Below are 115,343 nucleotides of genomic sequence, written 5' to 3'. Positions count from 1 at the left end.
CAGGATCAGCAGGATCGCCGGGAAGGTGAACACGAAGTACACCAGTTCCGGCACGGTCATGATCAGGTGCGCCAGGGACGCGGCGAACAGTGTGCCAATGGCCACTTTCATCGCATGGCCGCCGCCACGTTCTTCCCAGGTGATCGACAGGCGTTCGATGGTCATGGTCAGGATCACCATCGGGAACAGCGCCACCGACAAGCCGCGCTCCAGGCCGAGTTTGTGGCTGAACAGGCTGATGGCTGCGATCAACACCACCACAAAGGTCAGCACCACCGACAGCCTCGGCAGCATTTGCAGCTTCAGGTGTTCGAGGTAGGACCGTAGCGAGAGCCCCAGCGCCGTGATGATGGTAAACAGCATGATGCCGAAGCCGAGCTGGGTTTCGCGGAAGGCCAGGGCGATCAGCACCGGGGTGAATGTCCCCAGGGTCTGGATGCCGATCAGGTTACGCAGGATCAGGATCACCAGCACACCGATCGGGATCATCACCATGATCATGAAGGTCTGCTGGGTTTGCAGCGGCAGGCCGTACAGCGAGTATTCGAGGAAGTTGGCGTCGGTGTTTTCGTCGGTCAGCTTGGCCAGGCGAATGGCGTTCATTTCGCTGTTGTTCAGGCTGAAGGTCACGTTGGCTTTCTTGCCGCCGTCGACGGTGATCAGGTTTTCGTCGCCGGTCCACCACAGCAGGCGGTCGGTCGGCAGGCCCTGTTCACCGGTTTCCGGGTTGAAGTACAGCCAGTCGGTGCCATTGAAACTGCGCAGCCACAGTTCCGGTATTTGCGGCTGGTCGGCCACCAGACGGATGGTGTGGACCTTCTCGATCGGCACGTGGGCGATGGACAGCAGCAACTCGACGATTTTTGCCTTGTGTGCGGTGGACGGATCACCGGCCAGCAACAGCTTCACGTTGTCGTCGTTGAGGTTGTTGACCCGCTTGATGGATTCGCCGACGAAGGTTTCGACGTCGGCCGAGTGCTGGCGAATCGGCGCGAGCAGGGCTTCGGCGGCGATTTTTTCCGGACCTTCGATGGTCATGCTGTCGCGAAAGGTCGGGCCTTTGATCTTGGCTTTCTCACCGGAGTAACGCTTGGTCAGCACCAGGCGGTAATACAGCGTCTGATTGCCTTTGGCCCGGCGCGCCGACCAGGTGACCTTGCGGTTGCCATCGACCCGGTTCACGGCCACGCCGTAGTTATTGGAGATGAAGCTCTCGTTGAGGCTGACGAAGTCGCGGCTCAGCGGTGGCACGAACATCTGGATCTTGACCGGGTCCTTGGCACTGGCGACGAACTCGACCTTGGCGTCGATGTTCCACAGGTCGTCGGTTGCGTCTTCGGTCACCGGGATGCCCAGCACGAAGATCTGATAGGCCGTAACTGAAATGCCCAGCACCACCAGGATGGCGATCAGCAGTTTCAGATGAAGGGTAAGAGAGCGCATTTGAATTACTCGGCGGTATAAGCGTCGGTGGTGCAGGCGGGTTTGCCGGCAGCATATTTAAGGCTGGGGTCGACCAGTGCATCGAAGCGCTTGAGGGCTTCGGAGCCAATCAGTAGCGGGTATTGGAAAGCGCTGCGGTCGGTCAGGTTCACTTCGATGCTGCGCAGGGCCGAGCCCATGCAGATATCCAGTTCGATCACCGGACGGGCGGTGTACTTTTTGCCTTCTTCGGGAGCGTAGTCGCCGGCCCGGCGCTTGATCTTGCTGACACGGGCCAGCGGGCGTTCGATCGGGTGCGAATGGGCGGTGTCGATGGCCAGATAAAAACGTACCCACGACTCGCCGTTGCGTTTGAAACGTTTGATATCCCGCGCACTCAGGGACGCGGTTTTCGCCCCGGTGTCGAGTTTGGCCGCCACTTCCAGGTCAATGCCATTGAGCGACGCATACTCATTGAGGCCATACAGGGTCTTTTCCCCGGCCATTGTAAAACCGGGCAGGCAAAGGAAATAAAGGAAGGCAGGGAAGGGCTTGAGTCTCATAAATCCTGGTGCGCAGCGGTCCGACTTGATTCAAGGCCCTGGCATCGCTGCGCAAGCTCCCTCGTATGCCTGTCAGGTTTTCATGACAGGCAGTGCAGATGTGACAAACAAATGCGGGCGGCATTCTAGCACGGTAGTTTGATGGCGCCAGCGCTGGCCGGTGGCTATAAACAGAGGGGTTGCTTCGTTATGGTGCAGCCGGTTATCAGAAGATTGTCGACAATATCGATTTAACCTTTGACTGTGTCGCCTGTATTCGTTAGTTTTTGCGGCATTGGCTCACAAGGTGTCGACAATATGCTGGATCAACTCGATCCCCCCGTTTCAACGCAAGACGATACGGAGACCCTGTCCGAGAACGTCTTCCGTCGCATCCAGGCGGCTATCGTCAAAGGCGAGATTGCGCCGGGCAGCAAAATCTCCGAACCGGAGCTGGCGCGCACCTACGGCATCAGCCGGGGCCCGTTGCGCGAGGCCATCCACCGTCTGGAAGGTCAGCGCCTGTTGGTTCGTGTGCCGCATGTCGGCGCTCGGGTGGTGTCGCTCAATCACGCCGAACTGATTGAACTCTACGAAATCCGCGAATCCCTGGAAGGCATGGCTTGTCGCCTGGCCGCCGAGCGCATGAGCCTCGAAGAAATCGACGAGCTGCGTCGGGTCCTGGAAACCCACGAGCGCGATGAGGCGTTTCAGGCCGGGAGAGGCTACTACCAGCAGGAAGGCGATTTCGACTTCCATTACCGAATCATCCAGGGCAGCGGCAACCGCACGCTGACCCAAATGCTCTGCGGCGAGCTCTATCAACTGGTGCGCATGTACCGCATCCAGTTTTCCACCACGCCCAATCGCCCGCACCAGGCATTTGCCGAGCACCACCGCATTCTCGATGCCATCGCCGACCGTGACGGTGAACTGGCCGAGTTGTTGATGCGCCGTCACATCGGCGCCTCCAAACGCAATATCGCCCGTCATTATCAGGACGGCGCTAACCCGACAGCCAAACGAGGTGAGTCATGAGTTTGAACAAGAGCACACCAGGCCAGCGTTTCCGCGATGCGGTCGCCAGCGAACACCCACTGCAAGTGGTCGGTGCGATCAACGCCAACCACGCGCTGCTGGCCAAGCGCGCCGGTTTCAAGGCGATCTACCTGTCGGGTGGCGGGGTGGCTGCCGGCTCCCTCGGCGTGCCTGACCTGGGCATCACCGGCCTGGATGACGTGCTGACCGACGTGCGCCGTATCACCGATGTTTGCGACCTGCCATTGCTGGTGGACGTGGATACCGGTTTCGGTTCCTCGGCGTTCAACGTCGCTCGCACCGTCAAGTCGATGATCAAGTTCGGCGCCGCGGCGATTCACATCGAAGACCAGGTTGGCGCCAAGCGCTGTGGGCACCGTCCTAATAAAGAGATTGTGACCCAACAGGAAATGGTCGACCGCATCAAGGCCGCCGTCGATGCGCGTACCGATGACAGCTTCGTGATCATGGCCCGTACCGACGCCCTGGCGGTGGAAGGCCTGGAGTCTGCCCTGGATCGCGCTGCTGCGTGCATCGAAGCCGGCGCCGACATGGTGTTCCCGGAAGCCATCACCGAGCTGGACATGTACAAGCTGTTCGCCAACCGCGTGAAAGCGCCGATCCTGGCCAACATCACCGAATTCGGCGCGACGCCGCTGTACACCACCGAGCAACTGGCCGCTGCCGACGTATCGCTGGTGCTGTACCCGCTGTCGGCGTTCCGTGCCATGAACAAGGCCGCAGAAAACGTCTACACCGCGATCCGTCGCGACGGCACTCAACAAAACGTCATCGACACCATGCAGACCCGCATGGAGCTTTACGATCGCATCGACTATCACACCTTCGAGCAGAAGCTCGATGCGTTGTTCGCCGCGAAGAAGTAATCGAACCTTTTATATGTAGGAGCGAGCCTGCTCGCGATGGACGTCAACGATTACGTGGTGTCCCTGATGCACCGAGGTGTTACATCCACCTTCGCGAGCAGGCTCGCTCCTACAGGTTTCTCTGACAAAAAGAATATTGGAGACAAAAAATGGCCGAAGCAAAAGTACTCAGTGGCGCCGGGCTCCGTGGCCAGGTAGCCGGGCAAACCGCACTGTCCACCGTGGGCCAGTCGGGTGCCGGTCTGACTTATCGTGGTTATGACGTTCGTGAACTGGCGGCTGACGCACAGTTCGAAGAAGTCGCCTACCTGCTGCTGTATGGCGAGCTGCCGAGCAAAGCACAACTGAACGCCTACATCGACAAGCTGAGCAAGCTGCGTGACCTGCCGCAAGCCTTGAAGGAAGTGCTGGAACGCATCCCCGCCGACGCCCACCCGATGGACGTTATGCGCAGCGGTTGCTCGTTCCTCGGCAACCTGGAACCGGAGAACGACTTCTCTGAGCAGCACGACAAGACCGACCGCCTGCTGGCCGCGTTCCCGGCGATCATGACTTACTGGTATCACTTCAGCCACGAAGGCAAGCGCATCGATTGCGTGAGCGACGAGCAGTCCATCGGCGGCCACTTCCTGCACCTGCTGCACGGCAAGAAGCCGAGCGAACTGCACGTCAAGGTGATGAACGTTTCGCTGATTCTCTACGCGGAGCACGAGTTCAACGCCTCGACCTTCACCGCACGTGTTTGCGCGTCGACCCTGTCCGACCTGTATTCGTGCATCACCGCGGCCATCGGCTCGCTGCGCGGCCCGCTGCACGGTGGCGCCAACGAAGCGGCGATGGAAATGATCGAGCGTTTCTCGTCGCCGGAAGACGCGATCAAAGGCACCCTCGGCATGCTCGAGCGCAAGGACAAGATCATGGGCTTCGGCCACGCGATCTATAAGGACAACGATCCGCGTAACGAGGTAATCAAGGGCTGGTCGAAAAAGCTCGCTGACGAAGTGGGTGACAAGGTGTTGTTCCCGGTGTCCGAAGCCATCGACAAGACCATGTGGGAGCAGAAGAAACTGTTCCCGAACGCCGATTTCTACCATGCCTCGGCGTACCACTTCATGGGCATTCCGACCAAATTGTTCACGCCGATTTTCGTCTGCTCGCGCCTGACCGGCTGGGCCGCCCACGTGTACGAACAGCGTGCCAACAACCGCATCATCCGTCCAAGCGCCGAGTACGTAGGCGTTGAACAGCGCAAGTTCGTACCCATCGAACAACGCTGAATGGTGGAGGTCGGCACCGGGATCTGAGTTCAAAGCAGATCCCTGTAGGAGCGAGCCTGCTCGCGATGACGGACTGACATTCAACATCAATGTCACCAGTTACATCGCTATCGCGAGCAGGCTCGCTCCTACAGTGGATTGCATTGGCTTCGAAGCCGGTGCCAGGCCCCACCTTTTGAAACTACCGTGACCGAGTCCTGACGATGAACACACAATTCCGTAAACCGCTGCCTGGCAGCCACCTGGATTACTTCGATGTCCGCGCAGCGGTCGAGGCGATCCAGCCTGGCGCCTACGACACCCTGCCGTACACCTCCCGCGTGCTGGCGGAAAACCTTGTGCGTCGCTGCGACCCGGCCACGCTCACCGAATCCCTGAAGCAATTCATCGAACGCAGGCGCGACCTCGACTTCCCGTGGTTCCCGGCCCGCGTGGTGTGCCACGACATTCTCGGGCAGACCGCGCTGGTCGACCTCGCCGGCCTGCGTGACGCCATTGCACTGCAGGGCGGTGACCCGGCACAAGTCAACCCGGTGGTGCCGACGCAACTGATCGTCGACCACTCCCTGGCCGTCGAGCGCGGCGGTTTCGATCCAGAGGCGTTCGAGAAGAACCGCGCCATCGAAGACCGTCGCAACGAAGACCGTTTCCACTTCATCAACTGGACCAAGAAGGCGTTCAAGAACGTCGACGTGATCCCGCCGGGCAACGGCATCATGCACCAGATCAACCTGGAGAAAATGTCTCCGGTGATCCAGGTGCGAGACGGCGTGGCCTTCCCTGATACCTGCGTCGGCACCGACAGCCACACCCCGCACGTCGATGCGTTGGGCGTGATCGCCATCGGTGTTGGTGGTCTCGAAGCCGAAAGCGTGATGCTCGGCCGCGCATCGTGGATGCGTCTGCCGGAAAGCGTTGGCGTCGAATTGACTGGCAAGTTGCAACCGGGCATCACCGCCACCGACATGGTGCTGGCGCTGACCGAGTTCCTGCGCAAGCAAAAAGTGGTCGGTGCATGGCTGGAGTTCTTCGGTGAGGGCGCATCAAAGCTGACCCTCGGCGACCGCGCGACCATCTCCAACATGGCCCCGGAATACGGCGCCACCGCGGCGATGTTCTACATCGACCAACAGACCATCGACTACCTCAAACTCACCGGCCGTGAAGACGAGCAGGTGCAGTTGGTCGAGAACTACGCCAGGCAGACCGGCCTGTGGGCTGACAGCCTCAAAGGTGCGCAATACGAGCGCGGCCTGACCTTCGACCTGTCTTCGGTGGTGCGCAACATGGCTGGCCCGAGCAACCCGCACGCTCGTGTCGCGGTTTCGGATCTGGCAGCCAAAGGCATCTCCGGCAAATGGGACGATGTGCCGGGTCAAATGCCGGATGGCGCGGTGATCATCGCCGCCATCACCAGCTGCACCAACACCAGCAACCCGCGCAACGTGATTGCCGCCGGCCTGCTGGCGCGCAACGCCAACAAGCTCGGCCTGACTCGCAAGCCGTGGGTCAAGTCGTCCCTGGCACCGGGTTCGAAAACCGTCGCGCTGTACCTCGACGAAGCCGGCCTGACCGATGAGCTGGACAAACTCGGCTTCGGCGTCGTGGCTTTCGCCTGCACCACCTGCAACGGCATGTCCGGCGCACTGGACCCGGTGATCCAGCAAGAGATCATCGACCGCGACCTGTACGCCACGGCCGTGTTGTCCGGTAACCGCAACTTCGACGGGCGGATCCACCCGTACGCCAAGCAGGCGTTCCTCGCGTCGCCGCCATTGGTGGTTGCTTACGCCATCGCTGGCACCATCCGTTTCGACATCGAAAAAGATGTTCTGGGCGTGGTGGATGGCAAGGAAATCCGCCTGAAAGACATCTGGCCGAGCGACGAAGAAATCGACTCGGTGGTGAAAGCCTCGGTGAAACCTGAGCAGTTCCGCCAGGTGTACATCCCGATGTTCGCCATCCACGAAGACACGGGCCCGAAAGTCGCGCCGCTGTACGACTGGCGCGAAATGAGCACCTACATCCGCCGTCCGCCGTACTGGGAAGGCGCGCTGGCCGGCGCTCGTCCGCTCAAGGGCATGCGCCCTCTGGCGGTACTGCCGGACAACATCACCACCGATCACCTGTCGCCATCCAACGCCATCATGCTCGACAGCGCCGCCGGCGAATACCTGGCGAAAATGGGCCTGCCGGAAGAGGACTTCAACTCTTACGCGACTCACCGTGGTGACCACCTGACCGCGCAACGCGCCACCTTCGCCAACCCGAAACTGTTCAACGAAATGGTTCAGGAAAACGGCAAGGTCAAGCAGGGTTCGCTGGCCCGTGTCGAGCCGGAAGGCAAAGTGATGCGCATGTGGGAAGCCATCGAGACCTACATGGATCGCAAGCAGCCGCTGATCATCATCGCCGGCGCCGACTACGGCCAGGGTTCGTCCCGCGACTGGGCGGCCAAGGGCGTGCGCCTGGCGGGTGTGGAAGCGATTGCCGCCGAAGGTTTCGAGCGCATTCACCGCACCAACCTGGTGGGCATGGGCGTGTTGCCGCTGGAGTTCAAACCGGGCACCAACCGTCACAGCCTGGCCATCGACGGCAGTGAAACCTACGACGTGATTGGCGACCGCACTCCGCGTGCAGACCTGACGCTGGTGATCCATCGCAAGAACGGCGAACGCGTCGATGTGCCGGTGACCTGCCGCCTCGACACCGCCGAAGAAGTGTCGATCTACGAAGCCGGTGGCGTGTTGCAACGCTTTGCCCAGGACTTCCTCGAAGAGTCGGCGGTCGCCGTTTAATACAGGCTGTACGGACACGGGACCTTGGGTCCCGTGTCTCATCTCAAGGAGTAACGAGCACCATGGCTCACGCAGCTCAAATCAAGATACCCGCGACATACATGCGCGGCGGCACCAGCAAAGGCGTGTTTTTCAGCCTCAAGGATTTGCCTGAAGCGGCACAGGTCCCAGGCCCGGCCCGCGACGCTTTGCTGCTGCGCGTAATCGGCAGCCCCGACCCGTACGACAAACAAATCGACGGCATGGGCGGCGCGACCTCCAGCACCAGCAAAACCGTGATTCTGTCGAAAAGCATCAAGGCCGATCACGACGTCGATTACCTGTTCGGACAGGTGTCGATCGACAAGCCGTTCGTCGACTGGAGCGGCAACTGCGGCAACCTGTCGGCGGCAGTCGGTTCGTTCGCCGTCAGCAACGGTCTGGTGGACGCCAGCCGCATCCCGCACAACGGCGTGGCAGTGGTTCGCGTGTGGCAGGCCAACATCGGCAAGACCATCATCGCCCACGTGCCGATCACCAACGGAGAAGTGCAGGAAACCGGCGATTTCGAACTCGACGGCGTGACCTTCCCTGCGGCCGAAGTGCAGATCGAGTTCCTCGACCCAGCGGCGGATGAAGAGGGCGGCGGCGGTTCGATGTTCCCTACCGGCAACCTCGTGGATGACCTGGAAGTACCCGGCGTCGGTACCTTCAAGGCGACCATGATCAACGCCGGCATCCCGACGATTTTCGTCAATGCCGAAGACATCGGCTACAAGGGCACCGAGTTGCAGGGCGCGATCAATGGCGACCCGAAAGCCTTGCTGATGTTCGAAACCATCCGTGCCTACGGCGCGCTGCGCATGGGGCTGATTTCGAACATCGACGAAGCGGCCAAGCGGCAGCACACGCCGAAGGTGGCCTTCGTGGCCAAGCCTGCGGATTACGTGGCCTCAAGCGGCAAGGCGATTGCGGCAGGCGATGTCGATCTGCTGGTGCGTGCACTGTCCATGGGTAAATTGCACCACGCGATGATGGGCACGGCGGCGGTGGCGATCGGCACGGCGGCAGCGATTTCCGGCACTTTGGTCAACCTCGCGGCGGGCGGTATCGAACGCAATGCGGTGCGCTTCGGCCACCCGTCCGGCACCCTGCGTGTCGGCGCCGAGGCCAGTCAGGTCAATGGCGAATGGACCGTGAACAAGGCGATCATGAGCCGCAGTGCGCGAGTGTTGATGGAAGGTTATGTTCGTGTGCCGGGTGACTCGTTCTAATACGGCACCGAACCATGTAGGAGCTGCCCTGAACCGAGGTCTCATCAACGACCCATTTCACAGAGTGAATCGAACATGAGTGCCAACGTCGACCTGAACAACCGCCCCGACTACGACAAGGTCCTGCAGGACATTGCCGATTACGTTCTCAACTTCAAGATCGAGTCCGAAGAGGCGCTGGATACCGCGCGCAACTGTCTGATCGATACCTTGGGTTGTGGCTTGCTGGCCCTGCGTTTTCCGGAGTGCACCAAGCATCTGGGGCCTGCGGTCGAAGGCACCGTCGTACCGTTTGGCGCCCGTGTGCCGGGCACCAGTTACCGGCTCGATCCGGTGAAGGCAGCGTGGGACATCGGCTGCATCGTGCGCTGGCTCGACTACAACGACACCTGGCTTGCGGCCGAGTGGGGGCATCCGTCGGATAACCTCGGCGGCATTCTCGCGGTGTCCGACCACCTGTCGCAAAAGCGCCTGGCCAATGGCGAGGCGCCGCTGACCGTTCGCACGGTGCTTGAATCGATGATCATGGCCCACGAGATTCAAGGCGTGATCGCCCTTGAGAATTCGTTCAACCGCGTCGGCCTCGATCACGTGATTCTGGTGAAAGTCGCCTCGACTGCGGTTACGGCCAAGCTGATGGGCGCCAATCGCGAGCAGTTGTTGTCGGCGTTGTCCCACGCCTTTGCCGACGGTCAGGCCTTGCGCACGTACCGGCATGCGCCGAATGCCGGCTCGCGCAAGTCCTGGGCGGCGGGCGATGCGTCCAGTCGTGGCGTGCGCCTGGCGGACATCGCGATGCGTGGCGAGATGGGCATCCCCGGCATATTGAGTGCCAAACAGTGGGGTTTTTACGACGTACTGTTCAGCCACACCAATAGCGATCTGGCACTCAAGCCTGAAGACAAGCGCGGGTTCAGTTTCTCGCGGCCGTACGGCAGTTATGTGATGGAAAACGTGCTGTTCAAGATCAGTTTTCCGGCCGAGTTCCATGCGCAAACGGCCTGCGAAGCGGCGGTGACCTTGCATCCGCAAGTGCGTAATCGCCTGCACGAAATCGCCAGGATCGTCATCACCACCCATGAATCGGCGATTCGCATCATTTCCAAAGTCGGTCCATTGGCAAATGCCGCCGACCGCGATCACTGCATCCAGTACATGACCGCTGTGCCGCTGGCCTTCGGCAATCTGGTGGCGGAGCACTACGAGGACGATTTCCACAAGGCGCATCCGATCATCGATGTGCTGCGCGACAAGATGGTGATCGTCGAGGAACCACGTTACACCCGTGAATATCTGGAGGCCGACAAGCGCTCCATTGCCAATGCGGTGCAGGTGTTTTTCAAGGATGGCTCCAGTACGGATAACGTCGTGGTGGAGTACCCGATCGGGCATCGTCGACGCCGGGTTGAAGGTATCCCGTTGCTGGAGGAGAAATTCAGGGCGAACTTGCTGACACGATTCACCGGTCAGCGCAGCGAAGAGATTTTTGCGCTGTGCAAGGATCGGGCGCGGCTAGAGGCTACGCCGGTGAACCGGTTTGTGGATCTATTCGTGATTTAGAGAGAGCCCTGTAGGAGCTGCCGCAGGTTGCGATCTTTTGACTTTGAATTCAAAAAACAAGATTAAAAGATCGCAGCCTGCGGCAGCTCCTACAGGGGGGGGGCGAGAGTTACTTGAACCGCCGCTCCACACCTTTCTCCACAAGGATTTTCGCGGAGATTTCTTCCACGGAAAAATGCGTGGAGTTGATGTGTGGGATGTTTGCGCGGCGGAACAGGTTCTCGACCTCGCGCACTTCGAACTCGCACTGGGCGTAGCTCGAATAGCGGCTGTTGGGTTTGCGCTCGTTGCGGATCGCGGTGAGGCGGTCCGGGTCGATGGTCAGGCCGAACAGCTTGTGCTGGTGGGCGCGCAGGGCGTTTGGCAGTTGCAGGCGTTCCATGTCGTCTTCGGTCAGCGGGTAGTTGGCTGCGCGGATACCGAATTGCATCGCCATGTACAGACACGTCGGCGTCTTACCACATCGCGACACGCCCACTAGTATCAGATCGGCCTTGTCGTAATAGTGCGTGCGGGCGCCATCGTCGTTGTCGAGGGCGAAGTTCACCGCTTCGATACGCTCCATGTAATTGGTGTTGGAGCCGATGGAGTGGGATTTGCCCACGGTGTAGGAAGAATGCTCGGTCAGTTCCTGTTCAAGTGGTGCCAGGAACGTCGAGAATATGTCGATCATGAAACCATTCGAGGTTGCGAGAATCTCACGAATGTCCTGATTGACGATGGTGTCGAAGATAATCGGACGGAAGCCGTCTGTTTCGGCGGCTTTGTTGATTTGTTGTACCATGGCCCGCGCTTTGTCCACGTTGTCGATATACGGCCGCGTGACTTTGCTGAAGGCAATGTTTTCGAACTGCGCCAGAAGGCTTTGACCCAGGGTTTCGGCGGTAATGCCGGTACCATCGGAGATAAAGAAAGCAGATCGTTTCATTTGCACCTTGGGCCTTAAGCTAGTGACGAATCTTGGATATGATAGGCGCGATTTGCCGGCCGCCATTGGCCCGCATTCTCACTTATTTTCCAGGTCCAGGCCATATGGCCGGCAAACGCTCCCCCGAGCAGCCGGTTTTGAGCTTTTCCAACACAGTTAGTGGAGAGATCACCTTGGTAGAGTACGTAGTTTCCCTCGATAAGCTCGGCGTCCATGATGTAGAGCATGTGGGGGGCAAGAACGCATCCCTCGGCGAGATGATCAGCAATCTGGCAGGCGCTGGTGTATCGGTGCCCGGTGGCTTCGCCACGACCGCTCAGGCTTATCGTGATTTCCTGGAGTTGAGCGGCCTGAACCAGCAGATTCATGACGCCCTCGATGCCCTGGACGTCGATGACGTGAATGCCCTGGCCAAGACCGGTGCCCAGATCCGCCAGTGGATCATGGAAGCCGAGTTTCCTGAAAAGCTGAATGCCGAAATCCGCACTGCGTTCGCCACGCTGTCCGCCGGCAACCCTGACATGGCCGTGGCCGTGCGTTCTTCCGCCACCGCCGAAGACCTGCCGGACGCTTCCTTCGCCGGCCAGCAGGAAACCTTCCTGAACATCCGTGGTGTCGAAAACGTCATTCGCGCCGCCAAAGAGGTGTTCGCCTCGCTGTTCAACGACCGCGCCATTTCCTATCGCGTGCACCAGGGCTTCGACCACAAGCTGGTTGCCCTGTCCGCTGGCGTGCAGCGCATGGTCCGTTCCGAAACCGGCACCGCCGGCGTGATGTTCACCCTCGATACCGAATCGGGCTTCCGTGACGTGGTATTCATCACCGGCGCCTACGGCCTGGGTGAAACCGTCGTACAGGGCGCGGTGAACCCGGATGAGTTCTACGTCCACAAGGGTACGCTGGCTGCCGGTCGTCCGGCCATCCTGCGCCGCAACCTGGGCAGCAAGGCCATCAAGATGATCTACGGCGACGAAGCCAAGGCCGGTCGTTCGGTCAAGACCGTCGACGTGGACAAGGCCGATCGCGCACGTTTCTGCCTGACCGACGCCGAAGTCAGCGAGCTGGCCAAGCAGGCGATGATCATCGAGAAGCACTACAAGTGCCCGATGGACATCGAGTGGGCCAAGGACGGTGACGACGGCAAGCTGTACATCGTGCAGGCCCGTCCGGAGACCGTGAAGAGCCGCACCCAGGCCAACGTCATGGAACGTTACCTGTTGAAAGAAACCGGCACTGTGCTGGTGGAAGGCCGCGCCATCGGCCAGCGCATCGGCGCCGGCAAGGTCCGCATCATCAAGGACGTGTCCGAGATGGACAAGGTCCAGCCAGGCGATGTACTGGTTTCCGACATGACCGACCCGGACTGGGAACCGGTCATGAAGCGCGCCAGCGCGATCGTCACCAACCGTGGTGGCCGTACTTGCCACGCGGCGATCATTGCCCGTGAGCTGGGTATCCCGGCAGTAGTAGGTTGCGGCAACGCCACCCAGCTGTTGAAAGACGGCCAGGGCGTGACCGTTTCCTGTGCTGAAGGCGACACCGGTTTCATCTTCGAAGGCGAACTGGGCTTCGACATCAAGAAGAACTCCGTGGACGCCATGCCTGAGCTGCCGTTCAAGATCATGATGAACGTCGGCAACCCGGACCGCGCCTTCGACTTCGCGCAACTGCCGAACGCCGGTGTGGGCCTGGCCCGTCTGGAGTTCATCATCAACCGCATGATCGGCGTGCACCCCAAGGCACTGCTGAACTACGACGGCCTGCCGCAGGACATCAAGGAAAGCGTCGACAAGCGCATCGCCGGTTACGACGATCCGGTCGGCTTCTACGTCGAGAAGCTGGTTGAAGGCATCAGCACCCTGGCCGCTGCGTTCTGGCCGAAAAAGGTCATCGTGCGCCTGTCGGACTTCAAGTCCAACGAATACGCCAACCTGATCGGCGGCAAGCTGTACGAGCCGGAAGAAGAGAACCCGATGCTGGGCTTCCGCGGTGCGTCGCGCTACATCAGCGAATCGTTCCGTGACTGCTTCGAACTCGAGTGCCGCGCTCTGAAGCGTGTGCGCAACGAGATGGGCCTGACCAACGTCGAAATCATGGTGCCGTTCGTCCGTACCCTGGGCGAAGCGAGCCAGGTGGTCGATCTGCTGGCAGAAAACGGTCTGGCTCGTGGCCAGAACGGCCTGCGCGTGATCATGATGTGCGAACTGCCGTCCAACGCGATCCTGGCGGAAGAATTCCTCGAGTTCTTCGACGGTTTCTCCATCGGCTCCAACGACCTGACCCAGCTGACCCTGGGCCTGGACCGTGACTCCGGCATCATCGCCCACCTGTTCGACGAGCGTAATCCGGCAGTCAAGAAGCTGTTGGCCAATGCCATTGCCGCGTGCAACAAGGCCGGCAAATACATCGGCATCTGCGGTCAGGGCCCTTCGGACCACCCGGACCTGGCCAAGTGGCTGATGGAGCAGGGCATTGAAAGTGTTTCGTTGAACCCGGACTCCGTACTGGAAACCTGGTTCTTCCTGGCGGAAGGTCAAGCTTCGGCTTGATCCGCTCTCTGTGGGAGCGAGCCTGCTCGCGATGGTCGTAAACGATAACGCGTGTTTTCTGGATAAACGCGTTGTTCTGGAGTCCATCGCGAGCAGGCTCGCTCCCACACGGGGCGGTGCCTTTAAGATTCAAGCAGGGCGGGCTCCATCTGGATGCCGCCCTTTTTTGTGCAAGAGATTATGCAAAGCAGCAGCAACCTATTTCCTGTCGCTCTGATCAGCGCCGAACGGCGCGGTGATCTGAGCGAAGATGTCTATCGTTTGAAACCCGGTAACAGCCCCGACTTCACCGTCGAACTGGCTGTGACGCGTCTTGGCATGGCCGATGAGTCGTCCTCCCGTGGCGTGCCGGTAATCCTGCTGCACGGCAGCTTTTCCAATCGCCGGTTCTGGTTTTCCCCCAAAGGCATCGGGCTTGGCGCTTACCTGGCTCGCCTGGGGTTCGACGTCTGGATTCCGGAAATGCGCGGTCACGGCTTGTCCCAGCGTAACCACGATTACCGCAAGAATCGTGTTGCCGACTACGCACGCTATGACCTGCCGGCCATCGGTGCATTTGTCCGTGAACAGAGCGGGCAGGTGCCGCACTGGATCGGTCACTCACTGGGCGGTACTACACTGGCCGCAGCGCTGGGCGGCGAGTACATCGGTGAGCCGGTGGTGGCTTCCGCGGCGTTTTTCGGCACCCAGGTGAGTCGCACTTACTGGCCATTGAAGATTCCACCGGTGGAGTGGAGCGGTCGCTTCATTCTCAAGCGTTTTGCTCAATTGTCCGGTTCACGCCTCAAGCGCGGCCCGGAGGACGAGCCCATCGGCCTGGCCCTGGAAAGCATGCGCTGGTTTGGCTTGTTCGGGCGCTTCGGCGATGCCGACAAGGACTGGTGGGCAGGCCTGGCCGAGGTCAAGTTGCCCGTACTGGCGGTCAGTGCCGCGGGTGATCATCAGGACCCGGCCTGGGCGTGTCGCAAGTTGTTCGATCAGGTCGGTTCGCAGCACAAGCAATTCATCAATCTGGGGCGTGAGCAGGGCTTCGGCGACAATTTCGGTCACGTGGAAATGCTCGTCAGCAAGGCAGCCCAGGCTGAAGTCTGGCCATTGGTGACTCGTTGGCTGGCTGATCAGCAGACACCTTTGCCGGGAGCACAACAGGATTTGGCCGCGGCAATCTGAGCCTGACGCTCTAACAAGGGCATTTCGCTCTGATCGGCTTGCGGCTAAGATATGACGCATTGAGCTGTTCCGGTCACTTTGCGTGACTGAGTCATCACCGATGTTCGTGCTGTCTTCCTCTTTTCAGGAGTTTCTCGATGATCCATTACCTCACGCCTGACCTGTGCGACGCCTATCCGGAACTGGTGCAGGTGCTGGAACCGATGTTCAGCAATTTCGGCGGACGTGATTCGTTCGGCGGCGAAATCGTGACCATCAAGTGCTTCGAAGACAACTCGCGGGTCAAGGAGCAAGTCGAGCTCAAGGGGGATGGCAAAGTGCTGGTGGTAGACGGTGGCGGTTCCCTGCGTCATGCGTTGCTGGGTGACATGCTGGCCGAGAAAGCCGCGAAAAACGGTTGGGAAGGGCTGGTGATCTACGGTTGCATCCGTGACGTCGATATCATCGCACAGACCGATCTGGGCGTTCAGGCCCTCGCCAGCCACCCGAGGAAATCCGACAGGCGCGGGCTCGGCGATCTCAACGTTGCCGTGACCTTCGCCGGCGTGACCTTCCACCCGGGTCATTACATCTATGCGGACAACAACGGTGTGATCATCTCGCCAAGCCCGCTGAAAATGCCTGAATAAAGCGCTGGTCGACCAAAGGAGTGCGGATGTTCGAGGAAGAAAACGCGCAATGGGGGCTGGTGCATGCCCTGGTGCTGGACGGTAGAGGCGGCGCGCGTTCGATTGCCCGGACTGAACTCGATGACTTGCAGCTGCAGGCCCATGAAAGCCTGTGGCTGCACTGGGATCGCAGTCATCCGCAAACCCGGACCTGGTTGCGCAAATCCAGCGGTCTGAGCGAATTCAGCTGTGACCTGTTGCTCGAAGAAAACACTCGTCCGCGACTTGTACAGCTTTCAGACAGCGAACTGCTGCTATTTTTGCGCGGGGTCAATCTGAACCCCGGTGCCGAGCCCGAAGACATGGTGTCGGTACGGATCTTCGGCTCTGCCCAGCGTGTCATTTCCCTGCGTTTGCGTCCGTTGCGTGCCACTGACGAGTTGCTGGTGCAACTGTCCGAAGGCAAGGGGCCGAAAACTGCCTCCGAACTCATCCTTTGCATGGCGCAGTACCTCACCAACAAGGTGCAGGATCTGGTCAGCTGTCTCTCGGAAGTGGTCGATGAGGAAGAAGAAAAACTGGATGCCGACGAACGGTATACTCCTGAGCACGGATCGGTTTTGCAGATTCGTCGAAGGGCGGCTGCGTTGAAGCGCTTTCTTGCTCCGCAGCGGGATATTTTCGGGCAGTTGACGCGGATCAAATTGCCCTGGTTCGTCGAGGACGATGGTGATTACTGGAACGAATTGAACAATAGCCTGACCCGCTACCTCGAAGAGCTGGAATTGACCCGGGAGCGGGTGGGGCTGGTCCTGGAAGCGGAAGATCGCCGGTTGAGCGTGCGCATGAACCGCACGATGTATCGCTTTGGCATCATCACCGGGATCTTTTTGCCCATGAGTTTTCTGACCGGGCTTTTGGGGATCAACGTCGGTGGAATCCCGTTCTCCGCCAGCCCTTATGGCTTTCTGATCGCCTGCCTGATGATGGTCTCGGTGGCGCTGGGGCAGTGGTGGTTATTCCGACGTTTGCGCTGGGTCTGAGGGAAACCATGTGACCCGAGCAAAACTGACCGCGTCTCCCACAGACATCACGAGAGGTGCGTATGCACGATCCGTTTGAACAGTCTTTACGCGACATGCTCAAGGCCTCACCGTCCACCCGGGACGACGATGCGTGCCTGGGGCGTGTGCTGAAAACCGCCAACCGCCAGGTTGGCGCCGGTGATCTGTTCAGCCTGCTGGGGCGCTGGTTGCCCGCACTGATGATCGCCCTGAATAACGGAGCGGCCCATGTCGCGCCGGTATCCCGTCTTCGTAAACCTGCTGCCCGCACTGCTGATAAGGCTGATTGAATATGGAACTTGATCTCTGGACTCAGAGCCTCGTCACTGCAATGACTGCGTTGTGGACCAAGGTTGCGAACTTCATTCCGAACCTGTTCGGCGCACTGGTTGTGCTGCTGTTGGGTTTTGTCGTGGCCAAACTGCTGGACACCCTGCTCTCCAAGTTGCTTGCCAAGCTGGGCCTTGACCGCTTGATGGGCGGCACAGGCCTGACCAAGCTGCTGTCCCGCACTGGATTGCAAGTTCCTATCTCGACCCTGATCGGCAAGATCGTCTATTGGTTCATTCTGCTTATTTTTCTGGTTTCTGCCGCAGAATCTCTTGGACTTGAGCGGGTTTCAGCTACGCTGGATATGCTCGCGTTGTATCTGCCGAAGGTTTTCGGCGCGGCGCTGGTGTTACTGGTAGGTGTTTTGCTGGCGCAACTGGCCAACGGGCTGGTGCGTGGAGCGGCAGAAGGCGTGGGCCTGGACTATGCTTCAGGGCTTGGTCGAATTGCCCAGGGCCTGGTGATCATCATCAGTATTTCGGTTGCGATCAGCCAGCTGGAGGTCAAGACTGACCTGCTGAACCATGTGATCGTGATCGTGTTGATAACCGTTGGTCTGGCGGTAGCGCTGGCCATGGGGTTGGGAAGCCGGGAAATTGCCGGCCAGATTCTTGCGGGAATCTACGTGCGTGAGCTGTACCAGGTTGGGCAACAAGTGCGTGTTGGCGAGGTCGAAGGCCAGATCGAGGAGATCGGCACGGTTAAAACCACATTGCTGACCGATGAGGGTGAGCTAGTCTCTCTTTCCAATCGGATTCTCCTTGAGCAGCATGTGAGTAGCCGCTAACCCGGCAAACTCTGCTAATGTATGCCGCCGCAAAATGCCTGCTGATGCTGGCTGCGGCGGACATTGACCTGACTGTCGGCCCGACTTGTTTTGAATAAAACCCAATCGTTATCCATGCGCTACGACCCCCGCGAGCTCTCTGATGAGGAGTTGGTCGCGCGCTCGCATACCGAACTGTTTCACGTAACACGCGCCTATGAAGAACTGATGCGGCGTTACCAACGAACATTATTTAACGTATGCGCACGATATCTCGGGAACGATCGCGACGCAGACGATGTCTGTCAGGAGGTCATGTTGAAGGTGCTGTATGGCCTGAAGAACTTCGAAGGTAAATCGAAGTTCAAGACATGGCTATATAGCATCACGTACAACGAGTGCATCACACAATATCGAAAGGAACGGCGAAAGCGTCGCTTGATGGACGCATTGAGTCTTGATCCCCTCGAGGAAGCGTCCGAAGAAAAGGCGCCGAAACCTGAGGAAAAGGGCGGACTTGATCGCTGGTTGGTGTATGTGAACCCGATTGACCGCGAAATTCTGGTGCTACGTTTTGTCGCAGAGCTGGAGTTTCAGGAGATCGCAGACATCATGCACATGGGTTTGAGTGCAACAAAAATGCGGTACAAGCGCGCTCTAGATAAATTGCGTGAGAAATTTGCAGGCATTGCTGAAACTTAGTTCAGCGCAAATATCTCTTACGCGTAGGCAAGTTCTGTTAGACTTGCCGCCGAGTTGTCCCCCGGTTTGCGGGACTGCTTCACAATCACCAGATGGGGATTTAACGGATGAAACTGAAAAACACCTTGGGCTTGGCCATTGGTACTCTTATTGCCGCTACTTCGTTCGGCGCACTGGCACAAGGCCAAGGCGCAGTTGAAGGCGAGCTCAACTACGGGAAGAAGTACAACGACAGCGTTAACAACGTTGAAGACGGCTACACTCCTGGCGCCTCCATCGGTTACTTCTTGACCGACGACGTATCGTTGAACTTCACCTACAACAACGATGACTACACCCGTTCGAACAACAACACCGGCAACCAGAAAATCGAAGGCGACCAGTTCGGTCTGAACGCCCAGTACCACTTCAACAACGCTGGCGACGCTCTGCGTCCTTACGTTCAAGGTGGTGTCAAGCACGGCAGCCTGACCAACGTAGCCGCTGACGGCCACACCGGTCGTGACCAGTCGACTTTCCTGACCGCTGGCGCTGGCGTTAAGTACTACTTCGTTGAAAACGTTTACGCTCGTGCTGGCGTAGAAGCTGACTACAAGCTGGACAACGGCCGTTGGGACTACATCCCGTCCGTAGGTCTGGGTGTTAACTTCGGCGGCGGCAACAAGCCTGCTGCTGCTCCGGTTCCAGCTCCAGAAGTCTGCTCCGACAGCGACAACGATGGCGTTTGCGACAACGTTGACAAGTGCCCGGACACCCCAGCCAACGTTACTGTTGACGCTGATGGCTGCCCAGCTGTTGCTGAAGTCGTTCGTGTAGAGCTGGACGTGAAGTTCGACTTCAACAAGTCGGCAGTCAAGCCAAACAGCTACGGCGACATCAAGAACCTGGCTGACTTCATGAAGCAGTACCCGTCCACCACCACTACTGTTGAAGGTCACACCGATAACGTCGGTCCTGACGCTTACAACCAGAAACTGTCCGAGCGTCGTGCAAGCGCCGTTAAGCAAGTTCTGACCAACCAGTACGGTGTTGAGTCGTCCCGCATTCAGTCCGTTGGCTACGGCGAATCCCGCCCGGTTGCTGACAACGCCACTGAAGCTGGCCGCGCTGTAAACCGTCGCGTAGAAGCGAAGGTTGAAGCTCAAGCTAAGTAATTAGCTCGCAGCTCTGAGAAAAGCCCGGCTTAGGCCGGGCTTTTCTTTGTCTGCGATTTGGGTTTCAGCGAGGGTTTGGCGCTGCTCCGAAAAGATCGCAGCCTGCGGCAGCTCCTACAGTGGTTCGACGTTCATCCCTGTAGTAGCTGCCGCAGGCCGCGATCTTTTAATCCCTACAAGGATGAACACCCAGCCAATGCAGTCTGCGATCTTTTGATCTCATCACAGGTCGCTACAGCACCGATCACGAGGATTGCCGGGCTTTTGAGCTGGAAGTCGCAGGCATCTTCTTCCATGGTTGTCAGGTCGCTCCGACATTCCCGTTGGTGCGGCAGGGAAGCATTTTCGATCATTGCCACAGGCGTAGCGGGAGCCATTCCGCCGGCCAGCAGTTGCTCGCGAATTTCACTAAGCTTCGCCACCCCCATGTAGATCACCAGCGTGGTGCCCCCTTGAGCCAGGGCCTGCCAGTTCAGGCTGCTGTCATCCTGAGTGTGCGCCGTGACCAGTGTCACGCCACGTGCAACGCCCCTTAGCGTCAGCGGAATATCGCATTGGGTCGCGCCGGCAAGGCCCGCCGTGATGCCGTTGACCAACTCGACTTCGACCCCGCGCTCACGCAACCACTGCGCTTCTTCACCACCCCGGCCGAAAATGCACGGATCGCCGCCCTTTAGCCGCGCCACGCATTTACCCTGCCGGGCATAACGATGCATCAGGCGATGGATAAATGCTTGCGGAGTGGAGCGGCAGCCGCCGCGCTTGCCCACCGGGATGATCCGCGCCCGAGGGCAGTGCTCGAGTACCGCGACATTGACCAGGTCATCGATCAGCACCACATCAGCCTCGCGCAAGGCACGTACCGCTTTCAATGTGAGCAACTCCGGATCCCCCGGGCCTGCACCCACCAGCCAGACTTTTGCACTCATAGTGTTTTCCTCACGAGATGACGGTGACTGGCCGCGCCTTGGCAGCCAGCAGGCGTTTGATTTCCGGAACACAGGACCCGCATTGCGTGCCGCAACCCAGTTCTTGCTTGAGTTCCTGCAAGTCCAGGCCACGGTCGATGCCGGCGCAGATCGCGTTCTGGCCGACGTTCTTGCAATTGCACAGGATCTTGTTCGCGTTGACGGGCGCGTCGAGATTGCCCGGTGGTGCGCTCAGCGGCGCCAACAACCAGCGCCGCAGTTGCTCGTCTGCGCGACCTTCGAGCCACAGCCCCTGCAACCAGTGCTGGGCGAGGGTTTCACCGGCCAATCGAATGGCGGTGATCCGACCATTTTCGATTCGCACCCGCTTGCCAATGGCCCGTCGAGGGTCGTCGTAAGCCAGCACCGGGCCGTCATTGAGTGCCAGGCTTTGATCGATTTCGCTGAGCAACTCTGCCGAAGGCGCTGAAGTATTGGCAGTCCGTACAAGCAGAGCAGGGCGTTCACGACCAACAAGGCTGAAGCTGACGTAGGAAAACGCCTCACAGAGCGGTCGTAGCGCCTCAAAATGCCGTTGAACATCACCCTCGATCAGTGCGAACAGTTTCCAGGGCAAGTCCACCGGCTCCAGGCGTACGCCGCTGTGCTTGAGTTCGGGCTGTTTCGACAAAGGATCGAACGCGGACAAGGTCAGGCTGTTCACCCCGCCCTTGAGAAAACGGTCGCCCCAGTGCATGGGCAAAAAGGCCTGGCCAGGACGCACGCTGTCATCGCTGGCGACTGCGACGATGACTGCGCCGCGCCGGCTTTTCAGGCTGACCAGATCCCCAGGCTGCAAGCGATGGCGGCGCAATTCGTCAGGGTGCAGGCTTACCTGCGCTTCGCCGACATGGCCGAACAACTGCGCGGCGGTGCCGGTGCGGCTCATGCCATGCCATTGATCGCGCAAGCGGCCGGTGATCAGGGTCAGGGGGAAGCGTGCATCGCGTTGCTCTTTGGCGGCGCGGTACGGATCGGCCACGAACTGTGCGCGTCCATTGGCAGTGGCAAATATCCCGTCGACGTAGAGCCGTGCCGTGCCTTCGACGGCACCCGCAGGGAAGGGCCACTGCTGCGGACCGAGACGATCGATCAGTGCATGGCTGATACCGGACAGATCCAGATCGCGACCGTGAGTCAGGTGTTTGTATTCATCAAAGACCTGAGCGGGGTTATCAAATGCAAACAGGCCGTTTTGGCCGGGGCGCAGGTATTTCTCCAGGCGTTGTGCGAAATCTACCGTAATTGCCCAGTCCGGCCGTGCCTCACCCGGTGCGACGATTGCCTGGCGTACGTGGGAAATGCGCCGTTCGGAATTGGTCACGCTGCCTTCCTTTTCTCCCCAACTGGCCGCGGGCAGCAGGAGGTCGGCAAACTTCGCGGTTTCAGTGGTGCGAAAGGCTTCCTGTAACACCACGAACGGGCAGGCTTGCAAGGCGGCGCGCACGGCCGTCTGGTCCGGCATGGATTGCGCGGGGTTGGTGCAAGCGATCCACAACGCCTTGATCTTGCCGCTGCGCACTTGCTCGAACAGCTCGATCGCCGAGAGCCCGGGATTTTCCGGCAGTTGCTCGACGCCCCAATAGGACGCCACTTGCTCACGGTGTTGCGCATTGGCGGCATCACGATGGCCGGGCAGCAGGTTGGACAAACTGCCGGTTTCCCGCCCGCCCATGGCATTTGGCTGACCGGTGAGGGAGAAAGGTCCGGCACCGGGGCGACCGATCTGCCCGGTGGCAAGGTGCAGATTGATCAGTGCACTGTTTTTCGCGCTGCCGGCAGTGGACTGGTTCAACCCCATGCACCACAGCGACAGAAAGCTTGGGGATGTGCCGATCCACTCGGCACATTGCTGCAATTGCTCGATGCTGATTCCGCAGAGCTGCGAAACCATTTGCGGGGTGTAGTCACGTACCAGGCTTTTCAGCTCAGCCAGACCTTCGGTGTGGTCTTTGATGAAGTCACGATCGATCCAGTCTTCCCACAGCAGCAAATGCAAAATCCCATGGAATAAGGCGACATCGGTGCCCGGCAAGATCGGCAGGTGCAGGTCAGCCAGATCGCAGGTGTCTGTACGACGTGGGTCAATGACGATGACCTTCATCTGCGGCCGGCGGGATTTTGCTTCTTCCAGCCGACGAAACAGTACCGGATGGGCGTAGGCCATGTTGCTGCCGGCGATCATTACGCAATCGCTCAGCTCCAGGTCTTCGTAGCTGCAAGGTGGCGCGTCGGCACCCAGGCTGCGCTTGTAGCCGACTACCGCCGAGGACATGCACAGCCGCGAATTGCTGTCGATGTTGTTGGTACCCACCAGGGCACGTGCCAGCTTGTTGAAGGCGTAGTAGTCCTCGGTCAACAGTTGCCCTGAAATGTAAAACGCCACGCTGTCTGGGCCATGTTCGGCAATGGTCGCGGCAAATACGCTGGCGGCGTGATCGAGGGCGGTATCCCAGTCGGTGCGGTGGCGGGCCAGGCCTTTACCGAGGCGCAGTTCGGGGAACAGCGCCCGCGCGGTCTCGTCGCCGGTCAGGTGCAGGGTCGAGCCCTTGCTGCACAGTTTGCCGAAATTGGCCGGGTGCGCCGGATCGCCGCTGACGCCGAGGATGCGTGAACCGTCGTGCTCGATCAGCACCCCGCAGCCGACCCCACAGTAACAGCAGGTGGACGCAGTGATCTGGCGGTCCATCAGCCTGCATCCCGCAGGGCTAGCATCACCCGGCCATTTTCCACCCGAGCCGGATGGTGATGGGCACAGCCGATGTCCGGGGCCAGGGCTTCGCCGCTTTCCAGGTCGATTTGCCAGTTGTGCAACGGGCAGGCCACCCGCTTGCCGTAGATCAGACCTTGGGACAGCGGCCCACCCTTGTGTGGGCAACGGTCGTCGAGGGCGAACACTTCGTCGTCGCTGGTACGAAAAATCGCGATGTCGCCCTTGGGGCCGGCGACGATCCGCGAGCCCAGGGCATTGATCTCTTCCAGTGCGCAGATATCCAGCCAGTTCATGCCAGCACCTCCAGGTTTTTCACGGGGATGACGTCGAATTCTTTCTTCAGTTGTGGCTGTTCCAGGCGCTCTTTCCACGGGTCCTGCTCGAACGACAGGGAGAATTGCAGGCGATCGTTGAGCGCCTTGCGCCGCTCCGGGTCCTCGAGCACGGCTTTCTTGATGTGGTCCATGCCGACCCGTTGCAGGTAGTGCACGGTGCGTTCGAGGTAAAAGGCTTCTTCGCGATAGAGCTGCAGGAATGCACCGTTGTATTCGCGGACTTCTTCGGCGGTTTTCAGTTTGACGAAGAATTCCGCGACTTCGGTCTTGATCCCGCCGTTGCCACCGATGTACATCTCCCAGCCGGAGTCCACGCCGATGATTCCCACATCCTTGATGCCGGCTTCCGAGCAGTTGCGCGGGCAACCGGAGACAGCCAGTTTCACCTTGTGCGGTGACCACATGTTGAACAGGTCATGTTCCAGTTCGATACCCAGCTGTGTTGAGTTTTGGGTGCCAAAGCGGCAGAACTCGCTGCCGACGCAGGTTTTCACCGTGCGGATGGATTTTCCGTAGGCGTGGCCGGACGGCATGTCCAGGTCTTTCCATACTCCCGGCAGGTCTTGCTTGCGGATGCCTAGCAAGTCGATGCGCTGACCACCGGTGACTTTGACCATCGGCACGTTGTACTTGTCGGCAACATCGGCAATGCGCCGCAGTTCCGAAGGATTGGTCACACCGCCCCACATCCGCGGGACTACAGAGTAAGTGCCGTCTTTCTGAATGTTGGCGTGAGCCCTTTCGTTGATCAGGCGCGATTGCGGGTCGTCCCTGGCTTCCCCCGGCCAGGTGGAAATCAGATAGTAGTTGAGCGCCGGCCGGCAGGTGGCGCAGCCATTGGGGGTGCGCCAGTTCAGGTAGCTCATGGTGCCGGCGATGGTCAGCAAGTGCTGCTCGCGGATGGCCTGACGGATTTGCCCGTGGTTGAGGTCGCTGCAGCCGCAGATTGCCTTTTCGCTTTTCGGTTTGACGTCGGCGGCGCCACCCACGGTGTTGATCAGGATCTGTTCGACGAGGCCGGCGCAGGAGCCGCAGGAGCTGGCGGCCTTGGTGTGTTTCTTCACTTCGTCGACGCTGAACAGCCCGTGTTCCTGAATAGCCTTGACGATGGTGCCTTTGCACACACCGTTGCAGCCGCAGACTTCAGCCGTGTCGGCCATGCTCATGGCTTTGTCCTGGCCCTGATGTCCTACGTCGCCAAGCGCATTTTCACCGAACATCAAGTGATCGCGGATCTCGTCGATGACGTGATTTTCACGGATCTGCCGGAAATACCAGCCGCCGTCTGCCGTATCGCCATACAGGCAGGCGCCGACCAGCACGTCATCCTTGATCACCAGTTTTTTGTAGACCCCGCCAATCGGGTCCGAGAGGGTGATGGTCTCGGTGCCTTCACCGCCCATGAAGTCGCCGGCGGAGAACAGGTCGATACCGGTGACCTTCAATTTGGTCGAGGTCACCGACCCCTTGTAGGTGGCAAAACCCAGTTGGGCGAGGTGGTTGGCGCAGACTTTGGCCTGTTCGAACAGCGGCGCCACCAAACCATAGGCGATGCCGCGGTGGCTGGCGCATTCGCCGATGGCGTAGACCCGGGGGTCGTAGGTTTGCATCGTGTCGTTGACCAGAATCCCGCGGCTGCAAGGGATGCCGGATTTTTCCGCGAGTTCGGTGTTGGGGCGAATGCCGGCGGCCATCACCACCAGGTCGGCGGGGATGATGTCGCCGTTCTTGAACTGCACCGAGCCGACCCGGCCGTTGCCGGCGTCGTGCAGGGCCTGGGTCTGTTCGCACAGGCGAAAGTGCAGGCCACGAGCTTCCAGGGCGGTTTGCAGGAGTTGGCCGCTGGTTTTGTCCAGTTGCCGTTCCAGCAGCCATTCGCCGATGTGCACCACGGTGACGTGCATGCCGCGCAGCATCAGGCCGTTGGCGGCTTCAAGGCCCAGCAGGCCGCCGCCGATGACCACGGCGTGCTTGTGGGTCTTGGCGGTGTCGATCATCGCCTGGGTGTCGGCAATGTCGCGGTAGCCGATCACGCCCTGCAAGGTATTGCCGGGGATTGGCAGGATGAACGGGGTCGAGCCGGTGGCAATCAGCAGGCGATCGTATTCGGCTTCGGTGCCGTCTTCGGCGATGACCCGGCGTTTGACCCGATCGATCTCCACCACTTTGCGGTTGAGCAGCAGCTTGATGTTGTTTTCCAGATACCAGTCCAGATCGTTGAGCACGATCTCTTCGAACGTCTGTTCGCCGGCGAGTACGGGCGACAGCAGGATGCGGTTGTAGTTGGTATGGGGTTCGGCGCCGAAGACCGTGATGTCGTACAGTTCATTACTCAGCTTGAGCAGTTCTTCCAGGGTGCGAACCCCGGCCATGCCGTTGCCGATCATCACCAGTTTTAGTTTTTTCATCAGGTTCTCCGGGGAGCTCGGGCCTGCCTCATCAGGGCATTCAGGCCTTGCTCGACAAAATTTTGCGCAAACAAAAAAAGGCGTCCCGCTAGTTAACTAGCGAGGACGCCTTTGTCCTGGTCCCGTTCTCTCGGGAAGTGCAGTCTTCGTCGTTGAAGCCCGCGCTTTATGTCTGTTGAATGAGGTAATGCAGTGGTTGTGCCAACTCTCGCAAGGGCCTGATTTATGGGCTTTCGTCATGGGAGGAGGTTGTTTTCGTGCACCGGTTCAAGGCGCGATGCCCGGTTTTGAAGCAGAAAGATCAAAAGATCGCAGCCTGCGGTGAACTCCTACAGGGGATCGTGGGCACCCGTAGGAGCTGCCGCAGGCTGCGATCTTTTGATCTTTTGGGTGCAGTGAAAAACTCAGCCATGAAACAACAAAAACAGCAGCACCAGATTCACCAGCAGCGACACCAGCGCCAATGTCCGCCAGACTTTCAGCGGCTCGCGCTCCAGCAACGGTCTGGGGCGCACGCTCAAACTACGACGCTCTCCCTGTTCCAGTAGCAACAACCATTCTTCCGCCGTTTCAAAACGCTGATCCGGAGCCGCAGCCACCGCGCGCTCCAGGCTTTGCGCGATCCATTCCGGCAGGTCGGGCCGGTAGCGACTGGCGCTGACAGGCACACCAAACCGTGGTCGCTGGAACGCTTCGATTTCGCCGTAGGGATAATGCCCGGTCAGCAGGTAATACAAGGTCACGCCGACTGCATACAAATCCTGTTGTGGCGTAGGAGGGTCGCCTCGAAAAGCCTCCGGCGCGATATAGCTGGGCGTTCCGGGCAGGGCGCAAGCTTGATCTTCGGACAGCCCGGGGCAGTAGGCGAGGCCGAAATCCAGCAGGCGCAACTCGCCGTCGTCCCCCAGCAACAGGTTCTCCGGTTTGATATCGCGATGCAGAATCTGCCGTCGATGCAGTATGCCGACGGCCCGCAGCAGGCGTTCGGCCAGGTCCAGCCATTGAGCCAGTGGCAGCGTTGCGACACGCTCATGCAGCTCAGCCAGGGTAGACCCGGTATATTCACGCATCACGTAGTACAAATGCTGACGCTGACTGGAGGCATGGACTTCAGGAAAATGCCGCCCGGCCACACGCTTGAGAAACCATTCCTCCGATAACAATGCCTGCCCGGCCTGGTGATCGTCACGGAGCGCACCGGGCAAGGTTTTCAGCAACCAGGGTTGTTGCTGCGCGTCGCTCACCCGATACAGCAGCGATTGCTGGCTCTGGCCGAGGATCCCTTCCACGTGCCAGCCTTCGAAGGCCTGGCCCGGCTTCAGCGCAGGCGGGAGTGGCCATTGCTGCAAATGAATCAGTGCATCGCCAATGCTGGTTTCGCCAAGGGCATCGACCCGCACCAGCAGGGCGCTGGCATTGTCTTGGCTGCCGGCCAGGTGCGCGGCGCTGACCAGCGTTTGCGCGGCACTGTCCAAATCAGGCTGATCCCGCAGAATCGCCGCAATGGCCGTGTCGCCCAGCACGGCCCAGATGCCGTCGCTGAGCAGCACGAAACTCTCGTTCAGCCGAAGTTCGCCATCGAGAAAGTCCAGCACCAAGTGTTGATCCAGCCCGAGGGCCCGCTTAAGCACATGCTGCATGCCCGGCTGGTCCCAGACGTGATCCTCGCTCACCCGTTGCAGCGTGTCGGCGTGCCAGCGATAAACCCGGCAATCGCCAACGTGAGCCAAGGTAAAACGCCGGCCGCGCATCACCAAGGCACTGACTGTGGTCAGCAGCGGTTGGCCACCACCGTTAGCCTGCAACCAGCGATTTTGCGCCAGCAGCAGGCGATCCAATGCCTGGGCGACGCCCCAGGTTTCCGGGGTGGCGTAGTAGTCCAGCGCCAGGGCCTGCAAGGTCGAACGGGCCGCGAGGCCGCCATCGGCACATTGGCTGACGCCGTCAGCGATGGCGAACAGGTAACCTTTGCTCGCCGCCAGCGCCGGGGCCGGAGTGACCAGGCGCAGAGCGTCCTGGTTCTCCTCGCGGGGGCCGATGGCACTGTGTTCGGCGAAGCTCAGTTGCAGGCTCATGCAGTCCTCACACCCGTGCAGCGGTGACGGCTGCCGAACCCCAAGTGGTTCTCCAGCGACGTTTCACCCCATGTAGACCGAACCAGGCAAGTACGCCGAGGCTGGCGAACAACCACAGCGCCAGTTGATAGCTGCCGGTGCTTTGCTTGATCGCGCCCATGCCGGCCGCGAGGGCAAACCCACCGATGCCGCCGGCCATGCCGATCAGACCGGTCATCACGCCGATTTCCCGACGAAAACGCTGCGGCACCAACTGGAACACTGCGCCATTGCCTGCACCCAAACCGAGCATGGTGCAGACGAAAAGTGCCAGTGCGGCGTAGGAATTCGGCAGGTTGAAGCCGACAGCGGTAATGCAGATCGCCGCGACGGTGTACATCGCCAACAAGGTCCGAATGCCGCCGAACCGGTCGGCCAGCGCGCCGCCCAGAGGGCGCATCAGGCTGCCGCCGAACACACAGGCGGCGGTGTAGTAGCCGGCAGTGACCGGGCTCAGGCCGTACTGGTCGTTGAAATAACCGGGCAGGGCACTGGCCAGGCCGATGAAACCGCCGAACGTCACGCTATAGAAAAACATGAACCACCAGCTGTCGCGATCGCCCAGGGCCTTGAAGTAGTCGGCCATGGCTTTGGCTTTTGGCCGCTCGGGGGCGTTTTTGGCCAGGCAGGCGAAGACGATCAAGGCCAGAATCAGCGGGATCAGGGCGAACCCGAACACGTTGCTCCAGCCAAACGCCGCCGCCAGCACCGGAGCGATCAATGCGGCGAACACCGTGCCCGAGTTCCCCGCACCGGCGATGCCCATGGCCTTGCCTTGATGCTGCGGCGGATACCACTGCGATGCCAGGGGCAGGGCGACGGCGAAAGAAGCGCCGGCCATGCCGAGGAACAGACCCAGCAGCAACGCTTGCTCGTAGCTGTGGATACCGAGTTTCCAGGCGCCGAACAGCGCGCAGATCACGATGACCTGACCGATCAGCCCGGCGGTTTTGGGCGACAGGCGATCAGCCAGCATCCCCATCACGAAACGCAAGACCGCTCCGGCCAGGATAGGCGTGGCGACCACCAGCCCGCGTTGCTGCGTCGTCAGGTGCAGGTCGGCGGCGATCTGTATCGCCAACGGACCGAGCAGGTACCAGACCATGAAGCTCAGGTCGAAGTAGAGGAAGGCTGCGAACAATGTGGGTGTATGGCCAGATTTCCAGAAGCTTGAATTCATCGCGCACCTCAGCTGTGAAGAGTCTCGAAAGGAGTCATGAGCTTGCAGGTGGGGCGCCGTTACGGCCGCACCACCGGCCCCGTGCTGTGGGGCCAAAACGAAAAAACGCCGCCACCCGATTCGCCTGGGGCAAATGAGGTGCGCGACGTCTTTGTCGTAGGTGGGGCAACCGCCGTTGGTTACCTGTACCGATTACCTAGCCAGATCTGTGCCATATCGGAAATTTGGGTAAAGCAAAAAAGATCGCAGCCTTCGGCAGCTCCTACAGGGGAATGTGTGCATCCCGTAGGAGCTGCCGAAGGCTGCGATCTTTATGTTGTTCAACCCAGCAGTTCGCTCATGGCAATAATCTGCTCCGCCACCTGAATCAGCTTCTGCTGGCGGCTCATCGCCTGGCGGCGCATCAGGGTGTAGGCTTCTTCTTCGTTGCAGTCCTTCATTTTCATCAGCAGCCCCTTGGCCAGTTCGATGCGCTTGCGCTCGGCCAGTTGCTGGTCGCGGGCCTGCAATTGGGCACGCAAGGCCTGATCGCTTTCGAAGCGCGCCATGGCCACATCGAGAATCGGCTGCAGGCGTTGTGCGTGAATGCCTTCGACGATGTAGGCACTGACTCCGGACTTGATCGCCTGTCGCATCACACCGGGGTCGTGTTCGTCGGTGAACATCACAATCGGTCGTGGCTGGTCGCGAGTCACCAGCACCACTTGTTCCATGACATCGCGACCCGGTGACTCGGTATCGATCAGAATCACATCCGGACGCACCGTTTCGACGCGTTCGGGCAGGTCGATGGTCAGGCCGGATTCATCGATCACTTCGAATCCGGCCTCGGTCAGGGCGGCCTTCAGGCGTCCGACTTTTTTCGCGGTGTCGTTGATCAGCAGGATACGCAGCATGTTCGTGGTCTCCTGTCAGCGGCTGGCGGATCGAGGGGAGCTGTCGCTCATGGCGTGCAGTTTGAAACTGCGGGCATAACCGGCCGGGTCCGAGCCGTCCCAGATTTTGCCGTCGATCAACTGGCTGCTGCGCATTTCCTCGGCTGGCGAGGCGACGCCGACGGCACTGGCGGCCTCACGGTAGAGGCCCAGTTGCTGGACCTGCCGGGCCACCGCGAGATAGTCCGGGTCATCGCGCAACAAGCCCCAGCGGCGGAACTGGGTCATGAACCACATGCCGTCGGACAGGTACGGCCAGTTGGCCTCGCCATCCCCGTGCAAGCGCAGTGCGTGCGGGTCTTGCCAGCGATGGCCAAGGCCGTCGGCGTATTCGCCCAGCAGGCGCGGTTCGATACAGTCCAGTGGCGCGTCAAGGTACTGATCGGCACTGAGCAATTGTGCGGTACTGCGGCGATTCTCGGTGCTTTCTTCGATGAAGCGGCTGGCCTCCAGAACCGCCCTCACCAATGCCCGGGCAGTATTGGGGTATTGCTCGACGAACGCGCGGGTGCAGCCCAGGACTTTTTCCGGATGATCGGGCCAGAGGGTCTGGGTCGTGGCCAGGGTGAAGCCGAGGTCCTGTTGCACGGCGCTGGCGGACCAGGGTTCGCCGACGCAGAACCCGTCGATACGCCCGGCTCGCAGGTGCGCGACCATTTGCGGTGGCGGCACCACCACGCTGTCGACATCCTGCAATGGGTGAATGCCCTGGCTGGCGAGCCAGTAATACAACCACATGGCGTGGGTGCCTGTTGGAAAAGTCTGGGCGAAGGTGAGTTTTGAGCGAGTTTGGTGCACGTGCCGATCCAGTGCTTCAGGACTGGTCACTCCAAGCGCCTGCAAGCCGCCGGACAGATTGATGCTTTGGCCGTTCTGATTCAGGCCCATCAGCACGGCCATGTCGGTCGCCGCCACGCCACCGATGCCCAGGTGTACGGCGTAAATCAGACCGTAGAGGCTGTGGGCGGCATCGAGTTCACCGCTGACCAGTTTGTCCCGCAGGTTGGCCCAGGACGACTGGCGCTTGAGATTCAGGGTCAAGCCGTGGGGTTGGGCGAAGCCCTGGGTGGCGGCGACCACCACCGAGGCGCAGTCGCTCAGGGCCATGAAACCGAGATTGATTTCGGTTTTTTCCGGGGCATCGCTGCCATTGACCCAGGCCAGAGGGCCGGCTGACGGTTCGTTCATCGCGTGTTCACCTTGCAAAAAAAACGTCGTCCCGAGTCCTTGCATGAGCAGGCCGTGGACGACGCCATTGTCTTTGCACACATTCCGTCGTCGGCATGGGTGCTGGTACCTGGATTGGTGCAAGGCATATGCCATTAACCGCTGATTTGCTCACGCGCCTCGCTTGCAGCCCCGATGCCCGGCTATAATCGCCGCCTCAATTCGCCGCCAATCGAGTCAAATCCGCCCATGTACACCCTGGCCCGTCAGCTGTTGTTCAAACTCTCCCCGGAAACCTCCCACGATCTGTCCCTGGACCTGATCGGCGCGGGCGGGCGTCTTGGGCTCAACGGCTTGCTGTGCAAGGCCCCGGCGAAGATGCCGGTGAATGTCATGGGCCTGGACTTCCCGAATCCGGTGGGACTGGCCGCCGGTCTGGACAAGAGTGGTGCGGCCATCGATGGTTTCGCCCAACTGGGTTTCGGTTTTGTCGAAATCGGCACCATCACGCCGCGTCCGCAGCCGGGCAACCCGAAGCCACGCCTGTTCCGTTTGCCGCAAGCCGAGGCGATCATCAATCGCATGGGTTTCAACAACCTGGGCGTCGATCACCTGCTGGCTCGTGTGGCGGCGGCCAAGTACAAGGGCGTGCTGGGCATCAACATCGGCAAGAACTTCGATACGCCGGTCGAGCGTGCCGTGGACGACTACCTGATCTGCCTGGACAAGGTTTACGCCCACGCCAGCTATGTGACGATCAACGTCAGTTCGCCGAACACGCCGGGGCTGCGCAGCCTGCAATTTGGCGACTCGCTCAAGCAGTTGCTGGCCGATCTGGCCGAGCGCCGCGCGGAACTGGCATTGCGTCATGGCAAACATGTCCCGCTGGCGATCAAGATTGCGCCAGACATGAGCGACGAAGAAACCGCACAGGTTGCGCAAGCGCTGATCGAAACCGGAATGGATGCCGTCATTGCGACTAATACCACCCTGAGCCGCGTAGGCGTCGAAGGCTTGGAGCATGGTGACGAAGCCGGTGGTTTGTCCGGCGCACCGGTTCGCGACAAGAGCACCCACACCGTGACAGTGCTGGCATCGGAGCTGGGTGGTCGACTGCCGATCATCGCTGCCGGCGGCATTACCGAAGGCAAGCACGCCGCAGAAAAAATCACCGCAGGCGCGAGCCTGGTGCAGATCTACTCGGGTTTCATCTACAAAGGCCCGGCGCTGATTCGCGAGTCGGTAGACGCAATCGCAGCGCTACGCTGATCCTTTGTAGGAGCGAGCTTGCTCGCGAAAAACCTACAGACAACGCTGGCTACCAGATGCGCTGCGTCATCGTTGAGGTCCATCGCGAGCAATCGAGCGTCGACCGGCTGCTCCTACAGGGGATTGTTTGGACCAACGAGCGAGCATAAAAAAGGGCTCCATAAAAGGAGCCCCTGGGCCGGAGCCCGCCGTCCGGATGGGACGCGCATGGTTAATTCAGTACAAAGTCAGATTGTCGTGTCGGAGTGTTATGCCCTGTAATTAGCCGACGGCGTGAAGTTCGTTGAGTCTGTGGATTCCCGCAGTGCCGGTCATACCGTCCCAGTTGTCGCCGCGTCCTTCTCGCCAGCCGTTGATCCAGGCTTGACGTACCGACGGTAGAGTAAATGGGCAAAGCTCACGGGATTTACCACCAACGCCATATTGATATCCGCGCAAAAATGCTCTTTCCAACGGATCACGCTTAAGTCTTCTCATAGGGTGTTGCCCTCACTTGTTGACTGTATTTATCGCGTCGACCTCAATTGAGGTCTGGCAGGAAACCCTGCCGTTGGGGGCTCGTTGCCGGCGTGACGAGCCAAAGTGTTGGCGTCATTGCGGCGCCAACCTGTATTGAGTTCTAACCAATGCGTCACATCGAGGGAATGATCGTTTTGTCATAAGGACGTAACTGTTCATGTGTTAAGGCCATAAGTAACAGCGTGTTTTACCGTATTTATTGGCCAAACCCCGGTATGATCGGCCCTGCGCTGGATGATGGGCTTAATCCTTTAGTGAGAATGGCTCCCGTTGCCGGGAAGCACTATTCGACGAAGGGTCGACTTATGACATTTTGTTGCATCAACTTTTTTATCTGTCCTTGCATCTAAGCTCATTTAACCCGGGCAGCAGGGGTGGAGCGGCACACCTTCGTGCCACGCGGGCGCTCTTCGAGAAAAGCGCCTGATTGAAAACCGGACCGGCAATGCGTTGCCCGGTCACTCAGCTAAAGGTTCTGGAATTCCCATGTCCGATCGTTTCGAACTCTTCCTCACTTGCCCAAAAGGCCTTGAAGGCCTGCTCATCGAGGAAGCCGTCGGGCTTGGCCTTGAGGAAGCGCGGGAGCACACCTCGGCCGTGCGCGGCATGGCCACCATGGAAACCGCTTATCGCCTGTGCCTGTGGTCGCGTCTGGCCAACCGCGTGCTGTTGGTGCTCAAACGTTTCCCGATGAAGGACGCCGAAGACCTGTACCACGGCGTGTTGGACATCGAGTGGCAAGACCACATGCTCAATGACGGCACCCTGGCCGTCGAATTCAGCGGTCATGGCTCGGGTATCGACAACACCCACTTTGGCGCGCTGAAGGTCAAGGACGCCATCGTCGACAAGCTGCGCACCCCGCAAGGCGACCGTCCGTCCATCGACAAGCTCAACCCGGACCTGCGCATTCACCTGCGCCTGGACCGTGGCGAAGCGATTCTGTCCCTTGACCTGTCCGGCCACAGCCTGCACCAGCGCGGCTATCGCCTGCAGCAAGGTGCGGCACCGCTGAAGGAAAACCTCGCGGCCGCCATCCTGATCCGTTCCGGCTGGCCACGTATCGCGGCCGAAGGCGGCGCGCTGGCCGACCCGATGTGCGGTGTCGGTACCTTCCTGGTGGAAGCGGCGATGATCGCCGCCGACATCGCGCCGAACCTGCGTCGCGAGCAGTGGGGCTTCACCGCCTGGCTCGGTCACGTCCCGGCGCTGTGGAAAAAACTCCACGAAGAAGCGTCCGAGCGCGCCGCTGCCGGCCTGGCCAAAACACCATTGTGGATTCGCGGTTACGAAGCCGACCCACGGCTGATTCAACCGGGCCGCAACAACGTCGAACGTGCCGGCCTGAGCGAGTGGATCAAAATCTACCAGGGTGAGGTCGCGACTTTCGAGCCGCGCCCGGACCAGAACCAGAAAGGCCTGGTGATCTGCAACCCTCCATACGGCGAGCGTCTGGGTGACGAGGCGAGCCTGCTCTACCTCTACCAGAACCTTGGCGAGCGCCTGCGTCAGGCCTGCCTGAACTGGGAAGCGGCGGTGTTCACCGGCGCGCCGGACCTGGGCAAGCGCATGGGTATCCGCAGTCACAAGCAGTATTCGTTCTGGAACGGTGCCTTGCCGTGCAAGCTGCTGCTGATCAAGGTGCTGCCGGACCAGTTCGTCACCGGCGAGCGCCGTACCCCGGAGCAGCGCCAGATCGAGCGTGAGCAAGCCGCCTACGATCAGGCGCCGAACGAGCCGCAGGAACGCAAGTTCAACAAGAACGGCAACCCGATCAAACCGATGCCGGCTCCGGCGCCGGTGGTCGAGCAGCCGCGCCTGAGCGAAGGCGGGCAGATGTTCGCCAACCGCCTGCAAAAGAACCTCAAGGCCCTGGGCAAGTGGGTCAAGCGTGAAGGCATCGACTGTTACCGCGTGTATGACGCCGACATGCCTGAATACTCCATGGCCATCGACCTGTATCACGATTGGGTCCACGTCCAGGAGTACGCCGCGCCGAAATCCATCGATCCGGAAAAGGCCTCGGGCCGTATGTTCGATGCCCTGGCAGCCATCCCGCAGGCGTTGAACATCGACAAGAGCCGCGTGGTGGTCAAGCGCCGCGAGCGTCAGAGCGGCACCAAACAATACGAGCGCCAGGCGGCGCAGGGCAAGTTCGTCGAAGTCAATGAAGGCGGCGTGAAGCTGCTGGTGAATCTCACCGACTACCTCGACACCGGGCTGTTCCTCGACCATCGGCCGATGCGCATGCGTATCCAGAAGGAGGCGGCCGGCAAACGCTTCCTCAATCTGTTCTGCTACACCGCAACGGCCAGTGTGCATGCGGCCAAGGGCGGCGCGCGCAGCACCACCAGTGTCGACCTGTCGAAAACCTATCTGGACTGGGCGCGGCGCAACCTGTCGTTGAACGGTTTTTCCGACAAGAACCGCCTGGAGCAGGGCGATGTGATGGCGTGGCTTGAAGCCAGTCGTGACGAGTACGACCTGATCTTCATCGACCCGCCGACGTTCTCCAACTCCAAACGCATGGAAGGTGTCTTCGACGTGCAGCGCGACCAGGTGCAATTGATTGACCTGGCCATGGCGCGACTGGCGCCCGGCGGTGTGTTGTACTTCTCCAACAACTTCCGCAAGTTCGAACTGGAAGCCAATCTCGGCGAGCGTTATGCCGTCGAGGAGATCACTGCCCAGACCATCGATCCGGATTTTTCCCGCAACGCCAAAATCCATCGCGCCTGGAAAATCATGGCACGTTGACACCTGGATCTGTGTAGGAGCGAGCTCTGCTCGCGATGGTCGACAACGATAACGCGTGCTTTCTGAATGCACGCGGTGTTCTTGAGTCCATCGCGAGCGAGCTCGCTCCTACAGTGCTGGTCAAATTAGTGGCTAATAGCTATAACTCAGTCCATGGCCAAAGGGCTTCTCCGCACCTGGCGTTTTGAGTTTGCGTTTTATGTCGTTGCACGCCGTGCGCCCCAAGATCCTGGGTTTTATCAGCGAAGATGTTTCGGCCTGGCTGGTCGCGCTGTTGGTATTGCTTGTCGGCGGGGTGCTCACCGGGTTACTGGCGTGGTCGACGCTGAATCTGTTTCACCATCAATTGCGGCAACGCTTTCAACTGCTGGCCAGTGAGCGTTACAGCCGTATCGAAGAGCGTTTTGAAGATCAGGAGCAGCGTCTCGATGGCCTGCGCCGGTTTTTCGCCAACTCCGATTCGGTTTCTCGAGCGGATTTCGACGGTTACACCCAGCCTTTACTACTGCGAACCCAGGCTTATTCCTTTGCCAAACGGGTCACTCGTGACGAGCGGGCGGCGTTCGAGGGGCGAGTGCGTGACGAAGGCTTGAGCAGCTTCACCCTGAGAGAACTCAACGCTGATGGCCAATTGCAACTGGCCGGCGTGCGAGATGAATACGTAGCGGTCCTGTATAGCCAGACGCAAAGCAGACTCGGCTCCCCCCTCGGTTACGACTTGCTGGCCCAGCCGTTACGGCGTGCCACGCTCGATCGGGCCGATCAGCGTGGTGGCATGGCAGTGTCGCAACCGATGCAGCTTGTGAGTATCGAGCCGGCTTATGCGCGAGGCGTGCTGCTGGTCACGCCGGTCACGCCGGTCACGCAACATAACAGTCAGGACCACAAAGCCACGAAACCCTACGGTTATGTCATGGCAGTGATCAGCATGCGCCAGTTGCTGGCGGACGGACTGCCGGAAGAGAGCCGTGACTATCTCTCGGTGCGTATCCTCGATTTGTCGACCGCCGAGCAGCACGAGGTGCTGTTCGAATCGGCCAACCCGCCGGCTATCAGCGAGTTGTCGGCCACGCGCCTGTTGCGCCTGGCCGACCATGACTATCAAGTCGATATCCAGCCCAGCGACACGTTCGTGCAGGCCAACCATTCTTCCGTGACCAGTCTGGTGGTGTTGGGTGGTTTGCTCAGCGTGTTGCTCAGTGCCTTGCTGTATGTGCTGGTCAGTCAGCGGCAGCGGGCGCTGAAACTGGTCGAGCAACGCACCCGGGAGCTGCGGGATCGAGAACAGGAGCTGCGTCGTACCCATGGTCAATTGCGTGGCGTGCTGAATGCCGCTACCCAGGTCGCGATCATCGCCACCGACTTGCGCGGCGTCATCAGTACCTTCAACGCCGGTGCCGAGCAGATGCTTGGCTATACCAGTGCCGAGGTGGTGGGGCACATGACCCTGGAGAACCTGCATCTGTCCCGGGAGTTGGTCGCTCGCTCGGCGCAGTTGAGCGCACGCTATGGCAAGCCGGTTCCAACCTGCCACGCGATGCTGGTCGAAGGCGACGTGGAGGGCAACCACGAGGCGCGGGAGTGGACGCTGATGCGCGGCGATGGCAGCCATTTGATGGTCAACATGCTCACCACGCCAGTGCTCGACGAGCAAGGCCTGTGGGTCGGGCACCTGGCGGTGTGCATCGACATCACCGAACGCAAACGGGTCCACGAAGCGCTCGCGGCGCGGGACCTGCTGTTGAAGAAACTCAGTGCCCACGTGCCCGGTGGCATCTATCAGTTCAAGATGGAGTTCGACGGACGCTTCAGTGTGATCTACGCCAGCGACGGCATTCGCGAGATCTACGAACTCGAACCCGACGTGCTGGTGCTCAATGCCGAAGCGATCTTCACCCGGATTCACCCTCTGGACACCACCCGTGTCCGTGCCTCGATCCGCGCCTCGGCCGACACCCTCAGCCCCTGGCGCGAGGAATACCGGGTGCAACTGCCGCAACGTGGTTTGCGTTGGGTGCGCGGCGAAGCCACTCCGGAGGAACTGCCCGGTGGCGGTGTGCTGTGGCACGGCTACATCTCGGACATTTCCGATATGAAGCGGGTGGAGGAAGAATTGCGCGCGTTGTCGGTCACCGATTCGCTGACCGGTATCTACAACCGGCGTTATTTCCAGGAACGCCTGACCACCGAAATGGCCCGGGTGGAGCGCGGCGGTGGGAATCTGTCGGTGATCATGCTCGATATCGACCATTTCAAGCGCATCAATGACCTGCACGGCCATGCCATCGGTGATCGGGTGTTGCAGGCAGTGTGCGAACGGATCGGTCACCGGCTGCGCCGTACCGATGTGTTCTGCCGCCTGGGCGGTGAGGAGTTCATGGTGCTGTGCCCGGATATCAGCGGCGAACATGCCTATATGTTGGCCCGGCAATTGTGGCAAGGCTTGCGCAGTTCACCCATTGAAGATGTCGGTACGGTTACCGCCAGTTTCGGGATTGCCAGCTGGCGGGCCGGCGAGGGCGCCGATGCCTTGCTGTTGCGCGCGGATTCGGGGGTCTATGCGGCGAAGCAGGCGGGAAGGGATCGGGTTGAGGGGGAGATGAATTAATCCGGAGTGCATGCGGTACCTGTGGGAGCGAGCCTGAACTCGAAAGCGGAGTGTCAGTCACCATCAGTATTGACTGGGCTGACGCTTTCGCGAGCAGGCTCGCTCCCACAGGGGGCAGTGCTGTGCTTACAGCACCGAAGCCGTCTGTGGCACTTTCGGTTGGTGGTACAGGTCCAGCAGCACCTGATCGAGCACCGAAGAGGCGCCGAACGGGGCCTTGTCGTTGAGGATCGCCACCACCGCCCAGGTGTTGCCGTTGACGTCGCGACTGAAGCCGGCAATCGCCCGCACGGTGTTCAGGGTGCCGGTCTTGACGTGGGCTTCGCCGCGCATCGCAGTGGTCTTCAGGCGCTTGCGCATGGTGCCGTCGGTGCCGGCAATCGGCATCGAACTGATGTACTCGGCGGCATACGGGCTGTGCCATGCAGCTTCGAGCATCGAGGCCATTTCCCGGGCGCTGACACGCTCGGCACGGGACAGGCCGGAACCGTTCTCCATCACCAGGTGCGGCGCGGTGATGCCTTTTTTCGCCAGCCACTGACGCACGACACGCTGGGCGGCCTTGGCGTCGTCACCATCGGCATCGGTGCGGAAGCGTTGGCCCAGGCTCAGGAACAACTGCTGGGCCATGGTGTTGTTACTGTACTTGTTGATGTCGCGGATGATTTCCGCCAGGTCTGGCGAGAACGCCCGGGCCAGGACCTTGGCATCTTTCGGTGTTGGCGCCAGCACATCCTTGCCCTGAATGCTGCCACCCAGTTCCTTCCAGATCGCGCGGACGGCGCCGGCGGTGTAGGTCGCGTGGTCGAGCAGTGACAGGTAAGTCTGCGAGCTGCAGCCTTCACCCAGTTGGCCGCCGACCGTCACGGTCATGCTGCCATCCGCCTGCGTCACCGGGTTGTAACGCACGCCACCGGTGCATTGTTTGGAATTGAGGGCCTTGACCTGGTTGTCGATGCGGATGGTCGCAATCGGCGGTTCCACCGAGACCAGCACCTTGCCCGAGTCATTACGCGCGACGAAGCGCAGCGCCTTGAGGTTGACCAGCAGCGAGTCGGGTTTGACCAGGAACGGCTTGTTCTCGTCGTTGCCGTCGTCATTGAACTCCGGCAGTTGCGGTTGCACGAAGAAGGTTTTATCCAGCACCAGGTCGCCGGTGACCTGGGTCACGCCGTTGGCACGCAGGTCACGCATCAGCAACCAGAGTTTTTCCATGTTCAGCTTCGGATCGCCGCCGCCCTTGAGGTAGAGGTTGCCGTTGAGAATGCCGCCACTCAAGGTGCCGTCGGTGTAGAACTCGGTTTTCCACTGGTGGTTCGGGCCGAGCATTTCCAGGGCCGCGTAGGTGGTGACCAGTTTCATGGTCGACGCCGGGTTGACCGAGACGTCGGCATTGAACACCGTCGCGGTGCCGGGGCCGGTGAGCGGGATCATCACCAGCGATAGGGCGTTGTCCTGCAACTTGCTGGCTTTCAGGGCTTTTTCAACGTTGGGCGACAACGCGGTATTGATTGGAGCGGCGTAAACGGGAAGGGCCAGGGGGAGAAGAAAACCGGCCAACAGCAATGGACGCAAAGATTTGATCATCTGAAATAAAACCCTACAGCCGAGGGGAAATAAGGTGAGGGCATGGAGATAAATTCCCTCAATGGTCATGAAAGTGTCGGCATTATGCCCCAAGGTGTCGCCGCTTGTGCCGTGCGCGGGCATTCTGATCGGCTATTTTTTTACCGACGGTAGGCATCGTGGCCCAGAGAGTCAGGCAATCGGCGGCTTAAACTGCTAAAGTGCCGGCCGTTATTACTTAAGAGGATTGTTTCAATGGCGACTAACCGTTCCCAGCGTCTGCGCAAAAAACTGTGCGTCGATGAATTTCAAGAGCTGGGTTTCGAACTGAACCTGGATTTCAAAGAAGATTTGGCTGATGCAGCCATTGATGCTTTCCTCGACGCGTTCCTCAAAGAAGCCATGGAAGCCAACGGTCTGGGCTATGTTGGCGGCGACGACTACGGTCTGGTTTGCCTGCAGAAGCGTGGCTCGGTCAGCGCTGAACAGCGCGCTGCCGTTGAAGCCTGGCTCAAAGGCCGCACCGAGCTGACCAGCGTTGAAGTCAGCCCGCTGCTGGACGTCTGGTACCCGGAAAAGCCGATCAATCCGGTAGCTTGATGTTCTGAAAAAAACGGCGACCCAAGGGTCGCCGTTTTTTTTGCTTTTTTTTGTAGGAGCGAGCTTGCTCGCGAAGGTCGTCAACGATAACGCTTGAAACCTGACACCCCGCAGTGCTCTCAGGTTCATCGTCGGAACGCCGCCCGGAGCAAGCTCGCTCCTACAGGGCCTTGCGCCAGTTCAGGATCAGCAGCGTCACAACCCCCGCGACAATCCCCCAGAACGCCGACCCGATGGAAAACAGCGTCAGCCCCGATGCCGTGACCATGAAGGTGATCAGCGCTGCTTCACGTTCCTTCACTTCGCTCATGGCGATGCTCAAGCCGTTGATGATCGAGCCGAACAGCGCCAGCGCCGCAATCGACAGCACCAGTTCCTTGGGCAGCGCGGCAAACAATGCTGCGAGCGTCGCGCCGAACACCCCGGCGATCCCGTAGAAAACTCCGCACCAGACGGCTGCGGTGTAGCGTTTGTGGCGATCCTCATGGGCGTGCGGTCCGGTGCAGATCGCCGCGCTGATCGCCGCCAGGTTGATCCCGTGGGAGCCGAACGGTGCCAACAGTAAACTGGCGATGCCGGTGGTGGTGATCAGCGGCGAGGCGGGCACCGTGTAGCCATCGGCGCGCAATACGGCGATACCGGGCATGTTTTGTGAGGTCATGGCGACGACAAACAGCGGGATGCCAATGCTGATGGTCGCGGCCAGGGAGAAGTGCGGCGTGGTCCAGACCGGCGTGGCCACTTCCAGGTGGAAACCGCTGAAGTCCAGCAGCCCCATGAAGCCCGACAATGCCGTGCCGATCAGCAATGCCGCCAACACTGCATAGCGTGGCGACAGGCGCTTGACCACCAGATAAGTGACAAACATCCCCAGTACCAGGGCGGTGCGGTGTTGCGCTGCGACGAAAATCTCGCTGCCGATCTTGAACAGGATCCCCGCCAGCAGGGCAGCGGCCAGGGATGCTGGAATCTTTTTCATCAGCCGTTCGAAGCTGCCGGTCAGCCCGCAAATCGTCACCAGTACCGCACAGGTGATATAGGCACCGATGGCTTCGCCATAGCTCACGCCGCCAAGGCTGGTGATCAGCAGCGCGGCGCCGGGGGTCGACCAGGCAATGGTGATCGGCGTGCGATAGCGCAAGGACAGGCCGATGGAGCACACCGCCATGCCGATGGAAATTGCCCAGATCCACGAAGAAATCTGCCCGCTGCTCAGGCCCGCCGCCTGCCCGGCCTGGAACATCAGCACCAGGGAACTGGTGTAGCCGGTCATCATGGCGATGAATCCGGCGACGATGGCCGAGGGCGAGGTGTCGGCCAACGGGCGGATTTGCATGTGCGTGGCGTCGTTCATGACGGGGGTGTTCCTTATAAGGATGAAAATATCCGAAATCCTGCTCGCCCCTGTAGGAGCTGGCTTGCCAGCGAAGGCGTCCTCAAGGTTTGCACAAAGCCCGAGGACGCCTTCGCCGGCAAGCCGGCTCCTACAATGGATCTGTTCAACCCACGGATTTCGGGTTTAAGCCTAAACTCAAAAGTAACCAGACGTTGCGATACAGCCGAAGCAACATTCAGCCGTACAGTCGTGTTGCCACCGTCCATTGTGTACAATCGTTATGTTATTTACGCGATACTTGCCAGCGACCCGCCGTGCCGTCATACAGTCACCGTCAATTCGCCGCAGTTCTTCCGACTCGAGTGCCCATGAACGAACAGTTGCAACCCCTAAAGAAACAACCGCGAGCAGGCAAAGCCGGCCGTAGCGGTACCCAGGACGATATTGTCTACGCGCATATCTTCGAGGCCATCCTCGAACAGCGCCTGGCGCCCGGCACCAAGTTGAGCGAAGAAGCGCTGGGGGAAATTTTCGGGGTCAGCCGCACCATCATTCGCCGCGCCTTGTCGCGCCTGGCCCATGAAGGTGTGGTGTTGCTGCGTCCGAATCGCGGCGCCGTCGTCGCCAGTCCGAGTGTTGAGGAGGCGCGCCAGGTGTTCATGGCCCGCCGTCTGGTCGAGCGCGCGATCACCGAGCTGGCCGTTCAGCACGCAACCGCCGAGCAGATTGCCGAATTGCGCCAGATGGTCAGCGACGAGCGCGACAGTTTTTCCCGTGGCGACCGTGGTGCCGGTATCCGCCTGTCGGGCGAATTCCACCTGAAACTGGCTGAAGCGGCGAAAAACGCCCCGTTGATCAGTTTCCAGCGCAGCCTGGTGTCCCAGACTTCGCTGATCATCGCCCAGTACGAAAGCGGCAACCGTTCCCACTGCTCCTACGACGAGCACACCCAGTTGATCGACGCCATCGAGAAGCGCGACGCTGAACTGGCGGTCAACCTGATGATGCATCACATGGATCACATCGACAGCAAGCTCAACCTCGACGAGGAAAGTGCTTCAGATGATCTGCATGCGGTGTTCTCGCATTTGTTGCAGACCAAGAAGCCAGGGCGCTCGCCGGCGAAAATCTAACACCGCCCCTGTAGGAGCGAGCCTGCTCGCGATGGTCGTTAACGATTACGCGGGAAGCCTGACACCCCGTGGCGCCCTCGGCTTCATCGCGAGCGAGCTCGCTCCTACAGAGGATCAAAAAAATCCCCCGGAATCTGACGAATACGGGGGATTTTTTATGCCCGGCAGAATTTAGCGCTGATGCACCAGATTCCCTGCCGCATAGGTCTGCAGCACAGTCCGGTCATCACCCAGCGTCATCAACACAAACAACGTCTCGGCGATGTTATTGGCCTGCTTCAGGCGATAGCCCAGCAGCGGTGTGGCGTTGTAGTCCAACACGAGGAAGTCGGCGTCGGTGCCCTGTTGCAGGTTGCCGATCTTGTCTTCCAGGCGCAGCGCGCGGGCGCCACCGAGGGTGGCCAGGTACAGCGACTTGAACGGGCTCAGGCGCGCACCTTGCAGTTGCATGACCTTGTAGGCTTCGTTGAGGGTTTGCAGCAGCGAGAAACTGGTGCCGCCGCCGACATCGGTGCCGATGCCGACATTGAGGTTGTGCTTCTCGGCCATCGGCAGGTTGAACAGGCCGCTGCCGAGGAAGAAGTTCGAGGTCGGGCAGAACGAGATGGCCGAACCGGTTTCCGCCAGTCGCGCGCACTCGTCATCGCACAGGTGCACACCGTGGGCGAACACCGAGCGCTCGCCGAGCAACTGGTAGTGGTCGTAGACGTCCAGGTAGCCCTTGCGCTCCGGGAACAGCGCCTTGACCCACTCGATTTCCTTGAGGTTTTCACTGATGTGGGTCTGCATGTACAGATCCGGGTATTCGCTCAGCAACTGGCCGGCCAGGGTTAGCTGTTCCGGAGTGCTGGTCGGTGCGAAGCGTGGGGTGACCGCGTAGTGCAGGCGACCCTTGCCGTGCCAGCGCTCGATCAGCGCCTTGCTTTCCACGTAGCTGGATTCGGCGGTGTCGGTCAGGTAGTCCGGGGCGTTGCGGTCCATCATCACCTTGCCGGCGATCATCCGCAGGTCGAGCTGCCCGGCCGCTTCGAAGAACGAGTTCACCGATTGCGGGTGCACGCTGCCGAATACCAGCGCAGTGGTGGTGCCGTTGCGCAGCAATTCCTTGATGAAAATGTCCGCGACCTGGTCGGCGTGGGCCTTGTCGGCGAACTGGCTTTCGCACGGGAAGGTGTAGGTGTTGAGCCAGTCCAGCAACTGCTCGCCATAGGCGCCGACCATGCCGGTTTGCGGCAGGTGGATATGGGTGTCGATGAAGCCGGGAGTGATCAGTGCGTCCTGATAGTGGGTGATTTCGACGTCAGCCGGCAGGGTCGGCAGCAGTTCGCTGGCGTGGCCGAGGGCGCTGATCTGGCCGTTATCCACAACCAGCAAGCCGTCTTCGAAATACTCGTAGGACGCTTCGATACCAACGATGGCAGGGTCGGCGATGCTGTGCAGGATGGCGGCGCGGTAGGCTTTGCGAGTCAGTGGCATGGGGATTCTCAATGGGAGGCTTGGCTGCGGCGTGACGCAGGCAGCAGTTTGGCAATCGATCCGGCGCTGGCGGTGTGCTGCCCGAAGTTCGCGTTATAGGTGGCGATGATTTCGCCGGCGATGGAGATGGCGATTTCCACAGGCAGCTTGCCTTTGACTTCGCCGATGCCCATCGGGCAGCGCATGCGTTGCACAACGCTGCTGTCGAAACCGCGGTCGCGCAGACGATGTTCGAACTTCACCCGTTTGGTCTTCGAACCGATCAGGCCGAAGTAGGCGAAGTCGTTGCGCTTGAGGATCGCAGCGGTCAGTTCGAGGTCGAGTTGATGGTTGTGGGTCATCACGATGCAATAGCTGCCGGCGGGCAGGTCATCGATTTCATCCACCGGTTCTTCGCTGACGATCTTGCGCACGCCATGGGGGATCTGCTCGGGGAATTCTTCCTCCCGCGAGTCGATCCAGCGCACCCGGCAAGGCAGGCCAGCGAGCAGTGGCACCAGCGCTCGGCCCACGTGGCCGGCACCGAACACGGCGATCTGCGCCTGCACCTGGCCCATCGGTTCGAACAGCAATACCGTCGCACCACCGCAGCATTGGCCCAGGCTGGCGCCGAGGCTGAAGCGCTCCAGATGCGTGTCCTGCTTGCCGCTGGCGAGCATCTCACGGGCGATCTTCATGGCCTTGTATTCCAGGTGCCCGCCACCGATGGTGTCGAAGCTCTGGTTAGCGCTGATGACCATCTTCGAGCCGGCATTGCGCGGCGTCGAGCCGAGCTCTTCGATGATGGTGACCAGCACGCAGGGCTCACCCCGGTTTTGCAGGTCGGCGAGGGCGTCGATCCAGTTGTACATGTTCACCTCGACATCTTTGTTGTCTGTTCGGGCCTCTTCGCGAGCAGGCTCGCTCCCACATGTTGATCTCTGTCATTCACAAAATTTGTGCCCACTGGAGATCCATTGTGGGAGCGAGCCTGCTCGCGAAGGCCGCACCTCGGTCTAGAGCGAAGCCAACTCGGTCTCGGTCTCGACAGCCTTCGCCGCCTTCAGCTGGCGCATCTGCTCACAACCCCACAGCACCCGCTCCGGAGTCGCCGGTGCGTCGATTTTCGGTTGATGCTTGTAATCGCCCAGGCTCGCCACGGCGTCCTTGATCGCACACCACGAAGCGATGCCGAGCATGAACGGCGGCTCGCCCACGGCCTTGGAATGGAACACCGTGTCTTCCGGGTTCTTGCGGTTTTCCACCAGCTTGACGCGCAGGTCCAGCGGCATGTCCGCCGCGGTCGGGATCTTGTAGCTGGCCGGGCCGTTGGTCATCAGCTTGCCCTTGTCGTTCCACACCAGCTCTTCCATGGTCAGCCAGCCCATGCCCTGGATGAAACCGCCCTCGACCTGACCAATGTCGATGGCCGGGTTGAGCGAGGCGCCGACGTCGTGGAGGATGTCGGTGCGCAGCATCTTGTATTCGCCGGTCAGGGTATCGACCAGCACCTCGCAGCACGCCGCGCCGAAGGCGAAGTAGTAGAACGGACGGCCACGGGCCTGGCTGCGGTCGTAGTAGATTTTCGGGGTCTTGTAGAAGCCGGTGCTCGACAGCGACACCTGGGCGAAATACGCCTGCTGGATCAGTGCTTCGAAGGTCAGGATGTGATCGCGGACCCGCACGTGGCCGTTGTGGAATACCACGTCTTCTTCGCTGACCTTGTATTGGCGCGCGGCGAATTCCACCAGGCGTTTCTTGATGGTTTCAGCCGCGTTCTGCGCAGCCTTGCCGTTCAGGTCGGCACCACTGGAAGCGGCGGTCGGCGAGGTGTTCGGCACCTTGTCGGTGTTGGTCGCGGTGATTTGCACGCGGTCCATTTCCACCTGGAACACTTCGGCCACGACCTGCGCGACCTTGGTGTTCAGGCCCTGGCCCATTTCGGTGCCGCCGTGGTTGAGGTGGATGCTGCCGTCGGTGTAGACGTGCACCAAGGCACCTGCCTGGTTGAGGAAGCTGGCGGTGAAAGAGATACCGAATTTCACCGGGGTCAGCGCCAGGCCTTTTTTCAGGATCGGGCTGTTGGCGTTGTAGCGACGGATCGCTTCGCGACGCTCGGCGTACTGGCTGCTTTCTTCAAGTTCCACGGTCATCTCTTCGAGCATGTTGTGCTCGACGGTCTGGTAGTAGTGGGTGACGTTGCGCTCGGTCTTGCCGTAGTAGTTGGCCTTGCGCACCGCCAGCGGATCGAGGGCCAGGTAACGGGCGATGGCGTCCATCACTTCTTCGATGGCAACCATGCCTTGCGGGCCGCCGAAACCACGGTAGGCGGTGTTCGACGCGGTGTTTGTCTTGCAGCGGTGACCGTTGATGGTCGCGTCGCCCAGGTAGTACGAGTTGTCCGAGTGGAACATCGCCCGGTCGACGATCGACGCCGACAGGTCAGGCGAGCAACCGCAGTTGCCGGCCAGTTCCAGGTTGATGCCGTGCAGGCGGCCGGTGCTGTCGAAGCCGACGTCGTACTCGACATAGAACGGGTGACGCTTGCCGGTCATCAGCATGTCTTCGACACGCGGCAGGCGCATCTTGGTCGGTTGGCCGGTGAGGTGCGCGATCACCGCGCACAGGCACGCCGGGCTCGCCGCCTGGGTTTCCTTGCCGCCGAAACCGCCGCCCATGCGGCGCATGTCGACGACGATCTTGTTCATCGACACGTCCAGCACTTCGGCCACCAGTTTCTGCACTTCGGTGGGGTTCTGGGTGGAGCAGTAGACGATCATGCCGCCGTCTTCGGTGGGCATCACCGAAGAGATCTGGGTTTCCAGGTAGAAGTGCTCCTGGCCGCCGATGTGCAGGGTGCCCTGGATGCGGTGCTCGGCGGTGGCCAGCGCCGTGGCCGAATCGCCGCGTTTGTGGGTGTGGCTGTCGAGTACGAAGTGGCGTTTGCGCAGGGCTTCGACCACATCCAGCACGGGCTCGAGGTCTTCGTATTCGATGATCGCGGCCATGGCCGCTTTACGCGCGGTTTCCAGGTCTTTCGCGGCCACGGCGAGCACCGGTTGACCGACGAATTGCACAGTATCGATGGCCAGCAGCGGATCGCCCGGCAGCAACGGACCGATGTCTTTCAGGCCCGGCACGTCTTCGTGGGTGATGGCGATGCGCACGCCTTCGAAGGCGTAGCAGGGCGCGGTGTCAATGCTGATGATTCGGGCATGGGCACGGTCTGACATGCGTGCATAGACGTGCAACTGGTTTGGAAACTCCAGGCGATCGTCGATGTACTGCGCTTCGCCGGCCACATGCTTGGCGGCGCTGTCGTGCTTGACGCTGCGGCCGACACCGGTGGTCAGGTCCTTGGCGAACAGTTCAGCCAGTTCGGCTTGGGTCTTCTCTACGGCGTGATGATTAGACATAAGCGGTCACCCGAGTCTCGATGTGCGGTGTTTGCAGTTCAATGAAGTATTTGCGCAGCAGGTTCTGCGCGCTGAGCAGGCGGTATTCCTTGCTGGCACGGAAGTCCGAGAGCGGCGTGAAGTCTTCGGCCAGGGCAGCGCAGGCACGCTCGATAGTGGTGCTGTTGAATGGCGAGCCGAGCAACGCGGCTTCGCAAGCAGCGGCGCGTTTCGGGATGGCCGCCATGCCGCCGAAGGCGACGCGGGCTTCAGCGACCACGCCGTTCTCCAGGCGAAAGTTGAAGGCTGCACACACGGCAGAAATGTCGTCGTCCAGGCGCTTGGAGATCTTGTAGGCGCGGAACAGTTTTTCGACGCTGGCGCGCGGCACGATGATCTTCTCGATGAACTCGCTTTCCTGGCGCGCCGTGACGCGGTAATCGATGAAGTAATCTTCCAGTGCCAGGGTGCGGCGGGTTTCGCCTTTGCACAGCACGATTTGCGCGCCGAGGGCGATCAGCAGGGGCGGTGAGTCACCAATCGGCGAGGCGTTACCGATGTTGCCGCCAAGGGTGCCCTGGTTGCGGATCTGCAACGACGCGAAGCGATGCAGCAATTCACCGAAGTCCGGGTACTCGGCGTTCAAGGCCTCGTAGCAATCGGACAGGGCCGTGGCGGCGCCGATTTCCAGGCGATCGTCAAAACGTTCGATGCGCTTCATCTCGGCGACGTTGCCGACGTAGATCATCACCGGCAGAGTGCGGTGGAACTGCGTGACTTCCAGCGCCAGGTCAGTACCGCCGGCCAGCAGGCGGGCCTGTGGATAAGCGTCGTAGAGGTCGGCCAGGTCGGCCACGGTCAGCGGCACCAGGCAGCGCTTGTCGCCACTGTTGAGTTCGCCGATATCGGTCGGGGCAATGGCTTTCAGGCGCGCGATGGTGTCGGCCTCGCGGGCGTCGAACTGGTCCGGTTGCTTGGCGCAGCAGGACTGCTCGGCGGCTTCCAGGATCGGCCGGTAGCCGGTGCAGCGGCACAGATTGCCGGCCAGTGCTTCGTGGGCCTTGGCATGGTCCGGCGCATCGCTGTTCTTTTGCAGGGCAAACAGCGACATCACGAAGCCGGGGGTACAAAAGCCGCATTGCGAGCCGTGGCACTCGACCATGGCTTTCTGCACGCTGTGCAGTTCACCCTTGTGCTTGAGGTCTTCAACGCTGATGAGCTGTTTGCCGTGCAGGGACGACACGAACGTCAGGCACGAGTTGAGGCTGCGATAGCGAATGTGTTCACGGCCGTCGTCATCGGTCTGCAATTCGCCGACCACCACGGTGCAGGCGCCGCAGTCACCGCTGGCGCAGCCTTCTTTGGTGCCGGGCTTGCCCACATGGTCGCGCAGATAATTGAGCACGGTCAGGTTCGGGTCCAGGGCGTGCTCGCTACGGAGTTCCTGGTTTAGTAAAAACTGGATCACGGAAGGCCTCGCAGACTCATTATTGTTGTTAACCGACAGGAACTGAATTTAGCAGGTCTGACTTTTCGGTCAATGATTTTCTGACTTAAGGGTCAGGAAATTGCAATTTGTCGACTAACCACCTGTTCCTTAATTATTGTCGTTGGTTCGATCGCCTGCTTTTTTTGCTTGAATCGTGCCAAAAACCTCCGGGCGGGCACTCCGCCCTGATGCAGCAATTGCGCTACACTGCGCCGCTTGTACAGATCGAAGAGTTTGAAGAACAACCATGACGTTCAAGGCGCCGGACAGCCTCGCCGAGCAAATCGCTCACCACCTCGCCGAACGTATCATTCGCGGCGAAATGAAGCCCGGAGAGCGCATCCAGGAACAGAAAGTCACGCTGGCCCTCAATGTCAGCCGTGGTTCGGTTCGCGAGGCCTTGCTGATCCTCGAACGTCGGCACCTGATCGCGATCCTGCCGCGACGTGGCGCCCACGTTACCGAACTCACCGCGCACAAGGTGCGGAGCCTGTGCACATTGATGAGCGAGCTCTACATTCTGCTCGGTAACTCGGTGGCCAGTAGCTGGAAAACCCAGGCCGACATGGCGCCGTTCGTGCAGATCCAGCAGCGCCTGACGGCCAGCTACGAGCGTCAGGACATCCGCACCTTCGTCGACGACAGCTTCAATGTGATGCGCGCCGCGTATCCGTTCGCCAACAACCCGTACTTGCAGGAAACCGTCGAGAATCTGCAGCCGGCCATGAGCCGCGCGTATTTCCTCGCCCTGGACCAGCGCAAAGCGTCGATGAGCGAATTCCTGGAACTGTTCGAGCGCTTGCTCGCTGCCGTGCTGGCCCGTGATTTTCCGCAGATCCGCGAAGTGCTGACGGCTTACGCCCAGCGCAGCTGCGATCTGGTGGTTTCTGCCCTGACGGACGCCTGAGCGTGCGGCTCAAGTGCATCAAGCTGGCGGGGTTCAAGTCCTTCGTCGACCCGACTACGGTGAACTTCCCCAGTAACATGGCGGCGGTGGTCGGGCCCAATGGCTGCGGCAAATCGAACATCATCGACGCCGTACGCTGGGTGATGGGCGAGAGTTCGGCGAAGAACCTGCGCGGCGAGTCGATGACCGACGTCATCTTCAACGGCTCCACCAGCCGCAAACCGGTGAGCCAGGCGAGCATCGAACTGGTATTCGATAATTCCGACGGCACGTTGCTCGGCGAGTACGCCGCCTATGCGGAAATTTCCATTCGCCGCAAAGTGACCCGCGACAGCCAGACCACCTATTACCTCAACGGCACCAAATGCCGGCGCCGCGACATCACCGATATCTTTCTCGGCACCGGCCTCGGCCCGCGCAGCTACTCGATCATCGAGCAGGGGATGATCTCCAAGCTGATCGAGTCCAAGCCCGAAGACCTGCGTAACTTCATCGAAGAAGCGGCGGGCATCTCCAAGTACAAGGAGCGCCGGCGCGAGACGGAAAACCGCATCCGCCGCACCCACGAAAACCTTGAGCGCCTGACCGACCTGCGCGAAGAGCTCGAGCGTCAACTCGAACGCTTGCACCGCCAGGCCGAGGCCGCCAAGAAGTATCAGGAATTCAAGGGCGAGGAGCGTCAGCTCAAGGCCCAGCTGTCGGCCCTGCGCTGGCAGGCGCTGAACGATCAGGTCGGCCAGCGTGAAGCGATCATCGGCAACCAGGAAGTTTCTTTCGAAGCCCTGGTGGCCGAACAGCGCAATGCCGACGCAAGCATCGAACGCCTGCGTGACGGCCACCACGACCTCTCGGAACGCTTCAATCTGGTGCAGGGGCGCTTCTACTCGGTTGGCGGCGATATTGCCCGGGTCGAGCAGAGCATCCAGCACGGTCAGCAGCGTTTGCGCCAGTTGCAGGACGACCTGAAAGAAGCCGAGCGCGCTCGCCTGGAAACCGAATCTCACCTGGGCCACGACCGCACGCTGCTGCTGACCCTCGGCGAAGAGCTGGACATGCTCACCCCGGAACAGGAAGTCACCAGCGCCGCCGCCGAAGAGGCCGCTGCCGCGCTGGAAGAGTCCGAAACCACCATGCACGGCTGGCAAGAGCAGTGGGATACGTTCAACCACACCGCGGCCGAACCACGACGTCAGGCCGAAGTGCAGCAATCGCGGATCCAGCAACTGGAAACCAGCCTGGAGCGCCTGGCGGACCGGCAGAAGCGTCTTGGCGAAGAACGCGCCTTGCTCTCGGCGGACCCGGAAGACGCGGCGATCATGGAGCTCAGCGAGCAGCTCGCTGAATCCGAAGCAACCCTTGAGGATTTGCAGACCAGCGAAGAAGCGCAGGTCGAAAAGCTCGAACAGTTGCGTCAGGAACTGCAGCAGGCTCTGACGGCACAACAGCAGGCCCAGGGCGACTTGCAGCGGCTCAACGGTCGGCTGGCTTCACTCGAAGCCTTGCAGCAAGCCGCGCTCGATCCGGGCACCGGCACCGCCGAATGGCTGCGTGAACAGAATCTTGCGAATCGTCCGCGCCTGGCCGAAGGCCTGAAGGTTGAGGCCGGTTGGGAGCTGGCGGTGGAAACCGTGCTTGGTGCCGACCTGCAAGCGGTGCTGGTCGACGATTTCAACGATTTCGATCTGTCCGGGTTCGCCCAAGGCGATCTGCGCTTGCTCAGCCCGGCCAGCGATGGCATACGGGTGCCGGGCAGCTTGCTGGACAAGGTCGAGGCGCAGATCGATCTGTCGCCGTGGCTGGGGCAGGTCAAGCCGGTCGACAGTCTCGAACAGGCCCTGGCCTTGCGCGGTCAACTGGCTGCCGGGCAGAGCCTGGTCAGCCGCGACGGTTACTGGGTCGGTCGGCATTTTCTGCGGGTGCGTCGGGCCAGTGAAGCCGAAAGCGGCGTGCTCGCTCGCGGTCAGGAAATCCAGCAACTGGGCCTTGAACGCGAAGAGCGCGAAGCCGCGGTCGAAACCCTGGAAACCCGACTGCAGAATCTCAGGGCGCAGCAGCGTCAGCAGGAAAACGGTCGCGAACATCTGCGCCGTTTGCTGCAGGACGAAGCACGCCAGCAAGGTGAATTGAAGGCTCAATTGTCCGCCGGCAAAGCCAAGGCTGAACAGTTGACCCTGCGCCGAACCCGCCTCGACGAAGAGCTCACCGAGCTGGACGAGCAGCGGGCCCTGGAACACGAGAACATCGGCGAAGCGCGCCTGCAGTTGCAGGAAGCCCTCGACAGCATGGCGCTGGACACCGAGCAGCGTGAGTTGCTGTTGGCCCAGCGCGACAGCCTGCGTGAACGTCTGGACCGGGCGCGTCAGGAAGCCCGGCAGCACAAGGATCACGCCCACCAGTTGGCGGTGCGTCTGGGCTCGCTCAAGGCGCAGCACGATTCCACACGCCAGGCGCTGGAGCGTCTGGAGATGCAGTCCGAGCGGCTGACGGAAAAACGCGAGCAACTGAGCCTCAATCTGGAGGAGGGCGAAGCGCCACTGGAAGAACTGCGTCTGAAACTCGAGGAGTTGCTCGACAAACGCATGACCGTCGACGAAGAACTCAAGACCGCGCAGATCGCCCTCGAAGACGCCGACCGCGAACTGCGCGACGCCGAGAAGCGCCGCAGCCAGGCCGAACAGCAATCCCAGTTGATTCGCAGCCAGCTCGAAACCCAGCGCATGGAATGGCAGGCCCTGAGCGTACGCCGCAAGACCTTGCAGGACCAATTGCTGGAAGACGGCTACGATCTCCATGGCGTACTCGCGACGTTGACCGCCGAGGCCAGCGAGAAGGACGCCGAGGAAGAGCTCGAGCGCATCGCTGCGAGGATCCAGCGCCTGGGCGCGATCAACCTGGCGGCCATCGATGAGTACCAGCAACAATCGGAACGTAAACGTTATCTGGATGCGCAGAACGACGATCTGGTGGAAGCGCTCGATACCCTCGAGAACGTGATTCGCAAGATCGACAAGGAAACCCGTAACCGTTTCAAGGATACCTTTGATCAGATCAATGGCGGTTTACAGGCGCTTTTCCCAAAAGTTTTCGGTGGAGGCCGCGCGTATTTGGAACTGACGGGCGAAGATTTACTCGATACAGGGGTAACAATCATGGCGCAGCCGCCCGGAAAGAAGAACAGCACCATCCATTTGCTCTCCGGCGGCGAAAAAGCCCTGACCGCATTGGCCCTGGTTTTTGCGATCTTCAAATTGAACCCGGCGCCGTTCTGCATGCTCGATGAGGTTGACGCGCCACTGGATGACGCTAACGTTGGACGCTACGCGCGATTGGTAAAAGAAATGTCACAGACAGTGCAGTTCATCTATATCACCCACAACAAGATCGCCATGGAAATGGCCGAGCAACTGATGGGAGTGACGATGCACGAACCCGGTTGTTCGCGTCTGGTGGCAGTGGATGTCGAGGAGGCGATGGCAATGGTGGATGCCTGAGTCGTGGTTGCAGGAAAGAGTGTTTACGGTTTGTAGGACTCTTTTACTGGCTTCGACCTGCTGGCCAATCGACATATTCGCGCTAGCCAATGTGGTAGACGGTGTAAAGTTACCTTTGGTCGTGCTAGTTTAATGTCAATTTTTCGTATACGTGGGCAAAACGCCTGTCAGAACATAGAGTTGGCGCCACGTTTTAAAGCGGTTTGCAGGTTGTAAACCCCTTATTTTTCAGCATTTTTCATAGAGGCACGGGATTACATGGAAATCGGTCTGCGCGAGTGGCTGATCGTCATCGGCATTATTGTCATTGCCGGTATTCTTTTCGATGGCTGGCGCCGTATGCGCGGCGGCAAGGGAAAACTGAAGTTCCGTCTTGATCGAAGTCTGTCCAGCCTGCCGGACGAGGAAGGCAGCACCAGCGCCGAGCTGCTGGGCCCGCCACGCGTGCTGGACACACATAAAGAGCCGCAACTGGACGAGCAGGATCTGCCGTCGGTGAGCATGCCGGCCCGCGAGCCTCGCGAGTCGGGGTCCAAGCGCGGCAAGCGTGGCCACGGCGAACCTTCCCAGGGCGACATGAACCTCAGCCTGGATCTGGACGGCGGCCCGAGCTTCAGCAGTCGCGACGACGACTTCCCGGATGACACCAAGGCTTCGCCTTCGGTCAACGGCAAAGAACAACCGCAAGCTGAAGAAGTGCTGGTGATCAGCGTGATCTGCCGCGACGCTGCCGGCTTCAAGGGGCCGGCGCTGTTGCAGAACATTCTGGAGAGCGGCCTGCGTTTCGGCGAAATGGATATTTTCCACCGTCACGAAAGCATGGCCGGCAACGGCGAGGTGCTGTTCTCCATGGCTAACGCGGTCAAGCCGGGCGTATTCGACCTGGACGACATCGACCACTTCAGCACCCCGGCGGTGAGCTTCTTCCTCGGTCTGCCAGGCCCGCGTCATCCCAAGCAAGCCTTCGATGTGATGGTGGCAGCGGCGCGCAAATTGTCCCAGGAGCTCAACGGCGAACTGAAGGACGACCAGCGCAGCGTACTGACCGCCCAGACGATCGAGCACTACCGTCAGCGCATCGTGGAATTCGAACGCCGCGCTTTGACCCAGAAGCGTTAAAGTCAAAAGATCGCAGCCTCGTTTCACTCGACAGCTCCTACAGGGTTCGCGGTTTTCTGTAGGCGCTGTGTAGGAGCTGTCGAGTGAAACGAGGCTGCGATCTCTTGAACCTGATGAGATTAAATAGGAGCAGCCTCGGCTGCTCTTTTGCTTTATGAGAGAACACCCATGACCGCCGCCAAGAACCGTATTTTAGAGCTGCGCGCTGAGCTGGATCAGCACAACTATCGCTACCACGTGCTCGACGAGCCGAGCATTCCGGACGCCGAATACGACCGCTTGTTCAACGAGCTCAAGGCGCTGGAGGCGGCCAATCCCGAACTGATCACCAGTGACTCGCCAACCCAGCGAGTGGGCAGTGCGGCGCTGTCGGCGTTTACCCAGGTGCGTCACGAAGTGCCGATGCTCAGCCTCGGCAACGCCTTCGAGGAAACCGACATGCGCGAGTTCGATCGCCGCGTGACCGAGGGCCTGGATTTGCCAGCGGGCGACCTGTTCGGTGGCGGCGCGACAGTCGAGTACAGCTGCGAACCCAAGCTCGATGGCCTGGCCGTCAGCCTGCTGTATCAGGACGGCGTACTGGTACGCGGCGCCACGCGCGGCGACGGCACCACAGGTGAAGACATCAGCGTCAACGTGCGCACCGTACGCAACATTCCGCTCAAGCTGCACGGTACTGGCTGGCCGGCGACCCTGGAAGTGCGCGGCGAGGTGTTCATGTCCAAGGCCGGTTTCGAACGGCTTAATGCCACGCAGCTGGAAGTTGGCGGCAAGACCTTCGCCAACCCGCGCAACGCAGCGGCGGGCAGTTTGCGCCAGCTGGATTCGAAGATTACCGCCAATCGTCCGCTGGAGTTCTGCTGCTACGGGATCGGCCAGGTGTCTGCCGATATCGCCGATTCCCACATCGGCAACCTCAAGCAGTTGCAAGCCTGGGGTATGCCGATCAGCCACGAACTGAAGCTGGCCAACGGTATCGCTGAATGCCTGGATTACTATCGCGACATCGGCGAACGTCGCAGCGCGCTGCCGTATGAAATCGACGGCGTGGTGTTCAAGGTCAACAGCATTGCCTCCCAGCGCGAACTGGGTTTTCGCGCCCGTGAGCCGCGTTGGGCCATCGCCCACAAATTCCCGGCGATGGAAGAACTCACCGAACTGCTCGATGTGGAATTCCAGGTCGGCCGCACCGGTGCGGTGACGCCGGTGGCGCGTCTGAAACCGGTCAAGGTCGCGGGTGTCACGGTGGCCAATGCAACGCTGCACAACATGGACGAAGTCGCGCGCCTGGGCCTGATGATCGGCGACACGGTGATCATTCGCCGCGCCGGTGACGTGATTCCGCAGGTGGTGCAAGTGGTCATGGAGCGTCGTCCGGAAAACGCCCGGCCGGTGCAGATTCCCGAGCGGTGCCCGGTGTGCGGTTCCCATGTCGAGCGCACGCAGCTGATCAAACGCAGCAAGGGGCGCGAGACGGTCAGCGAAGGCGCGGTGTATCGCTGCGTCGGTCGCCTGGCCTGCGGCGCGCAACTCAAGCAGGCAATCATTCACTTCGTTTCCCGTCGTGCCATGGACATCGAAGGCCTGGGCGAGAAGAGCGTTGAGCAACTGGTCGACGAAGGCCTGGTGAGTTCGCCGGCCGATCTGTACGCCCTGACTTTCGAGCAGATCGTCGATCTGGAAGGCTTTGCCGAACTGTCGAGCAAGAACCTGCTCGGCGCCATCGAAGACAGCAAGAAGCCGAGCCTGGCACGGTTCATCTACGCCCTCGGGATTCCCGATGTCGGTGAGGAGACGGCCAAGGTCCTGGCGCGCTCCCTGGGTTCGCTGGAGCGGGTGCAACAGGCCTTGCCACAGGTGCTGACGTACTTGCCGGATGTCGGGCTGGAAGTCGCGTACGAAATCCACAGCTTCTTCGAGGACGCGCATAACCAGCAGGTGATCGCTGATTTGCTCAGGCATGGCATGCAGATTCAGGATCAGGGCGAGTTGGGGGCCGAGTTTTCGGCGAGCACCACGCTGGGTGGTTTCCTCGACAAGTTGCATATCCCCTTGGTCGGTCCGGGTGGGGCGCAGAAACTGGCGGACAAATTCGGTTCGCTGCAGGCGGTGATCGGTGCAGATTGGCTGGACATGCGTCAGGCGCTGCCGGAGAAACAGGCCAATTCGGTACGCGAGTTTTTTTCGGTCGAAGAAAATCGCCAATTGGCCGAAGCGGCCGAGAAGCAGCTGGCCGATTTCGGCATGCACTGGCAGAGCGAGAAGAAGGTCGTCGAAGGCCTCCCGCTGGCCGGGCAGACCTGGGTGCTGACCGGCTCGCTGGAGTTGATGAGCCGCGATGTGGCCAAGGACAAGCTCGAAAGTCTGGGGGCCAAGGTGGCGGGCTCGGTGTCGGCCAAGACCCATTGCGTGGTCGCAGGTCCTGGCGCCGGGTCGAAGTTGGCCAAGGCTAATGAGTTGGGGCTGAAGGTGCTGGATGAAGAGGCGTTTGTTGAAACATTGCGCGGGTACGGCAAGGTAGATTGAGTAGCAATTCAACCTGTAGGAGCGAGCCTGCTCGCGATGGTGGATCAGGCGCATTGATGTCGACTGACACTCCATCGCGAGCAGGCTCGCTCCTACAGGTGTTGCGTTCGACCTGGGAACGATCCTTCTTGGGAAATGATCTAGTCTTGGCAAGCCCCAGGGAGAGATCGCCATGTACCCTTTCTTCGAGCAGCTCAGCTCGCGCATCGCCGCGCCGTTCATGGGCGAGCGTTCACGCAACAGCAAGGTCTGGTCCTGTCGTTGCGGGCAGTCGTTGTTCTTTCGCAACAGCCAGTGCCTGGCTTGTTCAACGGCGTTGGGTTATCAGCCGGAGCGGAGTCGCCTGTCTGCGCTGCAACCGGGTGTACAAGCGGGCACCTGGCTGCTTGATGTCGATCCCGGGGCTGGCCTGTTTCGACGCTGCGCCAACCTCGACTCCCCGGCAGCCTGTAATTGGTTGCTGCCAGCCAATGACCATGACGTCTTGTGCATTGCCTGCAGCCTCAATCGCACCATTCCTGATCTGTCGATAGCCGAAAACCACGAGCGCTGGGGCAAGGTGGAAACCGCCAAGCGGCGTCTGGTCGCGCAATTGCTCAGTCTGGGGTTGCAGGTGATTCCCAAAACAATCGATGAAGAGACTGGCCTTGCCTTCGATTTCATTGGCGTGGACCTGGAAGGAAAGCTGCCGACCACGGGCCATGCCAACGGCCTGGTCACCCTCGATATCAAGGAAGCCGACGACGCCCACCGCGAGCAGGTGCGGGTGCAAATGCACGAACCCTATCGCACGTTGCTCGGGCATTTTCGTCACGAAGCCGGGCATTACTACTGGGACCGATTGATCGCCAACAGCCAGTGGCTTGAGCCTTTTCGCGATCTGTTCGGTGATGAGCGCGCCAGCTATGCCGAAGCCCTCGAGCGACATTATCAGCAGAGCGCGTCGCTTGACTGGCAGCAGCACTACGTCAGCACCTACGCCACCATGCACCCGTGGGAAGACTGGGCCGAGACCTGGGCGCATTACCTGCACATGATGGATGCGGTGGACACCGCGCTGGGCTTCGGCATGAGCGCCCGGGACATGGACTTCGACTATCAACCGTTTCCGCTGGATACCCTCTACGATCCGCAGCATCCCGATGGCGCGGCATTTCTGTCGTTCGTCAACGCCTGGATCGAACTGGCCGGCATGCTCAACGAACTGTCGCGCAGCATGGGGCAGCCGGATTTCTATCCGTTCGTCCTGCCGCCGGCGGTGATCGCCAAGCTGCACTTCATTCATCTGGTGATTCAGCAGGAGGGCGGCAGGGCGGATGAGGTGTTGGCGCAATAGGATCAAAAGATCGCAGCCTGCGGCAGCTCCTACATGGATCGGTGTACACCTGTAGGAGCTGCCGCAGGCTGCGATCTTTTAAGGCCAGCGCATGTCCTTGAAGCAGCTCATATTTTTTAATATCCCCGAACGGTTGTAACTTCGCCTCAGATAGGTACAATGGCGCGGCTCGCCGACAGGTGAGCGTCGTTATGGTGACCCTATCGGTCCCCCCGCAACGATCAACCGTGAACCCGGTCAGGCCTGGAAGGGAGCAGCCGCAGCGGTGACATTGTGTGCCGGGGTGTGGCTGGTAGGGTTACCACCTTAACGCCTTGCGAGTGTTCTCTCGCGTTATTTATCTGAAAACAGACTTTCACTAGCTGCCAGGATCTTGTCCGGGGCGGTTTTTTGTCGTTTCCGATTTATCCACAGCCGCAGGCTCGTTACCGATATACAGCCGAACTATCGCATCGATCTCCCCGGACATCTTCATCCGCACCAGGGTGCGCAGAATGAGCTGCACTGGCACTTGCGGATCGTTGCGTATATAGCAGCCGAGATTCTGCTCCTGCAGCACCGCCACGCTGTGCAACTGTTGGTCCGACAGCAGCCGTTGATTGAACCAGTCCAGGCTCCATTGATTGCTGACGGCATAGCGGTTGCGGCCGGCGAGGAGTTTTTCCAGCACCAGTTCCTGATTGCGTGCGTCGTCGCGATGCAGTTGGCCGGTGTCGAACAGCGGTTGCAGGGCCGGGTAGCTGTAGCCCAGCACGGTGCCGATGGGCTGATCTGGCAAATCCGCCGGGTTCACAGCAGTGGGGCGCGCGTTCCGGGTGATCAACAGGTCGGGCTGGGTAAAGAGCGGGATGCTCCAGAGGTAGTCGCCGGACTGATGGGGCAGCCATGATTGCGCGGCATAACAGCGGACATCGACTTCGCCTTGCTCCATGGCGTTTTGCACTCGCCCGCGGGGCAGTACATGGAATTCGGCCGGTACGCCGACCTGGGTCGCGAGGCTGAGCATCACGTCATACAGGATGCCCTGGGTCGGTTTGTCCTGTTCAAGTTGCACCATGGGCATGGTCCAACTGTCGGTTATCACGAAGCGCAGCGGAGCTTGCGCCGCCACGCCGTCCAGGCTGATCAACAGCAATGCCCCCAAGGCCAGCCGCATAAACACTCCGTTAATAGCCCCCGATGTGCAGCTTAGCCACAATACACGAGCGCACCGGATGCAATTTGTGCCTTGCTCCGCTAGCATTAGCCGCTTCTGCTTCCTTCGCTGCGACGGTTTTCGATGAGTTATCAGGTTCTTGCACGTAAATGGCGCCCGCGCTCGTTCCGCGAAATGGTCGGCCAGACCCATGTGCTCAAGGCTCTGATCAATGCCTTGGACAGCCAGCGGCTGCACCACGCGTACCTGTTTACCGGTACCCGGGGGGTCGGCAAGACCACCATCGCGCGGATCATTGCCAAATGCCTTAACTGTGAGACAGGAATCACTTCGACCCCCTGTGGCGAATGCTCGGTGTGTCGCGAAATCGACGAAGGCCGCTTTGTCGACCTGATCGAGATCGATGCCGCGAGCCGCACCAAGGTCGAAGATACCCGCGAGTTGCTCGACAACGTGCAGTACGCCCCGAGCCGTGGGCGCTTCAAGGTCTACCTGATCGACGAAGTGCACATGCTCTCCAGCCATTCCTTTAACGCGCTGCTCAAAACCCTCGAGGAGCCGCCACCCTACGTCAAGTTCATCCTGGCCACCACCGACCCGCAGAAACTTCCTGCAACGATTCTGTCGCGGTGCCTGCAGTTCTCCCTGAAGAACATGACGCCGGAACGCGTGGTCGAGCACTTGACCCATGTTCTGGGTGTCGAGAATGTGCCGTTCGAAGACGATGCGCTGTGGCTGCTGGGCCGCGCCGCCGACGGGTCGATGCGTGATGCCATGAGCCTGACCGACCAGGCGATTGCCTTCGGTGAGGGCAAGGTCATGGCCGCCGATGTGCGGGCGATGCTCGGGACCCTCGATCACGGGCAGGTCTACGACGTCCTGCATGCGCTGATCGAAGGCGATGCCAAGGCGTTGCTCGAAGCTGTCCGCCACCTGGCCGAGCAAGGCCCGGACTGGAACGGCGTGCTTTCGGAAATTCTCAATGTGCTGCACCGCGTTGCCATCGCCCAGGCCTTGCCGGAAGGCGTCGATAACGGTCACGGCGACCGTGATCGCGTGCTGGCACTGGCCCAGGCCCTGCCGGCTGAAGACGTGCAGTTCTACTACCAGATGGGCCTGATCGGCCGCCGCGACCTGCCGCTGGCACCGGATCCCCGGGGCGGCTTTGAAATGGTGTTGCTGCGGATGCTGGCGTTCCGCCCCGCAGACACCGCGGATGCCCCGAGGCAACCGCTAAAGCCAGTGGGGATCAGCCAGGCCACAGTTGATTCCGCAAACTCAGTGGCTGCCGCGCCGGTTGTTGCGCCGGTAGTCGCTGCGGCCGTTGCACCGATAGCGGCGGCGCCAGTGGCGACGCCAGCGCCTGCACCGGAACCGGTTGCGCCGGTCGTTGTGCCTGTTCCAGAACCTGCGCCTGTGGTTGAAGCGGTCGTGGTCGAAGAGGTTGTCGACTTGCCGTGGAATGACCCGGTCGAGCCCGCGCCCGTTCAGCAATCGGCGGTGGAGCCTGTACTGGAAACCGTCAGCGATCAACCCGAATTACCGCCGATGCCGTTGCCGACGCCGGACAGCGTGGTGCCGGACGCCCCGGAGTGGGCCGCCGCGCCGATCCCGGAACCTTCGGTGGCCGACGTCGATGCCGCGACGCCGGGCATGGACCTGGATGACGAGCCGCCGCTGGACGAGGATTACATCGAGCCGGACATGGATTCGGCCTACAGTTACCTCGACGAGCTGGCCAGCGAACATGCCGCCGATCCGGCTCCTGAGCCCGAGCCTGAGCCCGCGGCAATGCCGGCCACCGGTTTGGCCCTGCAATGGCTGGAGCTGTTTCCGAAATTGCCGATCTCCGGCATGACTGGCAGTATCGCCGCCAACTGCACGCTGATCGCGGTGGATGGCGACAATTGGCTGATGCACCTTGACCCGGCCCACAGTGCCTTGTTCAACGCCACTCAGCAGCGTCGCCTGAACGATGCGCTGAACCAGTATCATCAGCGCACACTGATCCTGAGCATCGAGCTGATCAAGCCCGAGCAGGAAACCCCGGCACAAGCGGCTTCGCGCCGCCGCGCCAACCGTCAGCGCGAGGCGGAGGAATCGATCCACGGTGATCCGTTCATCCAGCAAATGATGCAGCAGTTCGGTGCGGTGGTCCGTAACGATACTATTGAACCTGTCGACGCCCTGGTCGCTCAGGGCTAATAACTGAAGGCGCTCGGCCGCATGGGTCGGGGGCTGTTTTGATCCAAGTACTTTTGAGGTGATTACCATGATGAAAGGTGGCATGGCCGGCCTGATGAAGCAGGCGCAGCAGATGCAGGAAAAAATGGCCAAGATGCAGGAAGAGCTGGCCAACGCCGAAGTCACCGGTAAGGCCGGTGGCGATATGGTCACCGTGGTGATGACCGGTCGTCACGACGTCAAGAGCGTGACCATCGACCCAAGCCTGGTTGAAGGCATGAGCGAAGACGACAAGGAAATGCTGGAAGCGGTCATCGCATCCGCGGTCAACGATGCCGTGCGCAAGATCGAAGCCAACAGCCAGGACAAAATGGGTAGCATGACTGCCGGCATGCAACTGCCGCCGGGCATGAAACTGCCATTCTGATTCGCCTTCAGGCGGCAGATGAGTTACAAAAATGCCAGGCATAGCGCCTGGCATTTTTGTTTCTGGCTGTTAGGTATTTGTCGCCCGTGACGCCGCCTTCGCGAGCAGGCTCGCTCCCACAGGGGATTGCATTCCAAATGTGGGAGCTAGCCTGCTCGCGAAGAAGTCGCCCCCGGTCCAACTGAGTAAACATCGAACGCCATACCACCACAAAGGTCTGCTCCCTATATCACCGAGTCCCATCGATCACAGGAGACGCTGCCATGTCCGACCCCATGACCCTCAATCAACGCATTGTCCTGGCTTCACGCCCGATAGGCGCGCCAACGCCGGAAAACTTTCGCATGGAGCGGGTGGCGCTGCCGGATCTGGCCGACGGTCAGGTGCTGCTCAAGACCGTTTTCCTGTCGCTCGATCCCTACATGCGCGGACGCATGAGTGACGCACCGTCCTACGCAGCACCGGTGGAAATCGGCGAAGTCATGACCGGCGGCGCTGTCAGCCGGGTCGAACGCTCGCTCAATCCGAAGTTTCAGGAAGGTGATCTGGTGGTCGGTGCCACCGGTTGGCAAAGCCACAGCATCAATGACGGGCGCAGCATCATCCCCGTGCCATCGGGATTGCCAAGTGCGTCGATGGCCCTTGGCGTGCTGGGAATGCCGGGCATGACCGCGTATATGGGCCTGATGGACATTGGCCAGCCCAAGGCTGGCGAGACCCTGGTGGTTGCAGCGGCGTCCGGGGCGGTGGGTTCGGTGGTCGGCCAGGTGGCTAAGATCAAGGGCTTGCGCGTGGTCGGCGTGGCGGGTGGTGCGAAAAAGTGCCGTTATGTGGTCGACGAGTTGGGCTTCGACGCCTGCATCGACCACAGGAGCCCGGATTTTGCTGAGGAACTGGCGCAAGCCTGTCCCAAGGGGATCGACATCTACTACGAAAACGTCGGCGGCAAGGTATTCGACGCCGTGGTGCCGTTGCTCAATCCCAAGGCGCGGATTCCACTCTGCGGCCTGATTGCCTCCTATAACGCCTATGAAGCGCCGAGCGGGCCGGATCGCCTGCCACTGTTGCAGCGCACCCTGTTGACCAAGCGGGCGCGCATCCAGGGCTTCATCGTGTTCGATGACTATGGTGATCGCCAGCCGGAATTCCTCAGTGCCATGGCGCCCTGGGTGCGCGATGGCAAGGTCAAGTTCCGCGAAGACGTGGTCGATGGCCTGGAGCAGGCTCCAGATGCGTTCATCGGTATGCTGGAAGGGCGCAACTTCGGTAAATTGGTGGTTCGGGTTTCCCGTGACTGAGTAATTGACGCTGCAATTTGACGCTCAACCGAGGCGCGGGTATAAACCGCGTCTCGTTGTTTTGTCGGACTTTTCCACCATGAGCTTCAGCCCTTTGATTCGCCAACTGATCGACGCCCTGCGAATTTTGCCCGGCGTGGGTCAGAAAACCGCCCAGCGCATGGCGTTGCAGTTGCTCGAGCGTGACCGCAGCGGCGGCTCGCGACTGGCGCTGGCCCTGAGCCAGGCCATGGAAGGGGTCGGTCACTGCCGCTTGTGCCGAACGCTGACCGAAGATGATCTCTGCCCGCAATGCGCCGATACCCGTCGCGACGACACCTTGCTCTGCGTGGTGGAAGGCCCGATGGACGTCTATGCGGTGGAGCAGACTGGTTTTCGCGGGCGTTATTTCGTGCTCAAGGGGCATCTTTCGCCGCTCGACGGCCTGGGGCCGGAAGCCATCGGCATTCCGCAATTGATGGCTCGGATCGAAGAGGCCGGCACTTTCACCGAAGTCATCCTGGCCACCAACCCGACCGTGGAAGGTGAAGCCACCGCGCACTACATCGCCCAATTGCTCAGCAACAAAGGCCTGATCGCCTCGCGTATCGCCCACGGCGTGCCGCTCGGTGGTGAACTGGAGCTGGTGGATGGCGGGACGCTGGCGCATTCGTTTGCGGGGCGTAAGCCGATTTCTCTGTGATTTGAGTTGTTCGGGCTGACGCCTTCGCTGGCTTGCCAGCGAACCAGGCGCCTCGGCCTACCCGACTCACACAATCCTGTTGAAAACCAAGCAAGCGCTCGGTTAACTTCACTGACCCCTTCAGTGGAGCTCGCCGATGCCTGCCTTTCAGGAATACTTCGACCCCAGCCACCAATTGGTCCGTGACAGCGTCAGACGTTTCGTCGAGCGGGAGATTCTTCCTGATATCGAGCAGTGGGAAGAAGCCGAAAGCTTTCCTCGCGAGCTCTACCTCAAGGCCGGCGCGGCGGGGATTCTCGGCATCGGTTATCCGCAAGCCTACGGGGGCAGCCATGAAGGGGATCTGTTCGCCAAGGTGGCCGCCAGTGAAGAGTTGATGCGCTGCGGCTCAGGCGGGCTGGTTGCCGGCCTGGGCTCGCTGGATATCGGCTTGCCGCCCATTCTCAAGTGGGCCCGGCCCGAAGTGCGGGATCGTGTGCTGCCGCAGGTGCTGTCGGGAGAGAAGATCAGCGCCCTGGCCATTACCGAACCCGGCGGCGGCTCCGACGTCGCCAACCTGCAAACCCGCGCCGTGCGTGATGGCGATTTTTACCGGGTTAGTGGCAGCAAGACCTTTATCACCAGCGGTGTGCGCGCGGATTACTACACCGTTGCGGTGCGAACGGGTGAGCCAGGTTTCGCGGGCATCAGCCTGTTGTTGATCGAGAAGGGCACGCCCGGTTTCACCGTAGGGCGGCAGCTGAAGAAAATGGGCTGGTGGGCGTCAGACACAGCCGAACTGTTCTTCGATGATTGCCAGGTGCCCGCAGCAAATCTGATCGGCACCCAGAACATGGGCTTTGCCTGCATCATGGGCAATTTTCAGAGCGAGCGTCTGGCCCTGGCATTGATGGCCAACATGACCGCACAACTGGCGCTGGAGGAGAGCCTGAAATGGGCGCGCCAGCGCGAAGCCTTTGGCAAACCGATCGGCAAGTTTCAGGTGATCAAGCATCGCCTTGCCGAGATGGCGACCGCGCTGGAAGTGTCTCGGGAGTTCACTTACCGCCAGGCCGCGAAAATGGCGGCGGGGCAGAGCGTGATCAAGGAAATTTCCATGGCCAAGAACTTTGCGACGGATACGGCAGACCGGATCGTCACCGATGCGGTGCAGATACTCGGTGGGCTGGGTTATATGCGCGAGAGCCTGGTGGAGCGGCTGTACCGCGACAACCGGATCCTGTCGATTGGCGGCGGGACGCGGGAAGTGATGAACGAGATCATCAGCAAGCAGATGGGGCTTTGAAGATATCTGGTGAGGCTACTGACGCCATCGCGAGCAGGCTCGCTCCTACAGTGGATTGCATTCTTCCTGACAGAACGCGGTCGAATGTGGGAGCGAGCCTGCTCGCGATGGCGGTCTGACAGGCGCCACTTACTTATCGGAAAGGGCAAACTGCGTCAGGCAGAAGGTAGGAATACCCATGTCTTCCAGGCGCTGCGAGCCACCCAGTTCCGGCAGATCGATAATCGCCGCAGCTTCATGCACCCGCGCGCCCATGCGACGGATCAGGTTGGCGGCGGCAATCAGGGTGCCGCCGGTCGCGATCAGGTCATCGAACATCACCACCGAATCCCCCTCGCACAGGCTGTCGGCGTGCACTTCCAGGAAGGCTTCGCCGTACTCGGTCGCATAGCCCTCGGCCAGCACGTCAGCCGGCAACTTGCCTTGCTTGCGAAACAGCACCAGCGGCTTGTTCAACTGATAGGCCAGTACCGAACCGATCAGGAAACCACGGGCGTCCATTGCGCCGACGTGGGTAAAGTCAGCCTCGACGTAACGGTGGGCGAAGCTGTCCATCACCAGGCGCAGGGCCGTGGGCGACTGGAACAGCGGGGTGATGTCGCGAAAGATCACTCCCGGTTTCGGGAAGTCGATGACAGGGCGGATGAGGGATTTGATGTCGAAGGAATCGAAGGCCATAGTCGAGGAATCCTGGCAGGGCTGCAAACGACTCAGTATAACGGCGGCTGAACCGTTCCGCGCAGCCGCAACGGTTCGTTTCAGCTTTCCAGTGAGCCGCCGGCCAGGGCGCACAGCTGGATCGGGTCGATAATCCGGATTTCCTTGCCTTCTGCCGCAATCAGTTCGTTTTGCTGGAAGCGCGTGAAGACGCGGGACACGGTTTCCACTGCCAGGCCCAGGTAGTTGCCGATTTCGTTACGCGACATGCTCAGGCGGAACTGATTGGCGGAAAAGCCCCGGGCGCGGAAACGTGCCGAGAGATTGACCAGGAAGGTGGCGATGCGTTCGTCGGCAGTCTTTTTCGACAACAGCAGCATCATCTGCTGGTCGTCACGGATTTCGCGACTCATCACCCGCATCAGCTGACGGCGCAACTGCGGCAATTGCAGGGCCAGTTCGTCGAGGCGTTCGAAAGGAATTTCACACACTGAGGTGGTTTCCAGGGCTTGTGCCGACACCGGGTGCTTTTCGGTGTCCATGCCCGACAGGCCGACCAGTTCGCTGGGCAGGTGGAAACCGGTGAGTTGTTCTTCACCGGTGTCGCTCAGGCTGAAGGTCTTGAGGGCGCCAGAACGGACTGCGTAGACAGAATCGAAGGTATCGCCCTGGCGAAACAGGAATTCGCCTTTTTTCAGCGGCCGGCCACGTTTGACGATTTCGTCCAGCGCATCCATGTCTTCCAGATTCAGCGAAAGTGGCAGGCAAAGAGGGGCCAGGCTGCAATCCTTGCAATGGGCTTGATTATGAGCGCGCAGTTTTACTGGCTCGGACATTTCTTCAATCCTTGTGGGAATTCACACATAAGACGTAAGGGTAACTCACCATAGGATATCGAGGCCAGTCTGGGGCGCTTGCTTGCAGAATTAGATTACCCGTGAAAAACGCTGGCGACTGTGTTGTTCCAGGTACGCGTCGAACACCATGCACACCGAGCGCACCAACAATCGCCCGGCGGGCAGGATGGTGATCCTGTCGCGATCGAGTTCGATCAGCCCGTCTTTGGCCATGTCTTGCAACTGGGGCCAGAGATCGCCGAAATAGCCCTGGAAATCGATATTGAAGGCTTGCTCGATGTCGGCGTATTCGAGACTGAAATTGCAGATCAATTGCTGGATGACCGCGCGCCGCAGGCGGTCGTCCGCGTTGCACAGCAGGCCTCGGCAGGTGGCCAGTTGCGACGTGGCAAGGACGTTCTGATACTCGTTCAGGTCGCTGCTGTTCTGGCAGTACAGGTCGCCGATCTGGCTGATTGCCGACACGCCGAGGCCGACCAAGTCGCAATGACCGTGGGTGGTATAGCCCTGGAAATTGCGTTGTAGGGTCGATTCTTCCTGGGCAATCGCCAGCTCATCGTCGGGCAGGGCGAAGTGGTCCATGCCGATGTAGCGGTAGCCGGCCGTGATCAGTTGCTCGATGGTGCGATGCAGCATTTCCAGTTTCTGCGCGGGTGTCGGCAGTTCATTGCTGTTGATGCGCCGCTGCGGCATGAAGCGTTCCGGCAAGTGGGCATAGTTGAACACCGATAACCGGTCCGGTTGCAGGTGGATGACCTCTTCAACGGTACGAGCGAAATTCTCCGGCGTCTGTTTCGGCAGGCCGTAGATCAGGTCGATGTTGATCGAGCGAAACTGCAAGGTGCGGGCGGCATCGATCACCGCGCGGGTTTCTTCCAGGCTTTGCAGGCGATTGACTGCACGTTGCACTGCCGGGTCGAGGTCTTGCAGGCCGATGCTGACCCGATTGAAGCCCAGTTCGCGCAGCAGGCCCATGGTCGACCAGTCGGCCTCGCGCGGGTCGATCTCGATGCTGTAGTCGCCGGAGTCGTCGTCCAGCAAATTGAAGTGCTTGCGCAAATGCGCCATCAACTGGCGCAGTTCGTCGTGGCTGAGAAAGGTCGGCGTGCCGCCGCCGAAGTGCAGTTGCTCGACTTTCTGCGTGGGGTCGAGGTGGCAGGCGATCAACTGGATTTCCTGTTCCAAGCGCTGCAAGTACGGCTGCGCCCGGCCGCGATCCTTGGTGATGACTTTGTTGCAGGCGCAGTAATAGCAAATGTTCGCGCAGAACGGCACGTGCACGTACAGCGACAACGGGCGTTGAGCCTTGCGGCTGTCGCGCAGGGCATGGAACAGGTCGAAAGTGCCGACCTGGCTGTTGAACTGCGCGGCGGTCGGGTACGAGGTATAGCGTGGTCCCGCCAGGTCATAACGGCGGATCAGATCGGTGTCCCAACGAATGGCGTCGAGCATCATGCGGGCATTCCCCCGGATAGGCTGGCAGTGTTTGCGAGTCTAGGGAGAAGTGCGCAAAGGCATCTTGATTTGCATCAAAGGGTGTCAAGATCAAAAGATCGTCCGAACGCGGCCCGAGCCTTCGGCAGCTCCTACAGGTGTACGCCAATCCATGTAGGAGCTGCCGAAGGCTGCGATCTTTTGATCTTTGCTTTTTTTAATGCCCCATCAGCCAATGCTGATGCGGCCCCGGCAAGGTCCAGATGCCGAACAGCATCACCAGCAGTCCGCCCGCCATCCGCACACTGCGTTTGCGCAACAATGCGGTGACCCGCTCGGCGGCAAGGCCTGTCGCCAGCAGCACCGGCCAGGTGCCGAGGCCGAACGCGAGCATCAACAATGCGCTGTCCAGTGCGTTGCCCTGACTGGCTGACCACAGCAAGGTGCTGTAAACCAGGCCGCACGGCAGCCAGCCCCAGAGCGCACCCAACAGCAGCGCGCGCGGAACACTCGACACCGGCAGCAACCGGTTGGCGACTGGCTGGATATGCCGCCACAAGCCTCGGCCGAGGCTTTCGATGCGGGTCAGGCCGCTCCACCAGCCAGCCAGATACAGGCCCATGGCAATCAGCAGCAAGCCGGCAAGGATACGCAGGAACATCGCCGCCGGGCTGCTGGCCACGGCCCATCCGGCCAGGCCGATCAGCAGCCCGGCGCAGGCATAGCTCAGGATCCGGCCCAGGTTGTAGGCCAGCAGCAAGCGAAAGCGGCGGCTGCGTTGTTCCTTGGGAATCGCCAGGGTCAGCGCGCCCATCAAGCCGCCGCACATGCCCAGGCAATGGCCGCCACCGAGCAGGCCGAGGATCACTGCAGACACCAGCTGGGGCGCCAATTCAAGCATGGGGTGGGGCCTTGTCGTCCGTTTTGGCCGGTTGGCCGCTGGCCTCATCGACGGCGGCGGTGTGGTTCGGGTCCTGGTCGTCGAACAGGATGCTGTGGGCCGGGCCGTCGAGGTCGTCGTACTGACCGCTGTCGACCGCCCAGAAGAAGATATAGACGGCGATGGCCACGATCAGCAGCGCAGCGGGAATCATCACGTATAGAGCTGGCATCTGGACTCCATGCCCGCGCGGCTCAGGCCGGCAGCGGACGGGTTTCTGGCGTGGCGTCGAGGACGGGTGCGCTCGGCATTCGAGTCAGGCGCAGCGCGTTCAACACCACGGTCAACGAACTGATCGACATGCCCACCGCCGCCCAGACCGGAGTGATCCAGCCGAGGGCGGCGAAGGGCAGCATGAGGCCATTGTACAGCCCCGCCCACAGCAGGTTCTCGATAATGACCCGGCGGGTGCGCCGCGCCAGGCCGAAGGCTTGCACCAGCGCGTCGAGGCGGTTGGACAACAACACGGCGTCGGCACTGGTCTTCGCCAGGTCCGTGGCCGAGCCCATGGCGACGCTGATATCCGCCGCCGCCAGCACCGGCACGTCGTTGACCCCGTCCCCCAGCATCAACACCTTGCGACCTTCTTTGTGCAGTTGTTGCAGGACCTGCAGTTTGTCGTCCGGGCGCAAACCGCCGCGGGCTTCATCGATGCCCAGTTCGGCCGCCACACTGGCAACCATCGGCGAGCTGTCGCCGGACAACAGCAGCGTGCGCCAGCCACGCGCCTTGCACGCGGCCAGCAGTGCAGGCGCGTCGGCACGCAAGCGATCATCGAGGACGAGCCAGGCCAGCGGCCCCTGGCTGTCGCCGAGCAGAAGCCATTGGCCAGCTTCTTCGGGCATCGACGGCACCACGGCGCCGCTGAGTTCGCAGACGAAGCGAGGTTGGCCGATGCGCAGGCGTCGCCTTTCAACCAGCCCCTCCAGGCCGAGGCCCGGTGTGCTGTGGACTTCTTCGGCAGCCATCGGCGCGCGTCCGAAAGCACGGGCGATCGGGTGTTCGGACCGATTTTCCAGAGCGGCGGCGAGTCTCAGGCATTGAGCGCTGTCGAGCGCGCCGAGAGGGCGGATCGAGCGCAAGGCCAGGCGCCCTTCGGTGAGGGTGCCGGTCTTGTCGAAAATCACCGTGTCGATCTGGTTCAGGCCTTCGAGCACATGGCCACGCGTCAACAACAGGCCAAGTTTGTGCAAGGTGCCGGTGGCTGCGGTGAGAGCGGTGGGCGTCGCCAGCGACAAGGCGCACGGGCAGGTCGCCACGAGCATCGCCAGCACGATCCAGAAGGCCCGCGAGGCGTCCAGCTCCCACCACAGCAGGCCAATCGCGGCGGCGGCGATCAGCGACAACAGCAGGAACCATTGCGCGGCGCGGTCGGCGATTTCCGCCAGTCGCGGCTTTTCGGCCTGGGCACGATCGAGCAGGCGAACGATGGCCGAGAGGCGAGTGTCCTGGCCCAGGGCCTGAACCTCGACGGTCAGTGCGCCTTCGACGTTCAGGGTGCCGGCGGTGACCGCATCGCCGAGGGAGCGGGGTTGCGGCAGGTACTCGCCGGTCAGCAGCGACTCGTCGACACTCGACTGACCGTCGAGGATCTTGCCGTCAGCCGGAAGAATGGCACCCGGATGAACCAGCACTTGGTCGCCGACACGCAGTTCGCTGAGCAGAATGCGTTCGCTCTGGCCGTCAGGTGTCAATCGCAGGCACGAGGCGGGCAATAGATTTACAAGCTGCGCGGTGGCGGCGGCCGTGCGTTCGCGGGCGCGCCGCTCCAGATAACGCCCGGCCAGCAGGAACAGGGCAAACATGCCGACGGCATCGAAATACAGTTCGCCTACCCCAGTGATCGAGGTCCAGATCCCGGCGATGTAGGCACTGCCGATGGCCAGTGACACTGAAACGTCCATGGTCAGGTGGCGGGTGCGCAGGTCGCGCATGGCGCCTTTGAAGAACGGCGCGCAGCTGTAGAACACGATCGGGGTGGTGAGGAACAGTGCGACCCAGCGCAGGATGGTGTGCATTTCAGGGCTGAGATCGATGTTGAATTCCGGCCAGGTAGCCATGGTTGCCATCATCGCCTGGAACCACAGCAGCCCGGCCACGCCGAGCTGGCGCAGGGCCAGGCGGTTTTCGCTGGCCAGTTGTTCGCAGGCTTGGTCGGCCTGATACGGGTGTGCGGCGTAACCGATGTGGCGCAGTTCGCCGAGGAGCTGGCTCAGGGGTAATTGCCCATCGGTCCAGCGCACGTGCAGGCGATGGTTGGACAGGTTCAGGCGTGCTTCGGCCACGGCTGGCAAGGTGCGCAGGTGTTTTTCGATCAGCCAGCCGCAGGCCGCGCAACTGATGCCTTCCATCAACAGTGTGATTTGCGCCATTTCGCCTTCGTGGCGAACAAAGGGCTGCTGCACATCGGCGCGGTCGTACAGCGCCAGTTCGTCCACCAGTTGCACCGGCAGCGCCTCGGGGTTGGCCGAGGCTTCGCTGCGGTGCTGGTAATAGCTTTCCAGACCGCCGGCGACGATGGCCTCGGCCACGGCCTGGCAACCCGGGCAGCAGAATTCGCGGGACTCCCCGAGTACGACGGCGATGAAACGGTTGCCGGTCGGGACGGGCAGGGCGCAGTGGTAGCAGGGGAGTGGGGTGGTCATGGGCAATCTATGGTGTCTGGATGGGCCTCTTCGCTGGCAAGCCAGCTCCTACGCAGATTCGTGTGATCCTGTAGGAGCTGGCTTGCCAGCGAAGCGCGAAGCGCAAAGATTATTTCTTCAGGTCTTCGGCGCCTTGCAGCGGTTCGTCGCCGAGCAGCAGATCCTTGTCATGGCTGACCAGTTCCTCTTCGAACATGCGCCAGATGTGGTCGTCCTGGGTGCCGAGCAACTCGATAAAACGCCGGCCTTCGATCTTGTCGCTCAACTGGCCGATGTAGCGGCCCTGTTCGGTTTCGCTGCGGGCCAGGGTGATCTTGCGATCCTTTTCCGGCTGGGTCGGCGAGATCAGGTTCAGCTCCAGGGTCTTGGGCTGGCTCTCGCCGCTCAGGCGCAGGTCAACCTCGCCGGTCACGTCATCGAGATGAACGCTGGCGCGCATTTTCAGGGTCTGGGCCAGCAGCTCACGGTCGAGGGAGCGGTTGATGCCTTTGCCAGCCTCGTAGTAGTTGTCGTTGACCAGGTTGTCCGGGTTGTTCACCGCGATGGTCACCATGGACAAGGTCAAGGCCACCGAGCAGGCGAGGATCCCGATGATGATCCACGGCCAAAGGTGCTTGTACCAGGGGCTTGCGGCAGTTGCTGCGGGCATGTTCAGTTCTCTCAACGAATTTGTGGGCCGATGAACCGGCTCTTGGCTTCAATGTGAACGCTGTCGTCATCGGCATCCTTGAGGATGAATTTCACCTCGTTGGTGCTCGAGGGCAGTTTTTCCGGCGCGACGGACAGCTCGGCAGGCTGGCTGACGATCTCGCCGGCCGCGACCTTGATCTCGCGCCGGCCTTGCAATTTGAGATCCGGCAGGCCAGAGGCTTCGAGCACATAGGTATGGTCGCGCTGGTCCTTGTTCATGATTTTCAGGCTGTAGACGTTTTCGATCCGGCCTTCGGCGTTCTCGCGGTACAGCACGCGGTCCTTGCTGACATCGAAACCCACCAGCGCACGCATGAAGAATGCCGTCGCCAGCAAGCTGATCATCGCCAGCAGCACCACGGCATAGCCGATCAGGCGCGGGCGCAGTTTATGGGTTTTCTGCCCGGACAGGTTGTGCTCGGTGGTGTAGCTGATCAGCCCGCGCGGGTATTCCATCTTGTCCATGATGGCGTCACAGGCATCGATGCAGGCGGCGCAACCGATGCATTCGATTTGCAGGCCGTCACGTATGTCGATACCGGTCGGACAGACCTGGACGCACATGGTGCAGTCGATGCAGTCACCCAGGCCCTGAGCCTTGTAGTCGATGCCTTTTTTACGTGGGCCACGGCTTTCGCCACGGCGCGGATCGTAGGAAACGATCAGGGTGTCCTTGTCGAACATCACGCTCTGGAAGCGCGCGTACGGGCACATGTAGATGCACACCTGTTCGCGCAACCAGCCGGCATTGCCGTAAGTGGCGAGGGTGAAGAAGCCGACCCAGAAGTACGACCAGCCATCCGCCTGGCCGGTGAAGAAGTCGAATACCAGTTCGCGGATCGGCGAGAAGTAGCCGACGAAAGTCATGCCGGTGACGAAACCGATCAACAGCCACAGGGTGTGCTTGCTGAACTTGCGCAGGAACTTGTTGGCGCTCATCGGCGCCTTGTCGAGCTTGATGCGTTGGTTGCGGTCACCTTCGGTGACTTTTTCGCACCACATGAAAATCCAGGTCCAGACGCTTTGCGGGCAGGTATAACCGCACCAGACGCGGCCGGCGTACACGGTGATGAAGAACAGGCCGAACGCGGCGATGATCAGCATGCCGGACAGCAGAATGAAGTCCTGGGGCCAGAAGGTGGCGCCGAAAATGAAGAACTTGCGCTCCGGCAGGTTCCACCAGACGGCCTGATGACCGCCCCAGTTCAACCACACCGTGCCGAAATACAGCAGGAACAACAGGGCACCGCCAGTCATACGCAAGTTGCGGAACAGGCCGGTGAAGGCGCGGGTGTAGATTTTTTCTCGAGAGGCGTAGAGGTCGACGCTGTTGTTCGCGTTCTTGGCAGGTGGCGTGACGTCGTGTAGCGGAATCTGGTTGCTCATCATTGCATCCCACGGCAGTGGAAAAGTGCCTCGGTCAGTACGTGCCGACCGCGGTCAAAAAGGGGTGTTGCAGTGGCTCAATGATACGCCTGTCGCTCTAGCCTGCGGGTGCGACCTTTGGTCACGTTTGGCAAAATCATTTGATGGTGTAATGACTTGAATCAATTGACTTGGGAATTATGGCCGGTTTTGCGTATGTCGCCGGTCATTCGGCCCATGGGTTGATCAGTTGTACACCGCTGGACTGAAAGTCTGCGACATTGCGTGTAACGACGGTCAAACCATGAACCAGCGCCGTGGCCGCAATCAAGGCATCGCTTTCATTGGCTCTGTCGGGGACATGCAGACTGGCGCAGCGAATCGCTACGGCGGCATCGACGGGCAGGATTCGGGCGTCGAAGGCTGGCATGACGTGATGCTTCAACCAAGTGCGCAAGACTTTCCCTTGGGCGGGATCCCGGCGCTCCATTCGTAGAACGCCTGTCTCCAGTTCCTTCAAGGTGATAGCCGAAATGAACATGCGTGGAGAGATGACACTTTTGGCCCACGCAACGACGTTAGCGTCAGCCTGGGGTTTGCGTAGTTCAGAAATTACGTTGGTGTCGAGTAGAAACATCAGGACAGATCCACAGGGCGATGTTTGATCACGGCGCGCTCGGTTTCGAATTCGATATCGGCTGCGTCCGGCATCACCAGAAGTTCGACGATGTCGGCGTGGGTGCCGGTCAGTTTTTGGTAGTCCTCAATGCTTAGCAGTACATGGGCCGGTTTGCCTCGGTCGGTGATGAAAACAGGCCCCTGGCGAGTGGCTTTTTTGGCACCACTTGTGTCCTGGTTGAATTCGCGGCTGGAAATCGTGGTGATGGCCATCATGGTTGGCCCTCCTGAAATAGCTTTGTAGAAACGTTACTACCATGTGCAGCATTCGACAACCTCGCAGAAGGTGTCGGGCATGACCATCGGTCGAAACCCAGAGTCCGCTTTAAACAAAACGGCCCCGCCAATTCACATTGGCGGGGCCGTTTTTTGTTGCTTCAAGCGTTTGCCTTACTGGGCGTCAGCTGCCTTCTCACCGTGAGACAGGCTGTAGACGTAAGCGGCCAGCAGGTGAACCTTGTCGTTACCCTGCATCGCCTCTTGCGCAGGCATCTGGCCCTGACGGCCGTAACGGATGGTCTGCTGCAGTTGAGCGAAGCTCGAACCGTAGATGAACGCGGCCGGGTGAGTCAGGTCAGGCGCGCCCATCGCAGGCGTGCCTTTGCCTTCCGGACCGTGGCACGCCACGCAGTTGGTGGCGAACAGTTTCTGCCCGGCAACCGGGTCGGCCTTGGTGCCTTCCGGCAGCTTGCGGCCATCGAGGTTGGTCAGGACAAACGCGGCCACGTCGGCCACGCCTTGCTCGCCGATCACTTCAGCCCAGGCAGGCATCACGGCGTGACGGCCGCCCATGATGGTGGTCTTGATGGTTTGCGGCTCGCCGCCCCAGCGCCAGTCGGCGTCGGTCAGGTTAGGGAAACCATAGGCGCCCTTGGCGTCGGAACCATGGCAAACCGAGCAGTTGGAGGCGAACAGGCGGCCACCCATCTTCAGCGCTTGCGGGTCCTTGGCCACTTCCTCGATTGGCATGGCAGCGAACTTGGCGAAAATCGGACCGAACCTGGCGTCCGACCTGGCCATTTCCTTTTCCCACTCGTGAACGCCGGTCCAGCCGGTCTGGCCGTTGGCGAACGGGGTCTGCTTCTCGTTGTCGAGGTAGCCGTAACCCGGCAGCAGGCCTTTCCAGTTACCCAGGCCCGGATACAGCGCCAGGTAGCCCAGTGCGAAGATGATGGTGCCCACGAACAGCATGAACCACCATTTCGGCAGCGGGTTGTCGTACTCCGCGATCCCGTCGAAAGAGTGCCCGACTGTCTCGTCTGTCTGCTCGGTGCGCTGGCCCTTGCGGGTCGACAGCAGCAGCCAGGTCAGGGAAAAGATCGTACCGAGACTGAGGACTGTGACGTACAGACTCCAGAATGTAGTCATTCTTTGTTACTCCTAGAAGCTTGCTCGACGTGCTTGATGGCTTCGGGATCATCCGCGAAAGGCAGCAAGGTCGCGTCTTCAAACTCCGACTTGCGCTTGGGACTGAACACCCACAGTGCCAGTCCGATGAAGGCCACCATTACGACAACGGTGCCCAGGCCACGAATCATCCCGATATCCATCCAATTCACCGTTTGCTTTTGATGATGGTGCCCAGGCCTTGCAGATAGGCCACCAGCGCGTCCATTTCGGTTTTGCCCTTCACGGCATCCTTGGCACCGGCGATGTCTTCGTCGGTGTAAGGGACGCCGAGGGTGCGCAAGACCTCCATTTTTTTGGCGGTATCTTTGCCGTCGAGCTTGTTTTCCACGAGGAACGGGTAGGCCGGCATTTTCGACTCAGGCACGACGTTGCGCGGGTTGTACAAGTGCGCACGCTGCCAGTCATCGGAGTAACGACCGCCGACACGGGCCAGGTCCGGACCGGTACGCTTGGAACCCCACAGGAACGGGTGGTCCCAGACGCTTTCACCGGCGACCGAGTAATGGCCGTAGCGTTCGGTTTCAGCACGGAACGGACGGATCATCTGCGAGTGGCAGCCGACACAACCGTTGGCGATATAAATGTCCCGGCCTTCCAGTTCCAGGGCGGTGCGGGGCTTCATGCCCTCGACCGGCTTGTTGGTGACATCCTGGAAAAACAGCGGAACGATCTGGGTCAGGCCGCCGACGCTGACGGCAATGACCATGAAGAAGGCCAGCAGGCCAATATTCTTCTCGACTGCTTCATGCTTCATCAGTGAGCTCCAACTACGGCAATCTTGGCGGCGGCTTCGGCTTCAGCCGGGTTCGAGGCGCGTACGGTACGCAATACGTTGTAGGCCATGAACAGCATGCCGGTGGCGAAGAACGCACCGCCCAGGGCGCGAACGATGAAGCCCGGGTGGCTGGCTTGCAGCGCTTCGACGAACGAGTAGGTGAGGGTGCCGTCGTCGTTGATTGCACGCCACATCAGGCCCTGGGTGATGCCGTTGACCCACATCGAGGCGATGTACAGCACGGTACCGATGGTCGCGAGCCAGAAGTGGGTGTTGATCAGGGCAGTGCTGTGCATCTGCGCACGACCGAACAGTTTCGGGATCATGTGGTAGATGGCGCCGATCGAGATCATCGCAACCCAGCCCAAGGCGCCTGCGTGTACGTGGCCGATGGTCCAGTCGGTGTAGTGCGACAGCGAGTTGACGGTCTTGATGGCCATCATCGGGCCTTCGAAGGTCGACATGCCGTAGAACGCCAGGGAGACGACCAGGAAGCGCAGGATCGGGTCGGTGCGCAGCTTATGCCAGGCGCCCGACAGGGTCATCATGCCGTTGATCATGCCGCCCCAGCTCGGCGCGAGCAGGATGATCGACATCGCCATGCCCAGGGACTGAGCCCAGTCCGGCAGTGCGGTGTAGTGCAAGTGGTGCGGACCGGCCCAGATGTACAGGGTGATCAGCGCCCAGAAGTGCACGATCGACAGGCGATAGGAGTAGATCGGGCGCTCGGCCTGTTTCGGCACGAAGTAGTACATCATGCCCAGGAAACCGGTGGTCAGGAAGAAACCCACGGCGTTGTGGCCGTACCACCACTGGATCATCGCGTCCGTCGCGCCCGAGTAGGCCGAGTACGACTTGAACAGGCTGACCGGCAGCGACATGTGGTTGACGATATGCAGCATCGCCGTCACGACGATGAAGGCACCGTAGAACCAGTTACCGACATAGATGTGCTTGGTCTTGCGCTTGGTGATGGTGCCGAAGAACACCAGACCGTAAGTAACCCAGACGATGGCCAGCAGAATAGCCAGGGGCCATTCCAGTTCCGCGTATTCCTTGGTGGTGGTGTAACCCAGCGGCAAGGTCACGATCGCGCCGACGATCACCGCTTGCCATCCCCAGAAGGTAAAGGCGGCGAGGCTGTCGGAAATCAGTCGCGTTTGGCAGGTTCGCTGCACGACGTAATAAGAAGTGGCAAACAGTGCACATCCACCGAAGGCGAAAATCACCAGGTTGGTGTGCAACGGGCGCAGGCGTCCAAAGCTCGTCCATGGCAGACCGAAGTTCAACTCCGGCCAGACCAGTTGCGAGGCGATGAAGACACCGAGCCCCATGCCAAGGATCCCCCAGACCACCGTCATGATGGCGAACTGGCGGACTACCTTATAGTTATAAGCAGTCGGACTGATTGCTGTGCTCATTCTAAGGTTCCACGGTTTGGGTGTTTTATTAGGATTAAAAATCGGCCGCAAGTATGGAGAAAGCAAGGGGTCATTGCAACGCGCCATGACCTGGGTCAATGCGTTCAAAAGCTGATTCTGCGGCCTTTCCATGCGCCGCGTAAGGACAAAATTGCCCGCGGGCAAAACGTCCCGGCGGACTGATCAGGTGAGGGGGTCAGGTCGGATGTAACGGGGTGTGTTCAAACGCAACGTTTGGCTGACCGAAGGCAATTGGTGCGACAGCCGGTATCTACCAGCCTTTGCGGCCTGTCATCGGGCAGATTCGTCGAACACATCGTTCAGGGTCGACCTGGAACCGGCACCGGCCAGTCCGCATCGGGGGAAGCTTAGACTCGAATCCGGGGATCCGAAAGGAAGAGTCACAGAGGGTGCGACAATGCGTCGCAAAGGGGCAGGGAACTGCCGCATCCGGGAGAATGCAGCAGCAGAGCGGTCGGGATTTATTTGCGGTTGTCTTCAGCCTGTAAGCGCTCGGTATTCAAGCCGTGGGACAGGCTGTACACATACGCGGCCAGCAATTGCACTTTGTCATTGCCGAGCAGTTCGGCCTGTGCTGGCATATGGCCCTGGCGGCCGTGCCGAATCGTCTGTTCAAGCTGCGTCAGGCTCGTCCCGTAGATGAAGCCGGTCGGGTGCGTCAGGTTCGGTGCGCCCATGGCTTCAGTGCCCTGGCCGTTAGCACCATGGCAAGCCACGCAGGTGGTGCTGAACGCTTGCTGTCCGGCCTGCAGATCGGCTTTGCTGTCGGCAGGCAATGGCAGCTTGGCCAGGCCGTGGCGCACATACGCGGCGACGTTCTTCACACCATCTTCCCCCAGGACTTCACCCCAGGCCGGCATCATCGCCATCCGGCCACCCATGATGGTGGTCTTGATGGTTTCTGCATTGCCGCCCCAGCGCCAGTCGCTGTCGGTCAGGTTGGGGAAACCGTATGCACCCTTGGCATCCGAGCCGTGGCACACCGAGCAGTTGGAGGCAAACAGGCGGCCGCCCATTTTCAGCGCTTGCGGGTCCTTGGCCACTTCTTCCACAGGCATCGCCGCGAATTTGGCGAAGATCGGCCCGAACTTCGTGTCAGCCTTGGCCATCTCCTTTTCCCATTCGTGCACGCCGGTCCAGCCGTTCTCATAGCCGGGGAGAACGCCTTTCCAGTTGCCCAGGCCCGGATAAAGGATCAGGTAGCCGATGGCAAACACCAGCGTGCCGGCAAACAGCATGAACCACCATTGCGGCAACGGGTTGTCGTATTCCTCGATGCCGTCGAAGCTGTGGCCCATGGTCTGGTCGACGCTGCCCTTGGTTTCACCCTTGCGGGTACCGATCAGCAGCCAGGTCAGGCCGATCAGGCTGCCGATGGTCAGTACGCAGATCCACGTACTCCAGAAGGTGGTCATGGGCGGGTACTCCTTGTGACAGGTTCTTCAGTAATGTCGGGTTGTGGCTCGTCGGCGAACGGCAGCAGGCGTGCTTCGGCGAATTCCGGGCCGCGCTTGCCGTTGAATACCCACAGGGTCAGGCCGATGAACGCGACGAACACCACGACGGTGCCCAGGCCGCGGATCATTCCAGTGCTCAATTCAAACATTGCTCACCTCTTGCTCTTGATCGCAGTGCCGAGCACTTGCAGGTAGGCGACCAGCGCATCCATCTCGCTCTTGCCTTTGAGCGAAGCGACAGCGCCGGTAATGTCCTCGTCGGTGTACGGCACGCCCAGGGTGCGCATGGCCTTGATCTTGGTTTCGGTATGACTGCTGTCGAGTTGGTTGGCCACCAACCACGGGTAGGCCGGCATCTTCGACTCCGGCACGACGTTGCGCGGGTTGTACAAATGCGCGCGGTGCCAGTCATCCGAGTAACGCGCACCGACTCGCGCCAGGTCTGGCCCGGTGCGTTTCGAGCCCCAGAGGAACGGATGATCCCAGACGCTTTCGCCGGCCACCGAGTAGTGCCCGTAGCGTTCAGTCTCGGCACGGAACGGGCGGATCATCTGCGAGTGACAGCCGACGCAGCCTTCGCGGATGTAGATGTCGCGACCTTCCAGTTGCAGCGCGGTGTAGGGCTTCATGCCTTCCACCGGTTTGTTGGTCACGTCCTGGAAGAACAGCGGGACGATCTGGGTCAGGCCACCGATGCTCACGGCCAGGATCATCAGCAGCAGCAACAGGCCGACGTTTTTCTCGATAGTTTCGTGTTTCATGGCGGACTCCTCAGGCCATCTGCGCGGCAGCGGCGACTTCGGCAGGCTGCGAGGCCCGCACGGTGCGCCAGGTGTTGTAGGCCATCAGGAACATGCCGCTGAGGAAGATCGCGCCACCCACCAGCCGCACGACGAAGCCAGGGTGGCTGGCCACCAGAGTTTCGACGAAGGAGTAAGTCAGCGTGCCGTCCTCGTTCACCGCACGCCACATCAGGCCCTGGGCGATGCCGTTGACCCACATCGAGGCGATGTACAGAACCGTGCCGATGGTGGCGAGCCAGAAATGCGCGTTGATCAGGCCGATGCTGTGCATCTGCTCGCGGCCGAAGACTTTCGGGATCATGTGGTACAGCGCGCCGATGGAGATCATCGCCACCCAGCCCAGGGCGCCGGCGTGTACGTGGCCGATGGTCCAGTCGGTGTAGTGGGAGAGGGCGTTGACGGTCTTGATCGCCATCATCGGCCCTTCGAAGGTCGACATGCCGTAGAACGCCAGCGACACCACGAGGAAGCGCAGGATCGGGTCGCTGCGCAACTTATGCCAGGCGCCCGACAGGGTCATCATGCCGTTGATCATCCCGCCCCAGCTCGGTGCCAGCAGGATCAGCGACATCACCATGCCCAGCGACTGCGCCCAGTCCGGTAGCGCGGTGTAGTGCAAGTGGTGCGGACCTGCCCAGATGTACAGGGTGATCAGCGCCCAGAAGTGCACGATCGACAGGCGATAGGAATACACCGGGCGCTCGGCCTGTTTCGGCACGAAGTAGTACATCATCCCCAGGAAACCGGCGGTGAGGAAAAAGCCCACGGCGTTATGCCCGTACCACCATTGCACCATCGCATCGGTGGCACCGGAGTACAGGGAGTAGGACTTGGTGAAGCTGACCGGCAATTCCATGTTGTTGACGATGTGCAGGATCGCCACGGTGACGATGAACGCACCGAAGAACCAGTTGCCGACATAGATGTGCTTGGTCTTGCGCTGCATGATCGTGCCGAAGAACACGATGGCGTAGGCGACCCAGACGATGGTGATCAGGATGTCGATCGGCCATTCCAGTTCCGCGTATTCCTTGGAGCTGGTGTAGCCCAGCGGCAGGCTGATGGCCGCGAGCAAAATTACAAGCTGCCAGCCCCAGAAACAGAAGGCCGCAATTGCGGGAGCAAATAAGCGTGTTTGGCACGTCCGTTGTACGGAGTACAACGAACTGGCGAACAACGCACAGCCGCCGAAGGCGAAGATCACCGCGTTGGTGTGCAGCGGGCGCAAGCGGCCGAAGCTGGTCCACGGCAAATTGAAGTTGAGTTCGGGCCAGACCAACTGGGCAGCGAGAAAAACCCCGAGCCCCATGCCGACGATGCCCCACACCACCGTCATAATGGCGAATTGGCGGACCACCTTGTAGTTGTAGGCGGTACTGATAGAAGTGTTCATGGTTCCCCATCCACGGTTCAGCCGAAGTGAGCGCGCAGCGCAAGGCAATGCACTCTTCGGCCGGAGTTATAGGCAGACTGAAAGCGAGGCAAGCATGGACAAAGGGCACAAGGCCGGTATTGACGGGGATCAATGGGCGCAGTGCGTGCGTGATCATGGATGGTTGTGGAATGCCGCCGCTGGCAAGGCTGCGACGACGCTGATCCTCGCCCACGGCGCCGGCGCACCGATGGACAGCGACTGGATGAGCGACATGGCTGCACGCCTCGCCGTTCAAGGCCTCAACGTGTTGCGCTTCGAGTTTCCCTACATGGCGCAGCGGCGCCTCGACGGCGGCAAACGCCCGCCGAACCCGGCGCCGAAACTGCTGGAATGCTGGCGCGAGGTGTATGCCCAGGTGCGACGCCATGTCACTGGGCCGCTGGCCATTGGCGGCAAGTCCATGGGCGGTCGCATGGCCAGCCTGCTGGCGGATGAATTGGGGGCGGATGCGCTGGTGTGCCTGGGCTATCCGTTTTATGCGGTGGGCAAGCCGGAGAAACCACGGGTCGAACATCTGGCCGGGCTGAAGACTCGGACCTTGATCGTGCAGGGCGAGCGCGATGCACTGGGCAATCGCGAGGCGGTCGAGGGGTATGCGCTATCGCCGAGTATCGAGGTGTTCTGGCTGGTGGCGGGGGATCATGACTTGAAGCCATTGAAGGCTTCGGGGTTTAGCCATGAGCAGCATTTGACGGCTGCGGCGGGGAAGGTTGCAGCATTTTTGTGAGAGGCAAGATCAAAAGATCGCAGCCTTCGGCAGCTCCTACAGGAGATTGCGATCCCATGTAGGAGCTGGCTTGCCAGCGAAGGCGGTCTGAAGCCTTACCGGTTAAACCGCTCCACCAACGAATACTGGGTATTGGCCGTCTTGGTCAGCTCTTCACTCAGCAACGCCGAGTTCTGTGCCTGTTCCGAGGTCTGGTCCGCCAGGTCCGAAATGTTGCTGATGTTGCGGCTGATTTCTTCGGCCACGGCACTTTGCTCTTCGGTCGCGGCAGCGATCTGGGTGGTCATGTCGGTAATGTTGGCCACCGCTTCGCTGATCCCCACCAGTGCCTGGTCCGCTTCCAGTACCCGCGCCACGCCTTCTTCCGCCTGACGATGTCCGGCTTCCATGGTCTGCACGGCAGTACTGGCGGTTTGCTGGAGCTTGGCGATCAGCGCATGAATCTGCCCGGTGGATTCGCTGGTGCGTTGCGCCAGCTGACGGACTTCGTCGGCCACCACCGCAAAACCACGACCCATCTCGCCGGCACGGGCCGCTTCGATGGCAGCGTTCAGCGCCAGCAGGTTGGTCTGGTCGGCGATGCCTTTGATCACGTCGACCACGCCACCGATTTCGTTGCTGTCCTTGGCCAGTTGAGTCACGGTCACGCCGGTTTCACCGACCACCACCGACAGGCGCTGGATGGCTTCACGGGTTTCCCCGGCGATGTCGCGACCACGACCGGTCAGGCGATTGGCTTCCTGGGTGGCATCGGCGGTGCGTTGTACGTGGCTGGCGACTTCCTGGGTGGTAGCGGCCATCTGGTTGACCGCGGTAGCCACTTGCTCGGTTTCGACCCGTTGGCGTTCCAGGCCGCTGGAACTGTTGTGTGCCAGGGCATCGGACTGCCTGGCCTGATCGGTCAGGTGTTCGGCCGTGTCCTGCAGGCGGGTCAGGCAGGTTTTCAGGCGTGCCTCCTGACTGAGGATGGACATTTCCAGGCGCGCCTGGGCGCCGCGACTGTCGGTGTACATCTGTGCGATCAACGGATCGGAGGTGGTCTGCTCGGCCAGGCGCAGCAAACGCTTGAGGCCACGTTGTTGCCACTGAAGGCCCATCAGGCCCAGCGGCACCGAGAGCCCTGCTGCCAGGGCAAACCCCCAATGGGAGTTCAGCGACGCACCGATCATGAAGCTCAATTGGCTGACCAGAATGAACGGCAGCCAGTCCTGCAGGATCGGCAACCATTTATCCGAGGAGGGAACGGCCGACTTGCCCTGGTTGATGCGTTGGTAGAGCGCTTCGGCGCGGCGGATCTGTTCGGCGGTGGGCTTGACCCGCACCGACTCGTAACCGATCACCTGATTGCCTTCGAAGATCGGTGTCACATAGGCGTTCACCCAGTAATGATCACCGCTCTTGCAGCGATTCTTGACAATGCCCATCCATGGCAAGCCTTGTTTGAGTGTGCCCCACATGTGCGCGAACACCGCGGCCGGGACGTCGGGGTGACGGACCAGGTTGTGCGGTGCACGGATCAGCTCCTCTCGGGTAAATCCGCTGATTTCGACAAAGTCGTCGTTGCAGTAGGTGATCATGCCCTTGGCATCGGTGGTGGAAATCAACCGTTGCTGAGCCGGGAAGGTCCGCTCGCGCTGTGTAATTGGCTGGTTGTTACGCATGGCTTTTTCAATCCGCAAGGCTTTCAAGCGTTGTCGGCTGCGTCGCGGATTTATTGAATGTTTTTTAAGAGCCCGACGTGTGTCTCAATTTCGCCCTGCGTTGAAAGGATTGACCTGCCCAGCGGTTGAACTTTTCAGGTTTCCCTTAATGAACCCGGCGCGTATGATTCGCGGCTATTTTGCGCATGGCGTTATTTTTAGTCAGGTAGGAAGCGGTACATAACATTCAGGGTGTCGCCGGGTTTCCTGCATTTAGATTAATGGAATTTGATTGTTGTTCAGCTTTTGGAAAAGGGCTGGGGATGAATAGGGCGAGTAGCAATGCGTAAGAAAGTTGCAATCATAGGGACGTCGTTCCGTTTTCCAGGCTCTACTTCTGCAACTTTTTGGCCGCACCTGCTGGACAGGCAGAGCTTTATTACCCAAGCGGATTTTTCTCGCTGGTCCAAGGACGAGTTCCTGCACCCGGACAAGGCAAACCCTGCAACGTCGTACACGTTTGCTTCCGGTTCCCTGGGCGACATTTCTACTTTCGATGCCGGATTCTTCAATATTTCTCCTCGTGAAGCGGCGGTCATGGACCCTCAGCAGCGTTTATTGCTGGAGCTTGGCTGGGAAGTGTTCGAGAACGCCGGTGTCAAACCGTCGAGCCTGCGTGGCAGCGATTGCGGTGTTTACCTGGGGATCGCCAGTGTCGACTACGGCTATCGCCTGACGCACGACATGTCGACGATCGATGCGTCAACCGCCACCGGCAATACCTTCAGTATCGCGGCCAACCGGCTATCTTTTTTTTATGACCTTCAAGGCCCGAGCATGGCCATCGACACGGCGTGCTCTTCCTCCCTGATGGCCTTTCACCAGGCTTGCCAGGCCATTCAGAACGGCGATATCGAACAGGCGATCACCGGTGGTGTCAGCCTGCATCTTCACCCTTTTGGCTTCTTGATCTTTTCCAAGGCTTCAATGTTGTCGCGCACGGGGCAATGTCATGTGTTCGATGAGTCTGCAGATGGCTATGTCCGTTCTGAAGGCGCGGGGCTTTTCTATCTGAAGGATTACGACAAGGCGATCGAGGACGCAAACCAGATCCTCGCGGTCGTTGCCGGCAGTGCGGCTAATACCGATGGGCGAAAGTCGAGTTTGACCGTCCCGAGCGCGGATGCGCAGATAGCCCTGATGAAGCAGGCCTACGACAGTGCCGGCATCAGTGCGGCAGACATTGACTACCTGGAAGCTCACGGTACGGGCACGCCAGTGGGCGATCCTATCGAGAGTCGGGCTATCGGTGAGGCGCTGGGGCAGCAGCGCCCGGCGGATCAGCCACTGCTGATCGGTTCGATCAAAAGCAACATCGGGCACCTTGAGGCAGCCTCGGGTGTCGCCGGTTTGATGAAGGCGCTGTATTGCGTGATCGAACGCAAGGTGCCCGCCACCATCGGCATCAAGAAGCTCAATCCGAACATTCCTTTCGCTGACCTCAACCTGAGTGTGGTCACTGAAACCCAAGCGCTCAAACCCAGCGGAAAACTGGTGGTCGGTGTCAACTCTTTCGGTTTCGGCGGGGCCAACGCCCACGTCATCCTGGAAAGTCCGCCACAGGCGCCGCAGGCCCCGCGCCAGATGGGTCAGTCAGTGCCGCTGATTGTTTCTGCCAAGGACAACGCGGCCTTGGCGGCCCAGTCCGAACAGCTCGCGCAATTTTTGTCCGGGCCGGATGCGGCAAGCCTTTACGACGTGGCCTACCAGTCGATGTTTCGCCGCGAGTTGCTCCCGCAACGGGTGGTGGTGGTCGGTGCGGATGCTCAACGCAGCGCTCAGACGCTACTGGATTTCGTCACGGAACCGGGCGTTCCGGCGTTGTCGGCGGTACTGGAAAGTGGCCGTGTCCTGGATCAGGCAAAAGGGCCCGTGTTCGTCTTCTCCGGCAATGGATCGCAGTGGCAGGGCATGGGCAAGTCGTTGCTGGCCGATCCGGTTTTCCGTCAGGCGGTTGCCGAGGTGGACGCGTTTTTTCATGCGCTATCCGGCTATTCGTTGATCGCCGAACTGGCGGTCGAGCTGGGCGATGACCGCTATCAGTTGACTGAATTTGCGCAACCGGCGTTGTTTGCATTGCAAGTGGGCGTCACCCGCATGCTGGCCGAAAAAGGCGTAGTACCGGTGGCCGTCATTGGCCACAGCGTGGGTGAAGTCGCTGCCGCCTGGGCATGCGGAGCACTGACGCTGAACGACGCCACTCGTGTGATCTACCATCGCAGTCGCCTGCAAGGCTTGACCAAGGGTTGCGGCAACATGTCGGCGGTGGGGTTGTCGGGGGCGGACACTGCGAGCCTGTTGAAGACGCTCGACCTGGACAGCGAGTTGGTCGTCGCCGGCGAGAACAGTTTCAAGGGGGCGACCGTCGCCGGCCAGGTGGCGGCGCTGGAAACCCTGGAGCACGCGCTGACCGAGCGTCAGGTATTCGTTCGCCGTCTGGGTCTCGATTATGCGTTCCACTCGCCGGCCATGGATATGATCGCCGATCAAGTCATCGACGTGTTGAGCGACATCGTCCCGGGTCACACCAGAATTCCAATGTATTCGACCGTGACCGGCGACGTGCTCGCCGGTGAATGTCTGGACGCCGGGTACTGGTGGAAAAACATTCGTTATCCGGTGCTGTTCAAGTCCGCCAGTGAGGCGCTCGCCGAGCAGGGCTACAACGTATTCGTGGAGATCGGCCCGCACCCGATCCTGCGTGCCTATGTGGCCGATGCGATGGCCAGCCAGGAACTGGAAGGGGTGGTGATCCCGACGGTGCTGCGTGGTGAAGAAAATCCGCAGATGATTGATCGTACGCTGGCGAAGGTACTGATTGTCGGTGTCGACATCGATCTGCAATGCCTGTTTCCTCAACCCGGCCGTTTCGTGCAATTACCCAATTACGCCTGGCAGCGCGAACGTCACTGGCACACGGACACGCCCGAGTCTTCCGGCCACCTGAGCCGAGAGCGCGTCCATCCGCTGTTGGGTTATCTGCTGCCGGAGCATGAGTTCACCTGGGACAATCGCCTGGATACGCAACTGTTCCCGTCACTGGGCGACCACATGGTGGGCGACTCGGTGTTGTTCCCGGGCGCGGGTTTCACCGAAGTCGCACTCGCTGCTGCATTGCAGTATCAACCCGGTGAGTATGTGGAAATCGAAGAGCTGGAAATTCACAGCCCGCTCTTGCTTCACTCGGATTTCAGCAAAAAGGTCCGGGTGATGATCGACACCACCGACGGTGCCATTTCCATCGTGTCGCGCAGCACTGCCCAGGCTGAGCCGTGGGTGCAGCATGTGGTTGCCAGGCTTGTGGGTGAAGCGCGCGGCGGGTTGCTGGCCAGCACCGCTCCAGTCGTTCCAGCGCGCGCTCCTGATTTCACCTCGTCCGGGCACCTGGCGCTGACCCGTGCGGTGGGTCTCAATTATGGCCCGGCTTATCAAGCCGTCGAAGCAGGCTGGATCGACGGCAACCAGGTGTTGGCGCGGTTGACGGTCCCGGCCCCGATCGAGGCTGAACTCGCAACGTTGAATGTGCATCCGGCACTGCTGGACGGTGCCTTCCAGTTGATCACCCAACTGTTGGACCAGGAGGCCGACAGCCGCAAAGACCTGGCCTTTATCCCGGTGAAACTTGGGCGTATCGCCTTCGCTGCTGGCAGCCTGCCGCCTTGTCTGGCCCAGGTCACTCTGGTACGACGTTCAGCGCATTCCCTGTTGGCGGACTTCACGTTGTACGACGTCCATGGTCGCGCGGTCATCTGCATCAAGGACGTCCGCTTTCGTGGGGTTCGGCTGCACAAGGATCGCCGTGGCGACATCAAACTGGTGGACTTTGTCGGGGTTGCCAAACCCTATCCTGCGAATGAACGCGCATTGCCATTGGCGGACTCACGGTTGGAGGCGCAGCTGCAGCAGCACCTTTGCGCTATCGCGGATGATCCCGGATTGCGCCGTTATGCCGATGAAGTCGACCCTTTGCTCGACGGCCTGTGTGGCAGTTTCGTGCTGGAAGCCATCGAGAAGCTGGGCGGTGAGCTGACGCTGCAGCAGCGCTCCACCTGGGAAGCAGGAGGTTATCTTGAGCATCTTCTTGAGCAAGCGCTGGAGGATGGCAGCCTGGTTGCGACAGGCAATGGCGGCTGGCAGCTTGCCGATCAAGGCGAGCGAGCGAGTGCGCAAGACATCTGGCAGGAACTGTTCAGCAGCTATCCCGAACACTTCCAGATCATTCATTCGGTCGGCCGGATCGGCATGCATCTGCTGGAGCTGATCAGCGGTCAGGTGAAGATTGCGCAACTGCTGCCACGGGAAACCACGCCTGCCGTATTGACCCGCCTGGTGCTCGGCGCGTCCGGTCACCAAGCGTTGCTGGGCGGTCTGCGAGAACATATCGCCCAACGGTTGAGCGCTCTGCCTGACGGGCAGCGCCTGCGTATTCTCGAACTCGGTTTCGAGGGGGCACCACTGGCGGCAGACTTGTGTGTCGGCCTGGATTTTGACCGGGTCGATTATCAGTACTCTGCGCAGAACATTGAAATTGCATCGATGCTTCAGGCTGAGCTCCCGGAGCTTCAGATACTGAGTCTGGAGGCGTCGGAAAAAATCGCTCGGGTGCCGGCGAACGACTTCGATCTGGTCCTTGTCGCCACCGACCTGGCACCGCTGGAAGCTGTCAGTCAAGGCTTGCAACATGGCGCTGCAAGGCTGTGTGCCAATGGTGAAGTGCTGCTGTTGGCGCAACACCCTGCACGTTGGGCGGACTTCACATTTGGCGCCGAACCTTCCTGGTGGCTGGCCCGACAGGGGCAACAGGCGTTAGCGGTGCAACAGCCCCCGGGATTCTGGCAACAGGAATTGCGGCGTCATGGCCTGAAGGTGTCCGAGCCGCTGGAGTTCATTGCGGACTCGGCGTCTGGCTGCTATCTGTTGGTAGCCGCCGAAAATTCCGCGAAGACCCTTGTGGTTGCACGTGAGTATCCGCGCCAGAGCTGGTTGCTGGTAGCCGATGGGCAAGGTCCTGAAGCACCGTTTGCCCGGGCACTCGCCTCGATGTTGCGCGAGCAAGGTCAAGAGGCCGCGCTGCTCGCGCCTGGCTCGGCATCGGATCTGGCGCAACAGTTACGTGAACGTCCAGCGCTGCCTCAACACGTGGTAATGCTGGCGGGCCTGTTCGCACCCCAAGGGCTTGATGCCCAGGCTGACCGCTGCATGCACGCCGCAGCCATCACGCAAGCCTGTGAATCGGCCGGCGTCGCTGCGGATTGCTGGTTGCTGACCTCCGGCGCCGCCATCCATTTGTTACCGCAAGGCACCCGCCTGGATACGACTGTGCAAGGCATCGCCGATGCTGCCTTGTGGGGCTTCGGTCGGACGTTGACGAACGAAGCAGTCGGTTGTCGAGTTCGTCTGCTCGATCTGGCGATTGGCGCTGGCGTCGAGGCCCTGGTGCCGGCACTGCTCAATGCCGATGAAGAAACCGAACTGGCGATCAGCGCGGCGGGCGATCGGTATGTCGCACGGCTACGAATCCAGCCCGATGAGTTGCCAGGCAGTGCGCGGCTGGATGCGCCGACGCAGGTCAAGCTCGGCTTCGATTTGCCGGGGCAGTTGCGCAATCTGCGCTGGGAAGCACGAGCGGCGCTGGTGCCGGCAGACGATGAACTGGATATCGAGGTTCAGGCCACGGGTTTGAACTTCCGCGATGTTATGTACGCGTTGGGTCTGCTGTCTGATGAAGCGATCGAAAATGGCTTCTCGGGCCCGACGCTGGGCTTCGAGTTTGCCGGTGTGGTGCGTGGTAAAGGGGCGATGGTCGAGGGTGATTTCCAGCCGGGCGACCGTGTCGTCGGTTTTGGTCCGTCGAGCTTCGCCAATCGCCTGATCACCAACGCCAATGCTGTGGCGCGCATTCCTGAAGGCATGTCGTTTGAAGCGGCGGCGACCATTCCGAGTACTTTCTTCACCGTGTATTACGCCGTGCATCACCTAGCGCGGCTTGAACCGGGAGAGAAAATCCTGATTCACGGTGCCGCGGGCGGCGTCGGCATTGCCGCGATCCAGATTGCAAAATGGTGCGGCGCCGAAATCTACGCCACGGCGGGTAGCGACGAGAAGCGCGATTTCCTGCGCCTGTTGGGCGTCGAGCATATCTTCGACTCGCGTTCGCTGGCGTTTGCCGATGACATCCTGGCCATTACCGATGGCCGCGGCGTGGATGTAGTACTCAACTCCCTGGCGGGCGAGGCCATCAATCGCAATCTGCGGGTACTCAAGCCGTTTGGTCGCTTCCTCGAACTGGGCAAGCGCGACTTTTACCAGAACACCAAGATCGGCCTGCGGCCGTTCCGCAATAACATCAGCTACTTTGGCATCGATGCCGACCAGCTCATGAGCGAACGTCCGCAGCTGACCCGTCGGCTGTTTGGCGAAATGATGGCGTTGTTCCGCGACGGCATTTTGAGTCCGCTGCCTTATCGCGCCTTCGATGCCAATGAAGTCGTCGAAGCATTCCGCTACATGCAGCAGGCGCGGCAGATCGGCAAGATCGTCGTCACCTACCGCACACCGATCCAGCAGGTTTTCCACGCACCGGCGGCGCAGGCTCAGGCCTTGCAACTGGCCGCCGACGGCACCTACCTGGTGACGGGCGGGCTCAGCGGTTTCGGTCTGCGTACCGCGCAATGGCTGGTGGAGAAGGGCGCGCGTCACCTGGTGCTGCTCGGTCGTCGCGGTGCTGCTACCGAAGAAGCGCAGCCGTCGCTGGCGGCGTGGCGCGAGCAAGGTATCGAGGTGCAGGCGCTGGCTTGCGATATCACCGATAGCGCTCAATTGCGTAGCGTGCTGGCGAGCATCGAAGCCTCCAGGGCACCGTTGCGGGGCATCGTGCATGCGGCCACCGTGTTTGACGATGGGCTGATCCGCAACCTCAGCCAGGAGCAGTTGCAACGGGTGCTTGAACCCAAAGCCAAAGGCGCACAATTGCTGCATGAATTGACGGCCCATTTGCCGTTGGACTTCTTCGTGCTGTTCTCCTCGGCCACGACCCTGTTCGGCAACCCGGGGCAGGCCAACTACGTGGCGGCCAACCATTGGCTAGAAGCACTGGCGCGTCATCGCTTGTTGCAAGGGCTGCCGGCGACCGCCGTGCTGTGGGGCGCGATTGATGACGCCGGTTTCCTCGCGCGCAACCAGGACATCAAGGACGCCCTGCAAAGCCGTATGGGCGGCGCGGCCCTGCAGTCGCAAGCGGCCCTCGATACCCTGGAGAAGCTGTTGCTGCAACGGCGTTCCGGGCTGGGGGTGTTGGAACTCGACTGGAAGGCCTTGTCGCGTTTCTTGCCGGCGGCCGGTACACCGAAATTCACTGAACTGGCCAGGCTGCACAGCGGCGAGCAGGACGAAGAGAGCGATGTCGATGACATTCAGCGCCTGTTGGCGGAAATGAATGATCAGGAACTCACCGAACTGTTCGCCGAAATGCTCAAGCAGGAAATCAGTGAGATTTTGCGCATTCCTGCCAGCAAGCTCGACAGCAGCCGTCCGCTACAGGAGCTGGGGCTCGACTCGCTGATGAGTGTGGAGTTGGTGGTCGCGGTCGAAGAGCGCTTCGGCATTCGCTTGCCGGTGATGGAGCTGAGTGAAACTTCAAGCATCGCCAAACTCACTGTGCGTATCCTCGAACTGCTGCGCAGCCACCAGGACGCCGAGGCGGATTCCGGTAGCGAAGACAATTTGCAGATACTGACCGCCGATGCTTTGGCGCGCCATGGCGTCGATCTGTCCCAGGCCGAACTGGCCCTGGTCAGCGAAGGCGTGCGCAACCAGGGCTCCGACCTTTCCCGTTTGATCGACTGACACTGACTATGACCACTAAACCTTCATCCGGGCTTGGCGCTTCAATGAAAGACAAGCTGATCCAGCAAGCCCTGGAACGGCGCCAGCGACAGAGCAGCGAGGGGGCGCAACCCGCCTCGCTGGCGCAGGTTGGGCGCAATGCCCGGGCAGTACCGGAGCAGTTCTATCGTTTCGATCAGCACCCCGGTTACCAGCAACTGCGGATCATGCGCGACGGCGCGGCGCGCATCGGCCTGGCCAATCCGTTCTTCAAGTTGCACGAAAGCCTGGCGGGTGCCGAGACAACGATTCAGGGCCGACGCTTCGTCAACTTTGCCAGTTACAACTACCTGGGTTACTCCGGGCATCCGGCGATTGCCGAGGCTGCCAAGGCTGCCATCGATCATTACGGCACGTCGGTATCGGCCAGTCGCCTGGTCTCCGGAGACCGACCGATCCATCGTGAACTGGAAGCCGAACTGGCCAGCCTGTATGAGGTCGATGACGCCATCACCTTCGTCAGCGGTCATGCCACCAATGTCACGACCATTGGCTACCTGTTCGGCCCCCGTGATCTGGTGGTGCATGACGAGCTGATCCACAACAGTGTGCTGCAAGGGATTCAACTGTCCGGTGCGCGCCGGCTCAGCTTTGCCCACAACGATTGGGAAGCGCTCGACCGCCTGCTCGGCGATCAGCGCCAGCATTTCGAGCGGGTCCTGGTGGTGCTTGAAGGGATCTACAGCATGGACGGCGATTACCCGGACCTGCCGCGATTCGTCGAGCTGAAAAACAGGCACCGGGTGTTCCTTATGGTCGACGAAGCGCATTCCCTGGGTGTGATGGGCGCCAATGGCAAGGGCATTCGTGAGCACTTCGGCCTGGCCGGCCGGGACGTGGACATCTGGATGGGCACCCTGAGCAAGTCGCTGGCCAGTTGTGGGGGCTACATTGCCGGTGAATCGGCACTGGTGGAACACTTGAAATTCATGGCTCCGGGGTTTCTCTACAGCGTCGGCATGCCGGCCTCGGTGGCTGCCGCTGCGCTGGCTGCCTTGCGCTGCATGGCCACGGATGCCGAGCGCGTGGCGACCTTGCAGGCACGCGGCCAACAGTTTCTGGCCCTGGCCCGCGAGGCGGGACTGGACACCGGCACCAGCACCGGGCTGGCGGTAATTCCGGTGATTACCGGCAGCTCGCTCAAGGCCACGCAACTGTCCGGCGCCCTGGCCCAACGCGGCATCAATGCCCAGCCGATCCTGCACCCGGCAGTGCCGGAAAAGTCCGCCCGCGTACGCTTCTTCGTGTCATGCCTGCACACCCCCGAGCAAATCGCCGAGACCGTCGCCGTCGTCGCGCAGGAGCTGAAAAAGCTATAACGCAAGTAGGCGCAAGCCGGCTCCTACAGGGAATGTGTGGACACGAAAAGTGACGGTATGCGCACGATTTTGTAGGAGCTGGCTTGCCAGCGAAGACGGCCGAAAGCGCACTACAAGTTTCAAAGGCGCCTTCGCCAGCAATGGATCAGAACATGCGTCTGAGGTAGCGGTGAATTTGTCGATAACGTGCGCAGCGGTCGAGCAGGCCGGCTTTAGAATGGGAGTTGTACTCCCGGGCTTGATGGGGACTGCACGGCAGGCCGCGAATCTGAACCAGTGGTTGCTCATCGCCACCCGGTGATTGCAGCATGCCCGGGCTGATGCGCCATAGCGGCACGTTGTGGGCCTCGGCACGGGATTGCAGATCACCGGGTTCGCTGGCTCGCCACACCAACAGCTTGCCGGTTTCGCCGACTACGGATTGCATCAGCCCGGCACTATCGCTGGCGAACGTCAACCGGCCCCACCGGCTTTTGAGCAAGGTCCGGATCACCGGCCGCTGTCGGTGTGGCACACCCAGCACGGTCAATGTCCCCGCGAACTGGCTGTCCTGGTGTTTTTGCCGGGCCAGTTGACGGGCCACAGTCATGACATCGCAACGCTGATCGGTCAGCGGGTCGACGTAGCGGCAATAGCGGATGTACGCCGCCGCCACCAATTGCTCAAGGTTCGGTCGTGCCTGGCGACGGGGGATTGCCAGGCGATCATCGGTCAGGCCCCAGCCGGCGTAGAACGGCAAGCCGAAGCAGGTGACCGGGATGCCTTGAATCAAGGCCTCGAGCCCGGCCTGACTGGTACCTACATAGACCCGCTGCGCCCGGCGCGCCAGCGAGGCCCAGGACACATGGCGACTTTCCAGTGTCACGCCGCGGGCAAGAGCGGCGTCAAGCAGGCAACTTTTTTTGTGGCCGTTGATGCAGTCCGGGTGAATCCGCACCCGCACGTCCGCCTCGGGGTGTTGCGCCAGTGCTTCGTCGAGCATGCGGATAAAATCGGCTTCGCACAGCCCGCCGCCAGGGATGGAGAAGTCGCCATAAGTCTGGTCGACCACCAGAATCAGCGGCTTGTCACGGCCCAGCGGGTCGTCGTCGCTCAGGTCCGGTGCGTTGTTGTATTTGCCGATGCCACTGCTGCGCATCAGGGCAATCAGCTCCCGTGCGGTCGCCTGCTCCGAAGCGCTCAGGGTCTGCGGGGCTTGCAGGATGTTCTCCAGCCGTGACGGGCGATCGGCCAGGTAGTGAATGCCAATGGGGTCGACCACCATCGACATCGGCGTATCGCCTTCGACGCCCAGCGAAGATGAACGCAGGAAGCCATCCTCCAGTGCGACGTAGGGAATGCCCCAGCGCTTGCACAAGACCCGCGCATGGTCAGAGGAACTTTTGTAGCCGATTCCGGCAATCGCCTTCAAGCCTGCGGGGCGCTGCCGGCCGCGTCGCCACAGCCAATGAGGCTGACCTTCGGGGTCGAGAAACTCCTCCAGATGATGGACTTTCCACATCACCCACTGCGACATGATGCCCACCCGGCCGGGACCATCCACCAGCGATTCAAGGGGTACGGATCGATTCATTTACGGGCTGCTCATGGATGGGGCGATAGTCTGCGGCGCAGGTTGATGACCGTCGGGAAGGGCATCACGCAGCTCAGCCAGTTCGTTGGAAAGGTGTGTCTCGGCATGAAGGCGTGGCGGGCATAGAACGCCCTGGCCGCAAGGTTCTTCACCTGCACTTCCAGCTCGATTTTGGTATGGCCAAGGCTCAGTGCCTGATCAAAGGCGACCTGCAACAAGGCACTGGCCACCCCCTGGCGTCGTGCGGCTTTGCGCACATGCAAGCCGTACAGATAAAAACCGTAGTACCACTCGCGACATTCGCTGATCACGAACAGGCCATAACGCAGCGAGCCGCCCAGTCGCCCAAATTCATGAATGAATGGCCGGATGCCCGGTGAAAATGGTCCGCGGCGCTGGTGTTTGAACGAGGCGTAACCCACTGGTGCGCCGTCCTGACAGGCCAGCAGGACGCGGTCCCAGTTGATCGACTGCGCGAGCAGGCGATGGCGGCAGTCTTCATTGCCGAGGATAAACGCCAACGAGCCGCGCCCCGCGGTGATCCAGCGCGCAACCGCAGGGTCGCGCTGCGCAAGGCTGGACGCGAGAACCACCTGCACCGGCTCACCTCGGGTTTCAGTCATCGGCAGTAGGGGCCAGATGGTCGATAAAGGCCTTGGCCAGATGCTCGACTCCGAGGTCTGCGCAGGCATTGGCACGCGGCGAAGTATTGGACCAGATGAAGTACTCGGTATCGCCATCCGGTGCCTCCAGGGCGCCATAGACGTCAGGCAGGATCGGCACATGGTCACCGAAAAAGCACAGCCCGGTTGGTGTGCTGCGGCTCAGAAAATGTTCACGCAGCTGACCGAGCATGCGGTCGGCATTGCTCAAGTGGCGCACGTACGGAGCCAGATCACGCAGGCTTTCTGGTAGCGGCTGGTCAAACCACTGCGGCAGGTCGCCGGCTTCGACATTTTCCAGGTGCAGCGGGCCGTGGTTTTCCATGGTGATGGCATGAATAAACAACGGCTGGGTACGGGACGGATCATCAAGCAACGCGCTGATCTTGTCCGCCACCGCGCAGTCACCGATGAACGGGCCGGCCTTTTGCTGTTCGGTGAAACTGCGGACGTCGATGAATTCGTCGAAGCCCAGTGCAGGCAACACCTTGTCCCGACCATAAAAACTGCCGACATAAGGATGCACGCAGACCGTGCGATAACCCTGGCGTTTGAGCGCCTTGGCGATGCTCGCAACGCCCTGTCGCGCCAGGTGGCGATAAGGGTTGAATCGATGGACGCCCAGTTGGTCGACCTTGATCCCGGTGAGGAAGGCAAACTCGCTGCGGACCGTGTTGGCGCCCCACGCGGCGACTTGCAGACGACCCTGGGCCAGCGCCTCGGCCCGCAAGGTGTCGAAGTGGCCGAGCACCTGTGGACGGATGCCGGGCCACAGCCTGCGCGCATCGAAGAACGATTCGCTTTGTACCGATACCAGGTCCGGCAGCACGGTGTCGGACGCCGGGCGTGGCAGCTCATCGGCAAACGCCGAGTGCAGTCGATTGAGGTCCACCGGGCGCCGGGCCGCGATAAAGTACGTCCACAAACTGGCCGCCAATCCCCAGCGACCGAGGTCGAGGCTGGCGTCGAACGTCGGGCGCAGTGGCTTCAAGCCGCCGAGCATCAGCAGCACCAAACCGCCCAGCAGTGTGCCCGTAGCCACGACGCAGGCATTGCCGCCCACCGGTTCGAAATACAACCCGCACGCGAGGTAGGCGATAAACAGAAGGGCCAGGCCGATGGCTTTGCCAATGCCGAAGAATGGCAAGTACAGGCGTGGAAAGCGTACGGCGTCGCTGAAGTATTCGAAATCGGCGCAGACAAATGGCTCGCGCAGCGAATGGTATTTGGCGTTGCTCACCAGCACGATCAGCAGCCACAGCGCCAGCACGTTGACCGCACTGAAATACGCGCGACCGCTGATCAGGTACAGCAAGCCAACGGCGAATGCCCAGGCACCGCCATGCAACAGCCAGCTGCGAAGCGGACGGGACCAGCCGGTACGCGGCACCAGGAGCATTTCGATTGCGCAAGACAGGAGAAAACCAGGCACTACAACCGAGCAAAAAACGTTATTCAAAAAATCAGGCACCGTAATCCAGCCACCGCAAAATGATCGACGACAGTCGTGGCGGGATGACCCCCAGAGCCCAGCACCCAAGGTTCAGCGGGAACGGAAAGCTGATGCGCGCCTGGTTCGCCGCCAGCCCGCGCTGAATCCGTCGCGCAGCCTTGTCCGGGGTCCAGAGCAGCGGTTTTGGCCCGGGCATTTCAAAGCACATTTTCGATTCGACGTAGCCCGGCATGATCACGTTGATCTTCACACCATCGGTTGCCACCAGGTCGCGCATGGCTTCGCCATAAGCCTTGATCGCTGCCTTGCTGGCGCTGTAGCTCGGTGTGGCCGGCAGTCCGCGCCAACCGGCCAGCGAGCTGAACAGGGCGATCTGCCCGGACTTGCGGGCACGCATGGCCGGCAATGCGGCCTGCACCGTGGCAAGGGCTGCCAGCACGTTGATTTCGATCAGCGCCTGGGACAGCTCCCAGACTTCGCCTTCGCCGTTGTCGCCGGTGGACGTATTGACCCCGGCACCGACAATGATCAGGTCCGGCTGCTCGGTGACACTGATCTCGCCGATCCAGCTGCGCAAGGCCTGCAGATCCTGAACATCCAGCGGTTGCAGCAGTACGCGGGCGCCGGCGGCGCGGCACTGGGCGGCCATTTCCTCCAGGCGGTCCAGGCGTCGGCCCTGCAGGATCAGCGTAACCCCCGGTTTCGCGTAGGCGGGTGCCAGCGCGCCACCGATGCCGCCTGTGGCACCGGTGATGAGAATGCAGCGTGGAGACTGTCGTGACGTCATAGGTACTGTTCGATTTTCGAGGTTTTGGCCATCAGCACTTCCAGGGAATTGTTCACCGCCATGTCGATGCCGCAGCGGGTGTAAAAGCCGCCGTTGACTTGCGTGGTGTGAATGACCGTGCTGCGAAAGCGCTGAAAGAGGGTGGAGTCGGGAGGCTCCGGGTTGTCCCAGAAATCATCGAGACCGCCTTGGTGGGTCAGGCCCTTGAGGTTGTAGATCGGGTCGCTGAGGGCAATGGTCGGCACGTTGTGCATCAGTGACGAACCGCCCACGGTGCTATTGACCGTGACCACGCCGGCGACATGCGACAGCAGTGTCGGCATGTGGCCGCTTTCGAGGAAGTACACGCGGTCGGCAATGCCGAATTTGTCGGCAATCCGGCGGGTGATGCGGTGGTAGTTGACGATGCCTGGTGTCAGCGGATGGTTCTTGACCACCAGCCGCGCATCGCTGCCGGCATGGCGGGCAAACGAGCCCAATACGTGTTTCAACACATCCTTCATATGCTTGAAGGGCGAGTGGTCGCGGATCTGCGCATCACTGTCGAGTTGCAGCGGCAACAGGAAGGTTCGGTGACGGTTGCGCGCCACTTCACTGATGACCTCGGAGTCACGGCCCCTGGCACTGACCAGGCGCAGGCCCTGGCGAATGTAGCCGGCATACTCCACGGCCGCGTTGAACGGGGCGTGGGTTTTATAGTGGGGGAACACCACTTTGTTCAGTGCGCCGCCGACGTGATACATCACATCATGGAAGGCCCTGGAGGCAAAGGACAGGCGGAATGAATTGCCGTTGTGATAGCGCGGGATGTACTTGCCCACTTCCCGATACCACTGCGGATCGCGGGGCAGTAGCGAGTGATTGTTCACGCCATTGCGCTCAAGGGTGATCCAGTACGGGCGGAAGTAACCCTCTTCGAACACGTGTACGCGAATCCCCAGAGACTTGGCCAGTTCCACCGCCGGTTGATGCACGGGGCGGCAGTCACCGAAGAGCACCACATCGGTAATCTGGTCGGCGCTGAAACACTGGCTGTAGAAGTCTTTCAACTGCTCGGGGCGCGCCGAACAAAACACGCGCGTGCCGCTGCCGTACAGGGTGTCGCCCATATTGAAGTTGATGGACTTGACCCGTTGTCCCTCGGCCCGCAGCGCTCGCACCAGACGTGCAAAAAACGGTGAACTGACGCCCTGCAAAAACAGGAACGAGTTGCGTGGTTTCACCGATACCAGGCGTTTGGAGCGCTGCATGGGAACTAAAATTTCCTTGGCGACGGTCTCAAGACAGTAAGGAGCAAACGCTGAATCATCTCTCGCCATGTTGGAGTTCTTCCTTGCGCAGGTACTTCATCCCAGTTCTGAATCTCGATTAACGTACGTTCGGGGGTGGTGAATCTTCGGGTAATGCGGCTGACATAAGTCGGGTAGCGAATCAGGGTCGCGGCCACCAGTTCGTCCAGGCTCAGGCGCCGGGTACGACGCGCCTGGACCTGCGGGCTGAGGTCCTGATCGTGGGTCAACCCCCAGCCGGCATAAAACGGCTGGCCGTAAGTGGTCACCGGCACGCCGCGCAACAAGGCTTCGAAGCCCGATTGCGAGGTCAGCACATGCACCTCATCGACCTCGGACAACAGCTCGTGGAAGGGCACATCGCCCACCACCTGGTTGCACCATTGACGGGTGTGTTCTTCGTCCTCGCCAGCCTCGCGTGTGCCGGCCAGCACTTCAGGGTGCGGCTTGTACAACAGCCATGCCATCGGGTGGCGGGCGCGCACTGCCTTGAGCAAATCAAGATTGCGCCGGATGCGGTGCGCGCCGTAACGGATCGAGGCGTCGGACTCCACTTGTCCCGGCACCAGAATCACCTGCTCGACACCCGGCGGACGTTTCCACGTGGCACCGGGCAAGTTGTATTTGGTCACTCCGGCGGCGCAGATCGCTTCGCGCAGCGCCGCCGCCCGCCGCAACAACTCAGGCGGGCACGACTCGTTCTGCAAGAGCTGCTCCAGACGCGAAGGGCGAGTGGCGTCGTAGTAGATGCCCAGGTCGTCGAACACCCAGGACAGTGGCCGGGTTTTCTTCGCGCCCAGGCCGACTGAACGGAGGAAGCCGTCTTCGACGCGGCCCAGGTGGTTGGTGTGGTGCTGTTGCGCCAGTGCCGAGTCGTGCTGGCAACCCCAGCTGACCACCATTGCAAGGGGCTTCGAACGTCTGGAAGGCGCGGCAAACCGGGTGGATGAACCATTGAAAAAGTCCAGCACCAACGGCCGTTTCCACTTGCTGAAACCAACCATCTGCAAGTCCTGCGGCAAGCGACTGCGCATCCGTCGCTGCAACCCCAGCCATGCCAGCACAGTCTCGGGTTGGCACGGCGCGCCCGTCTCCGGGTCGACATAACGCGGGTACTCCACCAGCGCCGCATGCACCAATTGCTCAAGACTGACCGGCTGGCGCCGCTCGGGAGCGGGCAGGGCATCCACGGTCAAACCCCAGCCGGCATAAAACGGCATGCCGAAAGTGTGCACCGGCACGTCCGACAACAGCGCGTCGAAGCCCAGTTGCGAGGTCATCACATACACCGCCTGAACTTCGCTCAGTAACTCGGCAGGATGAACATTACGGCTGATCACATGGACGCGCGGCCGATTGCTCAGCGCTTCAAGATCAAAGTGGCCTTGCTTGCGGCCTGCCACGACATCCGGGTGGATCTTCACCACGACAATGCACTGAGGATGCTCATCGAGTGCAGCCTGGAGCATGCGCTCAAAATCAGCCTCGCCGGCGCCCTGAAGTGAGGCATCGCCCTTGGTCTGGTCAGCGACCAAAACGCAAGGTTGCGGTAAATGGCATTGTTCGATGCGGGCGCTGTTGTACTTGGAAACGCGCTCTTCCCGCCAGCTCGCCTGCAAGGCCCGGGCGCGGAGAGTCTGAGACTCACCCAAGGATGTCGGGATCAATACTTCCAGGCGCGACGGATTATCGGCATCGTAATAAATGCCCAGGTCATCGACGATCAGCGACAGCGGCGGCTCATCCGCACCAAGGCCCACCGAACGCAAAAAACCATCCTCTACCGACAGCACAGGCAGACCGGTTTTTTGTGCTTCCCGTTGGGCAAACAGGGCGCTTGGCTTGCGACCCCACGCCAGCAACACATCGGCCTGAGCGACGTCACGAGTCGAACCAGGCAGTAATCGATAGTCGGGCAACAGGGCGGGGAGCGTGGCAACTTGCTGGGCGCCTTTAGACAGCACCAGCAAGCACGGCCGATTCAGGAGGTTTTTGTCCATGAAAAACAGCAGGTATCCCTAGGTGACGCACTCGCTTGCGAGACGCGCAAAAAATCCAAAGCGTCTCAGGCAACGCTCTTTCATAAGTGGGGCGGATGATAATACAAAGCCGACAATTTATAACGATAAAAAGTGGGAAATGACCTACAAACATTGGGTGTTGCTCAGAGGAGGGGCACTGCCGGCGTTGAGTCGTGCGGTATGACTATTGGCACCTGAAAGGCGAGGAGTCCTTGCGTACCTTCTGTAACAGTCGATCAAAATGGGGCGACATCAAAAATCTCCAACCGGCAACTGCCATGTTCGAGCTCTCGGCGACACAGAAAAGTGACTATTTTCCCTGGGTTGATATAACGTTAGTTTCCGTCAGGCTATTGAGCCGTTAACATACGCGCCACTTAAATCAAGGATCGATCGATTTCCCATGAATCACCTTCCAATTGCCAAAGAAGCGCTCAGCGCCCAGGCGCAAGCCATCAGCCAGCTCGCAGAACGTCTCAATGGCGAGTTCCAGCGCGCCGTAGAGCTCATCCTCGGTTGCAAGGGCCGCGCTGCGGTCTGTGGTATGGGTAAATCCGGGCTGATCGGCCAGAAAATGGTCGCCACCTTCGCCTCCACCGGCACCCCGAGCCTGTTCCTGCACCCGGCGGAAGCCTTCCACGGCGACCTGGGCATGCTCAAGCCAATCGACGTGTTGATCCTGATTTCCTACAGCGGCGAAACCGAAGAAGTCATCAAGCTGATCCCGAGCCTGAAGTCCTTCGGCAACAAGATCATCGCCATGACCGGCAATGGCCAATCCACGCTGGCCAAGCACGCCGATATCTGGCTCGACATCTCGGTCGAGCGCGAGGTGTGCCCGAACAACCTGGCGCCGACCACCTCCACCCTGGCCACCATGGCCATGGGCGATGCCCTCGCGGTGGCCCTGATTGCCGCACTCGACTTCAAACCCATGGACTTCGCCCGCTACCACCCCGGCGGCAGCCTCGGCCGCAAACTGCTCACTCGCGTCAGCGACGTGATGAACACCAACATCCCTAAAGTCACCCGCGACACTTCGTTCCACGACTGCCTGCTGGTCATGACCTCCAGCCGCCTGGGCCTTGCACTGGTCATGGACAACGACAAACTGGTCGGCATCGTCACCGACGGCGACCTGCGCCGCGCGCTGCTGAATAACCCGGGCGTGATCAACGAAAGCGTCGCCAGCTTCATGACCGCCAAACCGCACACCGTGAAAGCCACGGCGCAGTTGTGTGAGGCAGAAGCCTATATGCAGGATCACAAGATTCGGGCGTTGCCGGTGACGGCAGAGGGGAGTGATGAGGTGGTGGGGGTTGTGGAGATTTTTGATTAGGTCAATTTTGAAGCGGTAATTTCTGCATTTTGTTTGTATAGGCAGCTAATCATTGAGACTCTTAGTGGTTGGCTGCCTATTAAAGTGCTGGCTATGTCGCTGTTAGCCATACTGGCAGGTCATTTTTCCCAGTAGATGCCTGTTCTCAAGATTTTTCCGATTCCACCAATAATGCAGTTTGGCTCAGTGATCTTTTTTGTAACTACTGATCTAGTTCCAACTACGCAGCCATCAGCGATGCTTGCATTCTTTCCAATGAATACACCTTGACCAATCCATACGTGATTTCCAATGACGACTGGAGAATGCGGTAGGTTAATTTGAGTTTTTGTTTCTGAATCAAATATTTTATGGGCGTCTGAAGATCTGATTTTTATTTCATTTGAGAGTAGGCAGTCGTCGCCAATATATATGTCTTGATCTCGGCAGTTTAAAAACATGCCGTTAATTGTGCAATTTTTACCGATCTTTACTTTTCGTCCGGTCCCGATGATGCCAATGTTGATAGCGCCGTTTAAATTGCAGTTGCTATCAATTTCAATGGTGTTATCAGTTCCTTGGATAGATATTTTCAGTGCTCTGATGTTGCAATTTTCACCGATTTTAACGGTGTTGTTTTTTCCGCCTGATCCGTTATGAAAGGCTTTGAATTCTAAAGAGCATTCAGCGCTAACTTTGGTGTTGTTACCGATGTGGATGATGTTTTCATCAGTGCCGGTAAGTTTCTGGAAATTTAGCATATTGTGAGCGTCCGCTATAAAGCAGAGGCCCTTTAAGGGCCTCGATTTTGTGATTATTTTGTTTTACGAAAGGAATATTGAAGAGTATTTTCCGTAAAGTCGAACTATCGGTTTTTTCGCGTCTGCAAAAAATTTATCTCGGTTGTTGTTGTATTTTTCAATTTTTTTCTCGCTGCACGTTTTGCTAATAATGCGCGACTCAAATGGGGAAATGACGAGCGCAATTGGATTTAGGCGTCGGCGTCTTTTTGTATTTTGTATATTGTATTCTATACCGACTCTCGGAGCTGAAGGTGCTTCTGATTGTTTAAGTACCTGTGCTTTTGCTGGCGCTGGTATCTGCACCGGTTGAGCAGCAGGACCTTTCAGTCGTTGGAGTGCTCTAAAGCCCTCAGGCCAAATAGACATTTTTCCGGCGTCAGGAGAATCCTTAAGTTCACGCGGCAAGACAATATAGCGTGCAGTGCTCGGCCCAAGAGGGTCATGGAATCTCAGGCCCTCTAGAATAAGCGCGTCATCAATTGTTGGTGTCTGCAACCAGTAATCTAGAATCCGGGTGGAGGACTTGGCCTCAATGTTGAGAGTGGTCGTGTCATTTGTTTCGGTAGCAACGGCGTGGGCAAATGCCTCGACACCACCATGGATTTGTGTGATCAGTGAATGGCGCAGATCATCATGCTCGGAGTTATCAAAGACTGGAGTGAGTGTGTCTTGATTGTTTTCAATGCAAATGAATGAATCATGGGCCGCGCAGAATATGGATTCATAAACGAAACGATGCGTTTGAATGCCGTGCTCTTTGCCGTTGGCGGCTGATAAGTGGGTAACATAGCCCCGCATGTGTTCGGTATTTAATGGCTCGTTTCGAGCGCTAGAGAATGTTGCAAAGTAGAGTCCAAGGAAATTTTTGTTTGTTATTCTCTGGAGGGCTGCTTGCATGGAGCCAGCATAACCGATGTCCACGAGTGCACTAGATGGCGCCTTATCAAGGTTGTGGCCTTTTAGGTATTTTAGATAGTTCTCTCTCTCTACTTTGGCGGCAGCCAGTATTCTTTCGCTAATAGACTCTATGAGCGCCAAAATTACATCTTTCGGAAATTTTGCACCTATAAGTGCTGCGCCGCTCTCAAAACCAAACTGCTTATACTCTTCATCTGATATGGAGTCTGTGGGTAGACCGAAACGACTCCACAGATATTCGCCTATGGATGTTGCATAGATATGTTTGTTTGCTATCTCGAGGATGTCCGCGAGGCAGTAGATCGACGAAACTCTTGCAGCTCGCCGAGAAGCATATATGTAATGAGTCTTTGGCGAGTTTGGCACATTTAAGAAAAGTGCGTCAAAAACTTTTTTTGCGATTAATCCGTCTCTGGATAAAAAGTAGATGTCTGTGATGCCGGATTTAATCGCCTCTTTGTATATCCACGCGGCAAACCCACTAATTACAGGGCCAAGGGCAGAGAAGCCAAGATTAAAAGATTCACCATTGAATAGTGTTTTTGGCTTTATTTGAGGTGTCGGGGAATCATAATAATTACGAGCAATTAGAGAGAATAGAACGCTGTCAAATTCGGTCTTTCCAAGTTTTAGTTCCTGGATTAGAGGTGTAAATCCTTGTGCTTTTTCAAGGTTTTCGCTTGCGCGGGGAATTCTATAGCTTTGTAATCCTTTTGCCATGGCTGACTGATAGTCACCCTTGAGGTTGTCACCAATATGCAAAATGTCTTTACGGTCTATATTTAACTCGTCGGCAACGCAGTCAAATAATTCACCTTCATGTTTTCTGAAGCCAGCCTCAGAGGATACGTATATTTTTGTGAATTCGTTGTATCCGCTCTTATTTAAGAGTGATGTAATAAACTCAAGGGTGTGTGTGGTGTCTGATATTGCGATAATTTCTTTGCCGAGTTTTTTGGCGTATTTATACATTGCCCATCCGATGTCTCGGCGGACGCTTACTCGAAACTCTGAGGTTAGTTCAAGTTCGAGAAGGTTTTTCTTTTCGTCTTGGGTTAGGTCGTATAGGCGTGCAAGTTCATCGTATACATCTAAGGTGCTTACTTCTTGCTTTCCGTCTTTCAGGAATTGGGCTTCTCGCGTTTTCTTTTCCGCAAGCATCCGATTGTTTCGGAAGTTTTTAACCTTTCCATTGGTTGCTTGTCTTGCTCCAGCTTCACAGAACGCAAAGACATCCGTAGGGAAATAGTACGAGCGAGAAATTAAAGTATCAAACACGTCAAAGGAGACAATGCTCGATCTTTCAATTTCCGCTCGCCAGTTAGGTTCTTGAGTTTTTTTAGGAAGGGTCGTTACATTATTTTTTTTTTCGTAGAGGCTACCTACGGTCTGCTTCAGGCTTTCCAGTTTGTCGATGTTTCTGTAGCCCCAGTAAAACGAAAGCATGTCCCGTATTTTGTCTTTTCCGTCAAAATAACTTGTTTCTTCGAGTTTGTTTACATTGAATACGGATGATAAGACATCTGACCAGAAATGGCCGAACATGAATGACTGAAATACCGATGAGTAGCATTGCTGAGTATTTCCGATGGTTATTACCGGCTTAAAGAAAAACTTTGTGTTTTTAGAGAAGTATTTCGCTTCGTGTACAACGGAGGAAGATAGTGAGGCGACGGTTTTTATTTCGTCTGATGCAATTAAGAAATAAGTTGGCTCATCGGTAATGGTTACGTTTCGATGCCGTTTGATGTAAGAGAGTACTTCCTCGTCACCACTTTTTACAAAAGGGTGGCGACTATAGTAGACGTGTTCGTGAGTTTCGCAGAGTTTTGTGAACTCATCTTTGAAATCTAATAGTGATAACATTTTTCCGTTTGAGGAAATTGCTTTGTCATAAAGTGTTTGACCGACGAACAGCGCTGAGTCGGCTAAAAGATCTAATTTGGCTCTTCTGAACCCTTTGTAGTTTTGAACTCGAAGTCTATCGGCATACGAAAAATAAATATCCTCATTTAGGTTGTATTTTTGTAGTGCTTCTTTAATCGTTTCTTTGTTGGAATTAAATGCGAAAAGCACATCGTCCAAATAGCGGATGGGGTGAAGCCAAATGTCGATGTATGTGATTTTGCAGCGATCCATTATCTCGCGTGTGGCAGCAGAGAATTCATAGCCAACTACCAGTGCGCTCTCTGGGATGTGCTCTTTTAAATAAGAGATTGACTCTTGGTTGATGTTGTTCGAGTTGAAGTCGAACTGCATCTCTTTTGGGTCAAGGTTGACGTTGGATAATGCGAAAAATTTATTTCTTACGAATCCGTTTTTTTCAGAGACGGCGCTTTTAAACTCTACCGGTAAAATATTGGCTGCTTGATGCATGGGTCGTTTGAGGATGTCAATTAGCCAGCGAGTATTGTTTGCTTGTTCGCTTTCTTTTGTTGCTAGGAAGTCTGCGCATAGAAATATTGAATCAAACATATTTATCTGTCCTGGTGTTTTGATAACTACCTACGGCCTTCCTAGGCTAAAAAGGTAGGTAGTTTAACTTGCAATAAGTGTTTTTGACTTTTAGCTTATATTGTTGGCTATTTACTAATGGCGTTGCCCAAAATCATCGTTTGCACGATCGGTGAAATGATTTTTTGCCATTCATAAATCGCAGCATTGGTGACATAAATCGTGTCGTCCGGCTTTACTACAACTTGGCGAGCAAAGAACATCGCTGCCGGATCACGCATATCAATACGCAGAACAGTAGGCTTTGTTTCACTTTCCCCCATCCGAAACACGAACACACCCTGTGGATTCGCGTTTGCCTCTTTCAAGCCGCCCACAGAACCCAGAGCATCCAGCAAGCTGGCGTTTTGAGAGGGCAGGTCGTGCAGGCCTGGCTCGCCCACGGCACCCATCGCCACAAAGCGTTGGCGTGCGCGGTCCAGAACCACTTCGGAGTTTGGCTTCAGCACGAAGTTGTTACCGGCAAGGATATCTTCGTAGTTGAAGGTATTGGCTTGAGCACCATTACGCACAGTGACATTAACCAAATGCGGTTCCATCACCGGACCGCCAGCCTGGTTGACGGCATCAAGCAGTGTCAGCGGACCTTGCAGGGTGGAGAAACGTCCCGGGGCCTTTACCGCACCCGCCACCAGCACCGAGCCAGACAGATCGCCAACCAGATCAACATGCGCTTGCACGTCAGTGGTCACGCCCTTGAGCTTCTGGCGAATCATGTCTTCGACCTGGATCAGGGTCATGCCGGCAACGAACTGATGGCCAACGTACGGCAGGGAGATCATTCCGTTGTCGTCGATGCGTACTTTGAGTTGGGTACCGCCCGTGGAAAGCGGGGCAAACAGGCCACTGCCTTCTGGAGCGTTGTCGGTGATCAGCACGTTGATCACGTCACCGCCCATCAGGCGCACGCTTTGCGCCAGGGGAGTGGTGATTGTGGCTTTGGCCGGTTTGGCGGCTGGACGCATAAACGGTGCGATGGTGTTGGCGTTGATGTCCACCAGGTCATACGCAATATTTTGGCTTTTGTTTTCGATATCGCCTTTGTAAGGGCCGGCACCGGACATGACGCCGCTGCAACCAGACAAAGTGAGGGTCACCAGCATCAAACCCGCAACAGCGCTGTTTCGCATGTTCAAGTTCAGGGGGCGAAGGGGCAGGCCGGAAATGGATTTAATCACGATGATCCTCGATCGATGCAATTAGGAAGCGGGTAATGCCGTAGAGCAGAAGCAGGGCCAGGAAGATGGTTGCCAGGTTGTACCAGCGCTCCGGATACAGGGCCATTTGCGGGGTGTTCGGGCTGACCACGGTGACCAGGGTGCGAATCTTCTTGCTGGCTTCGATACGGGCGTTGTCCAGTGCGGCAACGGCGGTCTTGTAGGTTTCTTCGGCGATGCCGGCGTCCAGGGTCAATTGCTGGAAGCGCGAAGCGACGACGTTCAATTGGTCTCCATCGGGAGCGGAAACCAACAAGCGTTTCTCGGCAGCAAGTTGTTCACGAATGGCACTGACGCGTTGCTGCTGTTGCTTGACCTGAGGTGAGTCCGGGCGAAGCTTGTAGCTCATTTGCGTGAGTACGGCGCGCTCTTTGGAGTGCTCACCTTCGAGGGTGTCGATGATGCTGGCACGGCCTTGAGCCGAGCTTTTACCGTCCAGTACCTTGTTGCGGTTCTGGAAGCTCAGCAGCTCTTCCTTGCGTTTGGTGTAGTTCTTTTTCGCGCCTTCCAGCTCGCCCTGGGCGAAGCGCATCTGCTCGCGGGCAATGCTGTGGGAGACTTCGTTCACGAAGTGTTCGCTGGCTTCCAGAATGGTCTTGACCATTTGCTCGGCCAGTTCCGGGCTGAAGGCTTGCACTTCAACTTTCAGCAGGCCGGTGGTTTCGTCGTAATGAGCCGAGACCATGCGCTGGTAGTACTCGAGCAGGTCTTCGCGTTCGGTGTCGGTGGCCAGCCAGAAGAACGGGTCGCTGCGTTGCTTGCTGTATTGCTCGACCCAGTGCAGGCGATCTTCCAGCAGTTGCATCATGTCCATCGACACAATGTATTCGCGCAGGTAAAGGGTTTCTTCGCGGGAAGCCGGGTTGGCACCGCTGAGCAGCATGCTCAGGCCAGGCATTTGCGCCGCCGGGTTGTTGCCGTCCTGGCGTACAACCACTTGCGCGGAGCTGACATAGCGATCCACGGCGAAAAAGCTGTAGTAAACGGCGGCCAGTACCATTGGCAGCACGATCAGCCCCAGTGTCAGGCGCCAGCCCTTGAATTTACCCGTACTGCTCATATGCTCACGCATCCTTGAAATGAAACTGTCACGCCACGGTCAGGCGATCAGGTGTTGTAGGCCTTGATGCCTTCATCGACATCGTCATAGATCTGCACCCCGCCATCGCGCACCAGCAGCACGACGTCACAGAGCTTTTTGATTTCGGGCATGCTGTGGGATACCAGCACCACCTTGGATTTCTGCAGGCGAGTTTCGAACACGTCCGCGCACTTGCGCTTGAAGTGCGCGTCACCTACCGACATCACTTCGTCGATCAGGTAATAGTCGAAGTCGAAGGCCATGCTCAGGCCGAAGGCCAGGCGCGAGCGCATGCCGGAGGAGTAGGTCTTGACCGGCTCGTCGATCCAGCTGCCGATTTCCGCGAAGTCTTCGACATAGCTGACTTTCTGGCGCATGGCGTCGCCTTCCGCGCCGTATACCCGGCTGACGAACTTGATGTTTTCGCGCCCGGTCATGGTGCCGTGTAGACCTCCGGACAAACCCACCGGCCAGGAAATGCTCTTGTTGGTGACCACCGTGCCGGAGTCCGGTACGTCGGCACCGCCCAACAGACGCATCAGGGTCGATTTACCCGAGCCGTTACGACCGATCAGGCCGATGTTTTTGCCCGGCGGAATCTGCAGTGACAGGTCGCGGAACACGTGCCGGCGACCTTTGGGGGTCAGGTAAGACTTGGTGATATTTCTGAGCTCGAACACGGGAAGCCTGCGGTTAGCCGTTCTTGGTGGAGATCAAATGCAGTCGACGAACCCGGTAAGTGCCGAGGGAGACGAACAGCAAGACCAGGGTGAACGCGATGACGTAGTGCGCCGACACACCATCGACCGGAACGTAGTGCGGGAAGATTTCGGCGCGGATCAGTTCCAGCAGGTGCAGGAATGGATTGAACAGCAGCAGTGGCAGCATGGCGTGAGGCAGGTAGGCGGCGGGAATCAGCACGCCTGAGAGGAAGTACAGCGGGAAGAACATCATCCGCAGAAAGAGGGTGCTGCTAGGCATGGCGTGGGCAATCAGCGACAGCAACATGCCCAGGCCAAAGGAGAACAGGACGCCCAGAAGGATGGTCAGCATCCACTCGATGGGGGATTTGATGGACATGTCGAAGCCGTACCATGCAAAGCCGAACACCAGGATGGCGTATGCGCTCGCGGAAATGCTGAACTCCACCAGAACCCGGGCGATGTAGGTGTCCAGCGGCTTGATCTGTTTGTAGGCAAACAGTGAGCGGTTTTCCTTGGGGCTGTTCATCAAGCGTAAAGCGGTGTTGCGAAACAGCAGGAACGGTGCAAGTCCGACCAGGACGAACACCGGGAAATCGATGCCGGCGACGGTGCTGCCGCGAATCAGGGTGAACGCTACGCTCAGAATCAACAGGTGGACGATCGGCTCGATCAGTGTCCAGCTCGCCCCCATGCGCCGGTCGCCAAAACGCGAACGCGCTTCACGCAGCACCAGGGCAAAAATGACGGATTTTTTGATTTGGAGGGGAGAGCGAGGCTTCAGCATGATTTACCGCACGGCACAACGGCGCGCTAAACGCGTTGTTAGAATTCATTTTCAGAGGACGCCGTCGTGTAGAACGGTTCGCTTCCATTCGTGGGGCGGGAGGTTAAACGCAGCGCAAGACAGTAGTCAAGGCGATTGGTTCCCTGGTAGTGCCTGACGAAAAATAACTGTAAGCACGGGCTGCTCAGGCGCAAAAAAACCGATTTTGTTCAGTGTTTATTGGGTGTTGTCAATGGTGGTGTCAGAATCGCGTCGGCATTTGAATGATTTATAACGTCGACGCGCAGTTATCGGAAGGGCGATTGGAGATGCGAAAATCAGCGTCCGAAGCAGTTGATGGCAACTGGTCCGGTTGGTGTTTTCAATCGGTGCTCAGCTACCCGGCCAGCATTGGATAAGTGAACAATCCGAAGTGCAGCAGATTCAAACCGAAGTGGGTGGCAATGGCTGCACCCAAGCCGCCGAAACGGTAGGCCAGGCCATAACCGACCCCCGCCAGGCTCGCCAGCAACACCCACTGCCAGCCTGCGCCCACATGCGCCAGGCCGAACAATAGCGATGCCAGTAGAAGGGCCAGGTTTTCGCCGTAGGGCAGGTCATTGAAGCACCGACTCAGACCGCCCTGGATGTAGCCGCGAAACAGCGCTTCCTCCACCAGCGTCACCAGCAGCAGATTATTAAGCACCCACAGCCATGCGTGGTCCGGCCATTTCGGTGCCCAACTGATGACACCCAGCAAGAGCGCGCCACCCAGGGCCAGCACGGCGCTCAGGGGCAGCGCGATAGCGGTGGCATAGATGGAAGGGCGCAACGAACGCCGGCCGACAATCCACGGGCAGACCAGTAATAGCCAGAAGCCAATCAGGGGTTTGTCCTGATTCAGGTACATGGAAAATGGCACGCCATCGTCGGTGAGTCGCTGAGGATCGATGCCGCGACCATTGTAGAAACCGGGGAGCCAATGCATTGCCAGCGCCAGGGCCATGAAGATGAACAAGCCGTGGCCGAGATAGCGGGCGATGGGGAGTTTTTGCTGGCGGACTACGAAACCGGCGAACAGCAACAACCCGACGGAGATCGCGGCCAGCCAGCCGAGTTGGCCGTAGATTAAAGCGAGGCCGTAGCCGAGGGAGAGGAGGGCCAGGTTGATCCATGGCAGGGCAAGCATGTTGAGTCCTTGTGCATGAGATTCTGCAAAGTGGCTCGGCCCCTTGTGGGAGCGAGCTTGTTCGCGATAGCGATCGATCAGTCACAGCAATGTTAACTGGCAAACCGCAATCGCGAGCAAGCTCGCTCCTACAGGGTTATGTGTGTATTTGAAGATCAGTTCACACCCACATCCCGCATCAACAACCCAAACTCCAGATCCACCGCATCCGGTATCGGCAAATACACCGTATGCCCATCGCCCGGCGCAACCTCGATCGCTTCACCCTTGGCGTTTTGCAACTGATGCAGATCGAAGTGGAAGTTGCCCTTGGGCGTCATCAGTTCCATGTGATCGCCCAGGCCGAAGCGGTTCTTCACCTTGATCTCGGCCAGTCGATCCCGGCGCTGGCCCGTCAGTTCACCGACAAACTGCTGGCGCTCCGACACCGAGCTGCCGTTCTGGTAGTTCTGGTACTCGTCATGTACATGCCGGCGTAGAAAACCTTCGGTGTAGCCGCGCTGGGCGAGGGATTCCAGGTCGGTCATCAGGCCGCGGTCGAAGTCCCGGCCCGCCACTGCGTCGTCGATGGCACGGCGATAGACCTGGGTGGTGCGCGCGCAATAAAAGTGCGATTTGGTCCGGCCTTCGATTTTCAGGGAGTGCACGCCCATGTGCGTCAGGCGTTCGACGTGCTGCACGGCGCGCAGGTCCTTGGCGTTCATGATGTAAGTGCCGTGCTCGTCTTCGAAGGCGGGCATCTGTTCGCCGGGACGATTGGCTTCCTGCAACAGGAACACCTGGTCGGTAGGCGTGCCGATGCCCAGGGTCGGTTGGGGATCGAATGTCTGGACGATCTCGCCGAGCTGGTTTTCGGTGGCCGGTTGCGCTGAATATTTCCAGCGACAGGCATTGGTGCAACTGCCCTGATTGGCATCGCGCCTGTTCATGTAGCCCGACAGCAGGCAGCGCCCGGAATAGGCCATGCACAGCGCGCCGTGCACGAACACTTCCAGCTCCATGGCGGGCACTTGCTCGCGGATCTCGGCGATTTCTTCCAGCGACAGTTCCCGGGACAGGATGATCCGGCCCAGGCCTTGCTGCTGCCAGAACTCGACACTTGCCCAGTTCACCGTATTGGCCTGCACCGAAAGGTGGATCGGCATCTGCGGGTAGTGCCGGCGTACCAGCATGATCAGGCCGGGGTCGGACATGATCAGTGCATCCGGGGCCATGGCGATCACCGGTTCAAGGTCCTTGAGAAAGGTCTTGAGCTTGGCGTTGTGCGGCGCGATGTTCACCACCACGTAAAAGCGCTTGCCCTGAGCCTGTGCCTCGCGAATGCCCAGGGCCAGGTTGGCGTGATCGAATTCGTTGTTGCGCACCCGCAGGCTGTAGCGCGGCTGGCCGGCGTACACGGCATCGGCGCCGTAGGCGAAAGCGTAACGCATGTTTTTCAGGGTGCCGGCGGGGGCGAGCAGTTCTGGTGCGCAGAGGTTCATGACAGTGTCGGTCGCAAAAGCCGCACAGGGTAACTGCCCTGTGGCGAGGGTTTATTGACCTGGATCTATGCCAGATCAACAAACCGATGGCATTCGCGCGAACCGTGGCGAACTAAACGTCATCGCCAGCTTTTTCATCCGGCTGCCTCAGGCGCTGAGCCTGCCGGACTGGCCGGTGCCAATGCGTTGCGACAGCTCCCGGGCGGCGGGCAGCGAAGTGAGCGGGCCGCTGATCTGCACGCCGTCCTGCACCAGATACCAGCAGGCGAGCATGCCCAGCTCTCTGAGCTGTGGGGGGACGGCGCTACCGATAACGGACATGATCTGAACCTTGGACATGACAAGTACCTCCATCAATCTGTGGAGTTACTTTAAGGTCCGGGTGCCTCGAGGGGTAATCAACGCTTTCGATAGTGGTCATTGATGCCGGCGGGGGTAAACGACCGTCGGTCGGTCAGCTGACCACCTGATCGAGCATATGAACCACTTCCTGCTCGTTGAGCAGGCCCTTGCGTACCAGGCTTTGCGTCAGCAGCGAGAGAAACTTGGCGCTGCGATGGCCTTCCAGGTGCTTGAGTTCGGTCAGTGCGTTGTAGACCTTGCTGGAGGTGCACAGACCGACGATGCGGTGCGGGTTTTGCGTTGGCATGTGGTCGTCCTTGTTGTTATCAACCTGTTATCGACGGACAGCACCGAGCTTGCGGAACTGTCATGACAAAAATATGACCGTTTTATGCCGCATGGCAGAAAACGGATCGAGTCCATCTTGCCCGTTTCCACCACGGGCATTGTCCCGATAGCGACCTTGGCGAGATTTATCCAGACCTGCACCGACAAAAGGGATAAAAAAGCCCCGCTGTTTCAGCGGGGCCTGATGAGTCCGTTACCAGCGGCCGTAGTGATGGCCGTAGTGGCCGCGTGGCGGGCCGTAGTAACCACGAGGTGG

88 protein-coding genes and 1 other RNA gene (2 of these 89 running past the window's edge) are annotated in these 115,343 nt (G+C 59.7%); 34 read left to right on the top strand and 55 right to left on the bottom strand.

Features of this window, described 5'->3' with window-relative positions; genetic code table 11:
• Positions 1–1,443, bottom strand: the 5' portion of a protein-coding gene (locus KGA83_RS24355) for an inactive transglutaminase family protein (RefSeq protein WP_108218926.1). It extends 93 nt beyond the left edge of the window; the window shows 1,443 of its 1,536 coding nt (coding positions 1–1,443); it begins with the start codon at positions 1,441–1,443; its stop codon lies off the left edge, out of view.
• Between the two features lie 5 nt (positions 1,444–1,448).
• Positions 1,449–1,985 (bottom strand): ATP-dependent zinc protease, encoded by a 537-nt coding sequence (locus tag KGA83_RS24350; RefSeq protein ID WP_108218925.1) that lies wholly within the window; start codon positions 1,983–1,985, stop codon positions 1,449–1,451.
• Positions 1,986–2,282: 297 nt separating this feature from the next.
• On the opposite strand from KGA83_RS24350, the gene KGA83_RS24345 reads away from it, so the two are divergent.
• From KGA83_RS24345 to prpD, 6 genes are all read left to right on the top strand, one after another.
• The gene (locus tag KGA83_RS24345; RefSeq protein WP_218431358.1) at positions 2,283–3,002 is read left to right on the top strand and encodes a GntR family transcriptional regulator; all 720 of its coding nucleotides are present in this window, start codon (positions 2,283–2,285) and stop codon (positions 3,000–3,002) included.
• On the top strand, positions 2,999–3,889 hold the full coding sequence (prpB, locus tag KGA83_RS24340) for a methylisocitrate lyase (RefSeq protein WP_108218923.1): 891 nt from the start codon (positions 2,999–3,001) through the stop codon (positions 3,887–3,889). The genes KGA83_RS24345 and prpB overlap by 4 nt, the downstream gene beginning before the upstream one ends.
• Before the next feature lie 149 nt (positions 3,890–4,038).
• The gene (prpC, locus tag KGA83_RS24335) at positions 4,039–5,166 is read left to right on the top strand and encodes a 2-methylcitrate synthase (RefSeq protein ID WP_108218922.1); all 1,128 of its coding nucleotides are present in this window, start codon (positions 4,039–4,041) and stop codon (positions 5,164–5,166) included.
• 203 nt (positions 5,167–5,369) lie between these two features.
• Complete coding sequence (gene acnD / locus KGA83_RS24330; protein ID WP_223531088.1) at positions 5,370–7,964, top strand: Fe/S-dependent 2-methylisocitrate dehydratase AcnD; 2,595 nt, start codon at positions 5,370–5,372, stop codon at positions 7,962–7,964.
• A gap of 62 nt (positions 7,965–8,026) precedes the next feature.
• Positions 8,027–9,217: a 2-methylaconitate cis-trans isomerase PrpF gene (gene prpF / locus KGA83_RS24325; protein WP_108218920.1), complete on the top strand. Its 1,191-nt coding sequence runs from the start codon at positions 8,027–8,029 to the stop codon at positions 9,215–9,217.
• A 75-nt stretch (positions 9,218–9,292) separates the two neighbouring features.
• Positions 9,293–10,777, top strand: coding sequence for a 2-methylcitrate dehydratase (gene prpD / locus KGA83_RS24320; protein ID WP_223531087.1), 1,485 nt, complete (start codon positions 9,293–9,295; stop codon positions 10,775–10,777).
• 109 nt (positions 10,778–10,886) lie between these two features.
• Here prpD and KGA83_RS24315 read toward each other — a convergent pair whose 3' ends face one another.
• On the bottom strand, positions 10,887–11,705 hold the full coding sequence (locus tag KGA83_RS24315; RefSeq protein ID WP_108218918.1) for a pyruvate, water dikinase regulatory protein: 819 nt from the start codon (positions 11,703–11,705) through the stop codon (positions 10,887–10,889).
• 173 nt (positions 11,706–11,878) lie between these two features.
• Between KGA83_RS24315 and ppsA the strand changes: the two genes are divergently transcribed.
• The 8 genes from ppsA to KGA83_RS24275 all read left to right on the top strand — a co-directional run bounded on the left by ppsA (position 11,879) and on the right by KGA83_RS24275 (position 20,048).
• Positions 11,879–14,254, top strand: coding sequence for a phosphoenolpyruvate synthase (ppsA, locus tag KGA83_RS24310; protein ID WP_108218917.1), 2,376 nt, complete (start codon positions 11,879–11,881; stop codon positions 14,252–14,254).
• Between the two features lie 180 nt (positions 14,255–14,434).
• Positions 14,435–15,424 carry an alpha/beta fold hydrolase gene (locus KGA83_RS24305; RefSeq protein ID WP_108218915.1) on the top strand — a complete coding sequence of 330 codons (990 nt, stop codon included), beginning with the start codon at positions 14,435–14,437 and terminating at the stop codon, positions 15,422–15,424.
• A 140-nt stretch (positions 15,425–15,564) separates the two neighbouring features.
• Complete coding sequence (gene rraA, locus KGA83_RS24300; RefSeq protein ID WP_177318800.1) at positions 15,565–16,053, top strand: ribonuclease E activity regulator RraA; 489 nt, start codon at positions 15,565–15,567, stop codon at positions 16,051–16,053.
• Positions 16,054–16,079: 26 nt separating this feature from the next.
• Positions 16,080–17,075: a zinc transporter ZntB gene (locus KGA83_RS24295; RefSeq protein WP_108218914.1), complete on the top strand. Its 996-nt coding sequence runs from the start codon at positions 16,080–16,082 to the stop codon at positions 17,073–17,075.
• 62 nt (positions 17,076–17,137) lie between these two features.
• Positions 17,138–17,386 carry a CrfX protein gene (locus KGA83_RS24290; RefSeq protein WP_223531086.1) on the top strand — a complete coding sequence of 83 codons (249 nt, stop codon included), beginning with the start codon at positions 17,138–17,140 and terminating at the stop codon, positions 17,384–17,386.
• A gap of 2 nt (positions 17,387–17,388) precedes the next feature.
• Positions 17,389–18,213 (top strand): mechanosensitive ion channel family protein, encoded by an 825-nt coding sequence (locus tag KGA83_RS24285; RefSeq protein ID WP_223531085.1) that lies wholly within the window; start codon positions 17,389–17,391, stop codon positions 18,211–18,213.
• Between the two features lie 90 nt (positions 18,214–18,303).
• Entirely contained in the window at positions 18,304–18,894 is a 591-nt protein-coding gene (gene sigX, locus KGA83_RS24280; RefSeq protein WP_081501652.1) for an RNA polymerase sigma factor SigX, read from the top strand.
• A 107-nt stretch (positions 18,895–19,001) separates the two neighbouring features.
• Complete coding sequence (locus KGA83_RS24275; RefSeq protein WP_108218913.1) at positions 19,002–20,048, top strand: OmpA family protein; 1,047 nt, start codon at positions 19,002–19,004, stop codon at positions 20,046–20,048.
• Positions 20,049–20,221: 173 nt separating this feature from the next.
• Here KGA83_RS24275 and cobA read toward each other — a convergent pair whose 3' ends face one another.
• The 8 genes from cobA to KGA83_RS24235 form a co-directional block, all read right to left on the bottom strand.
• Positions 20,222–20,977 (bottom strand): uroporphyrinogen-III C-methyltransferase, encoded by a 756-nt coding sequence (gene cobA, locus KGA83_RS24270; RefSeq protein ID WP_108218912.1) that lies wholly within the window; start codon positions 20,975–20,977, stop codon positions 20,222–20,224.
• 10 nt (positions 20,978–20,987) lie between these two features.
• On the bottom strand, positions 20,988–23,705 hold the full coding sequence (locus KGA83_RS24265; protein ID WP_108218911.1) for a nitrate reductase: 2,718 nt from the start codon (positions 23,703–23,705) through the stop codon (positions 20,988–20,990).
• Positions 23,705–24,022 (bottom strand): nitrite reductase small subunit NirD, encoded by a 318-nt coding sequence (nirD, locus tag KGA83_RS24260; RefSeq protein ID WP_108218910.1) that lies wholly within the window; start codon positions 24,020–24,022, stop codon positions 23,705–23,707. Before nirD ends, KGA83_RS24265 begins: the two co-directional genes overlap by 1 nt.
• Positions 24,019–26,472: a nitrite reductase large subunit NirB gene (gene nirB / locus KGA83_RS24255; protein WP_108219053.1), complete on the bottom strand. Its 2,454-nt coding sequence runs from the start codon at positions 26,470–26,472 to the stop codon at positions 24,019–24,021. Before nirB ends, nirD begins: the two co-directional genes overlap by 4 nt.
• 404 nt (positions 26,473–26,876) lie before the next feature.
• Positions 26,877–28,547, bottom strand: coding sequence for a bifunctional protein-serine/threonine kinase/phosphatase (locus tag KGA83_RS24250; protein ID WP_108218909.1), 1,671 nt, complete (start codon positions 28,545–28,547; stop codon positions 26,877–26,879).
• 7 nt (positions 28,548–28,554) lie between these two features.
• Entirely contained in the window at positions 28,555–29,766 is a 1,212-nt protein-coding gene (locus KGA83_RS24245; RefSeq protein ID WP_108218908.1) for a nitrate/nitrite transporter, read from the bottom strand.
• A gap of 320 nt (positions 29,767–30,086) precedes the next feature.
• A complete protein-coding gene (locus tag KGA83_RS24240; RefSeq protein ID WP_108218906.1) occupies positions 30,087–30,662 on the bottom strand; it encodes an ANTAR domain-containing response regulator in 576 nt (191 codons plus the stop codon).
• A 15-nt stretch (positions 30,663–30,677) separates the two neighbouring features.
• Positions 30,678–31,889, bottom strand: coding sequence for a CmpA/NrtA family ABC transporter substrate-binding protein (locus KGA83_RS24235; RefSeq protein WP_108218905.1), 1,212 nt, complete (start codon positions 31,887–31,889; stop codon positions 30,678–30,680).
• A 228-nt stretch (positions 31,890–32,117) separates the two neighbouring features.
• Between KGA83_RS24235 and KGA83_RS24230 the strand changes: the two genes are divergently transcribed.
• Positions 32,118–33,137, top strand: coding sequence for a quinone-dependent dihydroorotate dehydrogenase (locus KGA83_RS24230; RefSeq protein ID WP_223531084.1), 1,020 nt, complete (start codon positions 32,118–32,120; stop codon positions 33,135–33,137).
• Between the two features lie 261 nt (positions 33,138–33,398).
• On the opposite strand, the gene rmf is transcribed toward KGA83_RS24230, so the two are convergent.
• Positions 33,399–33,614 carry a ribosome modulation factor gene (rmf, locus tag KGA83_RS24225; protein ID WP_003223300.1) on the bottom strand — a complete coding sequence of 72 codons (216 nt, stop codon included), beginning with the start codon at positions 33,612–33,614 and terminating at the stop codon, positions 33,399–33,401.
• Positions 33,615–34,142: 528 nt separating this feature from the next.
• On the opposite strand from rmf, the gene rlmKL reads away from it, so the two are divergent.
• Both rlmKL and KGA83_RS24215 read left to right on the top strand, forming a co-directional pair.
• Complete coding sequence (gene rlmKL / locus KGA83_RS24220) at positions 34,143–36,413, top strand: bifunctional 23S rRNA (guanine(2069)-N(7))-methyltransferase RlmK/23S rRNA (guanine(2445)-N(2))-methyltransferase RlmL (RefSeq protein ID WP_108218903.1); 2,271 nt, start codon at positions 34,143–34,145, stop codon at positions 36,411–36,413.
• 199 nt (positions 36,414–36,612) lie between these two features.
• The gene (locus tag KGA83_RS24215) at positions 36,613–39,021 is read left to right on the top strand and encodes a diguanylate cyclase (protein WP_223531083.1); all 2,409 of its coding nucleotides are present in this window, start codon (positions 36,613–36,615) and stop codon (positions 39,019–39,021) included.
• A 126-nt stretch (positions 39,022–39,147) separates the two neighbouring features.
• On the opposite strand, the gene dacB is transcribed toward KGA83_RS24215, so the two are convergent.
• Positions 39,148–40,608, bottom strand: coding sequence for a D-alanyl-D-alanine carboxypeptidase/D-alanyl-D-alanine-endopeptidase (gene dacB, locus KGA83_RS24210; protein ID WP_108218901.1), 1,461 nt, complete (start codon positions 40,606–40,608; stop codon positions 39,148–39,150).
• A gap of 234 nt (positions 40,609–40,842) precedes the next feature.
• On the opposite strand from dacB, the gene KGA83_RS24205 reads away from it, so the two are divergent.
• Entirely contained in the window at positions 40,843–41,187 is a 345-nt protein-coding gene (locus tag KGA83_RS24205; protein WP_108218900.1) for a YggL family protein, read from the top strand.
• Positions 41,188–41,347: 160 nt separating this feature from the next.
• Here KGA83_RS24205 and KGA83_RS24200 read toward each other — a convergent pair whose 3' ends face one another.
• On the bottom strand, positions 41,348–42,541 hold the full coding sequence (locus KGA83_RS24200; protein WP_108218899.1) for a benzoate/H(+) symporter BenE family transporter: 1,194 nt from the start codon (positions 42,539–42,541) through the stop codon (positions 41,348–41,350).
• 350 nt (positions 42,542–42,891) lie between these two features.
• Between KGA83_RS24200 and KGA83_RS24195 the strand changes: the two genes are divergently transcribed.
• Positions 42,892–43,656, top strand: a complete 765-nt coding sequence (locus KGA83_RS24195) for a GntR family transcriptional regulator (RefSeq protein WP_108218897.1) — start codon at positions 42,892–42,894, stop codon at positions 43,654–43,656.
• Between the two features lie 171 nt (positions 43,657–43,827).
• Here KGA83_RS24195 and guaD read toward each other — a convergent pair whose 3' ends face one another.
• The 4 genes from guaD to xdhA form a co-directional block, all read right to left on the bottom strand.
• Entirely contained in the window at positions 43,828–45,132 is a 1,305-nt protein-coding gene (gene guaD, locus KGA83_RS24190; protein ID WP_108218896.1) for a guanine deaminase, read from the bottom strand.
• Positions 45,133–45,140: 8 nt separating this feature from the next.
• A complete protein-coding gene (gene xdhC, locus KGA83_RS24185; RefSeq protein ID WP_108218895.1) occupies positions 45,141–45,983 on the bottom strand; it encodes a xanthine dehydrogenase accessory protein XdhC in 843 nt (280 codons plus the stop codon).
• Positions 45,984–46,127: 144 nt separating this feature from the next.
• The gene (gene xdhB, locus KGA83_RS24180; protein WP_108218894.1) at positions 46,128–48,527 is read right to left on the bottom strand and encodes a xanthine dehydrogenase molybdopterin binding subunit; all 2,400 of its coding nucleotides are present in this window, start codon (positions 48,525–48,527) and stop codon (positions 46,128–46,130) included.
• Complete coding sequence (gene xdhA, locus KGA83_RS24175; RefSeq protein ID WP_108218893.1) at positions 48,520–49,974, bottom strand: xanthine dehydrogenase small subunit; 1,455 nt, start codon at positions 49,972–49,974, stop codon at positions 48,520–48,522. Before xdhA ends, xdhB begins: the two co-directional genes overlap by 8 nt.
• 268 nt (positions 49,975–50,242) lie before the next feature.
• Here xdhA and KGA83_RS24170 point away from each other — a divergent pair, with 268 nt between their 5' ends.
• The 6 genes from KGA83_RS24170 (at position 50,243) to ffs (ending at position 59,672) form a co-directional block, all read left to right on the top strand.
• Positions 50,243–50,902 (top strand): GntR family transcriptional regulator, encoded by a 660-nt coding sequence (locus KGA83_RS24170; RefSeq protein ID WP_223531082.1) that lies wholly within the window; start codon positions 50,243–50,245, stop codon positions 50,900–50,902.
• Positions 50,903–50,904: 2 nt separating this feature from the next.
• Positions 50,905–54,393 (top strand): chromosome segregation protein SMC, encoded by a 3,489-nt coding sequence (smc, locus tag KGA83_RS24165; protein WP_223531081.1) that lies wholly within the window; start codon positions 50,905–50,907, stop codon positions 54,391–54,393.
• 258 nt (positions 54,394–54,651) lie between these two features.
• Positions 54,652–55,512: a cell division protein ZipA gene (zipA, locus tag KGA83_RS24160; RefSeq protein ID WP_108218890.1), complete on the top strand. Its 861-nt coding sequence runs from the start codon at positions 54,652–54,654 to the stop codon at positions 55,510–55,512.
• Positions 55,513–55,680: 168 nt separating this feature from the next.
• The gene (gene ligA / locus KGA83_RS24155) at positions 55,681–58,038 is read left to right on the top strand and encodes an NAD-dependent DNA ligase LigA (RefSeq protein WP_223531080.1); all 2,358 of its coding nucleotides are present in this window, start codon (positions 55,681–55,683) and stop codon (positions 58,036–58,038) included.
• A 172-nt stretch (positions 58,039–58,210) separates the two neighbouring features.
• Positions 58,211–59,374: a putative zinc-binding metallopeptidase gene (locus KGA83_RS24150; RefSeq protein WP_223531079.1), complete on the top strand. Its 1,164-nt coding sequence runs from the start codon at positions 58,211–58,213 to the stop codon at positions 59,372–59,374.
• Positions 59,375–59,575: 201 nt separating this feature from the next.
• Positions 59,576–59,672: signal recognition particle sRNA small type (gene ffs, locus KGA83_RS24145), an RNA gene on the top strand.
• A gap of 60 nt (positions 59,673–59,732) precedes the next feature.
• Here the strand turns inward: ffs and KGA83_RS24140 are convergent.
• Entirely contained in the window at positions 59,733–60,530 is a 798-nt protein-coding gene (locus tag KGA83_RS24140) for a substrate-binding periplasmic protein (RefSeq protein ID WP_223531078.1), read from the bottom strand.
• 123 nt (positions 60,531–60,653) lie between these two features.
• Here KGA83_RS24140 and dnaX point away from each other — a divergent pair, with 123 nt between their 5' ends.
• From dnaX to KGA83_RS24115, 5 genes are all read left to right on the top strand, one after another.
• On the top strand, positions 60,654–62,735 hold the full coding sequence (dnaX, locus tag KGA83_RS24135; RefSeq protein WP_223531077.1) for a DNA polymerase III subunit gamma/tau: 2,082 nt from the start codon (positions 60,654–60,656) through the stop codon (positions 62,733–62,735).
• A gap of 67 nt (positions 62,736–62,802) precedes the next feature.
• Positions 62,803–63,141, top strand: a complete 339-nt coding sequence (locus KGA83_RS24130; RefSeq protein ID WP_007971455.1) for a YbaB/EbfC family nucleoid-associated protein — start codon at positions 62,803–62,805, stop codon at positions 63,139–63,141.
• A gap of 263 nt (positions 63,142–63,404) precedes the next feature.
• Positions 63,405–64,439 carry an NADP-dependent oxidoreductase gene (locus KGA83_RS24125; protein ID WP_108218885.1) on the top strand — a complete coding sequence of 345 codons (1,035 nt, stop codon included), beginning with the start codon at positions 63,405–63,407 and terminating at the stop codon, positions 64,437–64,439.
• 79 nt (positions 64,440–64,518) lie between these two features.
• Positions 64,519–65,121 carry a recombination mediator RecR gene (gene recR, locus KGA83_RS24120; protein ID WP_007995809.1) on the top strand — a complete coding sequence of 201 codons (603 nt, stop codon included), beginning with the start codon at positions 64,519–64,521 and terminating at the stop codon, positions 65,119–65,121.
• 136 nt (positions 65,122–65,257) lie between these two features.
• The gene (locus KGA83_RS24115) at positions 65,258–66,406 is read left to right on the top strand and encodes an acyl-CoA dehydrogenase family protein (RefSeq protein ID WP_223531076.1); all 1,149 of its coding nucleotides are present in this window, start codon (positions 65,258–65,260) and stop codon (positions 66,404–66,406) included.
• Between the two features lie 129 nt (positions 66,407–66,535).
• Here KGA83_RS24115 and KGA83_RS24110 read toward each other — a convergent pair whose 3' ends face one another.
• The 18 genes from KGA83_RS24110 to ccoN (KGA83_RS24025) all read right to left on the bottom strand — a co-directional run bounded on the left by KGA83_RS24110 (position 66,536) and on the right by ccoN (KGA83_RS24025) (position 82,952).
• Positions 66,536–67,084: an adenine phosphoribosyltransferase gene (locus KGA83_RS24110; RefSeq protein WP_108218883.1), complete on the bottom strand. Its 549-nt coding sequence runs from the start codon at positions 67,082–67,084 to the stop codon at positions 66,536–66,538.
• 80 nt (positions 67,085–67,164) lie between these two features.
• Positions 67,165–67,899: a fumarate/nitrate reduction transcriptional regulator Fnr gene (gene fnr / locus KGA83_RS24105; RefSeq protein WP_007995802.1), complete on the bottom strand. Its 735-nt coding sequence runs from the start codon at positions 67,897–67,899 to the stop codon at positions 67,165–67,167.
• Positions 67,900–67,989: 90 nt separating this feature from the next.
• Entirely contained in the window at positions 67,990–69,372 is a 1,383-nt protein-coding gene (gene hemN, locus KGA83_RS24100) for an oxygen-independent coproporphyrinogen III oxidase (RefSeq protein WP_223531099.1), read from the bottom strand.
• Between the two features lie 199 nt (positions 69,373–69,571).
• Positions 69,572–70,255, bottom strand: coding sequence for a sulfite exporter TauE/SafE family protein (locus KGA83_RS24095; RefSeq protein WP_108219174.1), 684 nt, complete (start codon positions 70,253–70,255; stop codon positions 69,572–69,574).
• On the bottom strand, positions 70,248–70,466 hold the full coding sequence (gene ccoS, locus KGA83_RS24090; protein ID WP_056721958.1) for a cbb3-type cytochrome oxidase assembly protein CcoS: 219 nt from the start codon (positions 70,464–70,466) through the stop codon (positions 70,248–70,250). Before ccoS ends, KGA83_RS24095 begins: the two co-directional genes overlap by 8 nt.
• Before the next feature lie 22 nt (positions 70,467–70,488).
• Positions 70,489–72,939, bottom strand: a complete 2,451-nt coding sequence (locus KGA83_RS24085) for a heavy metal translocating P-type ATPase (RefSeq protein ID WP_108219173.1) — start codon at positions 72,937–72,939, stop codon at positions 70,489–70,491.
• A gap of 109 nt (positions 72,940–73,048) precedes the next feature.
• Complete coding sequence (locus KGA83_RS24080; protein WP_108219172.1) at positions 73,049–73,588, bottom strand: FixH family protein; 540 nt, start codon at positions 73,586–73,588, stop codon at positions 73,049–73,051.
• Positions 73,589–73,599: 11 nt separating this feature from the next.
• Positions 73,600–75,015, bottom strand: coding sequence for a cytochrome c oxidase accessory protein CcoG (ccoG, locus tag KGA83_RS24075; RefSeq protein WP_108219171.1), 1,416 nt, complete (start codon positions 75,013–75,015; stop codon positions 73,600–73,602).
• Positions 75,016–75,220: 205 nt separating this feature from the next.
• Positions 75,221–75,631 carry a type II toxin-antitoxin system VapC family toxin gene (locus KGA83_RS24070; protein WP_108219170.1) on the bottom strand — a complete coding sequence of 137 codons (411 nt, stop codon included), beginning with the start codon at positions 75,629–75,631 and terminating at the stop codon, positions 75,221–75,223.
• Complete coding sequence (locus tag KGA83_RS24065) at positions 75,631–75,885, bottom strand: type II toxin-antitoxin system Phd/YefM family antitoxin (protein ID WP_177413331.1); 255 nt, start codon at positions 75,883–75,885, stop codon at positions 75,631–75,633. The genes KGA83_RS24070 and KGA83_RS24065 overlap by 1 nt, the downstream gene beginning before the upstream one ends.
• Before the next feature lie 177 nt (positions 75,886–76,062).
• The gene (gene ccoP / locus KGA83_RS24060; RefSeq protein ID WP_108219168.1) at positions 76,063–77,040 is read right to left on the bottom strand and encodes a cytochrome-c oxidase, cbb3-type subunit III; all 978 of its coding nucleotides are present in this window, start codon (positions 77,038–77,040) and stop codon (positions 76,063–76,065) included.
• Positions 77,037–77,222: a CcoQ/FixQ family Cbb3-type cytochrome c oxidase assembly chaperone gene (locus KGA83_RS24055; RefSeq protein ID WP_003175465.1), complete on the bottom strand. Its 186-nt coding sequence runs from the start codon at positions 77,220–77,222 to the stop codon at positions 77,037–77,039. Before KGA83_RS24055 ends, ccoP (KGA83_RS24060) begins: the two co-directional genes overlap by 4 nt.
• 5 nt (positions 77,223–77,227) lie before the next feature.
• Positions 77,228–77,836, bottom strand: a complete 609-nt coding sequence (ccoO, locus tag KGA83_RS24050; RefSeq protein ID WP_010456412.1) for a cytochrome-c oxidase, cbb3-type subunit II — start codon at positions 77,834–77,836, stop codon at positions 77,228–77,230.
• Positions 77,836–79,278, bottom strand: coding sequence for a cytochrome-c oxidase, cbb3-type subunit I (gene ccoN, locus KGA83_RS24045; RefSeq protein ID WP_223531075.1), 1,443 nt, complete (start codon positions 79,276–79,278; stop codon positions 77,836–77,838). The genes ccoO (KGA83_RS24050) and ccoN (KGA83_RS24045) overlap by 1 nt, the downstream gene beginning before the upstream one ends.
• 482 nt (positions 79,279–79,760) lie before the next feature.
• Entirely contained in the window at positions 79,761–80,714 is a 954-nt protein-coding gene (ccoP, locus tag KGA83_RS24040) for a cytochrome-c oxidase, cbb3-type subunit III (protein WP_108219166.1), read from the bottom strand.
• On the bottom strand, positions 80,711–80,905 hold the full coding sequence (locus tag KGA83_RS24035; RefSeq protein WP_108219165.1) for a cbb3-type cytochrome oxidase subunit 3: 195 nt from the start codon (positions 80,903–80,905) through the stop codon (positions 80,711–80,713). Before KGA83_RS24035 ends, ccoP (KGA83_RS24040) begins: the two co-directional genes overlap by 4 nt.
• 3 nt (positions 80,906–80,908) lie before the next feature.
• Positions 80,909–81,517, bottom strand: coding sequence for a cytochrome-c oxidase, cbb3-type subunit II (gene ccoO / locus KGA83_RS24030; RefSeq protein ID WP_008020035.1), 609 nt, complete (start codon positions 81,515–81,517; stop codon positions 80,909–80,911).
• 10 nt (positions 81,518–81,527) lie between these two features.
• Positions 81,528–82,952, bottom strand: coding sequence for a cytochrome-c oxidase, cbb3-type subunit I (ccoN, locus tag KGA83_RS24025; RefSeq protein ID WP_108219164.1), 1,425 nt, complete (start codon positions 82,950–82,952; stop codon positions 81,528–81,530).
• Positions 82,953–83,046: 94 nt separating this feature from the next.
• On the opposite strand from ccoN (KGA83_RS24025), the gene KGA83_RS24020 reads away from it, so the two are divergent.
• A complete protein-coding gene (locus tag KGA83_RS24020) occupies positions 83,047–83,721 on the top strand; it encodes an alpha/beta family hydrolase (RefSeq protein ID WP_108219163.1) in 675 nt (224 codons plus the stop codon).
• A 95-nt stretch (positions 83,722–83,816) separates the two neighbouring features.
• Here KGA83_RS24020 and KGA83_RS24015 read toward each other — a convergent pair whose 3' ends face one another.
• A complete protein-coding gene (locus tag KGA83_RS24015; RefSeq protein WP_108219162.1) occupies positions 83,817–85,382 on the bottom strand; it encodes a methyl-accepting chemotaxis protein in 1,566 nt (521 codons plus the stop codon).
• Between the two features lie 321 nt (positions 85,383–85,703).
• Between KGA83_RS24015 and KGA83_RS24010 the strand changes: the two genes are divergently transcribed.
• Positions 85,704–93,266, top strand: coding sequence for a type I polyketide synthase (locus tag KGA83_RS24010; RefSeq protein WP_223531074.1), 7,563 nt, complete (start codon positions 85,704–85,706; stop codon positions 93,264–93,266).
• 8 nt (positions 93,267–93,274) lie between these two features.
• The gene (locus KGA83_RS24005; protein WP_317850601.1) at positions 93,275–94,624 is read left to right on the top strand and encodes an aminotransferase class I/II-fold pyridoxal phosphate-dependent enzyme; all 1,350 of its coding nucleotides are present in this window, start codon (positions 93,275–93,277) and stop codon (positions 94,622–94,624) included.
• A 145-nt stretch (positions 94,625–94,769) separates the two neighbouring features.
• Here the strand turns inward: KGA83_RS24005 and KGA83_RS24000 are convergent, their stop codons facing one another.
• The 6 genes from KGA83_RS24000 to KGA83_RS23975 all read right to left on the bottom strand — a co-directional run bounded on the left by KGA83_RS24000 (position 94,770) and on the right by KGA83_RS23975 (position 102,388).
• On the bottom strand, positions 94,770–96,197 hold the full coding sequence (locus tag KGA83_RS24000) for a capsule biosynthesis protein (RefSeq protein WP_223531072.1): 1,428 nt from the start codon (positions 96,195–96,197) through the stop codon (positions 94,770–94,772).
• An 11-nt stretch (positions 96,198–96,208) separates the two neighbouring features.
• Positions 96,209–96,820, bottom strand: a complete 612-nt coding sequence (locus KGA83_RS23995) for a GNAT family N-acetyltransferase (RefSeq protein ID WP_223531071.1) — start codon at positions 96,818–96,820, stop codon at positions 96,209–96,211.
• Positions 96,813–98,258 (bottom strand): LTA synthase family protein, encoded by a 1,446-nt coding sequence (locus KGA83_RS23990; RefSeq protein WP_223531070.1) that lies wholly within the window; start codon positions 98,256–98,258, stop codon positions 96,813–96,815. The genes KGA83_RS23995 and KGA83_RS23990 overlap by 8 nt, the downstream gene beginning before the upstream one ends.
• 64 nt (positions 98,259–98,322) lie before the next feature.
• Positions 98,323–99,099, bottom strand: a complete 777-nt coding sequence (locus tag KGA83_RS23985; protein WP_108219156.1) for an SDR family NAD(P)-dependent oxidoreductase — start codon at positions 99,097–99,099, stop codon at positions 98,323–98,325.
• The gene (locus KGA83_RS23980; RefSeq protein ID WP_223531069.1) at positions 99,096–100,349 is read right to left on the bottom strand and encodes a capsule biosynthesis protein; all 1,254 of its coding nucleotides are present in this window, start codon (positions 100,347–100,349) and stop codon (positions 99,096–99,098) included. Before KGA83_RS23980 ends, KGA83_RS23985 begins: the two co-directional genes overlap by 4 nt.
• Before the next feature lie 5 nt (positions 100,350–100,354).
• Positions 100,355–102,388, bottom strand: coding sequence for a capsular polysaccharide biosynthesis protein (locus KGA83_RS23975; RefSeq protein WP_223531068.1), 2,034 nt, complete (start codon positions 102,386–102,388; stop codon positions 100,355–100,357).
• 424 nt (positions 102,389–102,812) lie between these two features.
• On the opposite strand from KGA83_RS23975, the gene KGA83_RS23970 reads away from it, so the two are divergent.
• The gene (locus tag KGA83_RS23970) at positions 102,813–103,748 is read left to right on the top strand and encodes an SIS domain-containing protein (protein WP_115948394.1); all 936 of its coding nucleotides are present in this window, start codon (positions 102,813–102,815) and stop codon (positions 103,746–103,748) included.
• Positions 103,749–103,867: 119 nt separating this feature from the next.
• Here KGA83_RS23970 and KGA83_RS23965 read toward each other — a convergent pair whose 3' ends face one another.
• From KGA83_RS23965 to KGA83_RS23915, 11 genes are all read right to left on the bottom strand, one after another.
• Positions 103,868–104,488: an acyltransferase gene (locus tag KGA83_RS23965; protein ID WP_223531067.1), complete on the bottom strand. Its 621-nt coding sequence runs from the start codon at positions 104,486–104,488 to the stop codon at positions 103,868–103,870.
• A gap of 63 nt (positions 104,489–104,551) precedes the next feature.
• Positions 104,552–107,923, bottom strand: a complete 3,372-nt coding sequence (locus KGA83_RS23960) for an HAD family hydrolase (RefSeq protein ID WP_223531066.1) — start codon at positions 107,921–107,923, stop codon at positions 104,552–104,554.
• A 107-nt stretch (positions 107,924–108,030) separates the two neighbouring features.
• Positions 108,031–109,092 carry a polysaccharide biosynthesis/export family protein gene (locus tag KGA83_RS23955; protein ID WP_223531098.1) on the bottom strand — a complete coding sequence of 354 codons (1,062 nt, stop codon included), beginning with the start codon at positions 109,090–109,092 and terminating at the stop codon, positions 108,031–108,033.
• Positions 109,093–109,132: 40 nt separating this feature from the next.
• Entirely contained in the window at positions 109,133–110,239 is a 1,107-nt protein-coding gene (locus KGA83_RS23950) for an ABC transporter permease (protein ID WP_223531065.1), read from the bottom strand.
• A 47-nt stretch (positions 110,240–110,286) separates the two neighbouring features.
• Positions 110,287–110,940 carry an ABC transporter ATP-binding protein gene (locus KGA83_RS23945; RefSeq protein WP_108219151.1) on the bottom strand — a complete coding sequence of 218 codons (654 nt, stop codon included), beginning with the start codon at positions 110,938–110,940 and terminating at the stop codon, positions 110,287–110,289.
• A gap of 13 nt (positions 110,941–110,953) precedes the next feature.
• Positions 110,954–111,748 carry an ABC transporter permease gene (locus KGA83_RS23940; RefSeq protein ID WP_223531064.1) on the bottom strand — a complete coding sequence of 265 codons (795 nt, stop codon included), beginning with the start codon at positions 111,746–111,748 and terminating at the stop codon, positions 110,954–110,956.
• Between the two features lie 376 nt (positions 111,749–112,124).
• Positions 112,125–112,916 (bottom strand): CPBP family intramembrane glutamic endopeptidase, encoded by a 792-nt coding sequence (locus KGA83_RS23935; RefSeq protein ID WP_223531063.1) that lies wholly within the window; start codon positions 112,914–112,916, stop codon positions 112,125–112,127.
• A gap of 155 nt (positions 112,917–113,071) precedes the next feature.
• Complete coding sequence (yegQ, locus tag KGA83_RS23930; protein WP_115948402.1) at positions 113,072–114,397, bottom strand: tRNA 5-hydroxyuridine modification protein YegQ; 1,326 nt, start codon at positions 114,395–114,397, stop codon at positions 113,072–113,074.
• A gap of 147 nt (positions 114,398–114,544) precedes the next feature.
• Positions 114,545–114,736 (bottom strand): hypothetical protein, encoded by a 192-nt coding sequence (locus KGA83_RS23925; RefSeq protein WP_108219147.1) that lies wholly within the window; start codon positions 114,734–114,736, stop codon positions 114,545–114,547.
• A gap of 115 nt (positions 114,737–114,851) precedes the next feature.
• The gene (locus tag KGA83_RS23920; protein ID WP_008052996.1) at positions 114,852–115,046 is read right to left on the bottom strand and encodes a hypothetical protein; all 195 of its coding nucleotides are present in this window, start codon (positions 115,044–115,046) and stop codon (positions 114,852–114,854) included.
• A gap of 234 nt (positions 115,047–115,280) precedes the next feature.
• A protein-coding gene (locus KGA83_RS23915; protein ID WP_108219146.1) for a hypothetical protein crosses the window boundary here: on the bottom strand, positions 115,281–115,343 show its final stretch. Its footprint extends 303 nt past the window's final position; 63 of the gene's 366 nt are visible here — the last part of the coding sequence; the start codon falls outside the window, past its right edge — the gene reads right to left on this strand; the stop codon is at positions 115,281–115,283.

It is taken from the genome of Pseudomonas sp. GL-R-19 (assembly GCF_019956375.1).
Taxonomy (GTDB): domain Bacteria; phylum Pseudomonadota; class Gammaproteobacteria; order Pseudomonadales; family Pseudomonadaceae; genus Aquipseudomonas.
The sequence above is the reverse complement of the archived record's forward strand: the minus strand, read 5'-3'. Positions and strand labels throughout refer to the sequence as shown.

Bases quoted from the DNA above. Each gene is read 5' to 3' on its own strand.
- ccoO (WP_008020035.1), bottom strand. From the start codon at position 81,517: ATGAAACACGAAACTATCGAGAAAAACGTCGGCCTGTTGCTGCTGCTG.
- ccoP (WP_108219166.1), bottom strand. From the start codon at position 80,714: ATGACCACCTTCTGGAGTACGTGGATCTGCGTACTGACCATCGGCAGC.
- KGA83_RS24035 (WP_108219165.1), bottom strand. From the start codon at position 80,905: ATGTTTGAATTGAGCACTGGAATGATCCGCGGCCTGGGCACCGTCGTG.
- KGA83_RS24070 (WP_108219170.1), bottom strand. From the start codon at position 75,631: ATGTTTCTACTCGACACCAACGTAATTTCTGAACTACGCAAACCCCAG.
- KGA83_RS24275 (WP_108218913.1), top strand. From the start codon at position 19,002: ATGAAACTGAAAAACACCTTGGGCTTGGCCATTGGTACTCTTATTGCC.
- KGA83_RS24095 (WP_108219174.1), bottom strand. From the start codon at position 70,255: ATGCTTGAATTGGCGCCCCAGCTGGTGTCTGCAGTGATCCTCGGCCTG.
- KGA83_RS24170 (WP_223531082.1), top strand. From the start codon at position 50,243: ATGACGTTCAAGGCGCCGGACAGCCTCGCCGAGCAAATCGCTCACCAC.
- KGA83_RS23925 (WP_108219147.1), bottom strand. From the start codon at position 114,736: ATGTCCAAGGTTCAGATCATGTCCGTTATCGGTAGCGCCGTCCCCCCA.
- KGA83_RS24000 (WP_223531072.1), bottom strand. From the start codon at position 96,197: ATGAATCGATCCGTACCCCTTGAATCGCTGGTGGATGGTCCCGGCCGG.
- KGA83_RS23920 (WP_008052996.1), bottom strand. From the start codon at position 115,046: ATGCCAACGCAAAACCCGCACCGCATCGTCGGTCTGTGCACCTCCAGC.
- prpC (WP_108218922.1), top strand. From the start codon at position 4,039: ATGGCCGAAGCAAAAGTACTCAGTGGCGCCGGGCTCCGTGGCCAGGTA.
- ccoP (WP_108219168.1), bottom strand. From the start codon at position 77,040: ATGACTACATTCTGGAGTCTGTACGTCACAGTCCTCAGTCTCGGTACG.
- KGA83_RS23985 (WP_108219156.1), bottom strand. From the start codon at position 99,099: ATGACGTCACGACAGTCTCCACGCTGCATTCTCATCACCGGTGCCACA.
- KGA83_RS24005 (WP_317850601.1), top strand. From the start codon at position 93,275: ATGACCACTAAACCTTCATCCGGGCTTGGCGCTTCAATGAAAGACAAG.
- KGA83_RS23950 (WP_223531065.1), bottom strand. From the start codon at position 110,239: ATGAGCAGTACGGGTAAATTCAAGGGCTGGCGCCTGACACTGGGGCTG.
- KGA83_RS24350 (WP_108218925.1), bottom strand. From the start codon at position 1,985: ATGAGACTCAAGCCCTTCCCTGCCTTCCTTTATTTCCTTTGCCTGCCC.
- KGA83_RS24110 (WP_108218883.1), bottom strand. From the start codon at position 67,084: ATGGCCTTCGATTCCTTCGACATCAAATCCCTCATCCGCCCTGTCATC.
- xdhB (WP_108218894.1), bottom strand. From the start codon at position 48,527: ATGTCTAATCATCACGCCGTAGAGAAGACCCAAGCCGAACTGGCTGAA.
- KGA83_RS24305 (WP_108218915.1), top strand. From the start codon at position 14,435: ATGCAAAGCAGCAGCAACCTATTTCCTGTCGCTCTGATCAGCGCCGAA.
- prpB (WP_108218923.1), top strand. From the start codon at position 2,999: ATGAGTTTGAACAAGAGCACACCAGGCCAGCGTTTCCGCGATGCGGTC.
- ccoS (WP_056721958.1), bottom strand. From the start codon at position 70,466: ATGCCAGCTCTATACGTGATGATTCCCGCTGCGCTGCTGATCGTGGCC.
- rmf (WP_003223300.1), bottom strand. From the start codon at position 33,614: ATGAGAAGACTTAAGCGTGATCCGTTGGAAAGAGCATTTTTGCGCGGA.
- cobA (WP_108218912.1), bottom strand. From the start codon at position 20,977: ATGAGTGCAAAAGTCTGGCTGGTGGGTGCAGGCCCGGGGGATCCGGAG.
- KGA83_RS23935 (WP_223531063.1), bottom strand. From the start codon at position 112,916: ATGCTTGCCCTGCCATGGATCAACCTGGCCCTCCTCTCCCTCGGCTAC.
- KGA83_RS23995 (WP_223531071.1), bottom strand. From the start codon at position 96,820: ATGACTGAAACCCGAGGTGAGCCGGTGCAGGTGGTTCTCGCGTCCAGC.
- KGA83_RS24240 (WP_108218906.1), bottom strand. From the start codon at position 30,662: ATGCTGCGTATCCTGCTGATCAACGACACCGCGAAAAAAGTCGGACGC.
- ccoO (WP_010456412.1), bottom strand. From the start codon at position 77,836: ATGAAGCATGAAGCAGTCGAGAAGAATATTGGCCTGCTGGCCTTCTTC.
- KGA83_RS24265 (WP_108218911.1), bottom strand. From the start codon at position 23,705: ATGGACCGCCAGATCACTGCGTCCACCTGCTGTTACTGTGGGGTCGGC.
- zipA (WP_108218890.1), top strand. From the start codon at position 54,652: ATGGAAATCGGTCTGCGCGAGTGGCTGATCGTCATCGGCATTATTGTC.
- KGA83_RS24285 (WP_223531085.1), top strand. From the start codon at position 17,389: ATGGAACTTGATCTCTGGACTCAGAGCCTCGTCACTGCAATGACTGCG.
- prpF (WP_108218920.1), top strand. From the start codon at position 8,027: ATGGCTCACGCAGCTCAAATCAAGATACCCGCGACATACATGCGCGGC.
- KGA83_RS23970 (WP_115948394.1), top strand. From the start codon at position 102,813: ATGAATCACCTTCCAATTGCCAAAGAAGCGCTCAGCGCCCAGGCGCAA.
- KGA83_RS24290 (WP_223531086.1), top strand. From the start codon at position 17,138: ATGCACGATCCGTTTGAACAGTCTTTACGCGACATGCTCAAGGCCTCA.
- KGA83_RS24295 (WP_108218914.1), top strand. From the start codon at position 16,080: ATGTTCGAGGAAGAAAACGCGCAATGGGGGCTGGTGCATGCCCTGGTG.
- KGA83_RS23990 (WP_223531070.1), bottom strand. From the start codon at position 98,258: ATGCTCCTGGTGCCGCGTACCGGCTGGTCCCGTCCGCTTCGCAGCTGG.
- KGA83_RS24215 (WP_223531083.1), top strand. From the start codon at position 36,613: ATGTCGTTGCACGCCGTGCGCCCCAAGATCCTGGGTTTTATCAGCGAA.
- KGA83_RS24250 (WP_108218909.1), bottom strand. From the start codon at position 28,547: ATGAGCCTGCAACTGAGCTTCGCCGAACACAGTGCCATCGGCCCCCGC.
- KGA83_RS24125 (WP_108218885.1), top strand. From the start codon at position 63,405: ATGTCCGACCCCATGACCCTCAATCAACGCATTGTCCTGGCTTCACGC.
- KGA83_RS23980 (WP_223531069.1), bottom strand. From the start codon at position 100,349: ATGCAGCGCTCCAAACGCCTGGTATCGGTGAAACCACGCAACTCGTTC.
- guaD (WP_108218896.1), bottom strand. From the start codon at position 45,132: ATGCCACTGACTCGCAAAGCCTACCGCGCCGCCATCCTGCACAGCATC.
- KGA83_RS24195 (WP_108218897.1), top strand. From the start codon at position 42,892: ATGAACGAACAGTTGCAACCCCTAAAGAAACAACCGCGAGCAGGCAAA.
- KGA83_RS23940 (WP_223531064.1), bottom strand. From the start codon at position 111,748: ATGCTGAAGCCTCGCTCTCCCCTCCAAATCAAAAAATCCGTCATTTTT.
- KGA83_RS23975 (WP_223531068.1), bottom strand. From the start codon at position 102,388: ATGGACAAAAACCTCCTGAATCGGCCGTGCTTGCTGGTGCTGTCTAAA.
- rlmKL (WP_108218903.1), top strand. From the start codon at position 34,143: ATGTCCGATCGTTTCGAACTCTTCCTCACTTGCCCAAAAGGCCTTGAA.
- ccoN (WP_223531075.1), bottom strand. From the start codon at position 79,278: ATGAGCACAGCAATCAGTCCGACTGCTTATAACTATAAGGTAGTCCGC.
- KGA83_RS24235 (WP_108218905.1), bottom strand. From the start codon at position 31,889: ATGAACGAACCGTCAGCCGGCCCTCTGGCCTGGGTCAATGGCAGCGAT.
- xdhC (WP_108218895.1), bottom strand. From the start codon at position 45,983: ATGTACAACTGGATCGACGCCCTCGCCGACCTGCAAAACCGGGGTGAG.
- KGA83_RS24245 (WP_108218908.1), bottom strand. From the start codon at position 29,766: ATGAATTCAAGCTTCTGGAAATCTGGCCATACACCCACATTGTTCGCA.
- KGA83_RS24080 (WP_108219172.1), bottom strand. From the start codon at position 73,588: ATGCCCGCAGCAACTGCCGCAAGCCCCTGGTACAAGCACCTTTGGCCG.
- KGA83_RS23960 (WP_223531066.1), bottom strand. From the start codon at position 107,923: ATGTTTGATTCAATATTTCTATGCGCAGACTTCCTAGCAACAAAAGAA.
- nirB (WP_108219053.1), bottom strand. From the start codon at position 26,472: ATGAAAAAACTAAAACTGGTGATGATCGGCAACGGCATGGCCGGGGTT.
- KGA83_RS24345 (WP_218431358.1), top strand. From the start codon at position 2,283: ATGCTGGATCAACTCGATCCCCCCGTTTCAACGCAAGACGATACGGAG.
- KGA83_RS24140 (WP_223531078.1), bottom strand. From the start codon at position 60,530: ATGCGGCTGGCCTTGGGGGCATTGCTGTTGATCAGCCTGGACGGCGTG.
- prpD (WP_223531087.1), top strand. From the start codon at position 9,293: ATGAGTGCCAACGTCGACCTGAACAACCGCCCCGACTACGACAAGGTC.
- ccoG (WP_108219171.1), bottom strand. From the start codon at position 75,015: ATGAGCAACCAGATTCCGCTACACGACGTCACGCCACCTGCCAAGAAC.
- KGA83_RS24015 (WP_108219162.1), bottom strand. From the start codon at position 85,382: ATGCGTAACAACCAGCCAATTACACAGCGCGAGCGGACCTTCCCGGCT.
- yegQ (WP_115948402.1), bottom strand. From the start codon at position 114,397: ATGAACCTCTGCGCACCAGAACTGCTCGCCCCCGCCGGCACCCTGAAA.
- ccoN (WP_108219164.1), bottom strand. From the start codon at position 82,952: ATGAACACTTCTATCAGTACCGCCTACAACTACAAGGTGGTCCGCCAA.
- hemN (WP_223531099.1), bottom strand. From the start codon at position 69,372: ATGCTCGACGCCATTCGTTGGGACACCGATCTGATCCGCCGTTATGAC.
- acnD (WP_223531088.1), top strand. From the start codon at position 5,370: ATGAACACACAATTCCGTAAACCGCTGCCTGGCAGCCACCTGGATTAC.
- KGA83_RS23955 (WP_223531098.1), bottom strand. From the start codon at position 109,092: ATGCGAAACAGCGCTGTTGCGGGTTTGATGCTGGTGACCCTCACTTTG.
- KGA83_RS24200 (WP_108218899.1), bottom strand. From the start codon at position 42,541: ATGAACGACGCCACGCACATGCAAATCCGCCCGTTGGCCGACACCTCG.
- KGA83_RS24130 (WP_007971455.1), top strand. From the start codon at position 62,803: ATGATGAAAGGTGGCATGGCCGGCCTGATGAAGCAGGCGCAGCAGATG.
- fnr (WP_007995802.1), bottom strand. From the start codon at position 67,899: ATGTCCGAGCCAGTAAAACTGCGCGCTCATAATCAAGCCCATTGCAAG.
- KGA83_RS24055 (WP_003175465.1), bottom strand. From the start codon at position 77,222: ATGGATATCGGGATGATTCGTGGCCTGGGCACCGTTGTCGTAATGGTG.
- recR (WP_007995809.1), top strand. From the start codon at position 64,519: ATGAGCTTCAGCCCTTTGATTCGCCAACTGATCGACGCCCTGCGAATT.
- dnaX (WP_223531077.1), top strand. From the start codon at position 60,654: ATGAGTTATCAGGTTCTTGCACGTAAATGGCGCCCGCGCTCGTTCCGC.
- nirD (WP_108218910.1), bottom strand. From the start codon at position 24,022: ATGAACTGGCTGGATATCTGCGCACTGGAAGAGATCAATGCCCTGGGC.
- KGA83_RS24315 (WP_108218918.1), bottom strand. From the start codon at position 11,705: ATGAAACGATCTGCTTTCTTTATCTCCGATGGTACCGGCATTACCGCC.
- dacB (WP_108218901.1), bottom strand. From the start codon at position 40,608: ATGATCAAATCTTTGCGTCCATTGCTGTTGGCCGGTTTTCTTCTCCCC.
- KGA83_RS24205 (WP_108218900.1), top strand. From the start codon at position 40,843: ATGGCGACTAACCGTTCCCAGCGTCTGCGCAAAAAACTGTGCGTCGAT.
- KGA83_RS24020 (WP_108219163.1), top strand. From the start codon at position 83,047: ATGGACAAAGGGCACAAGGCCGGTATTGACGGGGATCAATGGGCGCAG.
- ligA (WP_223531080.1), top strand. From the start codon at position 55,681: ATGACCGCCGCCAAGAACCGTATTTTAGAGCTGCGCGCTGAGCTGGAT.
- KGA83_RS24230 (WP_223531084.1), top strand. From the start codon at position 32,118: ATGTACACCCTGGCCCGTCAGCTGTTGTTCAAACTCTCCCCGGAAACC.
- KGA83_RS24150 (WP_223531079.1), top strand. From the start codon at position 58,211: ATGTACCCTTTCTTCGAGCAGCTCAGCTCGCGCATCGCCGCGCCGTTC.
- KGA83_RS23965 (WP_223531067.1), bottom strand. From the start codon at position 104,488: ATGCTAAATTTCCAGAAACTTACCGGCACTGATGAAAACATCATCCAC.
- KGA83_RS24085 (WP_108219173.1), bottom strand. From the start codon at position 72,939: ATGACCACCCCACTCCCCTGCTACCACTGCGCCCTGCCCGTCCCGACC.
- KGA83_RS24010 (WP_223531074.1), top strand. From the start codon at position 85,704: ATGCGTAAGAAAGTTGCAATCATAGGGACGTCGTTCCGTTTTCCAGGC.
- KGA83_RS24065 (WP_177413331.1), bottom strand. From the start codon at position 75,885: ATGGCCATCACCACGATTTCCAGCCGCGAATTCAACCAGGACACAAGT.
- KGA83_RS24115 (WP_223531076.1), top strand. From the start codon at position 65,258: ATGCCTGCCTTTCAGGAATACTTCGACCCCAGCCACCAATTGGTCCGT.